The organism is Mesobacillus harenae, from assembly GCF_013343715.1.
GTDB lineage: Bacteria > Bacillota > Bacilli > Bacillales > Cytobacillaceae > Mesobacillus_A > Mesobacillus_A harenae.
On record NZ_JABUNR010000013.1, the window covers coordinates 1 to 115,343 of the forward strand.

At 40.2% G+C, this 115,343-nt stretch carries 119 protein-coding genes and 1 other RNA gene (1 of these 120 running past the window's edge); 18 read left to right on the top strand and 102 right to left on the bottom strand.

Annotated features, from left to right (window positions below):
* Nucleotides 1-661: 661 nt before the first annotated feature.
* A complete protein-coding gene (locus HRJ06_RS15860; protein ID WP_174733939.1) occupies nt 662-838 on the bottom strand; it encodes a zinc-finger domain-containing protein in 177 nt (58 codons plus the stop codon).
* A gap of 25 nt (nt 839-863) precedes the next feature.
* Nucleotides 864-1,520: a reverse transcriptase-like protein gene (locus HRJ06_RS15865; protein WP_174733940.1), complete on the bottom strand. Its 657-nt coding sequence runs from the start codon at nt 1,518-1,520 to the stop codon at nt 864-866.
* Nucleotides 1,521-1,863: 343 nt separating this feature from the next.
* Here HRJ06_RS15865 and HRJ06_RS15870 point away from each other — a divergent pair, with 343 nt between their 5' ends.
* The gene (locus HRJ06_RS15870; protein ID WP_174733941.1) at nt 1,864-2,262 is read left to right on the top strand and encodes a reverse transcriptase-like protein; all 399 of its coding nucleotides are present in this window, start codon (nt 1,864-1,866) and stop codon (nt 2,260-2,262) included.
* 10 nt (nt 2,263-2,272) lie between these two features.
* The gene (locus HRJ06_RS15875) at nt 2,273-3,205 is read left to right on the top strand and encodes a DMT family transporter (RefSeq protein WP_174733942.1); all 933 of its coding nucleotides are present in this window, start codon (nt 2,273-2,275) and stop codon (nt 3,203-3,205) included.
* 215 nt (nt 3,206-3,420) lie between these two features.
* Here the strand turns inward: HRJ06_RS15875 and HRJ06_RS15880 are convergent, their stop codons facing one another.
* Nucleotides 3,421-3,690 carry a DUF6123 family protein gene (locus HRJ06_RS15880; RefSeq protein WP_174733943.1) on the bottom strand — a complete coding sequence of 90 codons (270 nt, stop codon included), beginning with the start codon at nt 3,688-3,690 and terminating at the stop codon, nt 3,421-3,423.
* Nucleotides 3,691-3,757: 67 nt separating this feature from the next.
* Complete coding sequence (locus tag HRJ06_RS15885) at nt 3,758-4,219, bottom strand: divergent PAP2 family protein (RefSeq protein ID WP_174733944.1); 462 nt, start codon at nt 4,217-4,219, stop codon at nt 3,758-3,760.
* 179 nt (nt 4,220-4,398) lie between these two features.
* Between HRJ06_RS15885 and sspL the strand changes: the two genes are divergently transcribed.
* Nucleotides 4,399-4,530 carry a small, acid-soluble spore protein L gene (gene sspL / locus HRJ06_RS15890; RefSeq protein ID WP_174733945.1) on the top strand — a complete coding sequence of 44 codons (132 nt, stop codon included), beginning with the start codon at nt 4,399-4,401 and terminating at the stop codon, nt 4,528-4,530.
* Nucleotides 4,531-4,587: 57 nt separating this feature from the next.
* Here sspL and HRJ06_RS15895 read toward each other — a convergent pair whose 3' ends face one another.
* The 6 genes from HRJ06_RS15895 to HRJ06_RS15920 form a co-directional block, all read right to left on the bottom strand.
* Entirely contained in the window at nt 4,588-5,457 is an 870-nt protein-coding gene (locus HRJ06_RS15895) for a 5'-3' exonuclease (RefSeq protein WP_174734088.1), read from the bottom strand.
* 122 nt (nt 5,458-5,579) lie between these two features.
* Nucleotides 5,580-6,440 (bottom strand): sulfurtransferase, encoded by an 861-nt coding sequence (locus HRJ06_RS15900; protein WP_174733946.1) that lies wholly within the window; start codon nt 6,438-6,440, stop codon nt 5,580-5,582.
* Nucleotides 6,441-6,632: 192 nt separating this feature from the next.
* The gene (locus HRJ06_RS15905) at nt 6,633-10,307 is read right to left on the bottom strand and encodes a dynamin family protein (protein WP_174733947.1); all 3,675 of its coding nucleotides are present in this window, start codon (nt 10,305-10,307) and stop codon (nt 6,633-6,635) included.
* A gap of 338 nt (nt 10,308-10,645) precedes the next feature.
* Nucleotides 10,646-11,215: an isoprenylcysteine carboxyl methyltransferase family protein gene (locus HRJ06_RS15910; protein WP_174733948.1), complete on the bottom strand. Its 570-nt coding sequence runs from the start codon at nt 11,213-11,215 to the stop codon at nt 10,646-10,648.
* A 1-nt stretch (nt 11,216) separates the two neighbouring features.
* A complete protein-coding gene (locus tag HRJ06_RS15915; RefSeq protein WP_174733949.1) occupies nt 11,217-12,302 on the bottom strand; it encodes a type III polyketide synthase in 1,086 nt (361 codons plus the stop codon).
* A gap of 354 nt (nt 12,303-12,656) precedes the next feature.
* On the bottom strand, nt 12,657-13,427 hold the full coding sequence (locus tag HRJ06_RS15920; protein WP_174733950.1) for an SDR family NAD(P)-dependent oxidoreductase: 771 nt from the start codon (nt 13,425-13,427) through the stop codon (nt 12,657-12,659).
* A gap of 621 nt (nt 13,428-14,048) precedes the next feature.
* Between HRJ06_RS15920 and HRJ06_RS15925 the strand changes: the two genes are divergently transcribed.
* From HRJ06_RS15925 to HRJ06_RS15935, 3 genes are read left to right on the top strand one after another with little or no spacing between them, the layout of a single operon-like run.
* On the top strand, nt 14,049-14,198 hold the full coding sequence (locus HRJ06_RS15925) for a cytochrome c oxidase subunit 2A (RefSeq protein WP_174733951.1): 150 nt from the start codon (nt 14,049-14,051) through the stop codon (nt 14,196-14,198).
* Between the two features lie 21 nt (nt 14,199-14,219).
* Entirely contained in the window at nt 14,220-14,696 is a 477-nt protein-coding gene (locus HRJ06_RS15930; RefSeq protein WP_174733952.1) for a cytochrome c oxidase subunit II, read from the top strand.
* The gene (locus HRJ06_RS15935; RefSeq protein ID WP_174733953.1) at nt 14,696-16,351 is read left to right on the top strand and encodes a b(o/a)3-type cytochrome-c oxidase subunit 1; all 1,656 of its coding nucleotides are present in this window, start codon (nt 14,696-14,698) and stop codon (nt 16,349-16,351) included. The genes HRJ06_RS15930 and HRJ06_RS15935 overlap by 1 nt, the downstream gene beginning before the upstream one ends.
* A 72-nt stretch (nt 16,352-16,423) precedes the next feature.
* Here the strand turns inward: HRJ06_RS15935 and HRJ06_RS15940 are convergent, their stop codons facing one another.
* Both HRJ06_RS15940 and HRJ06_RS15945 read right to left on the bottom strand, forming a co-directional pair.
* Nucleotides 16,424-17,323 carry a DMT family transporter gene (locus HRJ06_RS15940; RefSeq protein ID WP_174733954.1) on the bottom strand — a complete coding sequence of 300 codons (900 nt, stop codon included), beginning with the start codon at nt 17,321-17,323 and terminating at the stop codon, nt 16,424-16,426.
* Nucleotides 17,324-17,356: 33 nt separating this feature from the next.
* Nucleotides 17,357-18,868 (bottom strand): carboxypeptidase M32, encoded by a 1,512-nt coding sequence (locus HRJ06_RS15945; protein WP_174733955.1) that lies wholly within the window; start codon nt 18,866-18,868, stop codon nt 17,357-17,359.
* 584 nt (nt 18,869-19,452) lie between these two features.
* Between HRJ06_RS15945 and HRJ06_RS15950 the strand changes: the two genes are divergently transcribed.
* Both HRJ06_RS15950 and HRJ06_RS15955 read left to right on the top strand, forming a co-directional pair.
* On the top strand, nt 19,453-20,157 hold the full coding sequence (locus HRJ06_RS15950; protein WP_174733956.1) for a Crp/Fnr family transcriptional regulator: 705 nt from the start codon (nt 19,453-19,455) through the stop codon (nt 20,155-20,157).
* Between the two features lie 32 nt (nt 20,158-20,189).
* Nucleotides 20,190-20,420 carry a DUF2249 domain-containing protein gene (locus HRJ06_RS15955; RefSeq protein WP_174733957.1) on the top strand — a complete coding sequence of 77 codons (231 nt, stop codon included), beginning with the start codon at nt 20,190-20,192 and terminating at the stop codon, nt 20,418-20,420.
* An 87-nt stretch (nt 20,421-20,507) separates the two neighbouring features.
* On the opposite strand, the gene HRJ06_RS15960 is transcribed toward HRJ06_RS15955, so the two are convergent.
* The 10 genes from HRJ06_RS15960 to HRJ06_RS16005 form a co-directional block, all read right to left on the bottom strand.
* The gene (locus tag HRJ06_RS15960) at nt 20,508-22,427 is read right to left on the bottom strand and encodes an ATP-dependent DNA helicase (RefSeq protein ID WP_174733958.1); all 1,920 of its coding nucleotides are present in this window, start codon (nt 22,425-22,427) and stop codon (nt 20,508-20,510) included.
* A gap of 252 nt (nt 22,428-22,679) precedes the next feature.
* The gene (locus HRJ06_RS15965) at nt 22,680-22,850 is read right to left on the bottom strand and encodes a hypothetical protein (RefSeq protein ID WP_174733959.1); all 171 of its coding nucleotides are present in this window, start codon (nt 22,848-22,850) and stop codon (nt 22,680-22,682) included.
* 68 nt (nt 22,851-22,918) lie between these two features.
* Complete coding sequence (locus HRJ06_RS15970; RefSeq protein ID WP_174733960.1) at nt 22,919-23,104, bottom strand: hypothetical protein; 186 nt, start codon at nt 23,102-23,104, stop codon at nt 22,919-22,921.
* Between the two features lie 289 nt (nt 23,105-23,393).
* Nucleotides 23,394-24,536, bottom strand: a complete 1,143-nt coding sequence (locus HRJ06_RS15975; protein ID WP_174733961.1) for a THUMP domain-containing class I SAM-dependent RNA methyltransferase — start codon at nt 24,534-24,536, stop codon at nt 23,394-23,396.
* A 610-nt stretch (nt 24,537-25,146) separates the two neighbouring features.
* Nucleotides 25,147-25,531, bottom strand: an RNA gene (gene rnpB, locus HRJ06_RS15980) — RNase P RNA component class B.
* A gap of 80 nt (nt 25,532-25,611) precedes the next feature.
* Entirely contained in the window at nt 25,612-25,914 is a 303-nt protein-coding gene (gpsB, locus tag HRJ06_RS15985; protein ID WP_174733962.1) for a cell division regulator GpsB, read from the bottom strand.
* Nucleotides 25,915-25,995: 81 nt separating this feature from the next.
* A complete protein-coding gene (locus HRJ06_RS15990; protein WP_174733963.1) occupies nt 25,996-26,556 on the bottom strand; it encodes an SLOG family protein in 561 nt (186 codons plus the stop codon).
* Nucleotides 26,557-26,779: 223 nt separating this feature from the next.
* Nucleotides 26,780-27,127: a CotD family spore coat protein gene (locus tag HRJ06_RS15995; RefSeq protein WP_197969990.1), complete on the bottom strand. Its 348-nt coding sequence runs from the start codon at nt 27,125-27,127 to the stop codon at nt 26,780-26,782.
* Nucleotides 27,128-27,498: 371 nt separating this feature from the next.
* Nucleotides 27,499-28,785, bottom strand: coding sequence for a ribonuclease H-like domain-containing protein (locus tag HRJ06_RS16000; protein ID WP_174733964.1), 1,287 nt, complete (start codon nt 28,783-28,785; stop codon nt 27,499-27,501).
* 17 nt (nt 28,786-28,802) lie between these two features.
* Nucleotides 28,803-31,079, bottom strand: a complete 2,277-nt coding sequence (locus tag HRJ06_RS16005) for a DEAD/DEAH box helicase (protein ID WP_174733965.1) — start codon at nt 31,077-31,079, stop codon at nt 28,803-28,805.
* 198 nt (nt 31,080-31,277) lie between these two features.
* Between HRJ06_RS16005 and HRJ06_RS16010 the strand changes: the two genes are divergently transcribed.
* The gene (locus tag HRJ06_RS16010) at nt 31,278-31,970 is read left to right on the top strand and encodes a Crp/Fnr family transcriptional regulator (RefSeq protein WP_174733966.1); all 693 of its coding nucleotides are present in this window, start codon (nt 31,278-31,280) and stop codon (nt 31,968-31,970) included.
* Between the two features lie 103 nt (nt 31,971-32,073).
* On the opposite strand, the gene HRJ06_RS16015 is transcribed toward HRJ06_RS16010, so the two are convergent.
* Nucleotides 32,074-32,964, bottom strand: coding sequence for an anaerobic carbon-monoxide dehydrogenase catalytic subunit (locus tag HRJ06_RS16015; RefSeq protein ID WP_174733967.1), 891 nt, complete (start codon nt 32,962-32,964; stop codon nt 32,074-32,076).
* A gap of 176 nt (nt 32,965-33,140) precedes the next feature.
* On the opposite strand from HRJ06_RS16015, the gene HRJ06_RS16020 reads away from it, so the two are divergent.
* On the top strand, nt 33,141-33,620 hold the full coding sequence (locus HRJ06_RS16020) for an Hsp20/alpha crystallin family protein (RefSeq protein WP_174733968.1): 480 nt from the start codon (nt 33,141-33,143) through the stop codon (nt 33,618-33,620).
* Between the two features lie 38 nt (nt 33,621-33,658).
* Here the strand turns inward: HRJ06_RS16020 and HRJ06_RS16025 are convergent, their stop codons facing one another.
* From HRJ06_RS16025 to HRJ06_RS16035, 3 genes are all read right to left on the bottom strand, one after another.
* Nucleotides 33,659-36,055: an ABC transporter permease subunit gene (locus HRJ06_RS16025; protein WP_174733969.1), complete on the bottom strand. Its 2,397-nt coding sequence runs from the start codon at nt 36,053-36,055 to the stop codon at nt 33,659-33,661.
* Nucleotides 36,048-36,959 carry an ABC transporter permease subunit gene (locus HRJ06_RS16030; RefSeq protein WP_174733970.1) on the bottom strand — a complete coding sequence of 304 codons (912 nt, stop codon included), beginning with the start codon at nt 36,957-36,959 and terminating at the stop codon, nt 36,048-36,050. The genes HRJ06_RS16025 and HRJ06_RS16030 overlap by 8 nt, the downstream gene beginning before the upstream one ends.
* A 285-nt stretch (nt 36,960-37,244) precedes the next feature.
* Complete coding sequence (locus HRJ06_RS16035) at nt 37,245-37,811, bottom strand: YppG family protein (RefSeq protein WP_242035277.1); 567 nt, start codon at nt 37,809-37,811, stop codon at nt 37,245-37,247.
* A gap of 284 nt (nt 37,812-38,095) precedes the next feature.
* Between HRJ06_RS16035 and HRJ06_RS16040 the strand changes: the two genes are divergently transcribed.
* Nucleotides 38,096-38,308: a YppF family protein gene (locus HRJ06_RS16040; RefSeq protein ID WP_174733971.1), complete on the top strand. Its 213-nt coding sequence runs from the start codon at nt 38,096-38,098 to the stop codon at nt 38,306-38,308.
* A 273-nt stretch (nt 38,309-38,581) separates the two neighbouring features.
* On the opposite strand, the gene HRJ06_RS16045 is transcribed toward HRJ06_RS16040, so the two are convergent.
* The 3 genes from HRJ06_RS16045 to HRJ06_RS16055 all read right to left on the bottom strand — a co-directional run bounded on the left by HRJ06_RS16045 (nt 38,582) and on the right by HRJ06_RS16055 (nt 40,832).
* Nucleotides 38,582-38,905 carry a YppE family protein gene (locus HRJ06_RS16045; RefSeq protein WP_174733972.1) on the bottom strand — a complete coding sequence of 108 codons (324 nt, stop codon included), beginning with the start codon at nt 38,903-38,905 and terminating at the stop codon, nt 38,582-38,584.
* A 102-nt stretch (nt 38,906-39,007) separates the two neighbouring features.
* A complete protein-coding gene (locus HRJ06_RS16050) occupies nt 39,008-39,286 on the bottom strand; it encodes a hypothetical protein (RefSeq protein WP_174733973.1) in 279 nt (92 codons plus the stop codon).
* A gap of 550 nt (nt 39,287-39,836) precedes the next feature.
* The gene (locus tag HRJ06_RS16055; protein WP_174733974.1) at nt 39,837-40,832 is read right to left on the bottom strand and encodes a DUF2515 domain-containing protein; all 996 of its coding nucleotides are present in this window, start codon (nt 40,830-40,832) and stop codon (nt 39,837-39,839) included.
* Nucleotides 40,833-40,950: 118 nt separating this feature from the next.
* On the opposite strand from HRJ06_RS16055, the gene recU reads away from it, so the two are divergent.
* Complete coding sequence (recU, locus tag HRJ06_RS16060) at nt 40,951-41,562, top strand: Holliday junction resolvase RecU (RefSeq protein WP_174733975.1); 612 nt, start codon at nt 40,951-40,953, stop codon at nt 41,560-41,562.
* Nucleotides 41,563-41,597: 35 nt separating this feature from the next.
* A complete protein-coding gene (locus HRJ06_RS16065; RefSeq protein ID WP_174733976.1) occupies nt 41,598-44,186 on the top strand; it encodes a transglycosylase domain-containing protein in 2,589 nt (862 codons plus the stop codon).
* Between the two features lie 603 nt (nt 44,187-44,789).
* Here the strand turns inward: HRJ06_RS16065 and HRJ06_RS16070 are convergent.
* From HRJ06_RS16070 to HRJ06_RS16160, 19 genes are all read right to left on the bottom strand, one after another.
* Nucleotides 44,790-45,326, bottom strand: a complete 537-nt coding sequence (locus HRJ06_RS16070; RefSeq protein WP_174733977.1) for a YpoC family protein — start codon at nt 45,324-45,326, stop codon at nt 44,790-44,792.
* The gene (gene nth, locus HRJ06_RS16075; protein WP_174733978.1) at nt 45,323-45,979 is read right to left on the bottom strand and encodes an endonuclease III; all 657 of its coding nucleotides are present in this window, start codon (nt 45,977-45,979) and stop codon (nt 45,323-45,325) included. Before nth ends, HRJ06_RS16070 begins: the two co-directional genes overlap by 4 nt.
* Nucleotides 45,980-46,051: 72 nt before the next feature.
* Nucleotides 46,052-46,756: a DnaD domain-containing protein gene (locus HRJ06_RS16080; protein WP_174733979.1), complete on the bottom strand. Its 705-nt coding sequence runs from the start codon at nt 46,754-46,756 to the stop codon at nt 46,052-46,054.
* Nucleotides 46,757-46,900: 144 nt separating this feature from the next.
* Complete coding sequence (asnS, locus tag HRJ06_RS16085; RefSeq protein ID WP_174734091.1) at nt 46,901-48,193, bottom strand: asparagine--tRNA ligase; 1,293 nt, start codon at nt 48,191-48,193, stop codon at nt 46,901-46,903.
* 99 nt (nt 48,194-48,292) lie between these two features.
* Nucleotides 48,293-49,483 (bottom strand): aminotransferase class I/II-fold pyridoxal phosphate-dependent enzyme, encoded by a 1,191-nt coding sequence (locus HRJ06_RS16090; RefSeq protein ID WP_174733980.1) that lies wholly within the window; start codon nt 49,481-49,483, stop codon nt 48,293-48,295.
* A gap of 21 nt (nt 49,484-49,504) precedes the next feature.
* Complete coding sequence (locus tag HRJ06_RS16095; RefSeq protein ID WP_174733981.1) at nt 49,505-49,978, bottom strand: cell wall elongation regulator TseB-like domain-containing protein; 474 nt, start codon at nt 49,976-49,978, stop codon at nt 49,505-49,507.
* An 11-nt stretch (nt 49,979-49,989) separates the two neighbouring features.
* Nucleotides 49,990-50,160 carry a YpmA family protein gene (locus HRJ06_RS16100; RefSeq protein ID WP_174733982.1) on the bottom strand — a complete coding sequence of 57 codons (171 nt, stop codon included), beginning with the start codon at nt 50,158-50,160 and terminating at the stop codon, nt 49,990-49,992.
* Between the two features lie 261 nt (nt 50,161-50,421).
* A complete protein-coding gene (locus HRJ06_RS16105) occupies nt 50,422-51,261 on the bottom strand; it encodes a ComEC/Rec2 family competence protein (RefSeq protein WP_174733983.1) in 840 nt (279 codons plus the stop codon).
* Between the two features lie 53 nt (nt 51,262-51,314).
* The gene (gene dinG, locus HRJ06_RS16110; protein WP_174733984.1) at nt 51,315-54,122 is read right to left on the bottom strand and encodes an ATP-dependent DNA helicase DinG; all 2,808 of its coding nucleotides are present in this window, start codon (nt 54,120-54,122) and stop codon (nt 51,315-51,317) included.
* Between the two features lie 150 nt (nt 54,123-54,272).
* Nucleotides 54,273-54,656 carry an aspartate 1-decarboxylase gene (panD, locus tag HRJ06_RS16115; RefSeq protein WP_174733985.1) on the bottom strand — a complete coding sequence of 128 codons (384 nt, stop codon included), beginning with the start codon at nt 54,654-54,656 and terminating at the stop codon, nt 54,273-54,275.
* Between the two features lie 20 nt (nt 54,657-54,676).
* Nucleotides 54,677-55,522, bottom strand: coding sequence for a pantoate--beta-alanine ligase (gene panC, locus HRJ06_RS16120; protein ID WP_174733986.1), 846 nt, complete (start codon nt 55,520-55,522; stop codon nt 54,677-54,679).
* A complete protein-coding gene (gene panB / locus HRJ06_RS16125; RefSeq protein ID WP_174733987.1) occupies nt 55,519-56,355 on the bottom strand; it encodes a 3-methyl-2-oxobutanoate hydroxymethyltransferase in 837 nt (278 codons plus the stop codon). The genes panC and panB overlap by 4 nt, the downstream gene beginning before the upstream one ends.
* A 309-nt stretch (nt 56,356-56,664) precedes the next feature.
* Nucleotides 56,665-57,657 carry a biotin--[acetyl-CoA-carboxylase] ligase gene (locus tag HRJ06_RS16130; RefSeq protein ID WP_174733988.1) on the bottom strand — a complete coding sequence of 331 codons (993 nt, stop codon included), beginning with the start codon at nt 57,655-57,657 and terminating at the stop codon, nt 56,665-56,667.
* Entirely contained in the window at nt 57,630-58,838 is a 1,209-nt protein-coding gene (locus HRJ06_RS16135; protein WP_174733989.1) for a CCA tRNA nucleotidyltransferase, read from the bottom strand. The genes HRJ06_RS16130 and HRJ06_RS16135 overlap by 28 nt, the downstream gene beginning before the upstream one ends.
* Nucleotides 58,835-59,977: an N-acetyl-alpha-D-glucosaminyl L-malate synthase BshA gene (gene bshA, locus HRJ06_RS16140; protein WP_174733990.1), complete on the bottom strand. Its 1,143-nt coding sequence runs from the start codon at nt 59,975-59,977 to the stop codon at nt 58,835-58,837. The genes HRJ06_RS16135 and bshA overlap by 4 nt, the downstream gene beginning before the upstream one ends.
* Nucleotides 59,974-60,690, bottom strand: coding sequence for a bacillithiol biosynthesis deacetylase BshB1 (gene bshB1, locus HRJ06_RS16145; protein ID WP_174733991.1), 717 nt, complete (start codon nt 60,688-60,690; stop codon nt 59,974-59,976). The genes bshA and bshB1 overlap by 4 nt, the downstream gene beginning before the upstream one ends.
* On the bottom strand, nt 60,677-61,102 hold the full coding sequence (mgsA, locus tag HRJ06_RS16150) for a methylglyoxal synthase (protein WP_174733992.1): 426 nt from the start codon (nt 61,100-61,102) through the stop codon (nt 60,677-60,679). The genes bshB1 and mgsA overlap by 14 nt, the downstream gene beginning before the upstream one ends.
* 11 nt (nt 61,103-61,113) lie before the next feature.
* On the bottom strand, nt 61,114-61,914 hold the full coding sequence (gene dapB, locus HRJ06_RS16155) for a 4-hydroxy-tetrahydrodipicolinate reductase (protein WP_174733993.1): 801 nt from the start codon (nt 61,912-61,914) through the stop codon (nt 61,114-61,116).
* A gap of 14 nt (nt 61,915-61,928) precedes the next feature.
* Nucleotides 61,929-62,297, bottom strand: a complete 369-nt coding sequence (locus tag HRJ06_RS16160) for a nucleotide pyrophosphohydrolase (RefSeq protein WP_174733994.1) — start codon at nt 62,295-62,297, stop codon at nt 61,929-61,931.
* A gap of 184 nt (nt 62,298-62,481) precedes the next feature.
* Between HRJ06_RS16160 and HRJ06_RS16165 the strand changes: the two genes are divergently transcribed.
* A complete protein-coding gene (locus HRJ06_RS16165; RefSeq protein WP_174733995.1) occupies nt 62,482-63,354 on the top strand; it encodes a YitT family protein in 873 nt (290 codons plus the stop codon).
* 197 nt (nt 63,355-63,551) lie between these two features.
* On the opposite strand, the gene HRJ06_RS16170 is transcribed toward HRJ06_RS16165, so the two are convergent.
* The 33 genes from HRJ06_RS16170 to HRJ06_RS16325 all read right to left on the bottom strand — a co-directional run bounded on the left by HRJ06_RS16170 (nt 63,552) and on the right by HRJ06_RS16325 (nt 92,112).
* The gene (locus tag HRJ06_RS16170; protein WP_174733996.1) at nt 63,552-64,232 is read right to left on the bottom strand and encodes a zinc metallopeptidase; all 681 of its coding nucleotides are present in this window, start codon (nt 64,230-64,232) and stop codon (nt 63,552-63,554) included.
* Between the two features lie 60 nt (nt 64,233-64,292).
* A complete protein-coding gene (gene ypjB, locus HRJ06_RS16175; RefSeq protein ID WP_174733997.1) occupies nt 64,293-65,087 on the bottom strand; it encodes a sporulation protein YpjB in 795 nt (264 codons plus the stop codon).
* Between the two features lie 68 nt (nt 65,088-65,155).
* The gene (lhaT, locus tag HRJ06_RS16180; protein ID WP_174733998.1) at nt 65,156-65,758 is read right to left on the bottom strand and encodes a lipoprotein heptaprenylglyceryl N-acetyltransferase LhaT; all 603 of its coding nucleotides are present in this window, start codon (nt 65,756-65,758) and stop codon (nt 65,156-65,158) included.
* A gap of 646 nt (nt 65,759-66,404) precedes the next feature.
* Complete coding sequence (locus HRJ06_RS16185; RefSeq protein WP_174733999.1) at nt 66,405-67,172, bottom strand: menaquinol-cytochrome c reductase cytochrome b/c subunit; 768 nt, start codon at nt 67,170-67,172, stop codon at nt 66,405-66,407.
* A gap of 63 nt (nt 67,173-67,235) precedes the next feature.
* Nucleotides 67,236-67,910, bottom strand: a complete 675-nt coding sequence (gene qcrB / locus HRJ06_RS16190; RefSeq protein ID WP_174734000.1) for a menaquinol-cytochrome c reductase cytochrome b subunit — start codon at nt 67,908-67,910, stop codon at nt 67,236-67,238.
* 3 nt (nt 67,911-67,913) lie between these two features.
* Complete coding sequence (locus tag HRJ06_RS16195; protein ID WP_197969993.1) at nt 67,914-68,462, bottom strand: Rieske (2Fe-2S) protein; 549 nt, start codon at nt 68,460-68,462, stop codon at nt 67,914-67,916.
* Nucleotides 68,463-68,570: 108 nt separating this feature from the next.
* The gene (locus tag HRJ06_RS16200) at nt 68,571-69,032 is read right to left on the bottom strand and encodes a YpiF family protein (protein ID WP_174734001.1); all 462 of its coding nucleotides are present in this window, start codon (nt 69,030-69,032) and stop codon (nt 68,571-68,573) included.
* Complete coding sequence (locus HRJ06_RS23515) at nt 69,033-69,155, bottom strand: hypothetical protein (protein ID WP_277874692.1); 123 nt, start codon at nt 69,153-69,155, stop codon at nt 69,033-69,035.
* Nucleotides 69,156-69,157: 2 nt separating this feature from the next.
* Entirely contained in the window at nt 69,158-69,706 is a 549-nt protein-coding gene (locus HRJ06_RS16205) for a ReoY family proteolytic degradation factor (protein WP_174734002.1), read from the bottom strand.
* A gap of 34 nt (nt 69,707-69,740) precedes the next feature.
* Nucleotides 69,741-71,006, bottom strand: a complete 1,266-nt coding sequence (locus HRJ06_RS16210) for a tetratricopeptide repeat protein (protein WP_174734003.1) — start codon at nt 71,004-71,006, stop codon at nt 69,741-69,743.
* A gap of 21 nt (nt 71,007-71,027) precedes the next feature.
* Entirely contained in the window at nt 71,028-71,933 is a 906-nt protein-coding gene (locus HRJ06_RS16215) for a hypothetical protein (protein WP_174734004.1), read from the bottom strand.
* 181 nt (nt 71,934-72,114) lie between these two features.
* Complete coding sequence (gene aroA, locus HRJ06_RS16220; protein WP_174734005.1) at nt 72,115-73,404, bottom strand: 3-phosphoshikimate 1-carboxyvinyltransferase; 1,290 nt, start codon at nt 73,402-73,404, stop codon at nt 72,115-72,117.
* Between the two features lie 23 nt (nt 73,405-73,427).
* A complete protein-coding gene (locus HRJ06_RS16225) occupies nt 73,428-74,534 on the bottom strand; it encodes a prephenate dehydrogenase (protein ID WP_174734006.1) in 1,107 nt (368 codons plus the stop codon).
* Between the two features lie 13 nt (nt 74,535-74,547).
* On the bottom strand, nt 74,548-75,648 hold the full coding sequence (hisC, locus tag HRJ06_RS16230) for a histidinol-phosphate transaminase (RefSeq protein WP_174734007.1): 1,101 nt from the start codon (nt 75,646-75,648) through the stop codon (nt 74,548-74,550).
* Between the two features lie 67 nt (nt 75,649-75,715).
* Nucleotides 75,716-76,084, bottom strand: coding sequence for a chorismate mutase (gene aroH, locus HRJ06_RS16235; protein ID WP_174734008.1), 369 nt, complete (start codon nt 76,082-76,084; stop codon nt 75,716-75,718).
* Nucleotides 76,085-77,173, bottom strand: coding sequence for a 3-dehydroquinate synthase (aroB, locus tag HRJ06_RS16240; protein ID WP_174734009.1), 1,089 nt, complete (start codon nt 77,171-77,173; stop codon nt 76,085-76,087).
* Nucleotides 77,173-78,342: a chorismate synthase gene (gene aroC, locus HRJ06_RS16245; RefSeq protein WP_174734010.1), complete on the bottom strand. Its 1,170-nt coding sequence runs from the start codon at nt 78,340-78,342 to the stop codon at nt 77,173-77,175. Before aroC ends, aroB begins: the two co-directional genes overlap by 1 nt.
* Before the next feature lie 221 nt (nt 78,343-78,563).
* Nucleotides 78,564-79,337 (bottom strand): CheR family methyltransferase, encoded by a 774-nt coding sequence (locus tag HRJ06_RS16250; RefSeq protein ID WP_174734011.1) that lies wholly within the window; start codon nt 79,335-79,337, stop codon nt 78,564-78,566.
* 147 nt (nt 79,338-79,484) lie between these two features.
* The gene (ndk, locus tag HRJ06_RS16255; protein WP_174734012.1) at nt 79,485-79,931 is read right to left on the bottom strand and encodes a nucleoside-diphosphate kinase; all 447 of its coding nucleotides are present in this window, start codon (nt 79,929-79,931) and stop codon (nt 79,485-79,487) included.
* A gap of 91 nt (nt 79,932-80,022) precedes the next feature.
* Nucleotides 80,023-80,985: a heptaprenyl diphosphate synthase component II gene (gene hepT, locus HRJ06_RS16260; protein ID WP_174734013.1), complete on the bottom strand. Its 963-nt coding sequence runs from the start codon at nt 80,983-80,985 to the stop codon at nt 80,023-80,025.
* A gap of 92 nt (nt 80,986-81,077) precedes the next feature.
* Complete coding sequence (locus tag HRJ06_RS16265) at nt 81,078-81,782, bottom strand: demethylmenaquinone methyltransferase (RefSeq protein WP_174734014.1); 705 nt, start codon at nt 81,780-81,782, stop codon at nt 81,078-81,080.
* A 6-nt stretch (nt 81,783-81,788) separates the two neighbouring features.
* Entirely contained in the window at nt 81,789-82,613 is an 825-nt protein-coding gene (locus tag HRJ06_RS16270; RefSeq protein ID WP_174734015.1) for a heptaprenyl diphosphate synthase component 1, read from the bottom strand.
* A gap of 192 nt (nt 82,614-82,805) precedes the next feature.
* A complete protein-coding gene (gene mtrB, locus HRJ06_RS16275) occupies nt 82,806-83,042 on the bottom strand; it encodes a trp RNA-binding attenuation protein MtrB (protein ID WP_174734016.1) in 237 nt (78 codons plus the stop codon).
* 32 nt (nt 83,043-83,074) lie between these two features.
* Nucleotides 83,075-83,641 (bottom strand): GTP cyclohydrolase I FolE, encoded by a 567-nt coding sequence (gene folE / locus HRJ06_RS16280; RefSeq protein WP_174734017.1) that lies wholly within the window; start codon nt 83,639-83,641, stop codon nt 83,075-83,077.
* Nucleotides 83,642-83,918: 277 nt separating this feature from the next.
* On the bottom strand, nt 83,919-84,191 hold the full coding sequence (locus HRJ06_RS16285) for an HU family DNA-binding protein (protein WP_174734018.1): 273 nt from the start codon (nt 84,189-84,191) through the stop codon (nt 83,919-83,921).
* Between the two features lie 569 nt (nt 84,192-84,760).
* On the bottom strand, nt 84,761-86,239 hold the full coding sequence (gene spoIVA, locus HRJ06_RS16290) for a stage IV sporulation protein A (protein ID WP_174734019.1): 1,479 nt from the start codon (nt 86,237-86,239) through the stop codon (nt 84,761-84,763).
* A gap of 246 nt (nt 86,240-86,485) precedes the next feature.
* Complete coding sequence (locus HRJ06_RS16295; RefSeq protein ID WP_174734020.1) at nt 86,486-87,196, bottom strand: hypothetical protein; 711 nt, start codon at nt 87,194-87,196, stop codon at nt 86,486-86,488.
* 32 nt (nt 87,197-87,228) lie between these two features.
* Nucleotides 87,229-87,405, bottom strand: coding sequence for a DUF2768 domain-containing protein (locus tag HRJ06_RS16300; RefSeq protein WP_338421112.1), 177 nt, complete (start codon nt 87,403-87,405; stop codon nt 87,229-87,231).
* Nucleotides 87,406-87,849: 444 nt separating this feature from the next.
* Complete coding sequence (locus tag HRJ06_RS16305; protein ID WP_174734022.1) at nt 87,850-88,896, bottom strand: NAD(P)H-dependent glycerol-3-phosphate dehydrogenase; 1,047 nt, start codon at nt 88,894-88,896, stop codon at nt 87,850-87,852.
* An 18-nt stretch (nt 88,897-88,914) separates the two neighbouring features.
* Nucleotides 88,915-90,225 (bottom strand): ribosome biogenesis GTPase Der, encoded by a 1,311-nt coding sequence (gene der, locus HRJ06_RS16310; protein ID WP_174734023.1) that lies wholly within the window; start codon nt 90,223-90,225, stop codon nt 88,915-88,917.
* A gap of 208 nt (nt 90,226-90,433) precedes the next feature.
* Complete coding sequence (locus HRJ06_RS16315) at nt 90,434-90,619, bottom strand: capping complex subunit for YIEGIA (protein WP_174734024.1); 186 nt, start codon at nt 90,617-90,619, stop codon at nt 90,434-90,436.
* Between the two features lies 1 nt (nt 90,620).
* Nucleotides 90,621-91,511, bottom strand: a complete 891-nt coding sequence (locus tag HRJ06_RS16320) for a YIEGIA family protein (protein ID WP_174734025.1) — start codon at nt 91,509-91,511, stop codon at nt 90,621-90,623.
* Entirely contained in the window at nt 91,504-92,112 is a 609-nt protein-coding gene (locus HRJ06_RS16325) for a YphA family membrane protein (protein ID WP_174734026.1), read from the bottom strand. Before HRJ06_RS16325 ends, HRJ06_RS16320 begins: the two co-directional genes overlap by 8 nt.
* 108 nt (nt 92,113-92,220) lie before the next feature.
* Between HRJ06_RS16325 and HRJ06_RS16330 the strand changes: the two genes are divergently transcribed.
* Entirely contained in the window at nt 92,221-92,361 is a 141-nt protein-coding gene (locus HRJ06_RS16330) for a YpzI family protein (protein WP_174734027.1), read from the top strand.
* A gap of 415 nt (nt 92,362-92,776) precedes the next feature.
* On the opposite strand, the gene fni is transcribed toward HRJ06_RS16330, so the two are convergent.
* From fni to prsW, 9 genes are all read right to left on the bottom strand, one after another.
* Nucleotides 92,777-93,844: a type 2 isopentenyl-diphosphate Delta-isomerase gene (fni, locus tag HRJ06_RS16335; RefSeq protein WP_197969994.1), complete on the bottom strand. Its 1,068-nt coding sequence runs from the start codon at nt 93,842-93,844 to the stop codon at nt 92,777-92,779.
* Nucleotides 93,844-94,980 (bottom strand): 30S ribosomal protein S1, encoded by a 1,137-nt coding sequence (gene rpsA / locus HRJ06_RS16340; RefSeq protein WP_174734029.1) that lies wholly within the window; start codon nt 94,978-94,980, stop codon nt 93,844-93,846. Before rpsA ends, fni begins: the two co-directional genes overlap by 1 nt.
* A 155-nt stretch (nt 94,981-95,135) precedes the next feature.
* Nucleotides 95,136-95,717: a 1-acyl-sn-glycerol-3-phosphate acyltransferase gene (locus tag HRJ06_RS16345; RefSeq protein WP_174734030.1), complete on the bottom strand. Its 582-nt coding sequence runs from the start codon at nt 95,715-95,717 to the stop codon at nt 95,136-95,138.
* 2 nt (nt 95,718-95,719) lie between these two features.
* Complete coding sequence (cmk, locus tag HRJ06_RS16350) at nt 95,720-96,394, bottom strand: (d)CMP kinase (RefSeq protein ID WP_174734031.1); 675 nt, start codon at nt 96,392-96,394, stop codon at nt 95,720-95,722.
* A gap of 202 nt (nt 96,395-96,596) precedes the next feature.
* Entirely contained in the window at nt 96,597-96,779 is a 183-nt protein-coding gene (locus tag HRJ06_RS16355) for a YpfB family protein (RefSeq protein WP_174734032.1), read from the bottom strand.
* A 63-nt stretch (nt 96,780-96,842) separates the two neighbouring features.
* Nucleotides 96,843-97,505, bottom strand: a complete 663-nt coding sequence (locus HRJ06_RS16360) for a flagellar brake protein (RefSeq protein ID WP_174734033.1) — start codon at nt 97,503-97,505, stop codon at nt 96,843-96,845.
* Nucleotides 97,506-98,215: 710 nt separating this feature from the next.
* The gene (ypeB, locus tag HRJ06_RS16365) at nt 98,216-99,562 is read right to left on the bottom strand and encodes a germination protein YpeB (RefSeq protein ID WP_174734034.1); all 1,347 of its coding nucleotides are present in this window, start codon (nt 99,560-99,562) and stop codon (nt 98,216-98,218) included.
* A 12-nt stretch (nt 99,563-99,574) separates the two neighbouring features.
* Nucleotides 99,575-100,375 (bottom strand): spore cortex-lytic enzyme, encoded by an 801-nt coding sequence (gene sleB, locus HRJ06_RS16370; RefSeq protein ID WP_422392739.1) that lies wholly within the window; start codon nt 100,373-100,375, stop codon nt 99,575-99,577.
* Nucleotides 100,376-100,516: 141 nt separating this feature from the next.
* On the bottom strand, nt 100,517-101,209 hold the full coding sequence (gene prsW / locus HRJ06_RS16375; protein ID WP_174734036.1) for a glutamic-type intramembrane protease PrsW: 693 nt from the start codon (nt 101,207-101,209) through the stop codon (nt 100,517-100,519).
* 103 nt (nt 101,210-101,312) lie between these two features.
* On the opposite strand from prsW, the gene HRJ06_RS16380 reads away from it, so the two are divergent.
* Nucleotides 101,313-102,284: an asparaginase gene (locus tag HRJ06_RS16380; RefSeq protein ID WP_174734037.1), complete on the top strand. Its 972-nt coding sequence runs from the start codon at nt 101,313-101,315 to the stop codon at nt 102,282-102,284.
* Between the two features lie 49 nt (nt 102,285-102,333).
* On the opposite strand, the gene HRJ06_RS16385 is transcribed toward HRJ06_RS16380, so the two are convergent.
* From HRJ06_RS16385 to HRJ06_RS16435, 11 genes are all read right to left on the bottom strand, one after another.
* Complete coding sequence (locus HRJ06_RS16385) at nt 102,334-103,302, bottom strand: YpdA family putative bacillithiol disulfide reductase (protein ID WP_174734038.1); 969 nt, start codon at nt 103,300-103,302, stop codon at nt 102,334-102,336.
* Between the two features lie 217 nt (nt 103,303-103,519).
* A complete protein-coding gene (locus tag HRJ06_RS16390) occupies nt 103,520-104,797 on the bottom strand; it encodes a Glu/Leu/Phe/Val family dehydrogenase (protein WP_174734039.1) in 1,278 nt (425 codons plus the stop codon).
* A 283-nt stretch (nt 104,798-105,080) separates the two neighbouring features.
* Nucleotides 105,081-105,662 carry a genetic competence negative regulator gene (locus HRJ06_RS16395; protein WP_174734093.1) on the bottom strand — a complete coding sequence of 194 codons (582 nt, stop codon included), beginning with the start codon at nt 105,660-105,662 and terminating at the stop codon, nt 105,081-105,083.
* 136 nt (nt 105,663-105,798) lie between these two features.
* Nucleotides 105,799-106,581 (bottom strand): metallophosphoesterase, encoded by a 783-nt coding sequence (locus tag HRJ06_RS16400; protein WP_174734040.1) that lies wholly within the window; start codon nt 106,579-106,581, stop codon nt 105,799-105,801.
* 46 nt (nt 106,582-106,627) lie between these two features.
* Nucleotides 106,628-107,005, bottom strand: a complete 378-nt coding sequence (locus HRJ06_RS16405; protein ID WP_174734041.1) for a hypothetical protein — start codon at nt 107,003-107,005, stop codon at nt 106,628-106,630.
* A 58-nt stretch (nt 107,006-107,063) separates the two neighbouring features.
* Entirely contained in the window at nt 107,064-107,696 is a 633-nt protein-coding gene (locus HRJ06_RS16410; RefSeq protein WP_174734042.1) for a CBS domain-containing protein, read from the bottom strand.
* A gap of 163 nt (nt 107,697-107,859) precedes the next feature.
* Nucleotides 107,860-108,318, bottom strand: coding sequence for a YpbF family protein (locus HRJ06_RS16415; protein ID WP_174734043.1), 459 nt, complete (start codon nt 108,316-108,318; stop codon nt 107,860-107,862).
* 182 nt (nt 108,319-108,500) lie between these two features.
* The gene (locus tag HRJ06_RS16420; protein WP_174734044.1) at nt 108,501-109,217 is read right to left on the bottom strand and encodes a LysM peptidoglycan-binding domain-containing protein; all 717 of its coding nucleotides are present in this window, start codon (nt 109,215-109,217) and stop codon (nt 108,501-108,503) included.
* Complete coding sequence (locus HRJ06_RS16425) at nt 109,210-109,809, bottom strand: CPBP family intramembrane glutamic endopeptidase (protein ID WP_174734045.1); 600 nt, start codon at nt 109,807-109,809, stop codon at nt 109,210-109,212. Before HRJ06_RS16425 ends, HRJ06_RS16420 begins: the two co-directional genes overlap by 8 nt.
* Nucleotides 109,810-109,822: 13 nt before the next feature.
* Nucleotides 109,823-111,316 carry a RecQ family ATP-dependent DNA helicase gene (locus HRJ06_RS16430; RefSeq protein ID WP_197969995.1) on the bottom strand — a complete coding sequence of 498 codons (1,494 nt, stop codon included), beginning with the start codon at nt 111,314-111,316 and terminating at the stop codon, nt 109,823-109,825.
* Nucleotides 111,313-112,377, bottom strand: coding sequence for a YpbB family protein (locus HRJ06_RS16435; protein WP_174734046.1), 1,065 nt, complete (start codon nt 112,375-112,377; stop codon nt 111,313-111,315). The genes HRJ06_RS16430 and HRJ06_RS16435 overlap by 4 nt, the downstream gene beginning before the upstream one ends.
* Nucleotides 112,378-112,672: 295 nt before the next feature.
* Between HRJ06_RS16435 and HRJ06_RS16440 the strand changes: the two genes are divergently transcribed.
* On the top strand, nt 112,673-112,921 hold the full coding sequence (locus HRJ06_RS16440) for a ferredoxin (protein WP_174734047.1): 249 nt from the start codon (nt 112,673-112,675) through the stop codon (nt 112,919-112,921).
* Between the two features lie 401 nt (nt 112,922-113,322).
* Nucleotides 113,323-114,897 (top strand): phosphoglycerate dehydrogenase, encoded by a 1,575-nt coding sequence (gene serA / locus HRJ06_RS16445; RefSeq protein WP_174734048.1) that lies wholly within the window; start codon nt 113,323-113,325, stop codon nt 114,895-114,897.
* Between the two features lie 298 nt (nt 114,898-115,195).
* Here serA and HRJ06_RS16450 read toward each other — a convergent pair whose 3' ends face one another.
* Nucleotides 115,196-115,343 carry the 3' portion of a M23 family metallopeptidase gene (locus HRJ06_RS16450; RefSeq protein ID WP_174734049.1) on the bottom strand. It continues 785 nt past the right edge of the window, so 148 of the gene's 933 nt are visible here — the last part of the coding sequence; the start codon falls outside the window, past its right edge — the gene reads right to left on this strand; the stop codon is at nt 115,196-115,198.

Sequence of the window (115,343 nt, forward strand, 5' to 3'; positions counted from 1 at the left end):
ATTAGACATTTGGTGTTAGAAATGACCAGTCACGTTTTATCGAGTGGTCATTTTTAACACCCCACCAAACGAAGTGCGGTAGTATTCTGAGGAGAATCTAGTCTCATTTTTTTGTGTCTACTTTCTTGACAGAAGTCCAATAGAACCCTCATTCGGACTCGCCTTGGTCTTTTCCCTCTTCTCCTGTCCGAATAGGACCTCTATTCGGACTCGCCTTGGCCTTTTCCCTCTTCTCCTGTCCGAATAGGACCCTCATTCGGACTCGCCTGGGTCTTTTCCCTCTTCTCCTGTCCGAATAGGACCCTCATTCGGACTCGCCTGGGTCTTTTCTCTCTTCTCCTGTCCGAATAGGACCCTCATTCGGACTCGCCTTGGCCTTTTCCCTCTCCTCCTGTCCGAATAGGACCCTCATTCGGACTCGCCTTGGCCTTTTCCCTCTTCTCCTGTCCGAATAGGACCCTCATTCGGACAATTTTCACTTCTCTCCTGGCCGAATGAGACCAGTCCTTAACGCCTCCAGAATGGTCGGAATTGGTGTCCCGTTATTGTTTCATTCAACTCCGACTAATAGAGACTAGAACCAACTTCTCCGCCTCCGTTAGTAACAAAGCTCCGCTTCTTTGTCGGTACTTCTAATTTAACCGTTTTCTGAACAGTAGGCTTACGAGAGCTCTTTACCTAATAATTTAAGCTTTTCACCTACTGTACATTCTCTAATACAAAAGCGATGTGCGTATCTTTTCCCCTTTTCCTTTCTAAAGTGCTGGTACACGAAACAGCCTTTACAAAAGGTTGCTGTTAAATCGTCAACTTCAGCAAAAAGTTCTTTTTTACTCAACCTGGACCCTCCTTTCCCCTGTTGTTTATATGATTTGCATCTTACTATTTATCATTTTGCCTTCGAGCGCTTGAGTAGCCAGTTTATCGGCTTCTTTGTTTTCCTTCCTTCCAACAGTTTTATAAGAAGGACGAAGCCCGATTTTTTTTATTTTCTCTTCAATTCGATCAAGCCAGCGATTTAATTCTTCCTCGTAACAAGGCCATTCACCCTCAAGCTGCTTCAAAACGACCTGCGAATCCCCAATCAATTCACAAGGCATTTGGCGGACCTCCAGTTCCTCAAGCAGGGTAAGCGCATAATACAGCGCTGCATACTCTGCTTCATTGTTGTTATTTAATTCATCAAATACCTGGTTGGCCCTCAGTCTGAACTTCTTTTTACCTTGTTTAAAGTAAATTACTGCTCCCAGCCCGGATTTTTTAGTTTCCTTATCAAAGCCTCCATCAAAATAGATGAAAAGATCGTGAGGCTCCTCATCTATTTCTTCAGTCAGTTTTCTCAGTTCCTTCGGTGTCCATGAAGTTCCCATTTCATCATAAAATAACAAGTCGGCTGTTTTTCCGGATTTTTCAAGTTCGTCACCGGTGGCTAAAGCAAGCTCACTATCTATCCACTCAGACGAGAACAGCACTTTCTTATTGCCTTTTAATTTATATGTCCATTCTAATTTATATTTCATATCAGCCCTGCCTTTCGCGATCATGGTTAATGATCTACTTTAAAGCGATAAATTATAACTTCTGTTCATCATATTGTACTTATAAAAACTTATATGGTTATATCTTTACCCATCTCAAAAGGAACTTTCCAAAAGAAGACTAATAAAGGCCAAAAAATAATGGCAATTGACGCTCGTGGTTTCCTGTGAGAACTTATCGCACCAAAATCCCTTTTAAAAGAATCTGTTGGTCTTTTTTTACATGATATCATAAAAAATTTGTCTGTTTGGTTTCCAGCTCAACGTTTCCGTTGTTTTATGATACACTAACTAGTATCTTTATAAACTGTTCGGAGGTATGATCTTGATTGAAGTTTACATTGACGGTGCTTCCGCCGGAAACCCTGGTCCAAGCGGAGCTGGCATCTTTATAAAAGGAAATGGCGAGGTAATACGCCGCTCCATTCCTTTAGGAATAATGTCCAACCATGAGGCAGAATTTCAGGCGTTTATTTTAGCATTAGAAATTTGTCTAGAAAAGGATTTGAAGACTGTATCCTTCCGGACCGATTCAGAGCTTGTGAACCGGGCGATTGAAAAAGAGTTCGTTAAAAATTCATTATATGTTCCTCTTCTGGAAAAAGCACTTTCGCTTACAAGCCAGTTTGACCTGTTTTTTATCAAATGGATCCCGAGCAGCGAAAACAAGACAGCCGACGAGCTGGCGAGAAAAGCAGCTAGAGACGTTCAAGCGAAAGGGTAAGGTGGAAGCTTTGCAAAAGCCATTGATTGCTGATATTTGTTTACTTTTGGTAGCACTTGTCTGGGGTGCTACATTTGTGCTGGTTCAAAACGCCATTTCCTTTTTAGAGCCTTTATCTTTTAATAGTGTGCGTTTCTCATTAGCTGCTGCCCTGCTTGGAAGCTGGCTTTTGTTATTTGAACGCAAACAACTAAGAATGTGTAATGGTAAACTGCTATTTGCAGGGACTTTGCTGGGGGTTTTACTATTTGTAGGTTATGCGTTTCAGACGCTGGGGCTTCTGTCTACTACTTCATCTAAAGCGGGCTTTATCACCGGTTTAAGCGTAGTTATGGTACCTCTTTTTTCAATAGTCTTTTTAAAAATAAAACTTGGGATAAACGCGATTACCGGGGTAGCAGTGGCAGCTGTCGGTCTTTATTTCCTGACAATGACTGACTCTGCGCCGCTGACAATAGGGGACGGCCTTATCTTTATTTGTGCGATTGGTTTTGCTCTTCACATTGTTACAACCGGAAAATTCACTGGAGAATTTCCAGCACTTGCATTAACCGTGGTGCAGCTGGCAACTGTTGCTCTCTTATCTGCAGCAGGGGCTTTTTTCTTTGAGGATTGGAACAAGGCCTTCCAGCTTGATATTTTACTAACTGGGCAGGTGCTTTCAGCCTTAATTGTAACAGCTCTTTTTGCAACCGCGCTTGCCTATTATGCTCAAACTGCCTTTCAGAAGCATACCACACCTACCCGTGTTGCCTTGATTTTTGCTATGGAGCCCGTCTTTGCAGCAATTACGGCTTTTATATGGGCACATGAACGTCTATCAATAAGTGCTATTATGGGTTGCTTATTAATATTTGCAGGAATGATTTTTGCCGAACTGCCCTCGGGCTGGTCCATTTTTAAAAGGGGACATAAACAGGATTTACTGGCGAAAAAAATGTGAGCTAAAGCATTCAGCATCATTTAAATGAAAGGCTCTCTTTGACACACCTGAGTGATCTCCCCTGGAGTGCTGGTTCCGGAAGAAATGATAAAACACCAAGTCCACGTACAAAGGAAATGCCTAAGCATTATCGGATAGTCGATCCCTTAACTCTAATCAATATTATTCTTAACAGGGCCAAATATAAAAAAAAGCATGTTTTGGAACATGCTTTTTTATATAGCCAAAAGATCAGTCTCTTTGACGAATTTTATAGCTTCCTGCCTTGATTCAATTTTATTTGAAACAAGAGTTTCCAGAAGCGCAACATAGAAACTTCCGTCAAAACTCTTTTGAGCTTTAAGGGTAAGCTCAATAGCAACATTCGTTAATTCATCTGTAGAATCAGTGTATTGTTTTCCAAAGTATATGAATCCGATTGCATCCTCACCAAACTGAAACCCTTTGCTTTGCAGGTAGCGCAAATACTCTTCGACTGTTTGCAACTATTGTCAACCCTCTCCGGCTTAAACTCTTAACAAGTTAAATTTTACCTGAAAGTTCGACAATATTCTACCTTTTCTTCGTTAAGAAATGTCCAGCGGCCCCCATGATTACTCCCAAAATGGCACCTCCAAGAACCTCCATTGGCTGATGGCCTAGCATTTCCTTCAATGGGTCTGGTGACTTCTCCTCAAATTCCACGGGATCATGTTCATGAATTTTATCAATAAGCTCATCAAGGTCATTAACCTTTAAGGTCAACTCGCCGGTTTGTCTTCTAATTCCTTGTGCATCATACATAACGATTAGGCCGAATACAAGAGAAAGTGCAAAGTCAACCGTGGGCATTCCCCTATCTAAAGCTACGTATGTGGTCAAAGAAGCTACGCCCGCTGAGTGTGAGCTAGGCATTCCGCCGGTTTTAAAAAAAAGTTCAGGACGCCATTCCTTTGTATAATAATAGTGGATTGGTATTTTTAAACCCTGCGCCAGGCCAATACTAGACAGGGCTATAGCTGCTCCCTTGTTCATAATTTTTCACCTCTTTGTTATTTTGAAGAAAAACGAGTGAATCTATTCCCCTCTGTTAATAATAAGGGAGTAAAGCTCGTCCAAAAGAAAACCATTATTAGATTTTCATTTCTGCCTATTAGCTTAATTCACTTTTATCGAGCCTTTTAAACTAAATGTAGACAATAGGAGGAGAAATTATGAGTAAAAAGCACAATCGGGGAACGAAAGCACCTGGAGTAAATCCACAAGGCTTCGGACAGGATGCTGAGTTAACTGAAAGTCCGAAAACAAAGCTTGAAAATGCCGCTAAAAAGAAAAATACAAAGTAAAACCTCCGGTATGTAAGCAGCAAAAAACCCCTGAAGGTTACTCAGGGGTTATGGTTATCACGCATATGCTCTATGATCTTCAAGAAAACGGTGCAGACCCTTAAACTCTACTTCGGCAAATTTGGCAAAAACTTTGTCGCGGTCTACTTTAAGTACAGCTTCTGGCAGCTTACATTCTACCGGAACATCACACTTAATCTCAGCAAGCTTCCTGCTCAAGTGGAGCATGTCCAGATCCTGTTCAATTTTTGCCCTTTGTGATTTGGTTAATTCGTGAAGATTTTCGAGAATCCCTTCAACATTACTATACTGCTGAAGAAGTCTTAATGCCGTTTTCTCCCCAATTCCTTTTACACCAGGATAATTATCACTAGGATCACCCATCAAAGCTTTTAAGTCGATCATCTGGGTAGGCGAAATGCCTTTCTCTTCAAAAAATGAAGCAGGATTATGGACAAGGTAATTTCCAAAGCCCTTTTTTAGAAGAGCAACAGATATATTATCATCGATTAATTGCAAAATGTCCTGATCACCGGTGAGAATTAGTATTCTTGCCTCTTCCTTTTTGGTCATACGAGCTATTGTTCCAATACAATCATCAGCTTCAAATCCTGCTAATCCAATATTTGGCAAATCGAACGCCGCAACTACATCTTTCACCAATTCAAATTGTGGAATAAGTTCAATGGGTGCTTCAGATCGATTTGCTTTATAGCCCTCGTACATTTCAGAGCGGAATGTCTTGCTTCCCATATCCCAGCATATAGCAGCATGGCTGGGCTTAAATTCTGAAACAGCCATTAGAAAATGCTTAACAAAACCGTATACTGCATTTGTCGGTACACCCTTTGAGTTTATCATAAATTGCCCGGTAACAGCTGTAGCATAAAAGGCTCTAAATAACAGGGCCATGCCGTCAACGAGCATAAGTGAAGGTTGTTTTGTCTCCAACTTAATTCCCTCCGTTCCAATAACTTGCTGATCTATTATAACATGGCCAACATAAAAATTTTGTTGGTAATGATTATTGAGAGCAAGTCGTTTAACGATTATTCAAAAGGTTTCTCGTCATCTACAGCGCCGTCTTCAACAGGATTCTCCGGATAGGAGATCCAATCACTAAAGCTTCCGATATAAAGCTTTATGTTTTTATATCCTGCTGCTTCTAAGGCTAAAAAGTTTGGGGCAGCTGTTACCCCTGATCCACAATAAACAATCACCGGCAGCTCTTTTGGTACCCCGGAGAACCGCTGAAGTTGTTCCTCAGCAGATTTGTATTTCCCATTTATCAACGCGTCATTCCAAGGATAATTTAATGCTCCAGGTATACGTCCTGCTTTTTTATCAATTGGCTCCTCGAGCCCAAGGTACCTTTTTGGCTCACGGGAATCGATTAAAATTGCTTCTGTCTTCTTCCCGTCAGCAGATGACTTGACTAGCTCAGTTGATGCAATAATATCTTCATTCAGGTTTATCTGAAAGTCTGCCCTTGGATGGCTATGAAGGTCTTTTGTGACTGAATACCCTGAGTCTGTCCAGGCCTGCAGTCCTCCATTTAGAACAACAATTTGTTTATGTCCCATATACTTCAGCAGCCAGTAGAACCTGGCTGCAAAGGCTCCGTTCCCCTGGTCATAAGCAATAATTGTGTGCTCGCTGCCGAACCCGCTTTTTTCAAGCAAATCTTTGAAATTATTTAAATTAGGCAGAGGGTGACGGCCTCCGTGCTCTTGTACTGGGCCGGATAAATCTTTTTCTAAGTGAAAGTATACTGAACCTGGTATATGCCCTTCCGTAAAGGCATTTTTTCCTGCTGCAGGACGGCCGAGTTCAAACCGGCAATCTGCAATCCGTATTGATGGTTGATCTAGATTATCTTTCAGCCACTCAACAGTTACAATATTTTTCATAAGCTCCCTCCAGGGTTTATGCTCCGCTTTTCCATGAGCTTTATGATATGCTGCTTTGGTTTCCAGCATTGAAATTTATAGGCTGGTTTTGTTTCAAATCCAAGTCTGCTGCAAGTATAAGTCATATTGCCTGCAGGTTTGTCGGCCCGAAAATGGACACAGGTGGCACAGGCATGGAACGGATTTTCCAAGCTAGGCTCTTCCTTCTGCCGAAGCTCGAATGCTTGCGAGTGCCTCTTTTAATACATCAACCGGGAACTCATCATTTAAAGCATAAACCAAGCCAGTCACATATTCTTCAAGTTGAACTTCTATCTCAGCAAGAATTCGGTTAAACTCCGTTTCAAGTGCCTGGGTATAATGGTCCTTCATTTTACTATTACCTGATTCAAGATACTGTTCCGCTGGAAGCTGAATTCCTTTTTCTAGTTCATTTGCCATGAGTACCTTTTCATTTTTTTCAAAAAATGATTTAGGATTTTTAAATAGAGATAATGCTTTTTTGAAACTGTCAGGGTCTGTATCTTTAAAAGCATTCTCAAAATTCGGAGCTGGAATATCTCCCAATTCAACTTCTGAAATTGGAATTTTAGCATTACCATCCTTAATTTCTTTCCTTAAGGTTTGTTGCAGTTCCTTTAGCTGCTTGCCAATGAAAACTTCAAGCCTAAGTGAAGTGGCCCTTAATTCCTGGGCAAAATCGTATCCGATGCTCTCCAGAAGATCATGTAAGGCTCCTTGCAAGGCTTTGTTTAGGTTTCTGCCATCATCTTTGATGACAGAGGGGTGAAAGCTTTCTCTGAAAAAGTCACCGAACCTGAAAAAGACTCTTTGCTTAATGTAATAAGTTAACTCATCGCTTTCCTGGCTAAGCCGCTTAACTAATAGTTCTGGACTGTGCTCACGAAGGTTATGAATCATGTCTGATTTTTCTGTTTCTAAACTTCTTCTTTTTTGCTCTTTTACATCGCGATCTTCTTCTGAGGATGTAATCATATTTTCAAGCAAATTTAATGATTGTTTCCACTTTGCTTCAGCAGATTCAATCGCCATATCCATTAAGCCGCCTGATATAAAGGAGTAGAATGCATGCTCAAATGCAGGGAAAAGTGAAGGGCCGTTCTTCTTGGACTCTTGTTTCTCCTTCAATGCCAGCAGGCTGGATACTGGATAGACATGGGGCTTTCGTATTCCGTATAAGGCGAGCTGCTCTCTTACATAATCCACGACCGAAACCATCTCGTCCTTTGAACCTGCTAAATCCACCGCGTTTACAATAAAAAACATTTTGTCGAGCTCAAATGAGTCTTTTACCCGTCCAAGCTGGATAAGAAATTCTCTGTCAGCTTTAGAAAAAGCATGATTGTAATAGGTAACGAACAAAATGACGTCAGAGTTTTTAATGTAATCAAAAGCCACTCCTGTATGGCGTGTGTTAATGGAGTCAGCCCCAGGAGTATCCACCAGGCTGATGCCATGCCTTGTTAGGCTGCAGTCATAATAAACTTCAATGTACTCAACCAGACAAGATTTCTCTTCTTCCGCGACAAAACCTCGGAACTCTTGCAAATCTGTTACTAGCAATTGTCCTTCATGATGTTCAAAGAGTGTGTAACCTTCAGTAAAGGCCTGTAAGAAGGCTAAGTGTGTTTTATCTGCTGCACCTGCGTCTTGTTGTATATCTTTGAGGCCTCGTGCCTTTTCTAATGCTTCTTTAATACTGCCGGCTTTCATATCAAACATTTGCAATGAACGGGCAACTTCTTCAAACAGTCTCCTTTCAGTTTTAAATTGAACGAGTACGGTCCCATGCGGGAACTCTTCAGTCACCGGCTTTATTTTATTTATTGCAGCCGTTGTAGGATTAGGTGATACGGGCAATATATTCTCGCCAACGAGGGCATTAGCAAAAGAAGACTTTCCTGCACTGAAAGCACCAAATAATGCAACCGTAAACTCTTTTTCAGTTAGGCGCTCGGCCTTTTGAACCAATTCCCTAGCCACTCTTGTTAATCCTGGGAATTCTTCAATCTGCTCCGCAGTAAATGTCAGTTTCTCAACAATTTGCTTTACCCGTTTCTCATCCGGTGCATCTTGCTGCTGCTCTTGAAGATCAGTTTCTGTTTCTTCATGATGCTTGATGGCTGCTGAAGGTATTGTTGCTTGATGGTCAGTATCCGCTTTAATAGCAATCTCAGCCTCTTTCTCGGGTATAAAAAACGCCTTAGAAATCGCTTGCTCGTCTATCATCTGCTCGGCATTTCCAGACAGGATTTCCTCGGTAAAATGCTGGTTTTGTTCGAGCTTGATTTGTATTGATAGTAAATTTTCTTGAGCTTCTTCAAGCCTTTTCAAACGGTTATGCTCTTCTTTCACACGTTTCTTTTCCTTGGCTGTCAGCTCGGATATCACAGCAAGATAACGATCTTTAAATAGAGTAAGCTTGGTTCTTGCTAGCTTTTTGAGTTCATTCGCTACTTCTTCTGTGTAGTTCAGAAGGTACTCTCCCGAAAGTCTTGCTCCTGGCTTAAGAGTTTTAAGAAGGATTTCTTTTTCAGCGTGAAGAGAAAACTCTTGTGCCATTGACGTAAGTTCCAGATCATTAATTTCTTTTTTATTTAATTTCTTCAATAATAATTCTTTTAAATGCCAGGAAATTTGAGTTTGAACTTTATCTTCCAAATCACTATAAAATTGATTTAGCCTTGCTTCTCGCTCCTGCTCTGTCTTCTGTTTCGAAAATAATAAGCCCACTTTAAATCCAGGTTCCTGTGACTGCAGGTAGCTTTCTGCAAGTTCTCTCGTTTGAAAAGGCATTAGATAAGCATTGTCCAGTACTTTTCTCGCCTCGGAATCAAATTCCTGATCAGCTTTTTTAAGCTGCACATCTAAGTCTTTTATTTGTTGGGAAGATACAGCAAGCTTCTCGGTTATTTCTTTCCCTTGTTCAGGGGCATCTGCAAGTACGTTTTGGAGTCTTTCTATTTCCACCTGCTGTTCCTCAGAAAGAAAGGACAAATGGTCTTTTGCTAGTTTTGCAGCCGAATTAGAAACAGATACAGGCAAAAGAACTGCTCGAGACTCCATCCTGTCTTTAATAAAAAGGCGCAATTCTTCAAACTGGTTATGCTGAAGCTCTTCATTTCGAAGAGATGTATAGAAGATGCCAGCCGGTTCCACACCCCAGGCTTCAAAGGAAGACCTAACACTCTCTTTAAAGGATTCAAAGCCTAATTCAATATCGCGATGCTTATCAATTTGATTCACGATGAGATATAGCTCCTTACCTGCAGCAGCGAGCTCCCTCGTAAACATAAAATTTAGTTCAGATTGAACATGATTATAATCCATCACATAAAAAACAAGGTCTGCCAAATGAAGCGCAGATTCAGTTGCTATTCGATGGGCATCATCAGTAGAATCAATGCCAGGAGTGTCCATTATGGTGACTTCCTGCGGTATTACTTTACTATTTTTGCTTATTTCAATAGAATCTATTTGGTAACCGTCCTTACAGAACGCCTTTACTTCATCGTATTCATAAGGAGCCGGATAGAGCTTTGGCCGTCCTTCTTTAAAGAAAACTTTGGCGTATTCTTCTCCAGAACGGATCTTAACGAGATTAGCACTCGTAGGAATTGGGCTAGACGGCAGGATAGGCTCTCCTACAAGTTTGTTGATCATGCTCGATTTGCCTGCAGAAAAATGGCCGCAAAACGCTATTGCAAACTCCTTATCCAACAGCTTTCTGCCTAATTCTTTCGCCTTAGCTGCCGTATCTTTGTCATTATTCTCGACAAATAGTGAATGCAAGGCAAAAATCTTGTTTAGTACTTCTTTGTTTTGTGACTTCATTGTTTGGCCCATACGTAATAACCCCTTGTTTTTACTTATAATGTCTTTATTTTATACAACTTTTCACTGTTTTCCCACTGTTAAAATCGCAAAAGGCCAGATTCTATGTAAATTTCCAAAAATACACAAAAAAACCCGAATCACTTGATCGGGTTTTAGGTATAAGTATTTAGTTTGGCTTTAGTATGTGTTGAAGGACGTATTTCATAACAAATGAATATACCGCTACTGTTGAAATTATAAACAAAGATAGCACGATAACACCTTCCTTACACCGAATGTGATTGATAATGATTTTCAACTTCATTTACAGATTAACATAAAAAGGCTTTCATTTACAAGAGAGTTTGTTAATTGTCATACTTTTTTAACACTTTCGGAAAAAAACTGCTGTTATTGTTAAATGTCTTTTCATATTCTGTAAGTGTTTTTAGAGCACGTTCTTCCTCCGGGATTCTAATCGAAAGAATCATCAGGTTCAAAATGGAAAATGTTATTGCTGTTATATACGCTTTAAACATAAAAGGGATTATGATAAATTCTAATGCGACTATTACATAATTAGGGTGCTTAATGAACCGGTATGGCCCCTTTGCCACAACCTCTGCGTTTGGCAGGACTATGATTTTAGTGTTCCAGAACTTTCCTAATGAAGTCAGCGCCCACACTCTTGCACCCTGAGTCAATAGAAAAAGCGGCAGAAGAAGCGGCCACCATGATGATAGTTCTTTATTAAGGGTGACCACTTCAAAAATATAGACCATAAAAAACGATGTATGAATAAGGACCATGACTCGATAATGGCCCCTTCCAAACTCAAGGGCACCTCTATTTTTCATCCATGCTTCATTTTTCCTGGCTATAATCAGCTCGGTAATCCTCTGGAGTATAATGAAGCTAATAAATAGTATAAACGCCATTTTAGTCCCACCTCATTAGTAGAAGCTCTGAACTGAAACCAGGTCCAAGTGCTGCGCCAAGTCCCACGTCCCCTTTTTTGGCCCGCTCCATAAATCTTTTTAATACAAATAGTATGGTAGCCGAAGACATGTTTCCAAACTCGCGCAGTACATTTAGAGAAATATCAGCCTTTTCACTATCGATGCCTAACCCTTTTATATACGCTTCAATTACCTTTTTCCCTCCAGGATGAGCAATGAAATGATCAAGTTGGTCAATGGCAATATCGTGGGAGCTAAGAAACTCACTTATATTTGGTTCAAGCCAATTTTCAGTTATAGAAGGGATGTCCTTTGAAAATACGACATATAAACCGCTATTTTTCACATCCCATCCCATTACATCCAGCGAATCAGGCATTAAAGTTGATCTGGTCGCAAAAATTTGCGGAGAAGATTCTTGCTTTTGAATTTTTCGATAGTCAGACTCCTGCCCGCAGACGAGGACACAGGCAGCACCATCAGCAAACAAGCTAGTGCCAATTAAATTGCTTTTTGAGTGATCATTTCGTTGAAAAGTCAAGCTGCAGAGCTCTACCGAAAGCACGAGTACCTTTGCTTCAGGGAAAGCTCGGCAATATTCAAATGCCCGCGAAAGACCTGAAGCTCCACCGGCACAACCAAGCCCCCAAATCGGTATGCGTTTTGTATGAGGGGAAAACGGGAGAATGTTCATTATCCGTGCTTCAAGGCTAGGTGTCGCAAGCCCTGTAGTAGATATTGTAAATATGGCATCAATCTCTTCATAAGGAACATCTTCTTTTAAAAACAGCCGGTTGGATAAACAGTCAATTATCGCCTCAGTTCCTAGTGTTATAGCTGTATCCAAATAAGCATTGTTCTTTTCTTCCAAGGAACGGTCCTGGCTAAACCAGTCCAGGTCCTTGGCAAAATGCCGTTTATTAATCTGTCCGTTATGAAAAACGTTTAAAAGCCGTTTAATATCCTTAAAGGACTCTGAAAATAATTCCTCTGCAAACTCCATCACTTGATCCTGTTTCATTACATTAGGGGGAACGGATTCTGCTGCTGAGATAATTCTAGGCATATAGGATTCTCCTCTTGTTCTGTTATCGTTACTTTTTTCCAATTCCCTTAAGGTTATGCAATAAAACAAAGTAAAAAAGGATCTTAGTCCTAAAAATGAAATTTAAACTTTTTTATTAATAAGTTTTCAAAGAGGCAAAATACACCTGCTCGGGGAACCTAAGAGGGATATAGATATAGAAAAAACTTGAATCTTTATTCCCTTACATCTTTTCAGCACAAAAAAAGCCCCCTCCAATAAGGAGAAGGCTAGACGTTTTGAAGGAGTTGCTGTGCATGTTTATTATAAAAGATCCTCTAGTTCCTTTACATGATTAAATCTTTCCAATTACCCTGCCCTCAACAAGGTTGACTATTAAAACCCATGAATTGTCATACCGCCATCTACAAACAAGGTTTGCCCGCTCACATAGCTCCCAGCCTTTGAACTAAGAAAGACAACAGGCCCGACAAGCTCTGGCAGCTCCCCAATTCTTTTTAAAGGAGTTACAGCCAAGATGTCACTCACATATTTTTCATCCGCTAATAGTTTTTCCGTTAATGGTGTTTTGAAATACCAAGGTCCGATAGAGTTAACATTTATATTGTATTGCCCCCATTCAAGTGCCAGTACTTTTGTCATTTGAATAAGAGCAGCTTTTGTTGACGCATAAACAACACCTGTCCTCAGTGCTACGTGGCCTGCTACTGAGGCAATGTTAATAATTCTGCCGCCTTGCTGATCTTTCATTATCCGCCCGGCTTCCTGTGACATCATAAACGCCGATTTTAAATTCGTATTCATAATGGATTCCCATTCTTCATCTGTTACATCAAGTGCTTTAGAACGAATATTCATACCGGCGTTATTAACCAGAATGCCTATCCTTCCCCATTCTTCAACTACGCCTTGAATGGCGTTATGTACTTCAATCCTATTCGTTACATCTGCTGGAATAACCAAAGCCTCTCTTCCTAGCTTTTGAATAACAGCTGCAGTTTCCTTTAAATCACTTTCGGTCCTCGATAATAACGCAACGTTGGCACCTGCTTCTGCAAGACCGATCGCTATAGCTCGTCCGATGCCTCTCCCTGCCCCTGTCACGATCGCCGTTTCACCTTCTAACTTAAAGGATGGCAAATACATATTAATCCCTCTTCTCTATAGGTTAGATTCCGATTTAGTTTACCATATATTCCAGCGAGTTTTCTTACATCCAACTATTTTAAGCCTATAGGAATAAGGGGGTGCCACGATTTGGCACCCCGATCATCCCTTACTTTGACTTCCCATGCTTTTGCACCTCAATGTGAATCTTTTTTGTCACCAGTGCCCCACAGCCATTGCAATTCTCTTGCTCACTATATATGAGCCTGCAGCGCTCACAATAATATTTCTGCATTTATATTCACTTCCTGATCCTTCTCAATTTATTATATAGTTTATTTTTCATGCCAGAAAAAGGTGCGAAGCTGGGATAGTATCTACCACTCTATTGCATATTCCATTTTCAATAATCAGACTATTGGGGTTAAAAGATGAGTTTGTGCACATTTTCACATAAAAAGGCTTCACATTATTGACACAATTCTGCCTAGTTAGATGTGATTTAAATCACTGTTATGTCAATTTAACACCATTATCATAGTAGATACATAAGGAATGAATAATTTGTGAACTGCTTAGAAACCTCTAGCGCTTTCAAAATTGTCTTGTATTATGGGATTGTATTCATTAATTTTTTATCATTCAAAGGGAGTGAATTGGATGGCACAACCTCAGCTGCACAAAAAAACAAATAGTAAACTCGAAGAAACTAACTCTTTAAAAGGGACTTTGGCTTCTGTAATTCTGCTGGGATTTTTTATTATTTTCACGTGGGTGGGTGTTTATTTTTTATTTTTAGATCGTTTTTAAAAAGAAAGGGGATAAAAGTCTATGCATATGCATAAATTCGAGAAAATTTGGCTTATTTTCGGAGTAGGAGCCTTGCTTGTTTTTCTAAGTGTACTAGGTGTCAGTGCTTTTTATCTAGGAAATCAGCCGCCTAGCTGTCTGGCTACAATCGATCAGGAAAAAGTGGATACATTGCCTCCATTTAATGAACCTGGATTAAAAAAGGTAGAGGGCAAAGATTGGGATTATGAATTAATCTTTGTTGCTGCTGCCTTTGCATATACCCCGGGAGAGGTAGAAGTTCCATTAGGTGCTAAGGTAAAGGTCATTGCAACCACGAAGGATGTTATTCACGGTTTTCAGGTCGCAGGAACTAACATAAATATGATGCTTGAACCCGGTTATATTAGTGAGTATGTAACAACATTTGATAAAGCGGGGGAATACTTAATTCTTTGTAACGAATATTGCGGAATGGGGCATCACATGATGACCTCTAAGATTGAGGTGGTTGAATAATGGGAATCGCAACAGAGAAGCTTAATGTAGATCGACGAGATGGAAGACTGGTAATGGCCCATTTTTACGTTGCTTTTATTGCACTTGCTGTTGGCGGGCTTGCTGGCCTCCTTCAAGTGCTGGTACGCTCCGGAAAATTTGAATTGCCATTGGGAATTGGCTATTATCAGGTTCTCACCGTACATGGTGTTGTATTGGGTTTAGTTCTGACTACCTTTTTTATTATGGGCTTTCAAATAGCCGCAGTCAGCCGTACTTCTGGAACTCTTACTAATAAACAGCGCGTTATTGGCTGGATTGGTTTCTGGCTGATGACTGCAGGTACAATTATGGCTGCCGTTATGATTCTATTAAATGAAGCAACTGTGCTTTATACTTTTTATGCTCCTCTGCAAGCACATGCGATCTATTACCTAGGTTTGACCTTTGTAGTTGTTGGAAGCTGGTTTGATGGAGCTGCGATTATTTTGGCTTATTCTAAATGGCGGAAGGCTCATCCAGGGACACCAAGCCCCCTTCTGACTTTCATGGCAGTTGTCAACACATTAATGTGGATTGTAGCAACTATAGGAGTCGCTACCACCGTTTTATTCCAGCTGCTACCTTGGTCACTAGGTCTAGTTGACAGGGTTGATGTGTTATTGAGCAGAACATTATTTTGGTACTTTGGCCACCCGCTTGTTTATTTCTGGCTGTTGCCCGCTTATATGTGCTGGTATGCGATCATTCCAAAAATTATTGGAGGCAAAATATTCTCTGATTCGTTAGCACGATTGTCCTTTATTCTGTTTTTGCTGTTTTCCATACCTGTTGGATTCCACCATCAGTTAACTGAACCGGGTATCGATCCAGCATGGAAGTTTTTGCAGGTTGTCCTAACCTTCCTAGTTATTATTCCATCTTTGATGACAGCTTTTTCATTATTTGCAACCTTTGAGTCTTTTGGTCGTTCCAGAGGGGCAAGAGGTCTGTTTGGATGGGTGAGAGAACTGCCATGGGGAGATGCACGTTTTTCCGTGCCTTTTATTGGGATGCTTTCATTTATTCCAGCAGGAGCAGGCGGAATTATTAACGCATCACATCAAATGAACCAGGTTGTCCATAATACTATCTGGGTTACCGGCCATTTTCATTTAACACTCGCAACTGCAGTTATTCTTACGTTTTTTGGTATTTCATATTGGCTCGTCCCTCATTTAACTGGACGAAAATTAACAAAGGCAATGAATAAACTTGCGATCATCCAAGGAGTACTGTGGGCTATTGGCATGACGTTTATGTCAGGTGCTATGCATGCTGCCGGCTTGCTGGGTGCACCTCGCCGATCTTCCTTTTCGGAATATGGCGGAGCACCACAGGCGGCTGAGTGGATTCCTTATCAGATAGCTCAGGCTGTTGGAGGGTCAATCCTATTTCTAGCCATCATTTTAATGCTTTATATTTTTATAAATTTGGCCTTTTTTGCCCCTAAGGGTGAGCAGGACTTCCCTGTCGGTGAAGTAGCAGATGAGGCAGAAAAAGCACCAATGGTTTTTGAAAATTGGAAGCTATGGCTAGGAATTACCGTTGTTCTAATATTATTCGCTTATACCATCCCGCTGATTGATATGATTGAGAATGCACCTATTGGGTCTAAAGGTTATAAGCTCTGGTAAATTAGGTCCTAATGAGATTAGAATAATACTATTCTTAATTAAAACAGCGCTCCAATCATATGGAGCGCTGTTTTACATATGGACCGTTGATTTTATCTTAATGGAATTCTTGTTAATTAGCAGGACACCAGAAATGATTAGCACCATCCCAGCTAACTGGAAGCTTCCAAGTGTCTCATGAAAAACTAAGATTCCAATTGCAGTAGCAACAACCGGTTCAAAGGTTGCTATAACAGCCGCCTTGCTGCTTTCCGTTTTTTCAAGGCCTGCTGAATACACAAAATAAGCTAAAACGGTTGGGAATAAGCCGAGTCCGAAAATATACAGCAATGAATCTGTCCTAAAAAGCAAATCTGCTTTCCCCCAAAGACCTGAAACTGGAATTAAACAGGCTGACGCTACTAGAAATGTGTAGAAGATTACTGTAAATGGCGAATAGTTTCTCATGGCTACTTTAGCGAAGATACTATACAGAGCATAACCAACCCCCGCCCCCAAACCTATTAATATACCCAAAATTGGAATCTCACTCCCTGAGCTATTAAAGGCACCAGCTATTAACGCGCTTCCGATAATTGTCGCTATAACTGCAATTACCTTTCGAGGATACAGGGACTCCCCAAGAAAGATCCTGGAGAGTATAGTGACAAAGGCTGGTGCTGTATAAAGCAAAGCGACCGCCAAGGATATATTCAACTCATTAATAGCTGTAAAATAACACCAATTAAAAAAAACAATACTTAACAGGCCTGTGCCAATAAAAAGAGGGATATCGCGCGGGCTAGCCTTTAATTGAGGCCGATAAAACAGAGCGCCGATGCTTGCCAATATAATAGCGGCTGCCACCACTCTAACTGTAACAATCTCCATCTCCGTGAATCCAATATCCGTTAGACCTCGTACAAACAGACCTATTGCTCCCCAAAGGGAGGCTCCAAGCGCGATTAGGAGATAGGGCAAAAACCTATTCATCTCGATAACCACCTACTGCCTTCCTAGCTCAGTTTATTGTTTCAGCTGGTATACCTTACTGTACTTCTCAGACAAGTACTCTAATAAATATTGTACATTTAAACCTTCACCAGTGACGTCTGTCAGAATCTCCAACGGCTGCTTTAACTTGCCATGCTTATGTACATTCTCAGTAAGCCAATCTTTTATCGGGCCAAGATTTCCATTTGCCAGGAGCTGCTCAAAGTTTGGCAGGTCTTTTTCCATTGTGTTCTTTAACTGGGCTGCATACATGTAGCCTAGCGCATATGATGGGAAGTAGCCAAAACTCCCCCCTGCCCAATGGACATCCTGCAGCACTCCATTTGCGTCTTTGTCTGGGCGTATTCCCAAATACTCTTCATATTTTTCATTCCAAATACGTGGGAGATCCTTAACATCAATTTCGTCGTTAAATAATCCTTTTTCAATTTCATATCGAATGATGATATGCAAAGGATAGGTTAATTCATCAGCTTCAATACGGATTAATGATGGCTTTGATTCATTAATTGCCCGATAAAATTCATCTAGTTTTACTAAATCAAATTGTCCACTTGAATATTGCTTAAGGAGGTCATAGTTCTTTTCCCAGAAGCTATAGTTCCTGCCAACAAAATTTTCATAGAATAAAGATTGAGATTCATGTATTCCCATCGAAGTTCCCGTACACAACGGGGTGCCAATTAATTCTGTCGACAGATTTTGCTCATATAATGCATGACCTCCCTCATGGATGGTCCCAAACACAGCAGTTCTAAAATCTGCTTCATCGTACTTCGTGGTAACACGGACATCTCCAGGGTTAAGTCCAATCGCAAATGGATGAACCGTCGTATCCAGCCTGCCGGCATTAAAGTTAAATCCTATTTGCCTTAAAATCTGCTCACTAAAATCTCGCTGGTCTTTTTTAGGAAAATGTTCGAATAAAAATTTAGTTTCAGGTTGATTTGGAGCTTCGTTGATTTTCTGAACCAGGGGCACGATTTTTTCCCTTAATTCACCGAAAACCTGATCTAGGATCTCAACCGTTATACCAGGTTCATACATATCTAGCAGTGTGTTATATTTATTGCCTTTATAGCCCCAGTAATTAATGAATTTTTTATTAAACAGAACAAGCTTTTCAAGGTAAGGCTCAAATAATTCAAAATCGGATTTATCTTTTGCTTCTTCCCAGACACTCTCAGCTTTTGATTGAAGAATAACATATTCTCTGTATTCTTCCGCAGGGATTTTCTTGTTTCTATCATAGTTTTTACGGCACTCCACCAGTGACCTTCTTGTAATCTCCGAAAGCCCACCATGAGAAGAAAGCTTAGCTATGTATGCCGCCATTTCTTCCGAAGTTGACATTTTGAAAACTTCAGAGCTCAGCACGCCGATCACTTCAGAACGCTGGTCAACCCCTTGCTTAGGTGCGCCGGTTCTTAGGTCCCAATATACCAAAGAAAGAGCCTCCTGGTAGGCTGACATCTTTTTTATGTATTCTAAAAACTCTTTTTCTATTTTGGTTTCACTGCTCATCATTGATCCCCCAGTTTTAAAATTCTCTTCATTTTATCATAGTTTTTGAATAAATGACTAATAATGGAATTTCCTTCTTAATTAACTGGCGGTACCCTTAACAAAGACTCTTTCCCTGACTTTTAGGCGTGAATTTTCCGTTTTTGAAAAAAATTTCCTCTTAAAGAAGGAGTGGGCAGTATCGGGTGGAATCATTCAATATAATAGATACGGTGAAAGAGGTGTAAATCATTGAAAGAGTTCATTGGACATTGTCATAACTGCAAAAAAGAAATCTATTGTCTAGAAGGTTTCTTAAACGGGGTAATTTTGCCTGAAAATAGACTGCTTTGCTTTCAATGCGAGCAAAAACAAAGCCAACCCAACAGCCAATAAAACCCCTACTGGAACTGCGCTACTCGAGCAGCTAGGATGCATAACTTAACCGGCATAATACAGGGCTTTAATACAGCTCTCTTTGCTTTCCGGGAACCAACGAGCCTCTCTTCGCAATTATTTAAACTATGATTCAGGTCACTTAAGGACTATGACCAACATGTTACACTAATGATAGGTAATTTGAGATGGTGCGGAGGGAACTGGAAATGAATATTGAGGCTATAAAGCATAGATTAAGCAATGTACCTCTTTTCAGAGAGCTGACAGAAGATGAGTTAACTCCTATTATAAAAATTGCTCAAAACCGTTATTACAAACAAAAAATGTATGTTTTTATGCAAGGGGATTCGTTGGACAGGGTCTTTTTTATCCATTCAGGAAAAGTGAAGATTTATAAATCTGACTACTCCGGGAAAGAACAAATCGTTTCAGTTCTAGAAGCAGGAGAGATGTTCCCGCATGCTGGTTTTTTTCGAAAAGGGCATTATCCTGCACATGCAGTAATTATGGAAGATGCAAAAATAATCATGATCCCGATAGCAAAATTCGAGGAGATCCTAATTGCGTACCCAGAACTTTCAATCAAGCTTTTTCGAGTACTCGGAGAAAAAATTGTCGACCTGCAAAAGAGGCTTGAGGAACAAATGCTTCACAATACCTATGAACAAATTATCATGCTGCTGCTCCGTCTGAGCAAAACAAATGGCCAGAAGGTTAATGAAAGCTATAAGCTCACAACCCACTTTACAAATAAAGAGCTGGCCAATATGATTGGAACCTCACGAGAAACGGTCAGCCGGACCATTAATTACTTAAAGAAAAAGAACTGTATTACAACAGATACTAACGGAATGTACTTATTGGATCCCCACCTGCTGCATCAGGAACTATTTTCAGTTAAAAATGCCTAAAATTCCACTTGTTAGGATAGGAGTTGTTTTTCATGGAAAAAACAAAAGTCGAACTTGATGTCAGAAAAGATTTAGCTAATGGGCTAGAGCCTTTTCCAAAGATTATTGAAGCAGTTGCAAGCTTGGGTCCTGATGATGTATTTATTTTGCATACACCATTTCAGCCTGTTCCGTTATATGGTGTTTTAGGAGCAAAGGGCTTTGAGTATACTGAGCAAAAAGTTGACAATAAGCATTGGATCATTACATTTGCTAAAAAGTAACCTTGGTGTTCCGTATACTAATGGGCTAGCAAAATAGGCCGTAAGGATTTATTGTAAACAAAAACGCAGGCCCTATTGGCCTGCGTTTTATTTGTTATTACCAGGGAGAACATTTCTTACTTCGTTTAGGATTTCTGGCTTTACATCTTGATCCAGTAATATATGAACGGATCCATGGTCAGACTGGGTCCTGATCAATCTTCCAATCCCTTGTCTTAACCGAAGAAGCATATACGGCATGTCCACCTCTTGAAAAGCATTTGGTGTCCCTTCCCTTTTAGCCGAAAATACTGGGTCGTTTGGAGGATACGGGAGAGAGTGAATAATCACATTCTCAAGTGATGAACCCGGTATATCCAATCCTTCCCATAAATGAACGGAACACAGTACAGAATGTTCATCATTCTGAAAGCGGGATACTAGAGAACTAATTTCCGCCTCACCCTCATAAAAAACTGGGTAATCAATTAGTCCAGCCGAGAATTCCTTAAAGTGAAGTAAATCCTGTTGGTTTCTAAATAATATAAGTGCTCTGCCTTCTGTGGCCTTAATTTGGTCTATTACATACATGGCCTTTGCTTCTGCATTGTTTTTTTCAAATTCAGGCATATACACTTTCATATTTGTATCATAATCAAAAGGTGATTCCACTGAAAAAGAACTATACTTATCTATCCCAAGGCTTGAGGCCAAATAGTCAAAAGAATTACGTTCAGAAAGGGTGGCAGAAGAAAATATAAACGGTTTCTTCTGGCTGAAGACATCGGTTCTTAAAATTTCCTCGACCATCTTTGGCATGATAACAAGTGTTTGTTCGCCGCCTTCTGCCTCAAACCATGTGATACCGTTCGTTGTGCCCTTAAATAGAGATAGGGAAAAGACTATTTGCTCAAGATACTCTTCAACAATTTTTAAGCTATAGTCGTCTATTACAAATAACTCACTTTCAAAGACAAGTTCTTCCTCCAGGGATTCTAGAGTGCTATGAAGTGTCTCGGCTATCTTTCTAAGCTTGTCATCCTTCAGAACCGTTCTTTTTTCAGAACCGCTGTCTGTTACTGACTTTTCGGAAAGATTCTCGAAGAATAACTCATTTTGCTCCAATGCTGTCTCCATGATATTTAAGGTCGTTTCTCGAACATCATTTTCCATTAGTCTGGTTAATAAGGTTTCAAGAGTTTTTTCTGCATACCTATATGTTAATGCTTTTTGGGAAGCGAATTCGAGCAGGTGTCCTTCATCAAAAACGACACAGCTTGATTCTGGTAAAAACGGTGTCTGTCCTTCTCTTTTGCGTGATTCCATTGTCCAGATATGTTCCATGTAAAAGTCATGAGAACAGACAATTAAATCGGCAGCACTTCTATAATAATCCCTGTGCAAAGTTTGAGCACAACGATGGCGCTTTTCGCATGTAAAGCAATCCTGAAGAGAATCCCAAGAAACTCGTTCCCATTGATTATCGGTTAAATCCGGATAATCTTTTCTGTCTCCATACCGCTGAAATGCCTGCATCGAACTGCCAGAATGGATAAACCCTGGCAGACTGTCAAATATAGCGTTATATGCGTCGTCTTCATCTCTAGCCACCAGGGTGTCAAGCTTATTTAAACATAAATATTGATCCCTCGATTTAGCGAGACGTACGTCTACTTTTAAATCAAGTGCTTTTTCAAGCTTAGCAATATCCCCTTCTCTTTTAACCAGCTGTTCAATTAATGTTTCATCAGCACATGCAATAATAGCTGGCTTGTTTAAATAACGGGCATAGCAGATCGCATACAGCAGATAGACGATGGTTTTACCAGTTCCAACTCCTGCTTCAGCAAAAATAACTTTTTTCTCTTTAAAAGCTTTTTCAAGCTGAAAGGCCATATAAACCTGTTCGTCTCTAAGTTCAAATCCTGCTTCAGGCAGAATGTCGTAGAATACATCTCCAATCCATTCATTCATTTTATCAAAAAAGGTGTCTGTTTTTGTTATTGCAAAAGGCAGTTTGCCTGGCATGGTTCATTTCCTCCAATACAGTACGCTTTTGGTTGCGCCCGGCTCATTTCATTGCTTACTTATTTAGACCGTAAAAAACTAATTTTAGCAAACCAGCGCAAAGAGTCAAGGAAATTGAAATTTTGTCTCGTTTTAATATAAATGTTCTGTTAAACCTCGCTATTGATTTCCGCTACAGTGCTCGCTTTCCGCGTACGTTCTTTAACACAATTAAATATAAAAGAAACGCCAGTTACAGCGTTTCCTGTAGTTTTATTTAATTTGGGACGAAAGGTTGAATGACCATGCCTGTCGGAAGTTTTCCTCTGCTGCCTCCAGTTCATTTAGCGCAGGCTCACTTACAGTGTGGTCTTGTTTAAGAACTTCCAAACTTGTCTCTAGAGCCTTTGAAATCTTATTAAAATCAATAGATGGTTGGTACATTGCCACTCCTCCAATCAAAAATAATGTAATTATATTTTATTCGGAGGAATTTTAATTTATTCCTTTCATTAGCCCATCCCTGGCTGACGCCGTTTAAGCTGATTCTTGATCGCATTATCCCGGTCGCCGCCATCAGCTAGCTCTTCTGAAAAATGGTGTTCTTCATGCTTCCGTTTCGAAATTCCTTCAGAAGAACGGATGGTTTCAGATGACAGATTAAGATTTGGTGCACCCTGTTCATTCCAGTCACCCATGCATGTCTCCCCTTTCCTTTCTTATAGTATTTCAGGTTAAAATAAAATTCATTCATCAATCCGTGTTCGAGGAGGCGTCGGACAAAAAATGATGTTTGACTGTTGATTTCATAAAAGATAATGGAGATATACTCCAATCTATACCTAATAAAACAAGGGAGAACTTCGTTTATGCTGAAGAAGTTCCCCCTTGCTGTTTTTTATTCGTTTAAATAAATGAGTCGTAAACCAACAATATAATGAAACACGCCGGTTAGTTAACAGGAACGCTGAAGCCGCAAGAAAATATTTATGGGTTATTCCTTGGCGGCCGTTTCCCCCAGTATTGGTAAAGGTCCGTTTCAATAAATCCGTTAAAAAGTTTACGTTTTTTTGTTGCCTGTCTTCCATATAACTGTTCAAAGGCTTTGTGGGAGGTCAATATATAGATGGACCAAGTATCAAGCGAGCCAAAAGCCTGTCCCATTTCTTTATACATCTGTTCCACAGCCTTTTTGTCTCCAAGCCTTTCACCATACGGTGGATTGCTGACTATTACCCCGTAGTCATGCTTTGTGGTAAAATCCTGTACCCGCATTTGTTTAAATTTAATTAGTTCGCCGAGCCCAGCCTCGAAAGCATTTTCAGCTGCTATGCTTACCATTTTATGGTCAATGTCAGATCCGATAATTTCCAAAGGCTGATCATAATTGGCAAGATCTTCAACCTCAGTCCTAGCTTTATCCCAAACAGTTTGCGGAATCCAATTCCAGTCTTCCGAAACAAAATCACGATTGAAGCCAGGTGCAATATTTTGGCCAATCAGTGCAGCTTCTATTGGAATGGTCCCAGAGCCGCAAAAAGGATCTGCAAAGGGTTTATCAGGATTCCAGTTAGTCAGTAAAACGAGAGCTGCAGCAAGGGTTTCCTTAAGGGGAGCTTCCCCCTGGTCTGTTCGGTATCCGCGTTTATGGAGACCGTAACCGCTGGCATCAATGGTGAGAGTTGCAACATCCTTATTAAGGGCTATCTCAATTCTAAAGAACGCTCCCTTCTCTTCAAACCAGGTAGTATTTCGATACTGGGTCCTTAGCCGCTCGACAACAGCCTTTTTAACGATTGCCTGGCAATCCGAAACACTGAATAGTTTTGATTTTACAGACCTCCCAATTACAGGAAACTCCCCATCTTCAGGGATAAATTGTTCCCAGGGCAATGCCTTTGTTTTTTCAAATAATTCATCAAAAGTATAAGCTTTAAACTCACCTATTTTAATCTTTACCCTATCAGCTGTACGAAGCCATAAATTACTTCGTGCGATGGCAAGTTCATCACCCTGATAGGTTATTCTGCCATTTTCAACCTGGCAGTCATACCCGAGCGCCCGAACTTCTTTTGCCACTACAGCTTCCAGTCCCATTGCAGAAGTTGCAATCAAATCAAATTTACTCATAATTTCACCCTTAACCATATGTATTGTCCTTACTGTCTTTTCTTTAGAATGCCCTATTACTTATAGTTCATATATATCAATCATACCATTTATGTTTCCCTTTTGCAGACAGAGTATTTAAACAAAAGCGCAAGCGCCCGTTAAGCGACGTATGGACTGGAGCTCACCGACTGAGATAAAGGAAACACGAAGAGCGAACGCGATTGGATGTTGACTTATCATAGGGAGGTGGGCGAAGTACACGAGTCGCTGGGCGCTGGAGCTAGATGATAAACAAAAGCGCAAGCGCCTTGAACAGCCCCGATAAGCGCTGGAGGGCCAGCGGGTGAAGTCGTTCCTTGACTTCATCAGTTGGACCGAAGCGACTCGAGGGGCTAGGCGCTGGAGCTGGATGATAAACAAAAGCGCAAGCGCCCGTTAAGCGCACGACAGGACTGGAGCTCACCGACTGAGATAAAGGAAACACGAAGAGCGAAAGCGCATTCGTGCTTGAATTATCATAGGGAGGCGGGCGAAGTACACGAGTCGCTGGATGCTCGTTTCCTAACAATGAAAAAAGCTCTCCAAATTGGAGAGCTTATAAACACTCATACATATTACATTAATAGCGTTCTGTAAGCCATGTTTTGTACCATTGTACTGCAAACGACCCTAAGTCTCGTACTCCGGTGGCAATCATCTATCTACAAGTGTTAAACACTTGTCCTTCTCTTCGTTCATTTCCTCCAAGAAAGTGCCCCTACCATAGTTTGGGTTTCTCGCTCGCGGGGTTTACCTCGTTCCACCCTTTTCATTTCTGAAAAGGCTCCGTCACTGTGGCACCTTTATAGGTATTCATGCCATATCCAAAGACTTAGGCATTTTCCCTGCCGTCAACCGCGCCTAAGCCCGGCTGCCCTAGCTTATGACTTCGCTAGGCACGAACACTACAGGCATCTCAGCCCGTGCGAGCATGGACTTTCCTCTGCAGAGAACTGCAGCGATTACCCGAACGCTATTAATGTCTACTTTTATATTATATGTAATCTGGGACAAAACAGCAATGGATAATCCTTTGCATTTTTGTAAAAAGATGTCAATCGTAAAGCTTATTGCCAAAAACATGTTTCTCAAGATTGGATAAACGTTTCAGAATGTCAAAGTTCGTAGTGCCTGCAGCCTGTGCAGCAGGTGGGCGTCTTGTACTTTCTTCAAGCTGTTTTTTCAACCGCAAGTTTTCTTGCTGCAAATCTTCTACCTCTGAGTGCAAAGTTTCATAATCCTTTATGATTAGGTCCAAAAATTTATCGACATCCTCCGGTTTATACCCTCGCATAGATGTCTTGAACTCTTTTTCCAATATATCTTTTGCCGTTAACTTCATTTTATCAGACAGCATAATTTCACCTCAGTTTATAGCCAATCATCTCTTATTATTTTTTCAAAAACAAGCGTGTTTGTCAATTTTTCTTTCTTTGGTCTAGAAGTCCGCCTTTCTTAAGGCTTCTTCTTCCACAATAAGCTGAAGGTCATAAAAATCAATCAGTCGTATTTCGTAGGTATTTTCAGCTTGATATTTCTGTGCTGTTTCATATAAGTATCTTGGGCTTCCATCTTTTTCTGGATCGAACAAAAGCAAAAGCACATCACTTTTCCCAACAAAAAATTGATTTTTGGCTCTGAATTGCCAGGGTGCTTGATACGGTTTTTTAGTTAAGCTGTCCACATGATCAGCCTGCATTAAAATTGACTCGTACCATTCTTTATTTTCATCCTTCCAGTTAGTCTCTTGTGCCAGAAATGGAGTAATAACCGATAGCTTAAGATTCGGAAACTCTTCCTGTATGTCGAATACCACCTCGGCTGCCCAGAGCTCTACCCCAAGCTGGCCGCTGATGATCACCCATTCTAGCCCTTCTTCTGCAAGGCTCTGCAGCTGGCGTTTCAGGGCAGCTTTTATATACCCGACTGCAGGATCATCTTTTTTAAAAACTCCAAGTTCAAAGGGTTTATAGCCAGATACTGCAGCCACCTTTGCCATTCAGAAAAACTCCTTTTAATTAAGTTACCATACGAATGTATTCCGAAAATCCGGCAAATATTATTAATTTATTAATCCCCTTATAATTCTAATTATTTAAAGAATTACAGAATTAAATTTATAACGCTCAAATTGGACGGCAGTCACTCTTCCCCAAAAAATCGGGCTTGTTTGTTTAAGTAATAGTAAAAAACAAGGGCTAGGTGCCCTTGTTTTTACCTGGTTAACGGCCGAAGAACGGGCCTGCGCCAGGAGCAGCCCCAAATCCTGGACCAGCACCATATCCTGGGCCAGGGCCAAATCCTGGGCCAGGGGCATACGGAGCAGCAGGGCCAGCTCCAAACGGAACAGGGCCAGGGCCTCCGTAGAATTGCTGATTTGTCACTTCGGTTACAGTTGACTCGGTATGCGGGAAATAATGCACATGATCATAATTAATATGATTTACATTGGTCGTATGTGACGGGTGAACGTGCGGCACTACATTGTTAACGTGGTTATGATTCACACAGCATTCGGTTGGATGAACCACCGTTGGGCAAATATTTGTTGGTCTCGGTCTGCAATGCATTATCAAAACTCCTTCCATTAGACTTTTTTATTGTTTACATTAACAGCCTATGTGGGAGGAGTTACTCTTGTACTAATTAAAATACCTATTTTAGGGGGTTTATTTTTTATAAAAGTGTATAAAAGTTATCTTTCATTGCTGTAAATACTACAGCAGTTAAACAAACGACAACAAAAAACAATACCAGAATTGCTTTGTACAACTATACCAGCCCCGTTTAATTTTCATTGTATAAAAAAGTATCATACAATCTAATATTTTACTCTTGATAGCTAGTACAAACAACAGGATTTTGCAAATTTTGTTGAAATTTGCATTAAATTTTTTGCCAATTCGATTTGTTCCAGCATTTTCCGCTCACTAGCAACCTATTATTCCTCTTCATCATCTGTTCGGCTGTTAATTTTTAGAGGCAGCTCCAGTTTTTTTTTCAGCCTTCTAATCCTGTGTTCTATTTCTGTTGACAGCTTTTTATGTTTTTTTTCGTTTTTCTCAGGAAACACTTCATGCAGTTTTTGAGCCTGATAGCAATATTCTAGTGCAGTATTTAAACTTTTTTCTTTATGCTCAAAATACATTGCTAGTTCAATGGAAGCTGTTTTACTCAGTGGATGTTCGACATGGCTGGAAACGAATATCCACAGTTCAGCTGCTTTGGCCCAATTTTTGTTTCGCTTGTGTTCAATAGCAAGCCCATGATTTGCACTAACGGCCTCGGTTCCACCAGAAACATCCTCAAAAACCTGTTTGGCTTTTTCAGATTGACCGATATAAGAGTACCACTTTCCAACTTCAAGCCGTTCCCGCTCTGTTTGTTTCTGGTCAAGCTTTAAAAGTTGAAATGAGAGGTGGGTATATAACGTTATAAGAGATAAAATATCCATTTCGTTATGTTTAATTATTCCCAATAATCCTTCTGGGTTGTTCCGCTCCAGAAAATCGAAGTAAATCATCGGTGCTAAAAAGCCTGGTATATCGTCTTTTCTTTCAAAACCAAGTATTTCTTTTTCCACAATAGAAAGCTTCATTTTTTCAAGTTTATGCTTCCACATTCGTCTTGAAGCATGAAAAAGATCAAAGTGACCAAAGGCAGGCAGTTTAGGAACATGATCCCTCACCAAAGTGTGCCTTGTTTTAACCTGTGGCCAGTCAAATGCTTTTCCATTGTAAGTAACAAGCGTTCTGTAATCTACATTCTCGAGAAAGCTGTTATATAAAGCCACCTCAGCCCCAGGGTGGGGAAGAATATGCTGTGTGAGCTTAACTGTATCTCCTGAAATTCGTGCATGACCAAGCAAAAATATCGTATTTCCCGCTCCCCCGCTAAGACCGGTAGTCTCTGTATCAAAGAAAAATAAATCATCAGGAGAATGGCCGGCTGCTGATAAAGGATGATCCGCTCGCTCCTCATTCCATTTGTCAATAGCTCTCAAGCAATCGGAAAAAGGATAGTTTCCATGTTTATGCGATAGTGGATAAGTTACTTCTCTTATAAGGCAATAGGACCCGTCAAAATAATATGGAACAACATTTTCTTTTGTCCAAGTATCAAGAAATGGTATATCTGATTCTTTCTTTGCAGGCCCCTTAGGCTCCAGTACTTGTTCATCCCTGACTATATGAGGTTTAAGGCGATTTAATTTGTTTTTTAAAGACATTCCTTACCCTCCGATTATTAATTAACCTTCTTCATAAACAGGTCAATAATCCTCAACACATCACCTTTTGCGGTTTCTAAGGCTGTATCGGTCCCTATGCAAGAAGGACACCCATGCTGGCATTTACACCCCATAACCATCTGCCTTGATTGAGACAGAATATCCTCAATCCCAGAAAAAATCTTTTCGCTTAAACCTATACCACCCGGATACCGGTCATAGAAAAAAATCGTTGGTTTCTCATTATGTGATGCTTTTACCTGGGGTACGACATGAACATCTTGTGGATCACACATCACAAAAAGTGGGGCAATATGCCTAAGAGCTTGTGCTGTGCCGATAAGTCCCTGTTCAAGTCGTTCCTCGCCAAGCGAGGCCATATTTTTATCTATTGCGATCCAAGTTGAGTTCGTATGTAGCTCTTCCTCAGGGAGCGAAATTGGCCCAGACCCTATATTTTCATGTGTTTCAAATTTAATCTTTTTAAAAATAGTAGCCATTGCCCTTACGCTAACATCACCATACCCAATCTCTATCGCTTCTGTGCTACGAAAGTTATCAATTTCAAGTACATCAAGCGAGACAGCCAAATTAGCATCTGTAAAATAGTCCACATCGACCTCTCGCACAAAGGCTTTTTTTTCCTCCCAATCAAGTATTTCCACCTGATATTGTATTCCCTGATGAAGGTATATAGCTTCCTCATGGAGTAAAGTCATTGCCGAAAAGCGGTCCATCTCTCCAATGACTTTTGCATTAGCAATATCAGATTGATCGATAATCACGACGTTTTCCTGTGACGCAGATCGTAAACTTATGTTATGAGCCGGGAAAGCATCATTCATCCAATACCATTTTCCGCTGTTCTCATACAAAACTCTTTCTTCTGTCAAATAGTCGAGGATTTCACCGATTTCAGCCTTGCCAAACCGCTCCCCTTCCTTAAATGGGAGTTCATAGGCAGCACACTTAATATGGTCTATCAAAATGATTAAGTTGTCTGAATTGATTCTGGCTGTTTCGGGATTTCTCGAAAAAAAGTAATCAGGATGCTGTATCACATATTGATCTAATGGGCTAGAGCTTGCCACCATGATAACAATTGATTCTGCATGCCTTCTGCCCGCCCGCCCAGCCTGCTGCCAGGAGCTGGCAATCGTGCCTGGATAACCATTCATTATACAAACCTGAAGCTGTCCAATATCAACTCCAAGCTCCAGAGCATTGGTACTGACTACTCCATAAATATCACCATTACGAAGCCCTTTTTCAATTTCTCTTCTTTCAGTCGGCAAATATCCTCCCCGGTAACCCCTAATAGCTTTAGGTCCTAACTTATTTTTCACAAGTTCCTGCAGATACGTAAGAAGGATCTCTACACGAACACGGCTTCTGGCAAAGACAATGGTTTGAATCTTATTTTTCAAAAACTCTCCGGCAAGCCTTCGTGACTCGAGCGTAGCACTCCTTCTTATATTTAGTGGTTTATTAACGATTGGCGGATTGTAAAAAAGAAAATGTTTCCGTCCAGATGGGGCTCCATTATTATCAATCAGAGACATCGGCTTTTCGGTAAGCATCTCAGCAAGCTCAAGAGGGTTGGCAATTGTGGCAGAAGTGCAAATGAAAATCGGGTCACTACCGTAGTATTGACAAATCCTTCTCAGCCTGCGGATAACATTCGCTACATGGCTCCCGAACACTCCCCGATAAATATGAAGCTCATCGATAACGACAAACTTTAAGTTCTCAAACAATGATACCCATTTCGTATGATGCGGGAGTATCGCTGAGTGCAGCATATCAGGATTCGTAATGACAACGTGTCCTGCCCTCCGAACTTTTTGCCTAATATTTGAAGGAGTATCTCCGTCATATGTATAGCTATTAATATTCAGGTCCGCGTCATCAATCAACTCATTAATTTCGCTCTTCTGATCCTGAGCAAGTGCTTTTGTAGGAAACATATATAAGGCTCTTGCATTTGGATCGTCGAGTATCGTTTGGAGAACAGGCAGATTGTAGCAAAGCGTTTTCCCAGATGCTGTCGGGGTTACCGCAACAATGCTTTTCCCTTCCATCACTTCCTGATAAGCCGCGTTTTGGTGGGTATAAAGCTGGCCTATTCCTCTCTTAATCAAACCTGCTTTTAATGACGGGTTAAGTCCCTCTGGGAGATCATCCGTCCTGGCTTCCCGCTCCTCGATTGTATGCCAATTAACGATATTCTGTTTTGTTTCCTCACCCATCTTTAGACTATCTATAATTTCCTGTAAGCTTTTTCTAAGCTTCACGTCTCTCACCTCAGTATCTCTATAATACCGAATAAACGTTCGTTCAAAAAGGGAAAAGTTTGTATTTGAAATGTGTTATATTATGGAAATATCTATTTTGTTTGTTCTTGGTTTAAATTCGGCAGGCTATCTTGCTGTTAATTTGTTAAGATAATGGTACATATGAGTACTTTCGAGTTATCTGGAGGAGATGAAATTTTGAAAAAAGAAGGAATTAGTAAGGTATTGGCAGGGTTCTCGCTTTTTAGGGATCTTAGCAATGCTGAACTGTTAAAAATAGTCGATATTTCTATATCAAGAGAGTGGACCAAGAATAGCCATGTATTTATGCAAGGTGATCCGTTAGAAAATGTTTATTTCATAGAAAGTGGAAAAATCAAAATCTACAAAAGTGATATTAATGGGCGGGAACAAATTGTTGCGATCCTGAAAAATGGTGAAATGTTTCCCCATGTCGGCTTCTTTAGACAGGGAGGTTATCCTGCCTTTGCAGAAACACTAGATAAAACGACACTTGTTGCTGTTCCAATTTCTCAGTTTGAAAGAGTATTAATTGAAAACCCGGAGCTAAGCATTAAGGTCTTTAAGGTACTTGGAGAGAAAATTGTTGATTTGCAGGACCGCCTTGAAGCCCAAATCCTTAACAATACGTACGAGCAGATTATTAAGCTGCTCATTCAGCTTTCTCAAATGCATGGAGAAGAACGAAGCGATGGTTCCGTACTTTTAAAAGCTGAATTCACAAATCGGGATCTTGCGAATATGATCGGAACCACTAGAGAAACGGTTAGCAGGACCCTTACAAAAATGAAACGGAATAAGCTTGTTAAAGTAGATGAAGATGGGAATTTGATCTTAGTGGTCAACGAACTCCTTGATGAATTACTTTAATACTGCACTTCATTTCAGTTGTTAGGACTTTTTAGGTACGGATGTTGTAAATTTTATCTTTGAACAAAACCCGCACCAGTTGGCAGCGGGTTTTTACTTTCGTTCACTTTTTTACCAGTTCAAGCATTGGGTCCGTACCTTCTTGAGGCGTACCTATTAGTTTCAGGTTGAACGCTTCCTGAAGAACAGCAAGTACACCACCCGAAATAAATTCTGGAGGCTTTGGTCCAATCCGAATGTCCTGAATGCCAAGACTGAACAAACCTAATAATATTGCTACAGCCTTTTGTTCAAACCAGGAAAGTACAATGCTGATAGGCATTTCATTAATTTCACACTCAAACGCCTCTGCAAGTGCTTTGGCAATTTTCACTGTTGAACCTGAGTTATTGCACTGGCCCAGCTCAATATACCGGGGAATATTTGTGCCTGGAACAACACCGTACTCGACATCGTTATACCGGAACTTCCCAGAGGAAGTTGTTAGAATAATTGTTTCTGGCGGCAGGGAAGCAGCCAATTCACGGTAATAACCCTCGCCATTACCCGGGGCATCGCACCCTGAGATCACAAAGAATCGTTTGATTTTACCCTCTTTAACGGCATCAATTACTTTAGGAGCCAACCCCAATACTGTTTCATGATCATTCCGGGTAACGCGGATAGGCTGCTGAATTCCAAGAAGGCTGGTATGCGCCTCATCTAGTACTTCTATTATTCTTACTGCCGACTGACCAACTTTCACAGCCATTTCGATATGCTCCTCAACGGTAAAGTTGGAGTTAGTTAGTGTCATATATAAAGCTTCATGAGTTGTTGCATCCACGAAAGAGTCTGTGTACCCCATTTGGCTAGCGTGACTCCGATATGCCGCAATACCTTTTAAGGCAAATATAATCGTATCCTGTAAGCTTGCGATTGTTTCAGCTTTTCCACAAACCCCGATATCTTTGCATTCACCCGATGGAGTCTGTTCACACTGATTACAAAACATTTAGTATCCTCGCTTTCAATTCAATATACAGTTACAGCATACATTTAATTAAGGGTAATAAATGGTGATAATCGTCACAATAAACCCGATTGTCAAAAAACTTTCAAAGTATCACCTTTTTATTAGAAGTCGCATATCATATCGTGAATTTTTGTGAACGGAAAGGAGATGAAGCGATGTCTTTCAATCAGCCGGGCGGCAATGATAAAAAAAACAGGAATGAGCCTTTTGGAGATTTAATGAGATCGATGAATGTTTTTTTTAATGAGAGCTCTGGAAAGGGGATTTTAAGAAGCATAGATGATTTCTTTCAGCGTCCCCTACTGCACTCGTCTTTTATAATTCAAGTTCAGGAAACAGATAATGAGCATATTGTTACTGCTGAACTGCCAGGTATTAAAAGAGAACAAATTGACCTAGATATCTACGATCGACATATAAAAATCACGGTAAAAAAGCAGGATATTCTTACAGAAGAGCATGACCGTAATCAAACCTATCGCCGCCGAGAATCCATGCAAACAATGAGCCGGACAGTGGCATTCACCCATCCTATCAACGAAAGAAATGTGAGAGCTTCCTACCGGGATGGGCTCCTTGAGATTCGAATCCCAAAACGAAAAGGTAAAAAGGTTACTATTCTAGAAGATGAATAAACATAAAAAGAAGCAAGCAGCTGAGCCGCTTGCTTCTTTTATTCTTCGGTCTGAAGCCAGTCCGTAAACGATCCTCTAGGAACCTTAAAGTAATTCATCGTGAATTTTAGAAACTCCTCTGTATTTACCTCTTTATACCTGAACTGATGGTAATAATCAGATAAATATTCCATCACCACAATATCGAATTCGTTTTCTCTTTGATAGGAATTCTTTTTTACCATTTCTGTAAGTTTTAGGGCAGGTTGTCCATAGATATACCCAGAATGTTTATTTTCATGAAGAGGCAAATTTGAGTGCTGCCGGCCAAGGCCTTTTTCTTCAATACTTTTCATCCGGTTTTCTGATATTCTTTGTGCCAAAGCCAATGGTTGTTTCTCAGCCAGATAAAAGTACATATTGGTTGCAAACTCCGTAAAACCTTCATCAAGCCATGCTTCGTTATACGGATCATTGGAAACTACCCCATAGAAATATTGATGAGCGATTTCATGAACAATGGAGATCTCATAAAACTTATCATCCTCAATATAAGGATTGATTGTCACAATGCCTGGATATTCCATAAACTGGCCTTTGTCAAACATGATATCAAGTTGCTTATGCGGGTACTTCCCTATATTATCCTGATAAAACCCAAGTGCTTTTTTTGCGAGCTGCAGTGCTTTCTCAGGGTCTTTGTCATGATTATTTCTGGTGAACAGCCTAATGTTCACTCCCTGTGATTCTGTTTCATATATATCCATGTCTTTAACGACAGCAATGAAGAAATCCCTAACGTATTCCATTTCTACTTTCCCCGACTTGCCTTCCAGCTTGCCGTCTTTATCTGCAGTAGATACGAAGGAATAACCAGAAGGGATACTATATTCTACATTAAAATCAGAGAAGCCAGTGTGAAAGGTTTCTAGTCCATCTGAATAGTCTTCTTTATTCCATGCTCTGTTCTGATAGGTTGCAAGCATTGGATACCACTGGGCGAGATAGTAATTTCCTCTCACAGTTGAGAAACGAACACCTTCTTCAGGAACGGTAAATTCATATGACACTGTTACAGTACGTTTTTCGCGATTTTTCATTGGACTATCAAGAGCTATTTTTAAAGTGTCTTCAGCTAAACTAAACTCAGTTTGTTCTCCGTCAATTTTAACAGTACGAATGTCAACTGCAGAAAACCCTTTAACATTTTTGAAAGGATGTCCTTCTGTAAAGCTATTTGGAATAAAATAGAACACTAACTCATCCCATTTTTCTCCTGATTGATTTTTTACATTTATTTCAGCCTCGGTTGAAAACTCCCCGTCTTTATTCATTTCCAGGCTTAGATTATAAGCCGCCTGGCTCCCATTTCTCACCCCTATATCACTGTCTTTAGTTGCATATACATACGTTCCTGCAGATATGAACAAGAGTATAAGTGCAAGAAAGGCAAATTGAGGAGGTGTAAGCTTCCACCACTTTTTAGTTGAGCTATAAGACTTACGTTTTGGCATTAGCCGCGGTTCGATCCCTGTCTTTATCCATGGGGATCGCTGGTAATTTGATTGAAAGCGATTTTTCAGCCCATTAGCGAGCAGGCTAAACGAAGCCGTTGTAATTAATAAAGCTGCTAATGGAACCAGCAGGATAAAATGGGAGCCATATATATTCCCTCTCGCCTGTCCCACCAGTCCTGCAAGCTCCTTTGTTTTAGAAAAATACATTAAAGGATCGTATGTTACAAAAGTTCCGCCTACAAAAATATTCATTAATGCGAGTTGACCCATGATTGCTATTACATAAACGATTTCTAGAATAAACATAACAAGAAGAGATTCTTTCATTTGCGGAAAAATATGCCCCCATACAATTCTACTTCTTCTAGCCCCGAGGGCGCGGGCTGCTTCAACATAAACTGATTTATAAAACTCAGCAGACTTTTGTCTAACAGACGAAATAATGCTTGGAATACTAATGATTGATGCAATAATAATAAAATAAAACACCAAGAAAACAGGATCTATCTGGCTATTAAAAGGAATAGGAATTAATAGAAAGTACAGAATTAAAAATAAAGGTACATAACTCCAGGCGTTTTCAAAGGCGACCATCCATCCAGGAGTTTTTTTCCAGGTGCCTATGTATAGCCCAGCAATCGTACCGAAAAGCATCTTAATAACCGTAACAGCAACGGCTATAAAAACAGTATATCGGATACCATGTAAAACCATTGATAATAAGTCATAGCCCCACTTATCTGTTCCAAGTGGCCACTCTTTTGAGGTATACGGATCAAGCGGCGGGGAGATTATTGTCCCATTTGTATATTTTGTTTCAAGTGCCTCTGTTAATGTATGGGGCGCCAGTATTGGGCCAAATAATGTCAAAAATAAAAGAACCGTAACAAAGAAGATTCCTGCGTATAATTGATAATTAACCCTTAACAGTCTATTCATGGATAAAACCCCATTTAAAGAGATAAAGTAGCAGTCTTACAGACAGATAGACTGTAAAAGATATAGCCAACATTGCGAGCAATCCAATTGCCACTGGCTGGAAACTGTAGGCCGCTGCCCCCGAGGTTGAACTTTGAAAAATAAACTTAGTAATTCCTGAAACGTTCAGCAGGTACTCGATAATAAATAAATTTCCAATTGCAATGGAAATAATTTTTGTCAGTTCCGCTACGATAAACGGTTCAACATTTTTAAAAACATGCTGAAAATTTATGTAATTTAATTTCATGCCTTTTGCAACCGCTGTTCTGATAAAATCTTCTCCACTTGTCTGATAGTACTTAACTGAAATTAACTTAAACATATACAGAGTGGGAGCCAAACCAACCAGGATCATTGGAAACCATATATTCATTGCCCCTGCATCAGGTCTAAGTGAAATGATTCTAACTCCTGTAGCTTGATAGAAATTCACCGCTAATATCATCGAAACGATGATTAAAATAAAATCCGGTACAGCTGCAAGAGCATTCATAAAGCTGTTAAAAACTTTCGTCGGCCTAAACCTGCTTACGAAAATTCCGAAGAAGAGGCTAATCACAAGGGCCACGTTGACTCCTACCACCATTATTTTCATACTGGTAAAAAAGTTATCCGCTATGTCGTCTTCTATATTTCTTACCTGGGCCCCTGCAGAATATGTTCCCAGAGACCCGCTGCTAATAGTGTTTATAAATTCGCCAGCCAATGAAATCACGATTTCAGGATGCCACTCCAGCCCCATTGAAATCGAACTATCAGGCCCTCCATCCCCTAAAACTGGTTTAACGACTATTGTAGCTGGCAGCGCAGCCAGCAAAAGGACAAAGATAAATATAATGCTTATCTGTTGTAAAGTCCTCATATATACAACCCACCATCCCTATAACAGCTCTCTATTTTAATTTCAACATTATGTAAATATCTGCATAAAAAAATTAACATATAAATCACAAAATTAAAAGAATAAACCTAGGTACCTTGAAGAAGCCGGAAAAATATTCTTCCTTTTACTTTTATTAGACCTATTATTAATGAGTGGGCCAAAGGGCTCGCTTTTCCTAAGGGAGAGAGCCTGCCTGCGATTTATAATGTATAGAGCTCTTTAAAAGAAAAACGGCCCGATATTGGACCGTCGGAACAAAATTGTTTAAATTTTCAGGACGCCTCCTAGTCCCTTAAACATGGAAGAAACTTGGGTAAGTGCATTCACCATTTGGCCTGCCGTATTTGCCATTTTATTTATATCCAGAGTCCCATCCTGACCTTTAAATGAATTTAATACACTTTGAAACCCAGATGGAGGCCTTGGCATGAAAGACTGTGCTGGATAGGGATGCATATTGGAATATTGACCAAACTGCTGGCCCTGAATTCCGTAACCGGTTCCTTCAGGCTGCTGAAGGGGATTTTGAAAAAGCATTTTTGACATTTGATTTTGCTGATACTGGGGAACAAATCCTCCCCCCATCATTGGCGGCTGTAAACCGCCGGATGGCATGGAAGAAAACTGCGGAAAACCAGTAAAGGCCTGCGATGGCGTTGACCCGTAATTCCAGTTACCCGATCCCCCCCATTGCGAATTAAATAACGGTGGTATCTCGTGTTGCTGACCTTGGGGATAATACATATTCCGGTTAAAGCTTCCGGCCTCTATATACCCATAATTTTTCCATTCTGCCGGATGATGTCTTCGATAAGTGTGTCGGCCGAACATGATAGGATCCTCCTCAAATTTCACTACTAATCACTTTATGAAGCACGTGCCTACTTTGTGCCTCCTTGGGCGTCATTTTACATTCATGTCTAAAAACAAAGGAATTTGTCGGAAGTTTAAATATTTTAAAAACGGTGGATATGTATATTTTCATGCTACCATATAAGAAAGCGTTTACTTTATTCGCGGCAGCCAGGTTCAATCCACCTACAAAAACGCTAAAGTTACATTAAACATTTGTAGGTTTAAGACTTATTCTTTTAAAAAGATGGAGGGGGAAAACCATGAACGTCAACGAACTTAAATTACTATTTGCCCAGATGAGGGATTATACACCAGAAAGCGTAAATGAATTATTAGATTTTGCTAAAAAATCATATATTCATAATGAGATCTCTATAAATGATTACCGTATCCTTGTTCGTGACCTTGAATCACAGGGCGCTGTTGTTCCTGAGATCTTAAAAGAAAACTCACTGGTTGAAACCTCTAATTAAAAGCTAACTAAAACGGCGAGAGAAGGATCACAGTAAACTTGCAACTCTAGAGTTGGTGACCAGCAAATTGCTGGCTTCGCGAGGCAGTAGAGATTAACGAAGCAGATTGTCCAGGGGGTTTGCCTTTTACCATGCTCAGAAGACTTAAAGGTGGACAAGTGTTAGCCGACTATAGCTTCGACAAGAGCTGGAGGGCTTGAAGGGTTCTTTGACTCCTGCCCCTATCTAGTATAAAAAGCACCTTTTGAACGAGGTACAGTTCAAAAGGTGCTTTTATTTATTAAATGAATTTAAAATCCCAATCAGAACATAATTAATAGCTTGAATATGGTCAATAAATCGTTTACGGCTTGTTTCAGGAAAAAATGCCTGTATTGATACCATTTCAATGTTATCTGCTGTCGTGCTAATTTGCATGCTATGCAGGTTTTTGGGTCTAACCTCAGTTACCCAGACTAGCGCCTCCTCCTTCCAAACCTCTACCTTTCCTTTGACTTCATCTGCGAATGGCTTTACCTCCGTATAAAAGTCACTTTTACTTCCAGTTTGTTTTACCAGTTCAAAACGATCTGCTGACTTTTTTATATACTGTGCCATTTCCTCTGTTAAAGTTTGTAGTCTATCGAACTGTGCAATACTAATCACTCCTTAAAAAATAAGAGCAGCTTTGAATATTTTCAGAGCTACTAAAGGTTACTATTATTTTACGGGATAAGAAAAACCTAATTCAAGCTTTAGTCCCTGACTTTTCTCTTTTTTTTGATAATCCTGCTTTTGCTCCTTAAAATTGGAGTATTGGGTTTCTAGTGCTTCTAGCCGGTCACTGCATAAACTAAGCCGCTCCTCTTGATCGGCAAACCAAACAGTCCTCATTTCAGCAAGGCTCACATTCAGTTCGTTCTCAAATAATTCCAGCTGTGAGTTCACTTCCGAGAGCATCATAAGAATTTCTTCTTTTCCCTGTCCTTTTCGTATCATCAGTTCCTGCCTCCTCTTTCTGTGCGCTTTGATTCCCTTACCTTATAAAGTCAAAATAACAAGCAGCAGACAAGTTAACTAAAAATATTATTAATGAGTTAATTCTTGATCTGTTTAAGACTTCCTTCCTTGGTGACAAAACTAGAAGTTTTTCGGCAAAGAAAGAACCTATTCCCTAGGTCTTTTTCAAGATTCGACACACAGTGTCCGCATGAAAAATCAGCCTTTGAACAAAATAAAAACGGAGGTGTTAAAAATGACTAAGAAGAAATCAAATAAACAAAATCAACAGCAGGTTAAAGAAAATAAGCCTGGATACGGTGACAAAAAACTTGAAGGACCCGATCGTCCATCCACTTAATTTTACTGCATCCTAAATGCTTAATTCTATGGGCTCTTACATTAATGCAGACAAGCTGTAAAAGCGCTGTCTGCATTATTTTCTTTTTAACAATTATTTTCGGAAAGTCAGCCAAAAAACGTTTCCGGATTTTTGAATGCTCTCAACTCCAGATTCTCCGTTTTTGCTTCGTCCAAGGTTACTCATGAGCTAGCTTCTCGAGGTCTTTGTTAAGTCAGTAATGGAACTAAGCGTATAGAGCTGCTTCCGCTTATGAAGGTACCAGGATGTAAGATTTGTTGTATGTTGATGGACCACCTTGTTAGAGAACCATTTGTTGTTAAACTTACTTATTGTAAACCAATCTTTCTGCTTATGATAATCATGTGCGATGACAGGGTAAACCATTCTTAGGAAAGGGGTATCCCGTTGCTTTGGGGAATGAAAATATTGCTCATAATCATATCTTGACCCAGTATGCTCCGTTTTTAAGGCGAATTCGAAAATCTGTTTATAATATTCTTCGCTAAATAATATATCAGCCAGACGCTTTCCCAGGTCAATTCTTTTATTCAGGGTTTTAAAACCATTTACACTTGCCCCATACAATTCACCATGACAGGTTGGAAATAGAACAGAGTTAAAGTGAAATAAGTCTTGAAAGTTAAACATCATTGTATTAAAAATTTTTCTTTTATAGAATGGATGCTCGATAACTGGCCGCTGGATAACATTTTGTTCATTAATAATTAATGCGATCATCAATCTTTTCTTATTTTTAAAGTTCCAAAATTCAGTCCATTCATTTTGCATGAAGACAGAAATATCAAAATACGGAAGCAAGTGAAACATTGGGCGCTTCATTTTCGTCGAATAGTAATAGAGCAATAATTGAGGGTAAGCATCCCTAAAAATTGTCCAATTGGCACGCTCATAAGTTAAATATAGACGGTGCCGTTTTTTCTCTGTCAGCATCTTTTGGAAATAGCTGCTTTCAAGATCGCACATATTCCAGCCCGCATTTCTAGACACCATACTTGCAAGCAAGGACCAAATCATATCTTGCTGTTTTAAATACAACTCAAAATAAGCCTTAGTACGAGAAATATTATCCAAATTTTTTTTCTCGGTCTCATTTTGGATCTTCTTTAAAATTTTTTGTTCCTCAGAGGTTGGCTCGCAGAGACTCGGAGTATTTTTTATCATGAAGCATCTTCCTTCGCGTTTAGCATATCTTTAGGGTGAATGTAAATAGGACAATTTATTCACCAAAACCGAACGGATATTTGGTATGATAGAAAGTAGTTTTGCGAGGTGGCTTAAAATGGACTTTCATTATCCGAATGGCAAACGGTATAAACCTGCCCACAGTCCCGCGGCTAAACCCAAAGCCGATAAGAAGTGGACGTATAGTAACAGGGGGATGACTCTTGAGGAAGATCTAAATGAAACAAACGAATTTTATTTAAGCAGGGGCTTGGCGGTTATCCATAAAAAACCTACACCTGTACAAATTGTGAATGTCGACTATCCGAGAAGAAGTGCGGCCGTTATCAAAGAAGCTTATTTCAAAACAGCATCCACGACGGATTATAATGGAGTATATAAAGGGAAATATATAGACTTCGAAGCGAAGGAAACTAAGTTTTCCACCTCCTTTCCTTTGAAAAATTTTCACAAGCATCAGATTGTTCATATGACGTCTGTTTTAAAACATAAAGGAATCTGTTTTGTTATCCTTCGATTTTCTTCTGAAGGGGAAGTCTATCTGCTTGAGGCTGAACACCTATTGTACTTTTGGGAGCGTATGGAAACAGGAGGCAGAAAATCGATCACCAAAGAAGAAATTGTGCAATATGGCCACCCAATTACGCTTGGTTATCAGCCAAGGATTGATTATATTAAAGTGATAGACAGTCTTTATACTCTTCATTAATTTATAATTGCGTATTCGGAAAGGAAGGAATTAATATGTCCCAAAAATCCCAAACACGAGAGGAGCGCCGCAAAAGCACCTCTGCAAACAAAAAAGGAGGCAAAAAAGCAAAGGGAACTTTCACCCGGATTTTTATTGCTCTATTTGCCCTTGGAATTGTTGGAATGCTTACTGGCGTTGCCGCTTTCGCGTTCATGATCCAAGATACACCAAAATTAGATGAAGCAGCTTTGATGGATCCGATTTCCTCTAAGCTTTATGATAAAGATAATAACTTATTTACAGAAGTAGGCTCTGAAAGGCGTGACTTCGTTCCTTATGAAGAAATCCCTAAACTTGTAGAAAATGCAGTTTTAGCTACCGAAGACGTGCGTTTTTACAAACACAATGGTATTGATCTTATTCGTCTCGGAGGCGCTGTACTAGCCAATATAACGGACGGTTTTGGATCCGAGGGAGCAAGCACGATTACCCAGCAAGTTGTTAAAAATTCGTTTCTTGGCACGGAAAAAACACTAAACCGCAAAGCACAGGAAGCCTGGCTTGCCTTCCAGCTCGAACAAAACTATACAAAAGAACAAATTTTTGAAATGTATGTAAATAAAATTTTCATGTCAGAGCGCAGTCATGGGATTGCGACAGCCTCTAATATTTATTTTGGAAAGCCACTGAAGGATCTTGAACTTCATGAAGCCGCACTGCTTGCGGGCATGCCGCAAAGCCCAAATAATTATAACCCTTTCAATTATCCTGAAAATGCTGAAAAGCGGAGAAATATTGTTTTATCTCTAATGCATCAACATGGCTTTATTAATCAGGAAGAAAAGGAAGCTGCACAAGCTATCCCAGTCGAGTCCTCGCTTGTAAAAAAAGAAGATCGTGAAAAGGATAGAGACAAATTCGATTCATTTGTTGATATCGTTATAGAAGAAGTTCAAGAACACGGTGAATATGATATCTTTACCGATGGACTTCACATATACACTACACTAGATCCCAATGCACAAACATATGTAGACAATATGCTTAATACAAATGATGTAATTAATTACCCTAATGACGAATTCCAGGCTGGTATTACCCTCCTGGATACAAAAACCGGTGAGTTAAGAGCTATTGGCGGAGGGCGGAACAAAGAGGAAGTACAACGTGGTTTTAATAATGCCATTGATGCACGGAGACAGCCTGGCTCAACCATTAAACCCGTTCTTGATTACGGTCCGGCAATAGAGCACCTGCGCTGGGGAACCTATCACACTCTTGTCGATGAGCCTTATAAGTATGAAGGCGGCAAAGAACTAAGGAACTGGAATAATAAATATGAAGGCCCCATGACTATGCGAGTTGCATTGGCTAAGTCCAGGAATATTCCAGCTCTAAAAACCTTTCATGAAGTTGGAGCAGACAGAGCAAGAGACTTCGGGGTTCAGCTTGGGATTCCTTTTCCTGAATCAATCCCTGATTCTGCGGCAATTGGCACTTTTGAGGTTTCTCCACTGCAAATGGCTGGAGCATACAGTGCTTTTGGGAACAACGGCTTCTATACCGAACCGCATTCCGTAAGAAAAATTGTATTGAGGGACCAAACTGAAATTAATACTGCCCCAGAACCCGAGGTAGTAATGAAAGATTACACAGCCTTCCTGGTTACGGATATGCTTAAGAGTGTTGTAAAGGATTCCTATGGAACCGGGCATCAATTTGCGAACATTCCAAACCTGCCGGTTGCTGGCAAAACAGGAACAACCAATTATACCGATGAAGAAAAACAAGCAAATGGAATTCCGGATGGAGCAGTTCCTGATTCCTGGTTTGTCGGCTATACCACAAATTATACGGCTTCAGTCTGGACGGGTTATGCTGACAGAAAACAATATCTAGCAGCGGACAACTATCAGCAAAAGATCGCGCAAATCATGTTTAAAAATTTAATGGCTCATGTATCACAAGGTATTGATACGCCTGACTTTACAGTTCCTAAAAGTGTAGAAGCTGTTAAAATCGAAAAAGGAAGCAATCCTGCCAAGCTTGCCAGTGAGTATACTCCACCTGATCAAATTCTATATGAGTATGCAGTTAAGGGGAATGCTCCACAGGAAGTATCAAAGAAATTCGATAAACTTGATAAGCCAAGTGGGCTAAAAGCTGAGTATAATGAAGAGCTAAACGAGATCATCCTTTCATGGGATTATGATACCGAAAAGCATTCAAATATTAGTTTCGAAGTAACGGCTGCTCTTGATGAAGGCCCAGAACAACCGTTGCCACAAACAAACAAGACTGGATTGAAGATTGCCAACCCAGTACCTGGGGGCATTTACTCCTTTAAAGTTACAGCTTTTCGAGAAGATCAGCGCAGTGAGGCTGCTGCCATCACCATAGAAGTTCCACTCCCCCCTGAACCTCCAGAAGATGAGGAAGAGCCAGATGGAGAAACTGAAGGCGAGAATGGGAACGGAAATGGAAACGGCAATGGAAACGGGAACGGGAACGGAAACGGAAATGGGAACGGGAACAATGATGGTGAAGGTAATGGTAATGGTGAAGACGGTGGTGACACTGAAACCGATGTGCCGCCTGACGAGGAGGGAGAAGAAGATCAAGAAAACATACTTGATCTTTAACATGGACAATAAAAAGCATTTAAATACACAAGAAATGACGTATGAATTATCATACGTCTTTTTCTTTATTTATCAAGGTACTACGGACGTAGGGACCGAACTTATCGGCTGGGGGATCAGGTTAAGCACCCACTCCATCAAATAGACGGAAAGATTCCCCTTAATTAGTAAATAGCCATGAAAATAGTTAAAATAGAAGGAGAAATTCCCCTCAGTTGTTTCAAAAACGAGAAAATAGGTGATTTTGAATAGCATAGGTGGAAAATTTCCCCTATTTACCCCAAAACGAGCTCTATATTACATTTGACGGAAAAAATATCCGCTTATTTTACTTTTAGCTGATTACTCGATCTTTTAAGGATAAGACATCTTTTATTTAAAAGATGTGAGTTTTATCTCAAAACAGGATCCCATTTAACCATAGCGGTGAACCATATCAAAACAGTGAGGTGTTAAATAAATAAGGTTGTTTTATTCCTAATAAAGAACCTCGCTGAATACTAATGCGAGGTTTACTTTTTTAAAAATACCAATAATGCCAATACGACTGTCATTTCCGCACCTATTTTTTAGAAAGCACCTCAAAACAGAACCCTTTAAGAATTAACTCTGGCTGCTTTTTAATTTTTTCAATGCTTTAGCCTTTTCAAATTGTTTTTCCTGCTCAGCGAAAAGCTCTGACAGCTGAATAAAAGAAGGAAATGAATTTGGCCGGTCAAGTATAAAGGATATTCTCTCTGTTGCATTTACCGGCTTTACATTCAGGTGGTTTATTAGACTGAGCTCATCTAGTCTTACAGGCTGTCCGTTAGTCCAATAAAGGTATTCTAGCAGAAGTCCTGCTGAATTGGTCATTCCCATTATTGTTTCTTTTTTTGCACTTTTATTTCTTTTTTTAAATATTTCTCCAAGTAGGATCTTTTCTTGTTTCCACTCTTGCCATATCAGAGGGACGTTATCAATTGGATCTTCCCAGGGCTTTATAGCTGATATGTTTGAGTAGTGGGCGAGCTCGTATAATAGGATAGGCTTTACAGATAACTTTTGATTATATGTTTCTGACCAGACGAATGTCTGCTCTGGAAAAAACAGCGGACTAGAGAGTTCTTTTGGAATCATAAAAGAGAATTGATCTGTCATTCTGTTTGTTTCCCCTTCATCCGCTTCTTTCCTTCCCGGCAAAGCTCCAGTAACGGACATACCTCACATTGAGGGTTCTGAGCCTTGCAGTGATATCTTCCAAAGAAAATCATGCGGTGGTGGGTGACAGACCATTCGTCTTCAGGTACCTTCCTCATCAACGTTTTTTCTACCTCTAGAACGGAATCCTTCCAGCGGCAGAAACCTAGTCTCTTGCTCACTCTTTCAACATGAGTATCTACTGCAATAGCAGGTATGCCATAAGCAACTGATACAACAACATTGGCCGTTTTTCTGCCAACCCCGGCGAGGTTGGTTAACTCGTCACGATCCTGTGGAACAATTCCACCATATTGGTCAATAAGCGTTCTGCATAGTTTTTGAATATTGCTGGCTTTATTTCGGTATAGGCCGATCGAACGGATATCCTGCTGAAGCTCCTCTAAAGGAACAGATAGAAAGTCTTCGGGTGACTTGTATTTTTCGAACAAATTTTTTGTTACTTTATTTACAAGTGCGTCCGTACATTGCGCCGATAGAGCTACAGCAATGACTAGCTCAAAGGGATTGGAGTGGTTTAATTCACAATGGGCATCAGGAAACATCCTTCCCATTTCATCAAGACAATAACGAATTTGAGCTTTGTTTAACATAAAGACACCTTCTTTTCGAGTATTTGACATATAAAAAACGAGAGAAGAGATTCTCTCGTTCCGGAAACTAGCTCATTGCTCCAGCCAATTATAGAATGGGACCGGTTTTTGCACCGCCCGTTCATCATTGCTGGCCTTCTGAGGAGTTTGATGCTGCCTAAATTTTCTGCCGTAGCTCTTAGCCTGCTCAATCGTTTTAATACCGTTTTTCTTCCATTCGAAAAGAATCCGATCTATGTAACGAAAGTTCAGCTTCCCTGAGATAACCGATTCTCTTAAAGCTGCTTTAATGATCACCGGATCGTGATGATCATCATCGAGCCACATTCCGAGCGTCTCACATTCGAATGGAGATAAAGGTCTGCCAAATTCCTTTTCAAAACAAGTGTATAAATCAGTTTCTTCCCGCTCGTTTAATTTTGCAGCCTCTTCCTTACCTTTTGTGGCAAACCGATCAACAAGTTTTTCCCATAAAGGCTGCAGCGAATAGGATTCATATCTAATTCCCTCTGCAGAAGCACCGTCCACTATATTTATAAAACCTTTTTGAACGAGTGTTCTCAACATTTCTGTGCACTCAAAGGACGAACAGGTCATTCGGGCTGAAAGCTCAGTTGGGGTTGGAAATTCGTTGCCTTTATTACTAAAATAAAGAACTTGAAGTAGTAAAACCAATTCTTGTTCATTTAATTTTAAATTTTTGTATTCTGTTAGTAATGCGCCTGGAAGTGTAAGATTTCCTTCTTTAAGCCAGTCTAACAAATCTGATTTCATCATACCCGACACCTCATTTCTTAGTATATCATGAACAAGACCTGCTAGTAAGAGAATCGGTTGAGATAAAATAAGCAAATAATTCTAGTGTCGCAGTAAGCTTATAAAAGGGAAAAGACCCGCAAAAGCAGGCCTTGATTGTAATAGTTATGGGTATAAACGATTTAACAGGCGCGGGAAAGGAATTGATTCACGTACATGTTCAACACCACTTAGCCAGGCTACTGTACGTTCCAGGCCAAGCCCAAAGCCTGAATGAGGAACAGAACCGTATTCTCGAAGCTCCAAATACCACTTGTAGGCCTCAATTGAAAGTCCATGTTCTTCTAACCGCTTTTTCATTAGGTCATATTCATGAATACGCTGAGACCCGCCGATGATTTCGCCATATCCTTCAGGAGCTATCATATCAGCACATAAAACAACATCGTCCCTGTCAGGTGCGGGCTGCATATAAAAAGGCTTTAATGATGTTGGATAGTGGGTAATAAAGACAGGTTTATCATAGCTTTCGGCAATAGCTGTTTCATGAGGTGCACCCAAGTCGTCTCCCCACTCGATATCGGTAAAACCTTTATCTCGCAAGAACATGAGAGCATCATCATAAGTGATTCTTGGGAAGGGAGCTTTAATGTTCTCAAGCTTGGAAGTATCCCTGCCAAGCGTTTTTAACTCGATCTGGCAATTTTTCAAGACTGATTGAACAATATGGCTTACATACTCTTCCTGAACGACGAGGTTTTCTTCAAATTCACAGAAAGCCATCTCTGGTTCAATCATCCAAAACTCAATCAAGTGACGGCGTGTTTTTGATTTTTCTGCTCGAAAGGTAGGTCCAAAAGAAAAAACTTTTCCCAATGCCATTGCAGCAGCTTCCATATATAACTGACCGCTTTGAGACAAAAAGGCGTCTTCTTCAAAGTATTTCGTATGGAATAACTCGGTAGTTCCTTCAGGAGCACTCCCAGTTAGAATTGGCGGGTCGACCTTTGAAAAACCATTTTCGTTAAAGTATTCATAAGTGGCCCGAATAATTTCATTTCGAATCTTCATTACAGCATGCTGCCGGCGGGACCGAAGCCATAAGTGGCGATTGTCCATTAAAAATTCGGTTCCGTGCTCCTTGGGGGTAATTGGGTAGTCAACAGCCTGATGAATCAGTTCAACACCGTTTACTAACAGTTCAAAACCGAGCGGTGACCTCTCATCTTTTTGGACGACACCCGTAACATAAAGAGAGGATTCCTGTGTGATCGATTTCGCAAGCTGAAATATCTCGTCTGGAACCTCACTTTTAACTACAACACCCTGAATAAATCCTGTCCCATCACGCAGCTGCAGAAATGCAATTTTTCCGCTGGAACGCTTATTAGCAATCCAGGCTCCGATTCTAACTTCTTGATCCACATGTTTATGAACTTCTGAAATAGTTGTTTTAATCAATGTTATATTCCCTCCAAAGACTTAGCAAAACGAATGTTGTATTGCCTATATAGTTTCAGCTGCAAAAATGAATGATCTAAGCAACTGACGCCGGTATTATTCCATTTTGTTTGTCACAAAAAGATTAATTCTTTCTACTGCTCTTTCCAGCTGGTCTAAAGATGTCGCATAAGATAGGCGAAGATTATCAGACGCACCGAAACCAGAGCCAGGGACTACAGCAACCTTTGCCTCAGTAAGCAATGCTTCAGCAAATTTATCCACTGATTCGAAGCCTGACATTTCAGCTGCCTTCCTTACATTAGGAAAGAGGTAAAATGCGCCTTGCGGTTTGATGCACGTAAAACCAGGTATTTGTATGACTTTGTTGTAAATGATATTTAACCGCTCTTCGAAAGCATTTCTCATTTCTTCAACAGGAGCCTGTGTCCCTGAATAAGCAGCAATTGCACCATACTGGGCAGTGGTGGTTGGGTTTGATGTACTGTGGCTGGCTAGATTATCCATTGCATTAATAATCTGCTTGTCTCCTGCTGCATAGCCGATTCTCCATCCTGTCATGGAATGTGACTTTGATACTCCATTGATCAAAATGGTCTGTGCCTTTAATTCTGGAGAAATCTCTGCGATGGAAACATGTTTATGGCCGCTATATGTAAGCTTTTCATAGATCTCATCAGATATAATCAGTATGTCTTGTTCAAGACATACTTCACCTAAAGCTCGCAATTCTTCTTTACTGTAAAGCATTCCTGTAGGATTGCTTGGTGAGTTGATAATAACCGCTTTAGTTTTTGAGCTAATTGCGTTTTTTAGCTGGTCAGGATTAACCTTAAACTCGTTCTCCTCCAACCCCTCAATATAAATAGGCTTGCCGCCTGCAAGCTTTACCTGTTCCGGATAACTAACCCAGAATGGAGTAGGGATAATGACTTCGTCACCTTCGTCAAGAATAACCTGAAAAAGCGTGTATAGTCCGTGCTTGGCTCCGCTTGTAACAATAATTTCTTTGTTGGTATACTCAAGATTCTGATCTCGTTTTAGTTTATCAGCAATTTCCTGTTTTAAAGAAGCTAATCCTGCTGATGGAGTATACTTTGTATGTCCCTCTTTCATTGAGGTGTAAGCCGCCTCAATTATATGCTCAGGTGTATTATAGTCCGGCTCCCCGGCCCCCAGCCCTATAACATCATGTCCCTGTTCTTTAAGTTCTTTAGCCTTCGCTGTAATTGCTAGTGTGCTTGAAGGCGTTAAAGACCGTACTCTGTTTGCAAGCCTTGTTTTCACTTTGGTTCCTCCCTTATCAAATTAAAGGTTTTCAATGATACGCAATCTTTCCCCAGTATCAAAATGGACATAATAATAATTAATTAAATTCTGTTCAGAACGGTAATAAATTTCCCAGACTGGCCTATTCTCTATAACACCCAGTCTTACATCGATAATTTTCTGAGGAGTTTTCTCACTATAAAGGATATCAATCGCTTCTTGTCTGGAGATTCCTTCATCTGCTGATCTGGTAATTATATCCCCTTTTTGTTCAGGAATCCAGACGATGATGCTCTCATTGGCCTCATCTGTACCTGTAACCACGTAATATGTATTGTCCCCGTGATATAATTGGAATTCTTCCGCATGAATGAGGCTGGTTTCCTCGATGGCAGTTTCTATCGCTTTTTGCTCTGCGGCTTTAACCGGCTTTGTAGCATTGAGATAAATTACAACTGAGCTGCCTGCCAAGAATAGAATTAGGATGCTTCCAATGATGATCCACTTTTTCATTTTATTCACTTCTATGTACGATAAATGGTGAATACCGCAGTGTTTTGATCTTCGGGATCCAGGGCCAATCCGAACATGAGGTCATCATGCTTTAGAGTTCGATTTAGAGCATCGACAATTTTGTACAAGTCAGGGCTTTGCTGGAGTTTCACTGTCGATAATACATCGATTTTACTTTCCATACTGGTATTCCTCCTATTGCTCAACAATATTTGTTACTTATATTGCTGTATTAGATGGCAACACTAAAGATACATCCATTAAGGATTCTTACAACCCATTATATCAGGTGTTAACCTTTTTCGTTAACAATTAACGGTTAAGAATATCAAACAACAACAAATTTTTCTGGTTCACACACACTTTTGCTGCGCAGCAATGCGCGGCTTTTTTTGCTCGAAAAATCCCTTATATACTTACTTAACAGCCCCATAATGCACACTCTACTTAAGCTCATCTCCGCTGTAAATCGTTATTACTTCATAATTAATGTCGGTAAACTTCATTGTGACTGTACCATGTTTTTTTGTCAGATAAACATCAATCCAGTTTTCATGCAGCTCTTCTACGAAGTCTGCACTAGGCTTTTCAGATTTCGAATTAAAGATAACCGCTATCTGAGGATCCATGTGCATAATAAGCCTGTCTGATATTGATCCTTCTATCCCATAGCATGGTATTTTTACAACATTGACATCTTGAAGTGATTGATTTAAAAGTGAGCTTTCAACTTCTGGACCTATCGAACTTAAATAAAGAATCCGGTGCTTCAAAAATCTGAATGATAAGTCCATACCTTCCCCTGGTTTATTCCCTTCGTATATAACTTCCACGTTGAATTGAGGAAAAAGTTCTGTATTTGTCCCTTTTTCCCAAAGTTCTACAGTCGTTGATTTATCCAGGTCTAAATTGAGGGAGCTGAATGATTTTCCTATAATCACTTTCTTGACCTGATATTGTTCTATTAACATTCTCAGGTTTTTTTCATTGAAATCTCTTCTAGTTAAAATAATGGTCGATATATTCTCCACATCAAAAAGGGCTAAAAGTTTTTGAACTTCATCAGCTGTTCCAGGCCCTCCTGCATTAATTAGAATATTTTCACCGCTAGCATATTGCAGCAGACCTGCTTCTCCATCCGTTAAAGAAAGAAAAGTGACCGCTATCTCAGCGCTTTTAAGATTAAGATCAATCCCCTCAACTTCAACCGGCTTAGACGGTGAATCAGATGGAATAAAAAACCAATTATTTAAGGCTATTATTAATGTGAATAACACTTTCATAATCCATTCCTCCAGTACGTCTAGATATAGAGTGTGTTATTCACAAAAAAATATCAAAGCCAAGTTTCAATTGTTTTAACAATCTCGTCAATTGAGTATTTTCTTACCGGTATACTTGGAACTGAGTTAATAAATTCTTTTCCATATGATGTGGTCAGAATGCGCCGGTCAAACACAACTACCAACCCCTTATCATCTGAAGTCCTGATTAGACGGCCAAAACCCTGTTTAAATCTAAGTATAGCTTCTGGAAGAGCAAACTCTGTAAACGGGTTCCCTCCTTTTGCATTGATCATGTCACTTTTGGCTTCTGCAATAGGCTCCTCAGGTGATGAAAAAGGAAGGCGAACAATAATAAGGCAGGATAAATCCTCCCCAGGAATATCAATTCCCTCCCAGAAGGAGCTTGTACCAAACAGGATGGCTTTTTCGAATCTTTGAAAGTTACGCGTCAGCCTGGACCTGCTCCCTCCTGTAATCCCTTGGGCTATTAGTGCATAATCTTCTAGGAACCCGCTTTCCCTTATCAATTCATATGTCTTTTTCAACATATCATGTGAGGTAAACAGGATAAGCATTCTGCCTTTTGTAGCTTCAGCAATAGAAATTATATGCTCGGTAATCGCCGCTGTAAACTCTTCTTCCCTTACAGATTTGATATCTGGAAGATCTTCCGGAACAATTAGCTGCACTTGTCTTGAATAGTCAAAGGGAGACGGAATGATATCTGTATCACATTCAGCCAAATCAAGACCAAGCCCCTTTTGTACAAAATCGAAATTTCCATTGACAGAAAGTGTTGCAGAAGTAAGTACAACACTTTTTTTCTTGGAAAAAAAGTGCTCATGCAAATACGAGGCTACAGAAACTGGCTGTGCATATAAAGTTGTGGCATTTTGTGCAGCCCTGAAGTCTAGTTCAACCCATGTAACAAAATCTTTTTCCTGATTGAATATCATTGACCTTAAGGTTTGCCTCATTTCACCAATTTCCTTTATAAGCAAAGCTAAATCTTCCAGCACTGCTTTTTTCTCACTCGGCAGATTAGGGCTAAACCGCTCTAAATAGGCTAAACGCTTTTCAAAAGCAGCTATCAAGTCCTTGAGCAAAAATGAAAAACGCTCAGCACTTGCTTCAAGCCCCTTCCACACTCTACCTTCTTGTTTAGCAAGCCTTAAGTGAACCTTTGATATACCGGTTTTCCTTTGCTGCTGTTTATTACTTTTCACAACCATAGTAACCATTCTAAAAAAATCATCTGCTTCGTGCTGTATGTCTCCAATTAATTTATTTAATACAAAGGAGTGCTCAAGCTGGTCATGATTCCCATCCACTTTCTCCACCAACTGCTCCAGCTTAGAGAAAAGCTGCCCTTGCTCGAATAAGCCAAGCTGATTAAAAAGCAACCGTACACCCAAGTAATCAAGAGACTTGCCGAAGAGCCTGCCGGCTGCACGTTCCAAATGGTGGCCCTCATCTATAACGGCAAAGTCATAGGATGGTAAAATAGGCTGTTTAGCTACAATATCAGTTAATAAAAGAGAGTGATTCGTTATAATAAGATCCGCATCTTCAGAAGCTTTTTTCGCTTTCAGATAAAAGTCCCTGGAATGCCATGCTTTATTTTCAAGAAAAGATGTTTCATCATTTTTGACCTTATTCCAAAAAATCATTCCCCCGCTAGACAAATTAAGTTCATCTGAGTCGCCTATCTGAGTCTCTGTAAGCCAGACTAGAATTTGCATTTTTGACAAAGTGGTATCATAATTATCGTCTTCTTCACGGAGTGACTGTTCAAACCTTGGCAAACTTAAATAATGGCCCCTTCCTTTCAACAAAACAGTTGAAACAGGAAATCCAAGGATCTTTTTTAAAATTGGAATATCTTTTGCAAGCAGCTGTTCTTGCAATTGAGTCGTATATGTACTAATAATTACTGGAATATTATTTTGCTTAGCAAAGTATACCGCCGGTACAAGATAAGCAATAGATTTTCCAACTCCGGTTCCAGCTTCAATAAGAGCGTGTTTATGCTTATTAAATACATCTAAGACCATATCCATCATTATGAATTGTCCTTGACGATTTTCAAATGTAGGAAAGGCTCTTTTTAAGTATTTCTCCTTAGCCTCGTCGCTTTCTGGGTAATCAAGCTGAGCATCTTCTTTTGTGGAATTCTCAACCCAAATCGCCTGCCTTAAAGCAAGGCTTCTATATACCTCAATCCCATCAGGCAAAACTTCAATTGTTTTTTCCTTCTCACTTACTATATCTTCAAAAAGTAAATGAATGTCACTCTTTAGCCCATCTGAAAGACGAGCAAGGCTTTTAATGGTTACAAAAGGGAGCGCCCCTATTTGGCCCAATAAAATTTGCAGAAGTTCTGCCGTAACGTAGGCGTCGCTGTCAGCCTGATGAGGACGTTCATGGGTAAGGCCCATATTAGCCGCCAAATCAGATAATTTATAGCTATCGGCCGTAGGCAGCATAATTCGCGAAAGCTCAACCGTATCTAATACAGGTCCATAAAAGCCCTCTAATCCCGCCTCTATAAGTTCTTCTTGCAGAAAAGACAGATCAAAGAAAACATTATGGGCTACAAAATAGGCCCCTTCCAGCAAGTTTGAGACCTGTGGAGCGATCATCGAAAAGAGTGGGGCATCCTGAACCATATCAGCGGAGATTCCTGTCAGCTCCTCTATGAAGGCGGGGATCTCTTGTTCAGGATTTATCAGGGAAGAGAATTGATTTGTTATTTTACCATCTTCGATCACAACCGCCGCAAACTGGATGATACGATCTCCCCTTTTTGGGGAATTACCTGTTGTTTCCAAATCTACCACGACAAATTTATTGCTCATGAGTTACACCTCTTACATTCAGTCACTCCAAAACGTACCATAAAAACTAAGAAATCAAAAGTTTAATTCCCAACTTTTGATCTAAGTAACAAATTTATTGCCTGTTTCCAGCAGGGAAAAAGCCCCCGCTGCAAGCAGGAGCTTTTCGTTTTATAGGACGGTTGCTTCAGGTTCAGCATGGATAAGTTCTTTAATACGGTTATTTTCATCCATAATAGCAACTTTCGGCTGGTGATACTGAACTTTTTCATCAGCAACTAGAGCGTAAGAAATAATAATGACAATATCTCCCTGTTGGACAAGGCGGGCAGCTGCTCCATTTAAACACACTACGCCGCTTCCTCTTTCACCAGGTATAATATATGTTTCAAAACGGGCACCGTTGTTGTTGTTCACAATCTGAACCTTTTCGTTTGCTGCCAACCCAACTGCATCTAATATATTCGTATCGATCGTAATGCTTCCTACGTAATTAAGGTTCGCTTCAGTTACACGGGCTCTATGAATCTTAGCATTCATCATGGTGCGGAACATAACTTTTCCCCCTTGCTAAATTAAATATCAACAATGATATTATCAATTAGACGTACTTTTGAAAACTTAACAGCAAGTGCTAGTATTACTTTCCCTTTAATCTCTTCAATCGGCTTAAGATCGGGGTAAGTATATAGTTCAATATAATCCACAGTCGACTCGGTCGTTTTTTTAAGATGGGACTCAATGGTTTGTATAAGCTTCAGCCTATCTGTTTCACCTTTTTTTATCAAGCTTCTCCCTAGCTCCAGGGCTCGATAAAGTTCGGCTGCCTGTCTGCGTTCCTCAGGAGTTAGATTGACATTTCGGGAACTTTTAGCCAGACCGTCAGACTCTCTGACAGTTTCAATTGCTTTCAGTTGAACGGGGAAATGAAAGTCTTTAATTAATCCATCCACCACTGCAACTTGCTGTGCATCCTTAAGCCCGAAATAGACCCTCGTTGGCTGGATTATATTAAACAGCTTCGTTAAAACTGTTACGACTCCGTCAAAATGGCCTGGCCTGGATTTACCGCATAGAACATTTACCCGCTCTTTGGCGATTACACCTACCGAAGGCGAAGTTGAATACATTTCGTCAACTGAAGGGAAGAAAATATAATCGGTTTTTTCTTGAATAGCTATCTGCCGGTCTTTTTCGAAATCACGGGGGTAAGCATCAAGATCTTCAGATGGGCCAAACTGCAATGGATTTACAAATATGCTGAGAACAAGAATATCATTTTCCTGACGCGCCTTCTTCAGCAGACCGATATGTCCTTCATGAAGAAAGCCCATGGTAGGAACAAAACCAATTGTTTTCCCTTTTTGTTTTTCGGTAAGAATTTCTCGCTGCATCTCAGCTATTGTTGTGAAGACCTTCATTTATTTCCTCCGTACAATCCCTTTAATTCTTCATCCTTCATCGTGAAACTATGCTTATCTTCTGGAAAGGTACTATTTTTAACCTCTGTTACATAATCACTTAAACCCGAATGGATCAAGTCATTGACATTGGTAAATTGCTTTACAAATTTAGGGACACGGTCAACGCCATAAGAAATCATGTCATGATAGACGAGGACTTGTCCGTCCGTGTATACACCTGCACCGATTCCAATTGTTGGTATACCCAGCTGCTTTGAAACCTCTGCTGCTAGCTGCTTAGGAACACATTCCAGCACTATAGAGAACGCACCAGCCTTTTCACATGCTTGTGCGTCTGCAATCAGCTTTCGGGCAGCCTCAGCACTTTTGCCTTGCACTTTATAACCTCCAAGAACAGCTACAGACTGAGGAGTAAGTCCTAAATGGGCCATAACGGGTATACCGGCTGCTGTCAGTGCCTGAATATGCGGAATTACATCATCTCCGCCTTCTAGCTTAACAGCATGGGCTCCCGTTTCCTGGATCAGCCGGGCTCCATTTAGTAGAGTGTCCCTGACCGATAAATGATAGCTCATAAAAGGCATGTCGACGACAATAAAGGTATCAGCTGCACCTCGTTTAACCGCTTTGGCATGATGCACCATATCCTCCATTGTTACCGGGATGGTCGATTCATAACCAAGAACCACCATCCCAAGAGAGTCCCCTACAAGGATCATATCTGTCTCGGCTTGTTCAGCCTGCTTTGCAGAGGGGTAGTCATACGCTGTTACCATCGCGATTTTTTCTCCAGCTTGCTTCATCTTAACAAAATCTGTTGTCTGTTTCATGTCATTCCTCCTTTTTGTAGAGGAGATAAAACAATTCCAAGATGTCATGATAAGAGTAAGCCTGGTGACGGTCTATATTAACGATCTATATACTGTCACCATAGTCAGGATGCCGTCTTATCTTCATCAAAAAAGGATCCTCTAAAAAAACTCAGAAGGACCCTTAAGTGTTAATATCTTGTTTCATCCCTCTGTCCCGGTCCATGTGGATCTAGGCAGAACTGTTTAGTTTTTTGGGTGGTCTGTACGGTGCAGCTCCTGAGATACTGCCCATCAAGATTATAACAAATAAGTTGCTGGCTTGACTACTTAAACCTGATCACCTTTTAAATCAATGTCAGCAGAATATATATGATGGACCGTTCCAGCCTCATCCTCCATTAGCAACACGCCATCCTCAGTAATCCCGAGAGCCCTCCCGTTAATTGTTTTATTGAGTGTTCTGGCAGTGATAAACTCACCTATGCTGATCGCATAACTTTCCCATAAAAGTTTGATCGGCTGAAAGCCTTTATCCAGATATAAGAGATAGAGCTTTTCCAAATTTTTCAATAAAGATTGAATTAACTTAGCCCTTGAAACTGGTTGTCCCAATTCATTGAGTATGGAAGTCGCAATCTGTTTAATTTCTTCTGGAAAGTCTTCTTCTCTTTGGTTTACATTTATTCCGATGCCAATGATGATCGAATTAATTTTATCAGACTCAGCCTGTAGCTCCGTTAAGATCCCAGTAATTTTTTTACCGCTTAGCAATATGTCGTTTGGCCATTTTATTTGCGGGTGAAGCCCAGTTGTTTCTTGTATTGCCTGAACAACAGCTACTGCTGTTATGAGAGTAAGCTGAGGAGCTTTTTGCGGCGGTATTTCAGGCCGGAGAATGACGCTCATCCAGATTCCTGAATATTTAGGGGAGTGCCACTTCCTTTGCATTCTCCCTCTCCCTGCCAACTGTTCTTCGGCTATGACGATTGTTCCCTCTGGCGCTCCCTCATAAGCAAGACGGTAAGCTACTTTTTGAGTCGAGTCCAGCGTTTCCTCATAATGGATATTTGAGCCGACAAACTTGGTTTTTAAACCAAAACTGATTTCATCTGCCGTTATATTCTCAGGGGTGTTTGTAATTCTATACCCTTTTTTCCTAACAGCCTCAAATTCAAAACCCTCTTTTCGAAGCTCCTCTATATGCTTCCATATAGCTGTTCTTGAGCAGCCTGCCAGATCTGCAAGCGTCTGCCCCGATAAATATTCTGTTCCGGAGTTTGTAAACGCAGCAATTAGTTTTTTTCTGAGCTCAGATTGCATTTTGCCAGCCACTCCTTTATTTCTGCCGGATTATTATTTAATTCTTTTTGTAAAATTGCTGTTTCAAGTTTTCCAAGCAACTCCTTCAACCAAGGTCCGCCTGGTTTACCAAACCAGGCGATCAGCTCACTTCCGGAAACGTTAATATCCGATCTCTGTTTTATAGGTAGCGCATCATAAGAGAAAAGCCATTCAACTTCAGTGGATATAGGATTTCCTCTTATTACATGAAAGACCCTTTCCACATCCCTAACCGCAACTCTTCCCGAATGGTATAAACTTAACGGCGACCACTCATTTTCTAGCCGGTATTTCAGCCAAACCTGATGGTGAAGCAACGTCTTTATTTTCTTGGATGGGAGCTTCCACTCTCGCAAGAAGGATTCCGATTCCTGTTGACCAAGCTCCAAATAGTGCAGGAGCAATAGCCACATCTCCATGTTAGAGAGATCACTGCAAGGCTGGTGTGACAGTTTAACTAGGTTATTTTTAAAACCAGCTATGCCTGGCATGTATTTATATACCTCTGTATTAATCAGAAGTTCGATCGATTGACATCTGCTTTTGCCCGTCAACAGCTTTTCAAATTCGGCTGTCTTCCTCTCTACCGCTATATTTGCCATTAATGGGGCTAGCCTTGTAAGTGCCTTCAGGGTCTCTGCTTCAATCTCAAAAGAGAGCTGACTGACAAACCTGAGCGCCCTTAACATTCGGAGTGCGTCTTCACTAAACCGGTCAGCTGCAGCCCCAACTGTTTCAATCTTCCGCTCGGAAATAGCTTTTCTCCCGTCAAAAGGATCAATGATCGATCCACCTCTATCCATTGCTATAGCATTCATGGTGAAATCCCTGCGTCGAAGATCTTCTGTCAGTGACCTAACAAAAGTAACTTTATCCGGCCTGCGGAAATCAGAATATTCAGCTTCAGTTCTAAAGGTGGTTAACTCGTATGGCGTACCCTTAAATAATACTAAGACGGTACCATGCTCGATCCCTATGTCAACCGTGTTTGAAAATACACTTTTCACCTCTGCCGGCTTTGCAGAAGTAGCTATATCGACATCAGCAATTGATCTGTCAAGAAGATAGTCCCTTATCGCCCCGCCCACAAAGTAGGCTTCATAGCCCGCATTTTCCAGCTCAGTTAATAGTGGCACGGCCTTAAGAAATGGCTGAATCATACGATCTCATCCTTATTTAACAAGTGATTATAAATATCTTCGTATTGCTCAACAATCTTTTTTGCACTAAAATGGTCCTGGACTGCTTGCAAAGATTTTTCAGAAAAAGCCTTATGCAGGCTTGTGTCTTGAAGAATAAGCAATGATTTTTCAACAATGTCGCCTATATTTCCTACCTCGCAAATATAACCCGTTTCACCGTTTTGTATCACTTCCGGGATCCCTCCAGCGTTCGTTCCAATGCATGGAACACCGCAAGCCATAGCCTCTAAGGCAACGAGTCCAAAGCTCTCTTTCTCTGAAAGAAGAAGCAGTAAATCACTTAAAGAGTATAGTTCCTCCAAATTATCCTGTCTTCCCAAAAACAAAACCTGTTCCTCTAAATTCAGTTCTCTAACTAAGCTTGAGACTGTTTTCATCTCTGGTCCATCTCCTGCTAACAGTAGCTTAGCCGGCATCTTTTCAGCTATTTTGGCAAAAACTTTTATCACATCAGGAACTCTTTTAACGGCCCGGAAATTGGAGACATGGATAATCACCTTTTCCTCAGGCCGAATCTCATAATCTTTCCGCAAGTCCTGTGAATCGACACGCTTATAGACTCTTTCATCGATAAAATTATAGACTGGGTATATATCCTTATCTGTTTTAATTAATTCATGGGTCTCTGTAATTAAAGCATTCGAAACAGCAGTAACATAATCAGATTTTTCTATCCCATAACGAATCGCTTCAGTCAAAGAAGGATCATAGCCAAGAACCGTAATATCAGTCCCATGAAGGGTAGTTACGATTTTCAGATCAGGATTACTCATTTCCCGCGCTAGGATCGCACAGACAGCATGCGGGATGGCATAATGAACATGCAGAAGGTCAAGGTTCTCCCGAGTCGCTACTTCAGCCATCTTGCTGGCCAGAGCAAGATCGTATGGAGGATATTGAAAAACAGAATATTGGTTGACTTCTACCTGATGAAAGAAAATATTATGGTGCATTTTCTTTAACCTGAAGGGTAGACCAGATGAAATAAAATGAATTTTATGACCTTTTTCTGCTAAAAGCTTGCCTAGTTCCGTTGCAATAACCCCGGAACCTCCCACGGTTGGATAGCACGTGATCCCAATTCTTAGTTTTTTCATCTTTTATCTCCTAACAGGTCAGCCTGAATTAACAGCGGCTTTTTCGTAAAAAATCCTTCAGCAAATTCAACGCCTGTTTCCTTTCCAATAAGCATTTCCCGTGCTTGAACACTGTCGATATAGCTGTTAACAAGCGGAGTCTCAAAGCTCGCAGCTGTTTTTACAAACTGGCTCCGATAAGCCTGAAGTGATGCAACCTTTTGTTCCATATAATCCGAAATGTCCACCGCAAAATCAGGATGATGATAACCATTTATCATATAGTAATATGTATGTTTCACACGGTGAGCGGCTAAACCATCCTCTGAGTCGAATTTCCTTATTCCCGCGGAAAAAACCGCCTCCTCAACAAGTCGTGCACAGTTGCCATGGTCAGGATGACGGTCCTCAAAATATGGCACAAAAACGACATCAGGCTGAAAGCGACGGATAAGTTGTACAATTTTTTTTATATATACATGATTAATAGACAATCCTCTGTCTGGTAAATCAAGAGTCTTTCTAATGGCTGCTCCTAGAATTCCAGCTGCTTCACTGGCTTCTGATGCCCGCAATTCCACTGTACCATTAGAGGATAATTCTGCCCGTGTTAAATCACAAATACCTATCTTCTTCCCAAGAGCTGAAAATTTGGCAATAGTTCCGCCCATTCCAATTTCAACATCATCGGCGTGAGCACCAAATGTGAGAATATCTAATCTAGCTGGTTCCATTATCATCCGCACCTTTGTTTCCAGATACCTTTCTCCAGTCCAAATCGCCCTTTTCAATTCCTTTCGCCACCAGCTCTGCCGTTCCCATATTACTTGCTAGCGGAATGGAATATACATCACAAAGTCTTACAAGCGCTGAAACATCCGGTTCATGCGGCTGAACTGTAAGAGGATCTCTAAAAAAGAAAATTGCATCCATCCTATTATTAGCAATCATTGCCCCTATTTCTTGATCTCCACCAAGCGGGCCCGACTGAAATCTGTGAATTTCAAGTCCGGTCGCTTCTATCAAACGCAAACCTGTTGTTCCTGTGGCAAAAAGAGAGTGTTCCTTGAAAATATGTTTATACGCAACTACAAACTTGATTAAGTCATCTTTCTTTTTATCGTGGGCAATCAACGCAATATTCAACTTATCAGCCCCTATTCAATGATATTTTCAAGCCCATATACGAAAGTATCTAATTTCACGACTGTGTCAACCGCTAGCTTAACACCTGACATAAACGAGCCTCGATTATATGAATCATGACGTATGGTCAGAGATTGTCCATCAGAGCCTAACATAACCTGCTGGTGTGCGACCAACCCTGGCAGCCTTACAGAATGGATACGCATGCCCTCATAGTCTGCCCCCCGAGCTCCTGTTAGCGTTTCATGCTCATTTGGATGGCCCTGTTTCTTTTGTTCTCTTACCTGAGCGATCATTTCAGCTGTTTTATATGCAGTTCCTGAAGGTGCATCAAGCTTTTGGTTATGATGCAGCTCAATAATTTCGATATCCTCAAAATACTTGGCAGCCATTTGGGAAAACTTCATCATCAAAATTGCGCCTACTGCAAAATTGGGCGCAATAATACAGCCAAGCTCTTTCTCCCTGCAAAATCCCTCTAAATCATTCATCTCTTCTTTAGAAAAACCTGTTGTCCCTACTACTGGACGGATACCGTATGAAAGAGCAGTTTTTGTATGTAATTTTCCGACCTCAGGGGTCGTTAAATCAATCAAAACATCGGGTTTTTCCGTTTCAAAGCATGTTTCTGCGCTAGTATATATAGGAACATCCGCATTGCCAAACCCTTCGATCTCTGATAGCTTCATTCCTTCATATTTTCTGTCAAGGACTGCTACTAATTCATAGTTTTCTGTATTCATAACCAATTGCACGGCTTCTTTCCCCATCTTTCCTCGGGGACCTGCTACAACAATTTTAATCTTATCCATTTTACTTCCCACCTCTACTCTTCAATTCTTGTCCACCGATTTTTGTCGCGGGTATTAAACTTTGTCATTACCCGGTCATGTGATTCTTGAAGGTCAATATTTAAGGAATTAGCAAAGCAAATAAGAACGAAGAGCATATCTCCCATTTCTTCTTCAATCGTATTTGCTTCTTCTGATTCCTTTTTAGGCTTTTCGCCATGAAAATGGTTTACTTCGCGGGCTAGCTCTCCTAGTTCCTCGGTCATTCTTGCCAGCAATGCGAGCGGACTAAAGTACCCTTCCTTAAACTGACCTATATAGGCATCTACTTCTTCCTGCAGGTCTTTCATTGTTTTTGGCTTACTCAAATTAAATCCCTCCAAAAATGGACAGTATACTTTCATATGTATAACGGTTAAAGCCTTGTAAGTGATTCTTTATTATGTTAGCTAAAAGCAACCTCTTTGACAATATTTTCGACTTTTTTTAAAGCCTGCGTGTACCTCACTAATCATTGCTCATTAACTTTATCTTTTATATAATTAATAACGCTTGTGTTAGAAAAATACAAGCATGGGGGGAATTTACATGTTTTATGGTTTAAAGTTTAAAAATACGTTTTTTATCCTTCTGGGATCTGCTATATTCTCGTTTGGGCTGGTCCATTTCAATATGCAAAATAATCTAGCTGAAGGCGGCTTTACCGGCATCACACTGCTCTTATTCTTTGTATTTGACTGGAACCCATCGATTACTAATTTACTATTAAACATTCCGCTATTTTTTATCGGCTGGAAGCTATTAGGAAAAAATGTATTTCTTTATACGATCATTGGAACGGTTGGTGTATCAATTTTTCTGTTGATATTCCAGCGCTACCAATTTGATATTCCCTTATCTGATGACCTTACGCTTGCTGCATTGTACGCGGGTGTTTTTATTGGGATCGGCCTTGGAATTATCTTTAGATATGGCGGTACAACAGGAGGAGTAGATATAATTGCCAGGCTGGCACATAAATATATTGGCTGGAGCATGGGCAAGACAATGTTTTTATTTGATTTTTGTGTTATAGCTGTTTCCCTCATAACATATCTCTCCTATCGTGAAGCAATGTATACACTCGTAGTCGTTTTTATTGGTGCAAGAGTGATAGACTTTATGCAAGAAGGAGCTTATGCGGCCAGAGGAGCGATGATCATCTCGGAAAAAAACAGTGAGATTGCCGACAAAATTATGAAAGAGATGGATAGGGGCGTTACATCATTAAAAGCTCAGGGATCCTTCACTAAAAAAGAACGGGATGTTTTATACTGTGTGGTCGGTAAAAATGAGATCGTCCGATTGAAAAATGTTGTTAACTCTGTTGATCCGCATGCCTTTGTATCTGTATCAGTGGTTCATGACGTTCTTGGTGAAGGTTTTACATTAGATGAAAATAAAATTCCTATTGAGAGGTAAGCTGGTAGAGCATCCTAAATGCTGACGGCACTCTTTTTAGTTTCCTTTGTAAATCAGTCTGTTGTTGTTCGGTCCGGCGCGCGGGTGTACTAGTCTCTGGGAGCTGGATGCAGACAACGAATGCGAATATCCTAAACTTGGAATTTTTATAATTTCCAAACGATAAAAAAAAGCCATGCATGCGCATGGCTTTTTTGCTATTCTTCTCTTGTCATACCCGTATAGATTAAAACAAGACGAACTAATTCCATTACGGCTACAGCTGCTGCTGCTACATAGGTAAGTGCCGCTGCATTTAAGACCTTTTTCGTTACACGCTCTTCATCGTTGCGGATAACTCCGGCCGAAACGACCAGGTCCATTGCTCTGTTAGAAGCATCGAATTCGACAGGCAGTGTAACTAACTGAAACACGACTGCTGCTGCCATAAAAATAATACCAAGAAGAAGCATACCGCTTAAATTGGCAAAAATACCGATCATAATCAATACCCAGGAAAAATTAGATCCTAAGCTTGCAACTGGTACAAGTGTATGTCGAAGGCGCAGGAACGCGTAATCCTGGTCATCTTGAATCGCATGGCCTACTTCATGAGCAGCAATTGCTGCTGCTGCAACTGAGTGCCCGTGATAGTTCTGAGAGGAAAGCCTCACAGTTTTTGACCGCGGGTCGTAGTGGTCACTTAAAAAACCTCTTGCTTCTTCAACGCCTACATGATGCAGGCCATTATCGTTTAAAATTTTACGAGCAACCTCTGCGCCTCTCATTTGTGAAGAAGATGCAACTTGTGAATATTTCTTATATGCACTTTTCACTTTCATTTGGGCCCAAAGCGGAATTAATATAATAATCGCAAAATAGATTATAAAGCTACCCATTGTAAACCTCCCTATAACTCTTGGTGTTACCCTTATTTTATTGGTCTTAAGGGCAACTTGTCAATATTTACGTTCCTTTTTCCGATTTTGGAGTTTTTCCCTATCACCTTTATATTTTCTCCATCCCACATAAGAAAGAGTTAGGATAATAAGACTGCCTGTAGAAATGATCACCCACCACAGGGATGGGTCGGCTTCATCCTCAGTCATCTGGTCGAATATTTTTTTCAGGTCTCCTTCAATGGCATCAAGTTCCTTTTGGCTTGAAGGCTTAGCTAAAACCTGGGAGCGATAATGATCCAGGAAATTAATCCTTGCATCAATTCTTTGAACTTGTTCAGGAGTCAGATCAATTTTCATACTTGGATGAATAACATTATATAAGGCCAAAAATGAGTCTAGATTTTCTTCGAATCTGATATTGTCACCCATTCCAGCTGCTTCCTTCACATCCATAAACACATTCATGATCGGCCCTTCCAATTCAGCCCACAGCGGCTGATGGGTGGATGAGACAGCGTCTATCACGAGCCGGAATTGGGTTATACGGTTCATGCGTTCATCATGGTCCATAGAGGCGCTCACTGCCGCTTCAACGGCATGGTTATGGGATACAGTAATAATTCTCAGTTCATCCATCGTAAAAGGCCTGTCCTGCCCTGCAGCTGCTAAAAATTGTTCAGAGAAATAATCGAGAAGTTTTCTGGCATCAGAATAACGGTGTAATTTCACCATCTGTAAGGCTTCATTTGAAAGGTTATCAAGTTTCTCCACAGGCGACTTTTTTTCAGCATATGGTGACAACGGCGCCAGCAGCAGCAGCACCGAGAATAGAATCATAATCTTTGTTTTCATTCTTGTCCCCCCTCTAAATACTATTAAAAATGTATGTGAAGGAGGACAAGGTTAGACCGGCTAATTGATCAATCAGCAGATTTTAACGGTAAAACAAACCGGCCTGGCCGGAGGGAAAAATAATAGGCGACTGTAATCGAAGCAATGCTTAACCAAAAAGTAAAATAGCCTATTTCATTTATATATAGATCTAGGGACGAATAATTCGGCATCATTAAAAATACATAATCAATTATTTCGTTATGTAAAACCCAAACAGCAGCAATTGAAAGGTGCCATAATTTTATTCTGTAAAACGGAGAATACAAGAGTCCTTGTATGGCCATGGCCAGATGTGAACCCATCAGCATAAACCCTATCCAGTCGAGATTACCGGAAACAACATAGACTAAGATGTTCATTACAACTGCCCACACACCATACTTTAACAAGGTTACCATGGCAAGCGCCTCCATTAGCGGCCAGTTTTTGCCTAGAAGGAAAGCGATTAAAACAAACACAAAGAACAGACTGGCAGTTGGACTGTCAGGCACAAAAGGGATAAAAATGGGCGGAGTAACCTTAAGCTGATATCCATACCAATAGTATCCATAAATCGTCCCTAAGATATTAACTGCTAAAAGGAGTTTTAACATTGCCCTGTTGGCAAGCAAAGGATAGATTGAAGCCATAGTTTTGTCCTCTTTTCTCTAAATTCTACCTATTATATTACCATAACCAGTAAATTAAAAAGGAACTATTATTAGAAAAACGGAGCGACAGCTTAAAGAGGAGAGCTGAAAGTTTAAAAAGTAAAAATTTCCTTTTCCTCCCAAAAGTCAAACAAAGTCAACCCTGAAAGAATACGCTTTTTACCTTCTTTAGGTTTAGGCTTATGATTTGGAGAAGCAAGACATTGAAGACTGAAAGTAGTCACAGCAAATCTTAACATATTATAAAAAAGGCTATTTCCGTAAACTTTGGTGCTATTTAAAAATGCAGTCGTTGATTTCCGCTTCAGATGCTCGCTTTCCGCGGGGCGGGAGGTGAGTCTCCTCGGCGCCTTGTCGCCTGTGGGATCTCACCTGTCCCGCTGATCCCGCTGGACATTGTAGGGCTTCCTCGAATAAGCCCACGCAGGAAGGAAATGCGACAGCACAAGGAAAGCATCCGTGAATTTTCATCGCACGAAATTATGCTATAGCATAATGAGGAGTTTCGAGGAGTCTCGCATCTTCCTCTCCTATCAAACTTAGTTTTCAAAACTCATCCAAAAACAACAATTTTTTAGAAAAGAGCCTAAAAAAATAAGCTGGCGGATAACCGCCAGCTTACCTTTTATTCACCTGAAAGGCCTGAAATGAATTCACCAAGCTTTTGCTTTTCTTCTTCAGTTCCCTTGAAGAATCCTGGAGGCATATCTCCGACTCCATTAACAGCAATTTCACCAATTTCTTCAGGAGATAATCCTGTGTCAGTTAAAGCAGGTGCACCAGCTCCACCTGTAAGCTCAGCCCCATGGCAGTTAATACAGCCATTGGTTTCATAAATCTTATAGCCTTCAGAAGCTTTATCGATATCTACCTCAGCAACTATTTGCCCTTGCTGTTTTGCAGCCTCCCAGTCATGCTGGTCTACTGATTCCCAAGTAAGGAAAAATACTCCCGCAATGGAAAGAAGCATAAATCCAGTAGCAAGTGGACGCTTTGACGGACGGCGTTCAGGACCGCGGTCAATAAATGGAGCAAGCAATAACGCTCCAAACGCCAAGCCTGGCATAATCATTGCCCCAATAACCGTATAAGGGCCTGCTGCGTAAGTGTATTTCAGCAATTGATATAAGAATAAAAAGTACCAGTCTGGCAATGGAATGTACGCTGTGTCTGTAGGATCAGCCACTCTCTCAAGCGGAGATGGATGAGCAACAGTTAAACACAGGTACCCGATAAGGAATACAGCTCCAACCATCCATTCTTTTAGAAGGAAGTTAGGCCAGAACGCTTCCGTTTTACCGGGATATTCCGAGTAATCTTTCGGAATGTTAGGCTTACGTTCTGCAGGAACACGAGAGTCACCTACGAACTTCATACCTTTACCACGATGCATCGAGCAATCCCCTCCTTTTAAACAAAGCTAAGCCATTTTGCTTAACCTTATTTAACTGTTTTTTTACAACGGTCCGGAAATACCTTGTTTACGAATCATCAAGAAGTGTGCACCCATTAAGCCGAGCAGCGCTCCAGGAAGGAAAAACACATGAATCGCGAAGAAACGGGTTAAAGTTTGTGCACCAACGATATCAGCATGTCCTGCAAGCAGAACTTTGATCTGTGTACCGATAAACGGTGTTGCTTCTGCAATCTGCAAACCTACTTTTGTTGCAAATAATGCTTTCATATCCCAAGGAAGCAGGTACCCAGTAAATCCTAATCCAAGCATAACGAAGAAAATTAGCACTCCGACTACCCAGTTTAGCTCACGAGGCTTCTTGTATGCTCCCTGGAAAAAGACGCGTAACGTATGTAAGAACATCATTACGATAACGAGACTTGCACCCCAGTGATGCATTCCGCGCACAATTTGTCCGAAAGCTACTTCGTTTTGAAGATACCAGACGGACTGCCAAGCATTTTTAATGTCCGGAACATAATACATTGTTAGAAACATTCCGGATAGAATTTGAATAACGGTAACAAAGAATGTCAGACCGCCAAAGCAGTAAACGAACGCTGAGAAGTGATGAGCCGGGTTAACGTGTTCCGGAACTTCATGATCAGCGATATCCCGCCACATCGGCGTAATATCTAAACGTTCATCTACCCAATCGTAAATTTTGTTTAACAATGATTACGCCTCCTTATGTGGTTTGGCTTTACCAAGATAAAGAATGCCGTCACGTTCTTGATATGGAAACACATCAAGCGGTCCTAAAGGCGGTGTACCAGGAACATTCACTCCGTCCTTCGTGTACAGCCCATAGTGACACGGACAGAAGAACATGTCCGGATTTGCACTGTCAGAACCCCATGAAACTACACACCCAAGGTGCTTACACACCGGTGACAATGCAACGATTTCACCCTTATCATCTCTGTAAACCCAAGCCGTATTTGTTACTTCTGATTCGTACCACGCATCTTTTTGTGTGAATGTAAAATCGACGCGCTGTGGCTCTGTTGTTATTTCGTCCACTCTTTGTTTCGTTGCGATAAAATCTCCGCCCTCACTTGCTTTTAGGACAGGGTCGACCGCAAAACGGACCATTGGCATCAGCATTCCTGCGGCCATGAAACCGCCTACACCTGTAAGGGTATAGTTTAAAAATTGACGTCTTGAAACACGATGCTTGCTCACGCTTATCCCCCCTCTATTACCAAAGATAAGTCCATCGGACATTATTTAAACACATTTTAATACTAGGACATAACCATGATATATCAATCTGATTGCAAGGTCAATATAATACTATGGTAAAAACATATTACAAGCCAATTAGTTTTCTTTTTACTCTGATTCACGCCATTTTTGAATAAATAAATGCATTAACTGTTTAACTTGGTCTTCAATAATAGAAACTTTGTAGTTTTCATCCATGTGTTCTAGCGGAATCGAAGGCAGCCAGATCAAAGAAGAACTTAAATTTCGTTCATGTTTTTTCCATTCCGTATCGGCCGTTACAATAAAAACATGCTTAAACTGGTCTTTCCCTAACTCTCTTTCCCAGTTCTTTACGCCCTCTAGACTTTTTTCACTATCATTCTTAAAATATGTATATCCCGGTAGAAGGACCAGCCTTCCTCGAAACTGACGTTCAAGCTGATTCGTTAACAAAGCAATAAATTCTGCCATTGATGCTGCCTGCTTCATATCGCTGCCGAAAGAGACAGGGAGCATCGGAATTACTGCAGTGTCTACATATTCCTTTTCCTTCATATACATATCCATGTCAGAAGAAGTCCATCGCATTTATTTCACTCCAACTCGTTTATTCTCATCAATCATCATATCATTTTCACCATTGAAAGTGCTAGTATCAGATTGAATTGTTGTTCTAGAAAAAACAAAAAGCCTGCTGTTGTCAGCAAGCATAATCATTCTCCTATTTCCAGCCTGTTTAATTGCTTAGATAGCCGCTGAAATTCCCCTTTATCTTGTTTATCAAGGGCCTCATCAATGAGTTTAAGCAGTTTTTCTTTTTGGAAGCGCTGGATGCTGTCAGTCAGGAAGCGCTCAGCAATCTGTTTGTCTTTTTCAGAGATTTCCGCCTGCCTTGGCATGTACGGGTTTTCCTCGAGGACCGCGGCGTATTGATGCGCTTTGTTTGATGCATGGAAGTTCAATTGGATATAAATTTCCTCATCGCGGTTCAGACGAATGTCATGAAAAGACTTTTCTGCATCTGTGGTCATTACGTTTTCTTTATAAAAACGAAATGGCACTTCATCAACACAATGGGTAGACATAACCAGCCCTCTTGGACAGCATTGGGCTTTTTCCACGAAGTGGACTTTTTCCATTAGCTGGTCATGACTCATCAAATAATTAAGGATCCAGACGCATTCCCGTCTTTTCAGCTGATAATGGTTTAAAAACCAGCGGATAAAATCCTTTTTTTCGTTGACAGATACAGGGGTAGTCATGTTTGATTCCCTCCTCTGCTAACTCAACTTTTACCTAGGACTGTTCGTCCGTGAGCCGTTCAAGAAGCTCCAGGTATTCTTCATTACCAGGTTCATCTTTTAGCAGCTTACTAAAAATTTCGGCAGCCTCGGCTCTTTTTCCTTCTTCCATCAAAAAATATCCATAATCCTGTAAAAAATCTTTATTCTCTTTAAAGAAAGTATATGCTTGCTGGTATTTATTTAATGCCTGTGAATAATTCTCATTGTGCTGATTAGCAAGCGCCTCATCCCATAAAAATTGAGGCTCCTCCTCATCATTCGCATCTACAGCACGAATAATGTCCAAAACATCATCATACCGTTCCTGCTTTAAAAACAGCTTATTAAGCATCAGAGCGGCTTCTAAGAAGCCCGGATCCAATGCTAGTGCCTGGCGAAGCATATCTTCAGCCTCTTTCTCGCTGTTAAGTTTTAAAGATAATTTCCCGCCATAAAAGTATAAATCTTTATTGAACTCATCTTGCTGGATCCCTTGCTTTACTGTTTCAATGGCATTTTGAAGCAGTTCCTCCTGTTCATAAGCTCTTGCAAGATGCAGGTAAAGAGAATGGTATTCAGGATCCATAGCTCTCAGCTCTTCAAACTTTTCTATGGATGTCTGATTTTTCCCTGCCTGTAATGCGGTGAAAGCATAGCCAAAAAGGGTGTTAATTTCAAACTGTTCTTCATAAGCTTTTTCATAGTAGGTCAGGGCTTCTTCAAATGCCCCACCTGCGCTAAGGCTTTCCGCAAGTCTTTGGCTTATATTTATGCCCCCAACTTGAGTCTGCTTGTCGAGAACCTTTTCATACGATTTAATAGCTTCGGCAAACCTTCCTTGGCTTGCATATAATTCACCAATGGCAAAATCAATAATCGTTTCCTTAGGAAGCAAAGCTTTGGCTTTCAGAAGCTTCTGTTCACTTACCTCGTATAAACCGTTCATTTGATAAATGTCTGCAAGCAGAAGAAGTGCCTGAGGAAAAACATCATCATCCTCAGAAATTCCCTCTAAAATAAGCATTGCTTTTTCTTCATTTCCAATTTCGATGCAGGCTTCTGCCTGCAAAACAAGAAGCTCCCCTTCACCTGGATAGGATTCCAAAACCTTTTCAATCACTTCTATCGTTTCTTCCATAAAACCAAAACGAAAAAGCTCCTCGGCAAGGGTGAATCTCTCCTCGTCTGTACCCGCTCGTAAAATATCGCGATATCCATCAAGTGCTTTATCGAGCTGGCCGTTCTCCAATAAGTAACTGATTTCCTCTATTGAACGCATATAAATTCCTTTCGACACAAGTTAATAGCTGGCTTGAAAAAATGCTGGTGTTTTAATTTTAACATTTTCTCCGGCTCCTTCGTGGTAAAACACCTGAGAACCGGCACGAACCACTATTCCTTTATGAACCGTAATTAAAAGCCTATCGTTATGATAATGGAACAGCTGTGATATCTCAACATTCTCGACTTCCGGTGACCTGGAATAAAAGTTGTAGCTGATTTCTCCCCCGTTATATAAATTCGACTTGAAAGGAAAAATCCCTGTTTTCTTTAGTACTTCCATTTTCAAAGGATCTCCTTCACATAGCTCTGAGCGGAGGTGAGGAATTTTCATTGAGGTCATCAACTTAACCCAATCTGCAGCAGCCTCATCGCTCCTCCCTGTTGCTTCTGAACAGAATACCGGTGCAAGGGGGCTGTTATAAGGAAACATTGCTTCTTTAATCCATCCCCAAGGTCTATCCCTTAACTCCGAAAAGTCTGTAATTTCAAGCATGATAACAGGAATTTTTTCTTTCTTACATGCTCGGATTAAACTGGGAGTTAACAACTGGACAGGTATCCTTACACCAACAACGTAGTCGAGTGGACTGTCAGCCATCTCTGAATGCAAACGTTTAAGCTCCGGCTTTAGCTCTTGTTCGTACCGAATTGTAACACTGGTAAAAATAACAGTGCATCCCTTTAGAAGGAACTGATTCAGGAAGTAATTCTTTTTTTCGGACTTTGATGCTTTAAGCGGCAGGGAGGGATCAAACAGAATATGGGTCGGGGTCATAAGAAAGCTGTCTGCGTCCATCCTCATATGCTTGTACAACTTAAACGAAGGCCTGACTGAGCTTATCATTCCGTTTTCCATAAGAATACTTGAATTCTGTACGGTCTCCCCTTTTAAAATGTGAGCATTATCAATGATATATGTCATAAAACCACCCTTATAAACAGTCTTATGACAAGCTATGCTTTTCAAAAATAAATATGCCTAATCACAAAGGGTGCAATCTAGATTTGGTCACCTTTTAGTAACTTTTACTGCTTCCCCGAGTTGTCTTGATTAACATTAAAAAGCACCCTGCCTAATGGCTAAGGTGCCTGTTTTGATAAGCTTAAAATAACTTCTGCAAATCATCAAAAAAGGAAGGATAAGATACTGATATAGCTTCTGCCTGTTCAAGAGAAACATCCTTAGTACATAATAAAGCACCAATAGCAAGCATCATCCCGATCCGATGGTCTCCGTGACTTGATACAGCTTCTCCTCCCTTTAAGAAGGTGTTCCCATAAATAATCATTCCGTCTTCTGTCGCCTCTAATCTAGCTCCAAGCTTTGCCAGTTCAGCGACTACTGTATCAATTCGGTTGGTTTCTTTAACTTTTAATTCTGCTGCATCCTTTATGACAGTTATTCCGTCAGCCTGGGTTGCAATAAGCGCAATGATCGGTATTTCGTCAATTAGTCTAGGAATAAGGCTGCCTTCGACTACCGTCCCCTTAAGAGTTGAGAAAGCAACAGTAATATCACCTGCTGGCTCTCCGGATTCTGTTTGGTAAGGCTCAATGGTGATATCTGCTCCCATCGCTGTCAAAACATCAAGAATTCCCGTTCTAGTAGGATTTAACCCTACATTTTTCAGAATAATTTTACTGTCTGGAATGATCGCACCTGCAGCTAGAAAAAAGGCAGCTGACGATATATCTCCTGGGACACTGACATTTGCCGCAGTTAAACTTTGCCCGCCCCTGACGCTGACTGCCAGTCCGTTTGTTGTGACCTCTCCGCCAAATTGACGGATCATACGCTCTGTGTGGTCTCTAGTTTTCTCCGGTTCGATGATTGTTGTTTCCCCTTCTGCTTGAAGACCAGCTAATATAATGGCTGATTTCACCTGGGCACTGGCTACAGGGAGCTTATATTCAATTGAATTTAATTGCTGTCCAGATATCGAAAGAGGAGTATACTCTCCTTCCTTTCTGCCGCTGATATTGGCACCCATTAGGGATAAAGGCTTTGTCACACGAGTCATTGGCCTTTTTCCGATGGAATGGTCTCCCATAAGAACAGAATGAAATGGACGCCCTGATAGAATTCCCATGAGCAGCCTTATTGTTGTGCCAGAATTCCCAACGTCTAGGATTCCCTCTGGCTCTGACAATCCCTCAAAGCCTTTTCCGAAAACCACAACCCGGCTTCCTTCCTGCTCAATTTCAACACCAAGCTGCCTAAAGCAAGAAATCGTACTTAGGCAATCATCGCCTGGTAGAAAATTTTCAACTTTTGTTATGCCATTCGCCAAAGCTCCAAACATGACGGATCTGTGAGAAATAGACTTATCGCCAGGTACAGAGATTTCACCACGTAAGGACCTTTTATTTTTGTCCAGGTTCATTGCTCCCATTAGTTCCTCCTAATAGCTGAGTTTTACAATCCAATAGAAGTATCATAGTCCGTATGCTGCTTAATACAGTTCTCGGCCCGCAGCCTGTCTTCTTCAGTCTGAAAACTGATGACGAGCACTCCGTATACTTCCTCTCGCGTTTCAAGGATACGTATATTCGTTATACTAATTTCTTCTCTAGCTAAATAACCCGTTATTTCTGAGATAACCCCAGGGTAATCTGGCACATCAACAAATAAATCATAAAAGGCCGGTATAGCTCCTTTTTCCTTTACTGGGAGAGCGTCGCGATATTGTTTAGCTTCAAAAAAATACTGATATATATCTTCTCCGTTAGCTGAAACAAGCATTGAGCTAACAGTCTCCATTTCACTTTTCCAGCCCTGAAGAAGACTTAGGAGAACGTCTTTATTATTCAAAAGAATATCTCTCCACATTTCAGGATTGCTGGATGCAATTCTTGTTATATCCCTGAAGCCCCCGGCAGCCAGACGTGTAACCAGTTCATGATTTTCTCCTGACTTGTTTGCCTGATGAACTAGCGATGCAGCAATAACATGAGGGAAATGGCTAATGACACCAGTAAGAAAATCATGCTCTTCTGGATCAACTGTTAAAAACTTTGCTTTTGTACCTGCGAGCCATTCTTTTACTGTCTCCACCGCTTCACTGCTCGTGTGCTTGTCAGGGGTTAATAGGTAAAAGGCATTTTCGAATAAAAGTGCCTTAGCAGCAGTTACGCCGCTTTTGTGGGAACCCGCCATTGGATGGCCCCCAACAAATTCAATTCCATTTTGCTTTAAACAATATGCTTTTCTTACAATCTCCGCCTTTGTACTTCCAGCATCAGTGATAATCACTCCTGGTTTTAGTTGCAGTGTGGAAAGAGTTTCAATAATCTTCCCAGCCTCCACCACTGGAGTGGCAATAATGATTAGGTCTGCTTCCGCTGCTCCCTCTTGTATATTTGCAGCAACATAATCTACTACGTTGAGCATTTTCGCAAGGCGGGACTGTTGGCCATATACATCAAAACCGATAACTTCTGCATCTTTGTGCTGAGCTTTAATACAAAGAGCTAGAGATCCTCCAATTAATCCAAGCCCAATAACAAAAACGCGGCCTTTCAAAGGATCACCGCCTTTATAATGCTTTTTTAATAGAATTTTCGGTTACCATCATTTCAAGCTTCTCAATAATTTCTTCATTCTGCTCAGTTGAACCAACTGTTATCCTTACGGAAGTCGGAAAGCCCAGTGCTTGGCCAGAACGAACGATATAACCCCGCTCAAGAAGGTATTGAAAAACGTCATTTCCATCCAAGCCAAAATCAATTAAAATAAAATTTCCTTGTGAAGGGTAATAAGATAGATTATGCTTTTCGCAAAACTTGTAGTAAAGCTTTAAGCCTTCTCTGTTTGCTTTTTTGCAATTTTGGATGAATTTTTGGTCTTCAAGGGCGGCTATGCTAGCAGCCTGTGCAAGAGAATTAAGGTTAAACGGCTCTCTGACCGGCTCCAACGCATCAATGATTGTCTTTTGTGCTATCCCATATCCTGAGCGAAAGCTGGCAAGCCCATATATCTTAGAAAAAGTCCTCAATACAATCAAGTTTTCAAAGCTTTCGATTAGACTGATAGAATCGTAATAGTCCTCTGCATCAACATACTCATAATACGCTTCGTCCAAAACAATCAATACATCCTTTGGAACCTGCTGTACGAATGAACGCAGCGCTCCATCTTTTATGTAAGCTCCGGTTGGATTGTTTGGTGAACAAACCCATACTACCGCTGTATTTTCATCAATAGCCGCTAGCATGCCATCGAGGTCATGTGCTCCGTTTATAAGTGGGACTTCCTTCACATCACTTCCCTCTATAACAGCGTTATGCTTATATTGAGGAAAAGTAGGAGCAGCCATTACCGTGTTTGTTCCAGGCTTTAAAAGTGCTCTTGAAATCATCATAATTAATTCATCAGAACCATTACCAAAAATCAACTGGCCGGAATCTACTTTTAAATGCTGAGAAAGTGATTCTCTCAAGCCGGTCGCATACCCGTCAGGATACAATGCAAATGAAAGTTTTTCAATACGGTCAGCCACCTTTTGTGAACAGCCGAATGGATTTTCGTTTGAAGCTAATTTAACTATTTTATCCAGCCCATACTGCCGCTTTACCTGATCGATTGATCTTCCAGGCTGGTATGGAGTAAGTGACAATATCTGCTTTTTCCACTTCATATGAACACCTCAATCAATACTTGTTTTTTATGTGTAAGATTGCAGCCTTTGCAAATAAAGGCCGATTTTATCCCTTAACGGATAAATCAGGCCTCAAGCTTTTGGCACCCTCAAGATAAACATGAGTTATCTCGGATTGTGTTTGCTCAGTATGTACATGCATCATTACTCGTATACAAAGAGGCAGTGAATCTGGAACAGGAATCTCTTTCATACACATTACTGGCACATGAGTCCATCCGTCGATTAGCCTAAGTGCACGTGCAGGAAATGCTGCGGTTACATCATCTGTAACTGATATAAAAACAGAAGTAACTTCTTCTGGCTTAATTTTGTTGGTATCAATTACATTTCTCAGCAGTTTTTCGCTTGCTGAAACGATTTCTTCAGCAGTATCTTGGTTAATAGTTATAGCTCCCCTAACTCCACGGATCATTCACATTCCTCCTGTCTTCTGAAAGTTTATAAGATGGTTCTTAATGACTTTGTCGGGTACCTCCGTTAACACTGGCTCGCCCATTTTACCTAATAAAACAAAGCGCACCATTTGAGCCACAGACTTTTTGTCCTGTTTCATTCTAGCTACCAGCCGATCGACCGACATGTTTTCAGGCAGGTCAGTGCTATAGCCGAGTGTTTTTAGCCAACCTATGAACTGAGCTGTATCAAAGGACAATCCAAGCATAGACTGGCTGAGTTGGATCGCAAATACCATCCCTACAGCTACCGACTCTCCATGTGAAATGCCGCCATATCCAGCCTCTGCTTCTATAGCATGGCCAAGCGTATGGCCAAAATTAAGGTATGCGCGAATACCCATCTCCCTTTCATCCTGAGAAACAATCGCTCCCTTTATCTTAATTCCTTTTGTTAAAAAAAACTTTTGCTGTTCAGGTGTTACATGGTCCAGTGAGCTAATATTCTCAAGTAGCCAATCGTAAAAGCTTTTATCCTGAATCAGTGCATGTTTAATTACTTCTGCAAAACCTGAACGTCTCTCCCGGTCAGGGAGTGATTTGAGAAACTGCAAATCGTAAATGACAGCGTCTGGCTGATAGAAAGAGCCAACCATGTTTTTACCAAGCGGATGGTTAATGGCCACTTTCCCGCCAACTGCACTGTCATGGGCTAAAATTGTTGTAGGAATTTGAATAAAAGGGATGCCCCTCATGTAAGTGGCTGCCACAAACCCTCCCAAATCGCCAACCGCTCCTCCTCCAAATGAGAGGATGAGCGATTTTCGATCAAGCTTATTCTCTAATGCATATGAGAGACAATCAAAATAGACTTCAAAGGTCTTAGCTCTCTCCCCGGCCGGTACTGTCTTGACAGAAATTTTTTTACCCTGTAAGACACTCTCTAATCGGTCAAGGTAAAGTTTGCCTACGTTTTCATCGGTAATAATAAGAATTGATGTTAGATCCGTATATTTCTTGTCTACAAAAGAGTTAAGCTCTTTAACTGCTTCTTCGCCAATATATACCGGGTAGCTGTGGGAGTCTGTGGTAATTACTACCGAATCCATTAAAACTCCCTCATTTGTTTCCGCTGATCCTCAATCTCTAGCTTAAGAGTTTCGAATCGATCCCCATAATATTGTCCGACAATAGCTGCTGCCAGTTCCCATGCAATAGCAGCTTCAGCCACAACTGCTGCAGCTGGTACTGCACAGCTGTCAGATCGTTCAATACTCGCTGAGAAAGGTTCTTTTGTTTCAATGTCCACGCTCTGTAAAGGTTTGTAAAGCGTAGGTATAGGCTTCATAACACCCCTTACAACAATTGGCATTCCAGTTGTCATTCCGCCTTCAAAGCCGCCAAGGCGGTTTGACTTTCTGTAATAACCCTGCTCCTCATTCCAGACAATTTCATCATGTACCTCACTGCCAGGCTTTCGAGCTGCTTCAAATCCAATTCCAAATTCAACACCCTTAAAAGCATTAATACTGACAATTGCCGCAGCAAGCTTGGCATCAAGCTTTCGGTCATAATGGACATAGCTGCCCACTCCAGCTGGCATCCCTTCGGCGATTACTTCAACAATTCCCCCGATAGAGTCTCCATTTTTCTTAGCTTTATCAATGGCCTCCATCATTTGAACTTCTGCTTCAGAATCATAGCAGCGGACCGGAGAAGCCTCTGTTTTATCTTTCAATTCCTGAAGTGAATCATACCGCACAGGCTGTGCCTTTACTCCGCCAATTTCAATTACATGACATGCCAGTTCGATGCCTAGAAGAGAAAGCAGCTTTTTAGCAGCTGCACCTGCAGCAACCCTTACCGTTGTCTCTCGTGCAGAGGACCGCTCTAACACATTTCGCATATCACGGTGACCGTACTTAAGCGCTCCATTTAAATCAGCATGTCCAGGACGCGGCCGGGTAATTTTCCGTTTTACGTCATCAGAGTCTGTTTCCAGAGGCGCCTGCCCCATAATGTTTGTCCAATGCTTCCAGTCATTATTTTCAACCGCAAGCGTAACAGGAGAACCCAACGTATAGCCGTGTCTAACCCCGCTGAGAATTTGGACTTCATCCTTTTCAATCTGCATTCGTCTTCCTCTGCCGTAGCCTTTCTGCCTTCTTGCAAGATTCTCATTAATATCTTCTGCAACAAGAGGCATTCCGGCCGGCAATCCTTCAATAATGGCCGTTAACTGCGGTCCATGTGACTCGCCAGCTGTTAAATATCTCATACTCTTTCCTCCTTCAACTCATTAAAGGATTATGCTCCATAATATATCATACGAATTTAAATAAAAATAGCAAAAATTAAAAATTTTTTATAATCCAATAATTTAAAACTAATCTCGACATTCTATCATAAAAGAAATTCGAACCGCAATACTGGAGCCCTTAAGTCACAACTCTTGACTGGCTAAAATCATACAAGATGTTAAAAATCTTATAAAGCCTGCTAAATCTTTCGATAGAAAAAAGTATCAACTGTTTCGAGGCCAAACTGTAAAGGATTGAAGATCTGCTCAGTGCTTCCTACAAAAAGAATGCCTCCTGTTTTAAGCGCGGAGCTGAATTTGCGGTAGAGTTGATCTTTTGCTTCCTCAGTAAAATAGATAAGTACATTTCTGCAAATAATTAAATCGTAATCAAGGCCAAATGGGTCTGATAGCAGGTTTTGCTTTTTAAAAGTGACCGTCTTCTTGATTTCATCAGAAACCAGGTAAAATGCACCTTCCTTCGAAAAAAACTTCTCAGCCACCTGTTCAGGAACTTCTGTTAAACTCCGCTCAGAATATACTCCTAATTTGGCCTTTGCAATTACATTTTCATCAAGGTCAGTTGCTAAAATACGAATTTTTGATAAGGGAAGAAATCCTGAGAGCATCATTGCCATTGTGTAAGGTTCTTCACCTGTAGAACATGCCGCACTCCAAATCTTCAAATGTCTGCTATTTTCCATTAACTTTGGAAGTATTTTTTGCTCTAATACTTGCCATCTCTTTGAATTACGATAGAATTCGGAAACATTAATCGTCATTCTATCTAAAAGCTCTAAAAGAAGCTGGGGTTGCTGATTCAGTCCAAGTGTATACTCACGAAAGGATTTAAACCCCTTTTTTTGATAGAGCGTTGTAAGGCGGCGCTTCATTTGCGCTTCTTTATATAAAGATAAATTGATGCCAGTTTTCCGGTAGATATATTCTTTAAATTGGTCATAATCCTCAGCCATACGTAAACTCCCTTTAAGCCAAATTTCCCCAATATACTACAGTATAATAGAAAATCCGTTTAATAAGGAGACTTTTCTTTATAGACGATCATTTAGGTAAAATAAAAAACAGCATCTGTGTAAGCAAATGCTGTTTTTATTTTAAAATTAATAAACCCACTCATCATTCGTTTTAACATATTCTACAAGTTCTTCAGATTTGAAGAACAAGCCGATTTCACGCTCAGCGCTTTCGGCAGAATCAGATCCATGAATGACATTTTTCCCGACAGTTAAGCCAAAGTCCCCACGGAAAGTGCCTGGAGCAGCATCCTTTGGGTTAGTAGCACCCATCATTTGGCGAGCTGTTGCAATAACATTTTCGCCTTGCCAAACCATTGCAAATACTGGTCCGGAGGTAATGAAATCTACTAACTCTCCAAAGAAAGGACGTTCTTTATGTTCGCCGTAATGCTGTTCAGCAAGTTCCTTTGGAATAACCATTAGCTTAGCTCCAACTAATTGAAAGCCCTTTCTTTCGAAACGTCCTGTAATTTCACCGATTAAGTTGCGTTGAACTCCATCAGGTTTAACCATCAAAAAAGTTTTTTCCATGTTTTCCACTCCTAAAACGTATATGTATGGCGGATAGTCAAGAAGACATTCCTTGCAAATAGTAACATTTTTTTGAAAAATTGGCAACTTTTTAGAATTTCCGTTTACCTATAAACTTAGCAATATCTCTTAAGGTTTTTCTTGCGCGGTTAGGCGGCAATTCGTCAAGGATAGCAAAAGCTTTATTAAGGTACATATCACTTACACGAATAGATCTTTCAATAGCATCTGAACTTTTAACCATTTCAAGTATTCTATCCAACTCAGCCAGGTCCATATTTTCATGTACAGAAGCGATTTCCTTCAGGAGCCGTTCGTCTTCCATTGCATATAAGACTGGCAAGGTAATATTACCTTGAAGCAGATCTCCCCCTGCAGGTTTTCCAAGTTCTTTTTCGGTCGCGGTAAAATCGAGGATATCATCGGTAATTTGAAAAGACATCCCTACGTAATATCCAAATTGGAACAGTTTTTGGTGAACAATTGGCTCAACAGAAGAAGCAATTGCGCCAAGCTGGCAGCTGGAAGCAATTAATAGGGCAGTCTTCCTTTTGATTCTTCGCAAATAATCTCGTAGATTTTGATTGAAATTATATTTATCCTTGATTTGTTCTATTTCTCCTATACATAATTCTACAATGGTTTCTGAAAGAATTTTATGAGCTTCAGGATTATCAATCTTTGTCATCAGCTCTAATGAACGAGCAAAAATATAGTCTCCTGTGTACATGGCTGTCCGATTATCCCACTTAGACTTTATAGTGGGTTTGCCACGGCGCAGCTCAGCATCGTCAATAACATCATCATGTACCAATGAAGCCATATGAATCAGCTCCAAGGCTACAGCGACATCCTTGATGATCTCTATATCATAACTTCCAAACTTCCCCCCTAATAAAACAAAAACGGGGCGAATTCGTTTTCCCCCTGCCTGCAATAAGTGTAAGGACGCTTGATTAAGGAGAGGAGAATCTGCTTGAATAGAGGCTTCCAGCTCCTGTTCGATCTTGTTTATATCCGCGTTCAGATACGAATACACCATTTTTAACTTCATCGTTTCCACCCAGCTTTTAAAATCCTTCCTGCTTCTGTATCCTAAGAAAAGCTTTCAGCCTTCCTGGTTAGATAAGAAGAGGGGCTTCTAGTCTAGTGCTTATAACCAATATGCATGGCAGCAACGCCGCCGCTATATGGCTTATATGCTACATTTTCAAACCCTGCCTGTTCAAACATTTCTGCAAGCTTGACCATTCCAGGGAAATCCCTCGCAGATTCCTGGAGCCAGGAATACTCATTATAGCTTTTTGCAAAGATCTTACCGAATACAGGCATTATGAATTTGAAATAAAGGAAATACATTTGTCTAAAACCAATCAAAGTAGGTTGAGAGGTTTCAAGGCAAACTGCAATGCCTCCTGGTTTTAATACTCGCCGCATTTCTTTTAAGACTTGTAAATAATCCGGGACATTTCTTAAGCCAAACCCAATTGTAACATAATCAAAGCTGCTGTCAGGAAAAGGGAGTTCCATGGCATTCCCATGTATTAAAGTAACCTGGTCAAGATTAAGCTCCTTAACCTTTTCTTCACCAATCTTAAGCATATTCTTGCTGAAATCCAGCCCAGTAACTTTCCCTTCAGGGCCTACAGCATCTGCAAGTGCGATCGTCCAGTCACCTGTGCCACAGCAAACGTCTAAAGCATGTGCCCCTTTTTGGACGTCCATCCGCTTCATTGTCTCTTTCCGCCACCTTATATGCTGCTGAAAACTAATGACTGAATTCATCTGATCATAGTTCTTATAAATTTTCTCAAAGACATTATGAACACGCTGTTCTTTCGATTCTTGCATCGTATATTAACCTTCTTCCACCGAAATTTTCGCCAGCGTTGGCTGCTGTTTGATAATCGACTGTACTCGCTCCTTAAGCAGGCTATTTAAACCAGGAAGCTTGGCTAAGGCCTCATTAATTAATGTTTGTGCTTTATCTATATAGGAGTCACAAATGGTTATAAGCTGTACTTGCTGATCATGGGACAAAATGCTTAATTTTTTTTCTGGAAAAGTAAGTCTTTGTAAACAATCAAACACTAGTGAATATTCCAGCTCCATAAATAACTTTTTTTCGGCTTTAAGCCTTTTAACTAAAAGCAGATTCGAGGAAAATTCAACCCAGCCGGGCAAATAAAAGTGATTGGATAGTTTCTCAAACAAAGCAGACTCGATTACTTTTATGCTCTCCATTAACGTTTCTATTTTATCCATCTCGTTCTGGTAGACAACAATTTTTTGTTCATTTACTTCTTTAACACCATCTGCGAGTGATTTTATTAGCGGAATCTCACTTGAATGGGAAAGAAGCTGATAGTAAAGGCCACTATAATATGTTCCCGCTAGTACAGTAAGCTGTCGATTTTTATGTGTTGAACTTTCCTCTGTATGTGAATAGGAGTTCTCAACCATTTCATGAGTATCAAGGGCAATTTGAATAAGCATAGTTGCTAGGGCATAGCGTTCTATATTCTCGTCAGACATTTCTTGTTGTTTCATAAATGAAATAAGAAGCAGAAGTTTGTCTTCATCTATTTTAGGTTCCGCTATGTACTTAAGAAGATAGGGCTGTGCAGCTTTATTTACAATCAACTTCTTAATCTCCGTTAGTTTCACTTGTATTTCTTGCACCGGAATCACCCTTGTTTCCCAAAAGTATATGTATTCTATAGTCTTTCTGTAAAGATGCAGTACAAGCATCAATTGTTTCAAAGTAAAGGCAGTGCCAATTATATCACAAATGGCGCCGGATGGGCAGGATTAAGCAATTTATTCTCTTTATCTGCCGCACCCGATTAAATTACACAAAAAATAGTATGTTTTTTACTTTTTCTCACTCTCAATTTCACCATAGGAAGTGAGAATCTTTGCTTTTCCCCTAACCTTGACCGCTGAAGTATGTTCAGTAAACTGAGCAATCATTACTTCCCCTTTATCGAGCTTTTCCGAATGATGGAACCTGGTATCTGTCCCTCTTGTGAGGCCAATAACGTTGACACCATCCTCAATAGCTTTGATAACTATATAATCTGAATTTGCTGGTTGTCTCTTGTTCTCCATGCCTACTAGCCCCTTTCAGTTTTAATTAAATTTTAGCCCTTGATTAAGGAGAGGACTTCAGCTCTGGCGCTTACATCATCTGCAAATACTCCTCGAACAGCAGAAGTTACAGTCTTGGAGCCTGGCTTTCTTACCCCTCGCATTGTCATACACATATGCTCTGCTTCCACAACAACCATAACCCCATGAGGATCAAGCTTCTCCAAAATTGCGTTTGCTATTGTAGAAGTAATCCTTTCTTGGAGCTGAGGACGCCGCGTTACAGCTTCCACTGCTCTTGCAAGTTTGCTTAGTCCTGTTACCTTGCCGTTACGAGGTATATATGCAATATGCGCTCTGCCAAAAAACGGGACAAGGTGATGTTCGCACATAGAATGGAATTGAATATCCTTAACGAGTACCATTTCTTCATGATCTTCGCCAAATATTGTATCAAAATATTCTTTTGGATCTTGATTAAGTCCTTCAAAAACCTCTTCATACATTTTTGCAACCCTCTTCGGAGTATCAAGTAAACCTTCCCGATTTGGATCTTCGCCAACTGCTTCTAATATTAAACGTACCGCCTCTTCAATTTGGGCACGATTGACCTTTGTCATATTTGCTCCTCCTATGCAAGACAGCAGAATTATTAGTTTCATAATTAAGCTAAGCTCACAGTTAATAACATTTCAATATTAGCATAACCTTTTCATAACAGGCAAAGCAGAAAATTAAGGAAACCCATAATCCTGCGCTTTCGGTGGGTATTGGGTACACAGAGATGGCACTCAGGACAGCATACCGCGACCTGTATAACGCTCCTTAACAAAGAAAAAGACCGCGAAAGTTTCGCGGCCTTTTGCTTTAAGCATACGCTCAATGCAATATATGTAATTATTTAACTGCATCTTTAAGCGCTTTACCTGGTTTAAACGCAGGTACTTTGCTTGCAGCGATTTCGATTTCATCTCCAGTTTGTGGGTTGCGTCCTTTACGGGCAGCACGCTCACGAACCTCAAAGTTACCAAAACCGATTAATTGTACTTTCTCACCATTTTTAAGTGCATCTAAAATTGAATCAAAAACAGCGTCCACTGCTTTTGTTGCATCCTTTTTTGAAAGTTCGCCAGCTTCTGCAACTGCATTGATTAGTTCTGTTTTGTTCATGCCTTTCACCTCCTCCCAAAATTCATACATAGCTTAGAAAATAGGGTTGTTTACTACATTTCTAAACAAAATATGGGAATTCTATACGTTGCAGCGGGTATTTATTGATATAGTGTAAATAAAAACACTATTTTTCCCCTTTTTTGCTAGTAAACCCTTGTCTGATAAGGGTTTATTAGCTACAACGTTAATTCTGTTAAAAGATTATCATAATCATTTGCGCTTATCAAGATAAATTCGATAAATAATGGTAATCTTTTCATATCTGCAACATAATTGTAATAACTTAACCCCTTTTTTTCTACCCCATTCGACAACAATCAAACATTTATATAATATAAAAAAAACAAAAACCAAAACTGGCTATAAATAAATGACTGGACTGGAAAACGAGAAAAAAAGTAGTTTCAGGCTGCTTAGGTGGTACTGATATTATAGGCTCAATTGCATGACAGGCATAGGTTTCCTATTCCTTTAAGGTATATCCAGATCAGAGAGAAACTAAGGCTTAAACCCCCTTATAACAATTTCCTAAATAACAAAAAGGACTCCATTTAGGAGTCCAAAAATTATAATATAATAGCGATTAAGCCGCCGGATCCTTCGTTAATAATTCTCTCTAATGTCTCTTTCAGTTTATAGCGGGCATTTTCTGGCATTAGAGATATTTTAGCTTGAATACCCTCTCTTACAATCGAGCTTAAGCTTCGCCCGAAGATGTCTGAATTCCAGATAGAAAGTGGATCATCTTCAAAGTCCTGCATTAAATAACGAACAAGCTCTTCACTTTGTTTTTCAGTACCAATTATCGGAGAAAACTCTGATTCCACATCAACTTTGATCATATGGATGGATGGGGCAACTGCCCTTAGCCGGACGCCAAAGCGTGCTCCCTGCCTGATGATTTCAGGTTCATCTAGACTCATGTCAGCAAGCGATGGTGCTGCAATCCCATACCCAGTTTGCTTAACCATTTTCAAGGCATCCTCGATTTGATCATATTCCGCTTTAGCATGGGCAAAGTCCTGCATTAATTCGAGCAGATGATCTTTTCCTCTTATTTCAACTCCGACAATTTCCTTTAGAATCCCATCATACAAATCATCAGGAGCAAATAAATCGATTTCTGCAACTCCCTGGCCCATTTCAATTCCTGCCAGACTGGCACGATCGATAAATTCATAGTCACTGAACAAATGGACGACCCTGTCAACATCTCTAAGCCTCTTAATATCCTTAACTGTTTCTTTAACTGCATCCTGGTAGCTTTCTCGAAGCCAGTGATTCTCTCTTAAAACCATCACCCAGCTCGGCAGATTTACATTTACCTCCAAGACTGGAAATTCATACAGTGCCTCTCTCAATACACTCAATACGTCTGATTCTCTCATACCTTCGACACTCATAGCGAGAACAGGGATATCATATTTTTCAGCTAATTGTTCCCTAAGAGTTTCGGTATTAGGATGATAGGGCTGTACACTGTTTATCACCATGATAAACGGTTTCCCTACCTCCTTTAGCTCCTCTATCACCCGAGCTTCCGCTTCCAAATAATCCTGCCGTGGGATCTCGCCAATTGTTCCGTCGGTCGTAATGACTACACCAAGGGTAGAATGCTCCTGAATAACCTTTCTAGTACCAATTTCGGCAGCCTCATGAAAAGGTATCGGTTCTTCGTACCATGGCGTGTTGATCATTCTAGGGCCATTTTCATCCTCATATCCTTTTGCACCAGGTACAGTGTATCCGACGCAGTCTACAAGGCGGATATTTACTTCAAGCCCTTCTTCTACATGAATACTGGCAGCCTGGTTAGGAACAAACTTAGGTTCTGTTGTCATGATCGTTCTTCCCGCTGCGCTCTGTGGGAGTTCATCCTGGGCACGGGCCCTGTCAGCTTCATTGTTTATGTTAGGTAAAACAACTAGCTCCATGAACTTCTTAATAAATGTGGATTTACCAGTTCGAACCGCTCCTACTACTCCTAGATAAATATCACCGCCCGTTCTCTCGGCAATATCTTTAAAAATATCTACCTTTTCCAAGTGATTCCCTCCCGATCATAGAGTTAATGGGATAAAATTATCCAAATATTAATCTGGGACAGTATATGTTTATGATGTTGTCCTACATTAATATGACAGTTTTTTTTATCTTACCCCCTTATTTAAATCTTTGCCTTGTAATTGTCATCGCAACTGTGCGGAATTTAGCAGCTTTATACCATCCAGCCGGATAAAAGCAAAAAAAACCCTTCTCCTACAATATATTTAGCAGAAGAAGGGTTATGACTATTTCTCTAAAAAGATTGGTTCTTTTGTTTTAGGATCGATAGTATAAGGCAGAGAGTATGCGGGAACAAACATAGAGTCTTCCACAAGAAGCGGGCGTATATCCTCGCCAGGATTTAACTGGTGGCTAGTATCGTCCAACAGCTGAAATAGATCACTTCTGTAATCTACGTAAATTTCACCAGTCCCGCTCACAACGAAGGGAAGATTATGATTTGTATATGGGCTTACTGCAAAAGGAGGCTCCTTATACCCAAGTTCTGTAAAGTCTAAAGTGTAAATATTTTCTCCAATTCTTTCTTTATAGGGGGGATACCCGCCCGCTCGTATTCTCATTCTAATATCACGAATTGATTCAGCTATCCTCAGGTCGAACAGCTTAACTTTTGGACTTGTTTCTACATCAATTAGGACATACTGAAAGATTCCTCCCGCCTCAAAAGCATTACCTGGAGGCTCAGCCAGATATTGGGGAACTATTTTCGGAAAATCAATTGGATATTTCTGATAAATAGGAGTATCGCCTTCTTTTGTTTTTATAGGTAAAATACCGCCATTGGATTCCTGGAACTGATTCACTGCGGTTTGGACAGACGTTATCTGTTCTTCATAAGGCACCCTGTTCTGAGAAAGTTCATCCTGAGGGTACATGCATCCAGTCAGCAAACCGGCCAGAATCAGGCTAGATAAGGCCGTACGAACGTATTTCATATGTTACCAACCCTCTTATTCTATGTAATGTTTTAGTCTGTAGGACCACTTAAAACCACGAGAAATATTATGAGGCCAGCTGCTATCATAAAAACGTAAGCAATAATTCCTGTTATTATTTTAAAAGTACCTTTCAATTTAAACCGAGTCAAATATAGAAACAATAATGAAAAAAACATAAGGCCCATACCAACAAAGGAAATCCACATTTTAACTAAAGCCGGTGACAATATAACCACTCCTTTTCCGAAAAGAATTATACCATATCTGCAGGAGAATATCACAATGGATATAATGTTTAACTATGGGTATTTTGCAATTGCAATAACAATAGCGCCCATTAATGACGTATGAACTGGAGCAAACCAACTTGAGATATTGGAAACACGAAGAGCGGAAGCGATCGATGATGACTCATCGTAGGAAGAGGGCGAAGTACACTAGCCGCCAGGCGTTGGAACTGGATGAAAATGTTCAACCATAAAAAAAACTGAAGCAAAGATTGGGGCGACCTTTACTTCAGTTTTAAATTGACTAAATACCCAAACACCCGGTTCAATCACCAGTTTGCTTCGTTGCATTGTATGCAATTATAAGCAGAATCGCATCACCAAATGCCTAGTTTTAAAACAATTTGCTGAGAAGCACAAGGTTTAAAGCCTGTCTCCCAAAATGTTTGCAAGGTCTTCCATTTCATGGGTCTTTGTGCGCGCCATTAAATGATCGACTGCATCTTTAGGATTAACGCCATTAAACAAAACATCATAAAGAGCATTGGTAATTGGCATTTTCACATTATATTTTTGGGCAAGCTGATAAGCTGCTTTAGTTGTTCGAACCCCTTCAACAACCATTCCCATATTCTTGAGAACTTCTTCTAGACTTTGCCCTTTCCCTAATAAATTGCCAGCACGCCAATTTCGGGAATGAACACTTGTACACGTTACAATTAAATCACCAATTCCTGTCAGTCCGGAAAACGTTAATGGGCTTGCACCCATTTTAGCTCCAAGCCGCGCTATCTCTGCTAGTCCCCTTGTAATAAGAGCAGCTTTTGCATTATCCCCATAGCCAAGCCCATCGGATATTCCAGCGGCAAGAGCAATGATATTTTTTAACGCCCCTCCGATTTCAACGCCAATCAAATCTGGATTTGTATAAACTCTAAAGTTTTGATTAATAAACAAATCTTGGATACGTTCAGCAGCGGACATATCTTTTGATGTGACTGTTACAGTGGTAGGATGACGGAGACTGACTTCTTCTGCATGGCTTGGTCCTGAAAGAACCACAACGTCCTCCAGCAGGTCCTCAGGCAGCTCCTCCTCAATCATTTCAGAGATTCTAAGAAGAGTGTCAGGCTCGATGCCTTTACTCACATGGACGACCGTCAGTGAAGCTGGCTTAAGCTCGCTAATTTTATTTAATACTTCACGGATAGCCTTAGTCGGTACAGCCAATATGATGGTATCTATTCCAACAAGAACTTCTTCCAATGATGTATAACCCACAATCGTTTCAGGCAGCTTTATTTCTGGCAGGTATTTTTTGTTTGTATGCTCGCGGTTAATTTCCTCAATCTGAGCAGGAGTGTGGCCCCATATTCGAACCTCATGGCCATTATCTGCTAATACTAGTGAAAGTGCTGTTCCCCAGCTTCCTGCACCAATAACCGCGGCTTTTTCTACCTTTCGCTGCATAAAAACACATCCTTGTTATTATTTTCTTTCCCGAGGGAATATTTTTATCGGTGTACCCTCAAAACCAAAGGCGTCCCGAATTCTGTTCTCAAGGAATCGACGATAAGAAAAATGCATTAATTCGGGATCATTAACAAATACCACGAACGTAGGAGGCTTAACGGCAACCTGAGTTGCATAATAAATCCGCAGTCTCTTTCCGTTATCGGTAGGAGTCGGATTCATGGCTACTGCGTCCATTATCACATCATTTAGAAGGTTCGTCTGAACCCGCATTGAATGATTCTCACTAGCTTGATTTATGACTGGAATCAGAGTATGAATACGTTTTTTCGTAAGGGCTGAAAGATATACAATTGGAGCATAGCTAAGAAACTGAAAGTTATCACGTATTTTCAGTTCAAACTCTTTCATTGTTTTTTCGTCCTTTTCAATTGCATCCCATTTATTGACAACAATAATAATTGCCCTGCCCGCTTCATGCGCATACCCGGCTATGTGCTTGTCCTGTTCAATAATACCTTCTTCAGCATCCAGGACAACCAGCACTACATCTGAACGCTCTATCGCTCTCAAGGCCCGAAGTACACTATATTTTTCAGTGCTTTCATAGACCTTCCCTTTTTTTCTCATTCCTGCTGTGTCGATAATGACATACTCTTCACCATTGAAAACGAGTGACGAGTCGACGGCATCTCTTGTTGTTCCAGCAATATTGCTTACTATAACTCTGTCCTCTCCAAGAATGGCATTGACTAGGGATGATTTCCCAACGTTTGGACGGCCGATTAAAGAAAACTTTATAACGTCCTCGCCATACTCGTCATCCACTGCCTTCGGAAAGTTTTTTGCTACCTCATCTAAAAGGTCTCCGAGTCCTAAACCATGCGACCCTGAAATTGGATACGGGTCACCAAAACCCAGCGAATAGAAGTCGAAAATTTGGCTTCTCATTTCAGGATTATCAATTTTATTAACAGCCATTACAACAGGTTTATTGGACTTATAAAGTATCTTGGCCACTTCTTCGTCAGCTGCTGTTACTCCTTCACGTCCATTGGTTAAAAAGATAATAACATCCGCTTCATCAATGGCAACCTCCGCCTGCTGGCGTATTTGTTCTAGAAACGGCTCATCTCCAATATCAATCCCACCAGTATCAATGATATTAAAATCATATGTAAGCCACTCGGCCGAACTATAAATTCGGTCTCTTGTTACACCTGGAATATCCTCGACAATTGAAATTCTTTCTCCAACAATACGGTTAAAGATCGTGGACTTTCCTACATTTGGACGTCCAACTATGGCTACTACTGGTTTCGCCATGAACTTCACCCTTTCTTATCTTATTTAGGACCTGAATCATGAGCAGTTGAAAACTGTTCATACAGCCTAATTAAAAGTATCGTTTATCATAAAAAAAATTTGAAAATCAATACTTATAAAATAAACCCTTCTTAAAATAGAAGAAGGGCCTAACTTATTCAGTTTAACAAATGTCCTGTCCCTCAAGCAATGAAAACATTTCCATTCCCTAATGTTTCACTATAACATATAATTCATCAGAAAGCGCATGCGCAATCCCGTCTAATATCGCTTCGAGGTTGGCAGTAATATTTTCCATTTCCTCCTTTGTGTCACAGTGAAAGACCGCAGCACCTGCAGGAACCTTCTTAGGATTCGTTGTAATGATGGCAAGAATATATTTTTCTAAGTCCATATTACTCCCCACCCTTCTTAGTCTTTTTCTTTTCTGAAGGCATCCTTATAGCGTTTTCTAAAATTGGCACATCTCCAATTATTTCAATTGCTCTTTCAGCATCCCGTTCTTGCGGTAAAACGAATACAGCAATTCTGCCGTCATCCAAATCCCTTTTTGCGAGGGGCACGAGTGCAGGTGTTCCTGAATCACGATAAACACCTAAAGCAGTAGAAACATCATGCAATATTGCCTGTCTTTGCCCAAGATTCGCGATGGTGCTCCTGGAATTAAAATCTTTAGGCTTTAGAATAAAGCCCATACCATATCTAAGTATTTCCGCTTGCCTCACTGGCAACCCAATGTTCATCATATAAATATTATCAACATATAGCCCCACCCCATCAAACCTGGGTTCCACAAATTGAATATCGACAATTTCTTTCAATTTCCCGCCGCTCATTAAACTTTTTGAGATTAATACCGCAACAACGGCAGCAATAATTCCAACCCAAATGTTAAACATTAAATAGCCTAACGTACTAACAAGAGAGGTGAATATCACTAAATAATTTCTGCTCTCAAAAGCTATTGCAACCCCTTCAATATAGGTCTTTCCTCTTGATACAAGCTCATAGCTGTCTAATTCGGTTAATGTATTTCTTTCCATGTTCCTAACTTCACGAAATTGAGAGGCGGCAAGCGTTAAAAACGTAATAGCAGTAAATTCTTCTTCAAGAATGGCAGGAACAGCCACAGTCCCCAGTCCGGCAGCAATGAACCCAAGTGCTACATGGATAATTTTCCCATGAAGATAAGTCGGATATTGACGGTAATCTGTTCTTAACATTAACATCCTGGTCAGCGTTCCTATTATTACTCCAAATAAAATAGGCAAAGTATATTCATTCATGGTGATTGTGTTTTTCCCCCTCAGTATAATTCAAGTTATTCTCAATATAAGCTGACAAAAGCTCAAGACCGCTCCAGGCTAACAATACAAAAGACGAAATAGCTATAACATCCAAAAATTCCATTGATGCAATCAGATAAGGCATACCCAGTTTTTTTAGTATCAAGGAATAAAGAATCTCTCCTTGCAATGTTCCCACAAGCATTGTTACTATCCTCATCTTTTTATCTGTTTGGAGCAATAGGGTCAAATAGGCAATCATGACAGCTGCCATCCAAGTCCGGTCAAACAGAAGCCATACTGGGTCGAATAATTCAAAGATAAGAAAACTAACATATCCCAGCATTAAAATAAGCGAGGTGATAAACAAATACGTAAAGGTTTTTTTACTAATATCCTTTGTATGGAGGTAAATAAAAAACATAATGACAAAAGCACTTGCATGGAAGTGTATCCCTCCCGCTTCCATGTTATAGGGTGAAATGATGATCATACTCAAGATCCAAATTGACAGTGTCGTCCTTTGCGGGTGCTTGGGCAGCAAAAATGTGAAGATAATCCAAGACGCCCAGGCAAACCAGTAAAACAGAAGCCCTTCCATTCAGCTACCTCCTATCATTTCCATTATGGCTTTTGCTTATGTACTTTAATCTTTGCAGGATAAACTTTTTGCCATTTACCATTCTAAGTAATAGGAGGTGAGAACCATATGGGTAAAGATAGACAAGAACAAAAGCTTAGAGAAAGTGGACGGGTTGAGTCAGACAGAGATCAAGCGCTGCATTATCCTGGATCTGCAAGACTTTCAAGTCCGGGAGAAGCAAGAAGGTTAAACGACTCAAAAAGATAACGTGAAAAAGCTCCCTTTTTAGAAAGCTTCAGGCTGTAGGCAAACTCGAAGAATTTCAAGTTTGCCTACAGCCTTTTAAATACAAATAGGGAAAAATAGCATGTTGATTTAGATTTCGGAACTCTTATCACTTCTGCAGATTCATAATAAGAAAAGCGCAAGCGCCTTGAACAGCCCCGACTCAAGTGCTGGAGGGCCAGAAGATGAAGTCGTTCTTTGACTTTACTATCTGCACCGAGGCACCTTGAACTTCTCGAAGCCTATCAGCTCCTCGTAAGATACTTAGGGAAGCCAACTCTTGTGGAAAACTGACTAGGCACTGGAGCTAGACAGTATTCAATGTTAAAGATCTTTTAAAAAAGACAAAAAGCATCGAGAACAAGTTCTCGATGCTTTTTGTCTTTTATTTATTTTTTTAGATTCTTCTCTGACTGTAAGCAGCTGTGTCGATTCCTCTTTGAGTAAGCCAATGATGTGTTTTTCCTGATATCACCAGAGGAGCATTATGTAAATCACTTATTTGTTTGGCACCTAAGGCTGTCATTATAAAAGCAACCTCTTCTTTTATAAAATTAATTTCCTTGATCAGTTCGTCAATACCCTGTTCAATTAAAATTTTCAAAAAGTAGCCTGCCATCCCTACAGCATCTGCTCCTATTGCCAATGCCTTAGCAATTTCCATGCTCGTCTGTATGCCGCCGGATGCAATTATAGGAAGATTAGGGCTGCAAGTTTTAGCTTCAGCGACCGATACAGCCGTCGGAATTCCCCACTCATCGAAAAATGTTAATAAACGGGCACGTCGTTCATTTTCAATTTTTGAAAAGTTGGTTCCTCCAAAACCTCCAACATCAACTGCTTTAACACCGGCTCTGCAGAGTTTAGCTACAGTTTCCATACCCATCCCAAAACCAACTTCCTTAACAATAACGGGTACATTGACACTGCTCACAAGCATGCCGATTCGATCAATTGCACCTTTGAAGTTACGGTCGCCTTCAGGCATTGTCAATTCCTGAACAACATTTAAATGGATTTGGATAGCGTTGGCAGCTACCATTTCTATAGCTTCTTGGGCCTGAGATGCAGTTGCTTCGCTTCCAAGGTTAGCAAGAATGACTCCATCGGGAAACTCTTCCCTTACAACTTCATAAGTTCGCCTTTCCTCTGCGTCTTTAATAGCTGACATCTGAGAACCTACAGCAATCCCAAGGCCGGTCTCCCTTGCAGCGATAGCAAGGTTCCTATTTATATCATAGGTTTTTCTCCCGCCTCCGCCCGTCATAGCATTGATAAAAATTGGCGAACTTAAATGAAGTTCGCCAATTTTAGTATGCAGTTCGGCCGAGTCCAGTGAGGAATTAGGCAGGCTTTGATGTACAAATGTAATATCCTCAAAGCCTGTGTTCCGTGCTTGCCCTGTTTCAAGTGCAAAGCGTATATGATCCCACTTTCGAATTGATCTCGACACATTCATCACCATTATTGTTTTAAGTTCTTTAATTTATCACCGATCATCTCACCAAGCTGAAACCCTTTTGACTCTTCAGGCATTTCATAATCAAAGTTTTGGTCGTTTCTTTCTTCAAATTCCTTCATGCTTAAAGACAAACGCTGATCATCTTTATTGGCATCAAGTACCTTAACCTTAACTTCCTGACCTTCCGATAAAACTTCATGAGGAGTTCCAATATGACTATGGGAGATTTGTGAAATATGGACAAGCCCTTCTACTCCAGGAAATACTTCAACGAATGCCCCATAAGAAACTAACCGTCTTACAGTTCCTGTTAGAGTAGTGCCTTTTGGTGCCTTTTCTTGAATATCTGACCATGGTCCAGGCTGAGTTTCTTTAATTGATAAAGAAATTCTTTCGTTATCACGATCAACGCTAAGCACCTTAACTGTTACACTTTGACCTTCCTGAACAACATCAGTAGGCTTTGCAACATGCTCATGTGATAGTTGAGAAATATGGACTAGCCCGTCAACTCCGCCAATATCAACAAATGCACCAAAATCTGTAATCCTTTGTACTGTTCCTTCAATGACTTGACCTGCCTGTAAGGATTCAAGAATATCATACTTACGCTGCCCCTGCTCCTGTTCTACAACAGCACGATGGGAAAGAATCAGACGGTTTTTTTCCTTATCAAGTTCAACTATTTTAAAAGAAAGACTTTTGCCTTTGTAGTCTGAAAAATCTTCAACAAAATGAGCTTCAACTAGGGAAGCGGGTACAAATCCCCGGACACCCAAATCAACTACGAGACCACCCTTGACTACATCCTTAACCTCAGCTTCAAAAACTTCTTCACTTTCAAACTTTTGCTGAAGTTCATCCCAGGCTTTCTCTGCATCTACCTTTCTTTTTGAAAGAATCAACGCTTCTTCTTCTACCTTTAAAACTTCAAGATCCAAAGTATCACCCTCAGAAACAGCATCTCCTGCTTTTTCAACATGCAGACTGGAAAGTTCACTAATCGGGATGATTCCGTCTAGCTTACTGTTTTCGATGTGTACAAGAACCTGCTTTTCTTCAACTTTAGTAACTTGGCCTTGAACCTTGTCACCTACAGCTAAATTGTTTACTTCTACTTGATTCATATCTTCTGACATATGTACTCCTCCTTAATCCAATCACTGATCCAAATATATTGATATTGATGCAAGCATCACATACATAACAATTCAAGGGAAAAGAATAGAATATTCAAAATAAATCTCTTTCATCTAACTTCTTACAATTAGCCCAATTTGTCAAGCAAGAACAATTATTTGTGTGTGTGTATTAGTTTGCGGATTTCATCCATAATTAATTCAGTTGCTTCTTCTGCCGAGGATTTATTTTCTCTAAGTTTTCGCATATCAATTGGTCTTCCATAGACAACCTTAACTCTGCGAAAAGCCTTATAAGGGCCTATAATGGCACATGGAACGACCTGGGCATCCGACCTTAACGCAAAGAAGCCTGCACCCGCCAATCCTTTCCCGATTTCTCCTGTTTTACTTCTTGTTCCCTCTGGAAAGAGTCCTAAAACCTTTCCTTCCTTTAAAATGTTGAGACCTTTTCTTAAGGCTTCTCTGTCGCTCATTCCTCGTTTAACAGGAAAAGCATTTAAGTGAGGGACGAATTTTCCTAGTACAGGTATCGAGAAAAGTTCTTCCTTCGCCATAAAGTGGATTGGCCGCGGAAGCAATATCCCGACCACTGGCGGATCAAGATTATTTATATGGTTTGAGCATAGTAAGACTCCGCCTTGAGCCGGAATGTTTTCTTCTCCGATAACTTCAAACCGATAAATTGGTTTTAGTACCCCGTAAACGATGGCTCTCGTAAAAGAATAAATTGTCACTTTTATCCGATCCTTTCTATAGCCAATTCCATGATTCGTTCGACTACCTGATGAATGGACAGTGATGTTGTGTCAATTTCAACCGCATCGTCTGCTTTTTTCAGTGGAGCAATTTCTCGTTCAGAATCCAGCTTATCTCGACGGGCGATTTCTTCCATAAGGACAGCCAAATTAGAACTGTAACCCTTTTTAAGGTTTTCTGTGTGCCTTCTTTGTGCTCTTTCTTCCACGCTTGCTAAAAGAAAAACCTTTACCTCAGCATTAGGAAGAACATGGGTGCCGATATCCCGTCCATCCATTACTACGCCGCCTTGGGAAGCAAACTCCTGCTGCCTCTTGACCATTTCTTCCCTAACCTGTTGATGCTTGGCAACTAGGGACACGGAGTTGGTTACGATGTCCGTCCTAATTTCCTCAGTTCTATAAATTCCATCAAGCAGTACCTGTTGCCCGCTATCTCCCGGCAAAAGTTCAATCACTGTATCATTCAGGATATTCATTAATGAGTTTTCATCATTAATATCTGCCTTTTCCTGAATTGCTTTATAAGTCAATGCTCGATACATGGCACCTGTATCAATATATATGTATGTAAGTTTCTCGGCTACGATTTTTGCTACTGTACTTTTACCTGCTGCAGCCGGACCATCGATGGCTATTGAAATACGTTTGTTCATAATTCCTCCTGTAAACACATAGTACGTCTTTTTATTTCACTCCATTATTTTACCACAACAAACTACAATACTCTCTTTGTAATCACGATATTTTTTATCTTTATCGTTGTATTTTTGCTTTACGTAAAGTCCCAAAACAGAAGCTGTGTAATATTTAGTATTTGTTTTAACACACAAAAAAAATAAGCAGGTTCTTCACTGCTTATCTTGTATTTCCAATTGTCTCAAGTATTTCAGAAAAATTATTTTCACTCACGCCTTCATACTGAGTTATCTCTTTAAGTTCAGGAAGTGCATTCAGTCTGTGAAAAAAAACCTGAGTGAGCAACAAAATGATAAATTGAATAACTGCAGCTTTCAATAAAATTCTTTCGAACGTTTTCATAACTACTCCTAATTTCAGTTTTACCTTTATTATTGGTAGTTTCAACCGAAATTATGCCTAACGCTAAACAGAAAGACCTCTTTTCTTAGCTGCAAGCTGCCTTTCAAAACAGAACCTAAGCAAAAGCTGTCTGTCTGTTCCCGTTGCAGCTATAAATTGCAATGATACTTTATTTTTAATTTGGTTAGCGTCTATTGATCTGATAACCTTACTTTTCAGCAGTCTATAATGGAATTCCCCATTTTGCATTGGTAGAACAAACCAGCAATCTATAATCATACCAGGCTTTAGGTTGATATTTTTACCTATAAGCAAAGCAGCGCCTCCTGCGCTTATATCATCTGTTACTGTAGTAAATGGCGGAAAAGAGACATCTTCAGCATGAACTGCAACATCAACAGAAGTTTCAACCCTGACATATTGTCTTCTTTGAATTTTAATTGTATGTTCCTTGCCAGGATAGGAGAGATGTATTAATGGAATAGCCTGTTTAATTCTTCCCTTGACTTCAGTTTCAAAATGAAACTGTGTCCCATCAGCCAATGAAAAGGTAGCCGTTAAAGGAGTGCCCTCTAACAAATAAACGGTTCTGTTTGAGCTCAGGTCAACAGGATAACCTATAAAGAGACTGCTTTCGTTTCTCTCAAGCAGTTTACATTTATACTTTTCTTTTTCAGATGATGAATGTTTCGGTTCCAAAATTATGGTATCTCCGATTTTTATCATAGCGGACCACGCCTTCGCTTATTGTCCCATAAGGGTATTCCTGTCAATTTTAATATTACATGGAAGAAAAAAAACGGTCAATAGCTGAAATGCGAAAGCGCCATGTTCAGCCCCGAAAAGCGCTGGAGGGCCAGCAGGTGAAGTCGTTCTTTGACTTCAACAGCTGGACCGAAGCGACTCGAGGGGCTTGGCGCTGCAACTGGACAAAATGATTGTGGCGCCGACCGTCTAGAAACGAGCAAAATGGCCGACTAAATACGCCACGTCCTGTGGCGACGTCGGCACTTGTACCTCCTGTACTTCGGAAGCTCCGACTAAGAAGCGTTCTTTGCTTCTGCCGGAGGAGCTGAAGTTTGCTGCGTTTCTGGGAAGCGCAACTTGATAGCTGAAATGCGAAAGCGCCATGTTCAGCCCCGATAGTCCTTAATATGAAGCCGACTGTTTAGCTTCGACAAGCGCTGGAGGTCTTGAGAAGATGTAGTCGTTCTTTGACGTCAACAGCTAGGCATCTACCTGAAATGGCTGCTTGCAGCCTTTTGACGCGGCTTTAGCAGTAGGAGCAGGACTTCTAGATGCTTCCTTAAGTGATCCCCTGAGCTGTTCCAAGCCTATGGCCCCTCGCTAAATACTCGGGGAAGTTTATCCTGAATGAAAACTGGCTTGGCGCTGCAAGCTAGCAAGAAAAAAGTGCCCCAGCTGGGACACTCACTTTAAACAACATCTTCATACACTTGCTCAGCCTGCTTTAACTTCTCTACCTTTTCTTCGATACCGTTCTCGGCATTAATAAAGATTCTATAAGTATCATCACCAAGAGTACCTAATATTTCGTGACAAAGTACCTCTTCTTTTAATTCATTCATGATTATAGCCTGACGCTGCTCCATGACTTGCAAATTGGGATTTACCTCTCCTCGTGCCTCCTCTGCTGTTATAGCAGGTTCAGGAATTTCGCGAGTATGGTGTGATTTTAGATAATCACTGGCTGAAACGCCGATAATGTTTCCATTATCCAATGCTACCTTTACTTTGATGGCGTCTGGATAAATCCTTATGTCATTTTCATTCGTGACAAAAGTGAATACACCCACATTATCATATTGGGCACTTTCAAACATGTCCAAATTCTCGAAGCCATTTTCCTTCAAAAAAGAGATCGCCTTATTACTGGCGTCATTAAGACTAATAACTTGTTTTTCTACATCTCTTGAAAGCAGATACCAGATTGGCTGTCCGCCTTTTTTGGTAATATCCATGCTGGCCGTTATGTCGTTCGAGTTCTTTAATGTTACACTAAAAAATCCGTAATCAGAACCCTTACCATTTTCCGTTACCTTCACTTCGCTGTCTTCACCTAAGCCAGCATATTTTTTGGCTATGTTTACAGCCTCCCGCTTGGTGATCTTCTCGCCTTCAAGATACTTGAAATTCTCATCCTTTTTTTGCATATTTAGGTTAGCGACCCCGAATTCAGTTTCGGAATATCCTTCAACTGTTTTTTCTACCGTTTTAAAACCGTCTATAATAGTGTTATCGGCTTTTTCATCGCCGGCAGCTAATGCTAATTCTACATCCATCCATCTTAAATTATTCTTAAAAACTAAGTGTTGTACCTGCCTTAATTCATTTTGAATGTCTTGAGATTGAGTGTAAAGAGCCTTTAGTGTCTGGTATTCTTTATCCGATAACGGCTCAGCTGTTAAATCACGTAGCGCTGCTTTGTGGCTGAAGTTTCCGACATTAGCCAAAAATTGTTCCGTTTTATTAAACGGCAAGAGAGTCAGCGGCAATTGTCCAACATCATTATGTGCCTCTGATGTTATCTTCCACACATCAGCCAATGCAGGTGACAGAGACTTTTGGGAATTCATTGCAAGTGTAGTCCCAATTTTGTCATGCAGCAAGTCAACTTGAAATGTTAGGTCATGAAAAGCACGCTGATATGAGTTTTCTGCATGAATCAAAACAGCTGTCTTTTCTCTATGCTCCTGATAGCCCCAATAGGCTGTACCAGCCACACCTATTACCAATATACCTATAATAATATTTCTAATCACTTTACATCCCCCCTATTCACAGAATACATGTTTCCCGATCCGTTTAATCTGTGGCCTAGACCAAATCCATTTACTTGTTGCGGTAGCAGGGTTAAAGTAATAAAGCGCTTCTCCTGTTGGATCCCATCCATTTAATGCATCTATGACCGCTTCCTTTGCTCTTTCATTTGGAGTCAGCCAGATCTGCCCATCAGCCACTGCAGTAAAGGCTAATGGCTCAAAGATCACTCCTGAGACAGTATTAGGAAAGGTACCACTCTCTACACGATTAATAATAACGGCGGCCACTGCTACTTGGCCTTCATACGGTTCTCCTCTTGCCTCACCATAGACAGCATTCGCCATTAACTGGATATCATTTTGTGAAAATCCATTTGGCACGTTTGCGGCCGTCGGTTTTTTTGGAGTCGCTTGCTGCCCTTGTCCTGCGGGAGTTCCCCCACCTCCGCCACCAGCTGGCTTTTGTTGTTTTTTCAAATCCGTTCCGCCATAGTGGGTAAAATTATTACCTTTTTGCACCTGTTCTTTTACGAATTGTTTATTGTACTTAGAGGCCTTAACAAGTTTAGCTTTTGTTGCTTGGCCCGCGAGACCGTCAATTGGAAGACCGAATTCATATTGAAAATTCCGTAAAGCCCAATAGGTGCCCCAGCCAAACACTCCGTCAATTTTCTTATTGTAAAAACCAAGATACTGCAGACGTGATTGCAGTTCGATAACATCATCTCCAACAGCACCATGCTGTATTACTTGGTCGGAGAAAGCACTGACAATCTGTTCATCGCTGCTTACTGTAAACAAGCACAAACACATCACGGTTATAATCAACAACTTTATCGGTAAAGATTTAGTCTTCATCGTAAGTACCCCCCTAATTTAGCCTTTAAGATTAACCCTATTTTTTGTATGTCTAAGAGTTTTATACAAAAATCTCCTATAAAAAGAAAAAAACCCTCATTTTTCAATAATGAAGGGTTTGCTAAACATCTGTTGTTCGTAATGTTTATCACTTAATATTCTCGCTTTTTTCACCTTCCTCAAACCAAGCCACCAAAGAAAGATCATAAAAGGCACCATTAAAATAATCCATTGTTCAAGGGTAATCAAGATATAATTGTAGGTTCCATGAAGACAAACTGGAATCAATAAAGACAAAACAAGCCATCTCCACTTTGTGCCGGGAGTAAACTTTGCTTTACCAAGATAATAGCCAAGAATAACACCAAACAGAGCATGGCTGGAAACAGGCAATAAGGCTCGGCCCAAGGCGTATTCCATCCCATTCCCCAAGAGATAAAACACATTTTCCATTGTCGCGAATCCCAGTGACACAGAAGCGCCATAAACGATTCCATCATAAGGCTCATCAAAGGTAACATGCTGAAAGACCGTATAAAATAATATAAACCATTTAAAAAATTCCTCAAGCAGCCCGCTGGCTACGAATGCTGTCACAATATCAGACTGGATTATATTTTCTGCTTCCAAGACGTACTGAATAAACATGATTGGAAACACGAGGAGAGCGCCAAACAGAAAAGTCTTAAATACCATAGAAAACGGTTCTGACTCATAATGGTCTTTTAAATAAAAATAACTTAATAGAGCCAGCCCGGGTGCAATACCCGCAGTAACTATTCCTAACATGAGCTGTCCTCTTTTCAATTCGTTTCCTTCATCGTATCATGTTACTTATAGAAAAAAAATAGAATCTTAATCGGTAGTTGCATACAAGGGGGAAATATATAGCATGAAAAAGAATATTCTAATCATTCATACGGGCGGGACTATTTCAATGAGTGAGGATAATAATGGAGCTGTCAGCCCTGGAAAAGTAAATCCACTATCTTCACAAACTTCTACGCTCTCAAACCTTGCAAATTTTTTTTTAGAAGAGCCTTTCAATTGGCCATCTCCTCATATAACATCTATAGAAATGATGAAATTAAAAAAACTTATAGATGCCTATACTGAGAAAAATTTAATTGATGGTGTAGTAATCACACATGGAACTGATACTCTTGAGGAAACAGCTTATTTTCTGGAACTGACCGTGAAATCTGAAGTTCCGATTGTCGTAACAGGCGCTATGAGATCCAGCAACGAAATTGGTTCGGACGGGCTTTATAACTTTATTTCTTCAGTAAGGGTGGCATCTAGCTTAGAAGCGATTGGAAAAGGGGTTCTTGTAGTCCTAAACGATGAAATTCATACGGCTGATAACGTGACAAAGACCCATACAAGTGATGTATCAACTTTTCAAAGTCCGCAATATGGACCAATTGGGATCGTAACAAAACGCGGAGTTATTTTTCATCACTTACCTGCAAAGAAAGAAAAATATACGATTTCATCTGCAGATAAGAAAGTTGTCCTAATCAAAGCTCATGCAGGAATGGATTCTACGCTCCTATACGCCATTAAAGAGATAGGAGTTGAAGGAGTAGTCATCGAAGCACTCGGACAAGGAAACCTTCCCCCATCGGCCGTTCCAGGAGTAATTAGTCTTATTGCACAAAACATACCTGTTGTATTAGTTTCACGCTGTTTCAATGGTATTGCTCAGGATATTTACAGTTATGAAGGTGGCGGAAGACAATTGAAGGATCATGGAGTAATTTTTTCTAACGGACTTAATGGCCAAAAAGCGAGGATTAAATTATTAATTGCGCTAGAGGAAACAACGGAAATGACTGAAATAGAAAGAATGTTTCAGTTTTAAGCAAGAATTAGTTGATATATAAACTGGGAAGCTCTCGCTGCCCAGTTTATTATTTTTCTCGATCCTTAATGGTCTTGGCAATCTGACCCCCATGAAAACGACCGTTTTCAATAAAGATTTCATTAGCGTTATTGCCTGCTGCCAGAACTCCCGCAATAAATATCCCTTTTACATTTGTCTCCATAGTGTCAAGGTTATGGCTCGGTCTCCCTGTTACAGAGTCAATATCGACTCCCATTTTCTGAAGGAACTTATGATCGGGATGATAACCTGTCATTGCATAGACAAAGTCATTTTTTAAAATGAATTCTTGCCCATCTCTTTCATAAACAACCGTAGTGGGGGTTATTTGTTTAACCTGAGCACCAAACTCCATTGCGATATTTCCGTGACGGACTAATGATTCAAATTCCGGTAATATCCAAGGTTTAATGCTTTTGGAATACTCTCTACCTCTGTAAAGAACTGTTACCTTTGCCCTTGCCTTTTCGAGCTCAATTGCTGCATCAATACTAGAATTTTTTCCACCAATTACAACTACATCCTGATTAAAATGAGGATGGGCTTCTTTAAAGTAATGAGAAACTTTCGTTAATTCCTCTCCAGGTATACCAATATAGTTAGGGTGGTCATAATACCCAGTTGCAATTATGACATAAGGAGTTATGTATTCCTGAATACTTGTGGAAACACAGAAAGCACCATCGTCTAAACGATTTACCTTTGTTACTTCCTCATAAGAACGAATATCGAGCTCCTCCCTTCTAACCACTTCTCTATAATAGGTTAAAGCTTGGTTTCTCTTTGGTTTATAATTTTCTGTAATAAATGGCACTTCTCCAATAGAGAGCTTTTCACTGCTGCTGAAAAACGTCTGGTGGGTAGGATAATTATAAATTGCATTAACGATATTTCCCTTTTCTATAACAAGTGGTGCTTTCCCTATCTTTTTCAAGGCTATCGCGGCTGATAGTCCACAAGGTCCTCCGCCGACAATAATAACTTCTGCGTTTTCCATTTATATTCCACTCCTTAAAAACCGGCAATACACAGCCTTCGGCAGTTTCCCCTGCCCTTAGCCTATGCTACCCTTTAGTCTTAATAGTTCGTTATATAAATACTCAAATAAAAAATCTCCTACCTGTAAATGATAGGAGATTTCTCTATTTGATTCAACGGAGATGACTCGTTTCTATGATTTTTTCTCGTTTCTTGACAGTCGGCTCCGCTTTTATTTATATCCAGCCTCTGAATCGGCTTGCTTCTGCCATCTTTCTTACACCAACCATATATGCAGCGAGTCTCATATCAACACGGCGGGTTTGGGCTGTATCATAAATGCTGTTAAAACTCTTTACCATAACTTTTTCAAGCTTTTCTTCCACTTCTTCTTCTGTCCAGTAGTAGCCCTGGTTGTTTTGTACCCATTCGAAATAAGATACGGTCACACCACCGGCTGATGCTAAAACATCTGGAACCAATAAAATGCCGCGGTCGGTCAGAATTTCAGTTGCCTCAAGAGTTGTAGGGCCGTTTGCAGCTTCCACGACAATGCTTGCGCGGATGTTGTGGGCATTTTCCTCAGTTATTTGGTTTTCAATAGCAGCAGGGACAAGAATGTCACAATCAAGCTCTAAAAGCTCCTTATTGCTTATTGTGTTATTAAAGAGTTTGGTCACCGTTCCAAAACTGTCGCGGCGGTCAAGAAGATAATCAATATCGAGCCCATTAGGATCATGGAGACCTCCGTATGCATCGGAAATTCCAACTATTTTCGCGCCAGCGTCATGCATGAATTTCGACAGGTAACTTCCCGCGTTACCAAATCCCTGAACGACAACTCTTGCACCCTTTAGTTCAATGCCTTTCTTCTTAGCTGCTTCTCTGATACAAAGAGTTACTCCTTTTGCTGTCGCCGATTCTCTTCCGTGAGATCCACCAAGGACAAGTGGCTTACCTGTAATAAAGCCTGGTGAATTAAATTCATCAATCCGGCTGTACTCATCCATCATCCAAGCCATAATTTGTGAGTTGGTAAATACATCTGGTGCAGGTATATCTTTAGTAGGTCCAACAATCTGACTAATTGCCCGGACGTATCCACGGCTGAGTCTCTCAAGTTCCCTGAACGACATATCCCGCGGATCACAAATTATGCCCCCTTTACCGCCTCCATAAGGCAGATCAACGATACCGCATTTTAAACTCATCCATATAGAAAGGGCTTTTACCTCTTTTTCAGTTACATGTGGATGAAAACGTATGCCGCCCTTTGTAGGACCAACTGCATCATTATGCTGTGCACGAAAACCAGTGAAGATTCTTACAGAACCATCATCCATCCTCACCGGCATTTTTACTGTCATCATTCGAATTGGCTCTTTTAATAGTTCAAATACCTCTTCGGGATAACCTAGCTTTTCTAAAGCTCTGTGAATCACCGTTTGTGTAGATTTCAGTACATCATGTTTATCTTCTGTATGTGGTTTTTCATTACCGTTTTCGGCAACCATTTACAAACCTCCTAAAATCACTTTTGCGGATAGTTGTCTGCTTTCAAGACATAGTATACACCTTTGTCTGTTATATGCAAGAATAAAAGGCACTTTTCTGCATTTTAAGAACATTAAATGAAAACGCTGTCAAGAACGGCATAAAATTTCATGCCGCGAAATCTTATTTTTTATTTTCCCCTACAATTTAAAAAGAAACGTACAAATTCCATTCATAGTTAAATTCACTCTCGAAAATCATTCATTAGAGAAATCTCCAAAAAAAAAGCGGTGAACCCGCTCATTAAAAAAAGAAATGAACTAGGGTTTCGACCGCTTTTTCTTTAATAATTACTTTTCCATACTCTAAAATCCTGTGAATACTCATTAATGAAGGATTGCCAAACTCAGCAAGAATGGATACCGTTTTGTTCATTTCATCTGCAGATGGTTCCTCAAAGTAAAAATAGTAAGTATCATTCATGCAGTATAGGGATCCGCCGTAAATATCGCTTTCCTTTAGCCTTTTAGATAATTGAATGACATCCTCAATATTGTGAAACTCAAAAAGGATATCCTCAGACCCTTCTACAGTAACCTGCATTTCAATGAACCCGTCATCAAATGGTTCATCTTCTTCCTCATGTTCTTGCATGGTTACAATCATAACCATTCCCTGTCCTTGAAGGGAAAATATTTCAACTGTAACAGACCCTAAAATTTCAAAATCAAACTCTTCGCTTGCCTCAATAAGCATGTCGTAAAATAATTGGTGCCACTTCATTGAATCTTTCCAGATATCTTCTTTTGTCAGCCCTCTATCCGATAGATCGTCAATTGTTAAAAAAACCTTTATTTTATTGAAATTTATCCGCTCTAAGCGCATCATAATGCCCCCTGCCGTGAACAAAACTCTTATTTTAGTTTATGAATGATTCGCAGGATGGTGAGTTAATTTGTTTAAACGATGCGCAGTAATCCACTTGTAAAGCTTCCTTATTTCTATCCCATGTTTCACCGTATCAGCTTTCTCTTCGCTCAGAATGACTGAGCGTGATTAGATGGGTTTGAGCCGGAGCTCCAAGTCTTAAGGGTATTTTTGTCGTGCCATATCCATTACTCGTCAGTACAGTTGTATTTCCATGTTCTTTTATTCCTCCAAGTTCATATGGACCAAATCCAAATATACGGATTTGGCCTCCATGAGTATGACCGCTAATTACAAGCCGGATCCGATTATTCTGGTCTATTTTTTTAAAAATAACTGGATTATGACTGATTAACACTCTGAAACCATTGTCTCCAGCATCCGCTAATGCCAAATCAAGTCTGTCCCTTTCAAGCCCCACATCATCAACGCCAAGCATGACGAGTTCCTCACCAGAATCAGATTCAAATTTAACTGCCGTGTTATCCAATATTTTAATTCCCAAATCTAATAAGAGTGCGTCAAGTTCATGGGAATCTGTTTCGTAATCATTGTTTCCCCAAACAAAATAAACGGGCCCTAAATCTTTTAATTTGAGAAGATTTTCCTTTATTCTGGACATGGAAACTCCTTTTTCAGCCAAGTCGCCACCAATAACAATTAGATCCGCCTTACCCTTAACCTGTTCAATGATTTGCTGCGAAACTTTTCGATGATGGATATCCGAGATAAAGAAAATAGTGACTTCGCCAAAGCTTTTTGGAAAATCCGAAAAGAAAAGTTTATTAATTATGACTCGGTCTGTTTGTGCTTCTTTATACATATGTACTAACATTCCAACTGCAATTCCTAAAAAAACCAATAAAAAAATGACCATTGGCCGTTATCAAATCCTTTTCAATCTAATGTAAAAAATACTGAAGTCAATTCCTTGCTGCTTTATCTACTGAGATCATACCATATAAGCAAGAAAAACCGAAAAATATAGATGTTTGCCAAAACCCTTCGTTAAATAAGAAATAAAAGCCAATCAAAGTTAATACTAGAACGATCACCCCTAAAAAAGAGGTTCGTTTTCCTTTGAAGAATTTTACTGTATGGTCAAAGCCATCTTCGATGATGCTGCCTAGAGATGTAACTCCTAAAATGAATGCCAACGCAGCTGCAAAGAATTCAAGCGGGTCTAATACAAATTCCACTACAAGCTCTGAGAAGACAAAAGGAAGAGGTATAGGAACCCATTGAATAAACAAATACCCACTAACAAAACCTGTAATCAGCTGAATCAAATATTTAAGCATAAAAACCCTCCCATACCAATGTATGAAAGGGTTTAAGTTTTTTTCCTATATTCGAAAATCAATCTTCGTAAATATCCAATATACGAAATCCTGAATCTTCGAGTTTTTGCACAAATTTGTTAATATTATCTTTCTTTTCGATTTTCATGACGATTCTTCGGACTAGTTTATCTGTTTCATCAAAAGTAACCAATGATATTATATGTTCATGGAAGTGGTGGGCAATTTCTGACAGCCTCGCGATTCTTCCTTCGAGCTCTATTGAAGTGAACGCAATCCTGACTCCTTTTCGGTTCATTCCAAATGCACTTTGAAACTGATCGAGTACGTCGCTGCGAGTAACCACACCTTTAAAGACTCGATTCTCATCTACTACTGCTAGAAGCGGAAAATCCTTTAGTTCAATCAAGGTAGATTCAAAAATTTCATTTCCCTGTAAATACTTTTCCTGGTAAACAGCAACATCCTGTGCTTGCGTATTTTTTAAAAACTCTTCTTGGTTCTGCCCACTTTTAAAAAATTGTTCATATATTGCATTCCTGGTTACCACTCCAGCATACTGGTCAGCCTTTAAAACTGGCATTCCATCTATTTGATGGGCTTCAAGCCTTTCCAGCGCTTCTTGCAATGTTTCATTATACTCAACTTTAACGCACGAATAATTAGGTATCATTATACTTTTCACAAACATTTTTCACACCTCAGTCCAAATTAATTTTACATTACAATAGATTCAACAGCGGGTGAAAAAACCTCCTTAGTGTAGAAGGGTGAAAAGTTATTTCTATTGATAAATTTCGGAAGACTAGAAGCTACAATTTATTGGTTTATCCTTTTGACGAATAAATCATATATTATTTATTCTCATGATAGAGGTTTATGTCATATTTGGTGTTCATTAATTCAAACACCAAATGGCGGCTTTTCCATTCATCTTCCTTTTTCCAAAGATCTTTGCTTTTATCAATTATTTCACACCGTAAAGCGTGATACTCTTTTTCCGCCTTTTCTCTCTTTTCCCTAAGTAAATTCATCCAACCAAATGTGCCCACCACTATTACAAGCAAGTATAAATTTACACTATCACTGACGAATGCTGTAAACATTTGCGCAAATGAATAGGAATAAGGCTGAACCACTGTCAAAAATAAATAAAGGAAGAAAAAGAAGGCAAATGCCATTGTTAAGCACATGACAAGAATATGTCTGCTTTTCAAATTTTCAAATTTCCTTTTTCTTTTCACTACATTATCTAGCATCTTTTTTGCAGTTTGATCAGTCCGTTCATCAAGCATTAATATAGACGGTTCCATGGCTTCCTCCTCCTCTAAAACCATTATATGAACCTGTCCGAAAGGATATGATATTTAAGATATAAGCCTGCTTGTCTGCAAAAATTAGTTTGATTCAGGGTCTTAGTAACCTTATCAATTTAATCATGAACTGCTATTTTAAAAGAGACCAGCAATATTCCAACTGGTCTCTGCTTGTATCATTATAAAGGAATCGTTAACACCTGGCCGACCCAAATTTCATTATCTTTAATAGAATTCGCCTGTTTAATAATCTCTATTCCCTCTTGGGATTTATAATATTTCATAGCAACGCGGTAGAGAGTTTCTTTGGCCTGTACCGTGTGATACACAACCTGATCATCTGCTAAAGGCTCCGCGGGTTCGCCTTCAGTTTCGTCTATTTCCGGTTGCTGCTGTTCCCGGCTGGGTTCCTTAACAGCAGCAGGAGCCTTTACCGCTTCACCAGTTGAAACGGAGGAAGAAGGAGTGTTCTTATTTCCTTCTTCAGAATTATCCGCAAGGGGGGCAATTACAGGTTCAGCCCTGTTACCACCAGTTTCAGCAGTGTCGTTTACTTTCTGTTCTTCTTTATCCACAGGGGGGGCGGTCTTCTCTATTAAATTAACCATCTCAAAACCTTTTCGCTCCCCGGCAATAGAATCTAAAGCACTATTTCCAGTATCCGCGTCAAGATAGGAGTAGATACTGAAAATCGTTAATGGCAGTAAGATAAAGAATAGCACAAGCAGCCTAATCACAGGATATTTCAATTTTAATTTAGTTTTGGGTACTTTTTGTTGATGAACCTCACTTCTGGGCGGAAGGGTGCCTGAATTTTCATCCTCTGCTAATTTGGGCCTGTCAATCTTCTTCCTTAAGCGTTCAGCTTGGTCTCGATAAGGAGTTTCCTTATTCATTCAGCATCTCCTCCCGTTCCGGAGTTTTATATTTTATATATACTCCTAAAAGGAAATCTATCAAAAAATGCATAAAGATTGTCACTGATAAATTTTCCGTCCAAAGATAGATAAATCCAATAAAAAAGCTCAAAAGAATGATATTTAAAAATAAAAACCAGTTAAATAGGTAGCGGTAATGGACCAGAGCGAAAATCGTGCTGGAGATTAGTAATCCAAAGTGGGTTTGGATTACGCCACGAAAAAATATTTCTTCTCCCAGTGCGACAATAGCAGCAATAAAAGCGATATGAAGAATCTTTTTATTGCTAAAGATCCTTTTATTTAAGCCGCCATCATCATAACTTTTTTCCGGCAAGACCTTCATTAAGAATAGATCCGTCGCTACGATTAAAAGCGCTGCCGATCCACCAATCAATAGTATGTTAATATCGTTCCAATTAAATAATTGCAGGAATTCGGTAAAGTCATTAAACAAGAAAAAGCCAAAAATAAGCGAAAGCACCACAAGCAAAACCTGAGTTGCATAGAGGTGGAAAAGTAATTCCCTGTCCGAAAGCTGGTTAATTAATTCTGTATACTTATTTTTCATCTTGTCAGCTCACCTAGTTTAGTAATATCTGTTTCAATTCCTTTTTCCAATCAAAATTATTAACATTGCTTTTCTCCGGTTGGGAATTCTTTTTCAAAAAAGAATCGGTATTTATCCCGCACGAACTGCAGCAGTCTTCAGGAGGTTTTAAAGCAGATTCAGCAAAATAGTTCAAAACATACTCACGCTTGCAACTGGTTAGCTGGACCAAATGAAGCATCTTTCTGATTTTAGTTTTTTTAAGTTCTAATCTTTGCTCGATAAAAGTTTTTATTTTCTTTTTATATTCATCAGCTGTACTGCAGGATAAGTCTTCCATCAGCTTTGAGGCGACTCTCCACTGTGTATCTGTTAGACCGCAGTAATGCATGATTTCCTCTTTCTTAGACTCATGCACACTTAAATCAAAATCAGGGGCTAGCCATTCAATAAGACGGTCAATCTGAAACGGGTCTGGAAGTTCCTTTTCCGCAAGCTGATAAGCAAGCTGTTCATCACCTGTAGAATAAAGCAAAATCGCCAAACTCTTGTTTCCATCTCTTCCAGCTCTGCCAATTTCCTGAAGATATGACTCCAGCTGCATCGGCATGTGAAAATGAATAACATAACGGACGTTTTCCTTGTTTATTCCCATTCCAAATGCACTTGTTGCACAAATAACATCAAGTTGGCCATATAAAAATTGCTGCTGAATTAAAATTCTGTCTTCCTGCTCAAGGCCTCCATGATAAGCCATCACCCTGCTATTACCATGAGATCTCAGCATGCTTGCTGTTTGTTCTGCAACCTTTTTACTGGAGAAATAAATTATGCCCGGTCCTTCTAAATCCTGAATTAACTCCTGTATGCGGTTTGATTTGTCCTGAAAAGTTTCGGTATGTTCAAAAGACATTGAAATAGCCGGTCTATCGACAGAGTATATTATTTCATTGCAGCTTTGAAGATTTAATGAACGAATTATGTCCTCTCTAACTTCTTTTGTCGCTGTTGCAGTGAGGGCAAGAGTGATTGGATTTCCAAGCTTAGCACGGATCTCTCCTAATTTTAAATAATCAGGCCTGAAATCAAAGCCCCACTGTGAAATACAGTGAGCCTCATCTATGACAAAAAGAGAGATATTTATACTTTGCAGTTTTTCGTAAACTATAGGCATTCTAAGCATTTCGGGCGAAATAAAAACATATTTATAACTTTGCAAATTGGAAAGCACATTTTTTTTTTGATGAGGAGTCAGAAAAGAATTTAAGGCAACCACTCTTTTCTCTCCTCTTGCTTTCATTTGCTCAACTTGATCCTGCATCAGAGAAAGCAATGGGGAAACAATAACGACCAGCCCATCAAAGATATATCCTGGTATTTGATAACAAAGTGATTTGCCTGTTCCAGTTGGAAGCATAGCAAGAGCATGCTGCCCACTTAGGATAGTTTGCACAACTTCCTTCTGTCCGCTTCTAAATGTATCATAGTGAAAATGTTTTTTTAGAAGAGCTTCTAAGTTTATGTTCATGATTGATCCCCCAGCCTTGCCATGCTAAGACGAATTTCAAAATAATTGGCATCAGGAGCCTGTTCGCGAATATCCTTTAATTTCCGATAGGAAGCCACTGCTGCAACCTGCCCAATTCTCTGCTGTTTTTCTATAGTCACGTAGGGATTAATATCAAAATCCTTTACAGATAAAGCTATTTCTACAATATGGTCCTCAATTGTACTTTTTTTCAAATTCCTAATAGAAGCGACCTGCTCCAGTGTATAACCCTTTAACAATAGCTGATAAGTTTTTTCAGCCGACACTGTTATCGAAATTCCAAACCCTGACTCTGTAACCAGCGACGCTAATAAAGGATAACGTTCTTTATGGGTGGTGATACTATAGATCACAAAGTGCAGTACATTAAGAAATTGGAGATGAAAGTAGCTCAGTTCCACGCCAGCCCTCTCAGCAGCCTGACGAGAGGTAAGTCCGATTCTGTTATAGCCAGTTAACCTCATTACAAAAAAAGAGGGTCTTAATTCGTTCCTTATTTCTGATTCTAAGCAATCAGCTAGTTCACTATAAAGGTTTTCTGCCAAAGTTTCACGGCTGTTAGACTGCCTGATGATAAAGCTTTTCACCCATTCAATTGTTTCTTTTCTTCTTTGAACGGGTATATAACTGTTCTGATGATGTATAAGGTTGGAACAAACCTGAATCAGCAGTGTTAACCTTTCCCATAATGGACCTTCCATATGTTGATATCTCAAACCTTGCAAATACCTTGGTTCGGGATTCGCTGTCTGACTTTCTAAAAGCCTTAGTCCTGACGATGTTAATCTATATCGAAGAGGTTCGTGCTGTTTGCTCACAAGATCCATTTTTTCAAGAGTCTCAGCTGTTTCGGTAAGATCTTCCCGGCGAATAGAGGGAAATGAATGGAAGAAAGGCGAAAGCTCAAACAAATGTGCATCCTGGATCGTCTGAGCTGACTTTTTCCCCTGAAACAGATGATACAGAGAAGAGAGCGTTCTCTCACCATTTATTTGTTTAAGGCAATAAAGGATTATCATTTCAAAATAAGAAATCGTCATTAGAATCACCATTCAATAAAAAATTAGGAATGCATGCATGAACACTCCACTGTTATCATAATAATAATATTGGCATTAAACCTGTCCTATTAATTTTATTTTAGCATGAATATGCATGTAAGACTGTACTTTTTTGAATGACTATCTTTCTCAAAAGCTATTCTGATAAGCATTCTCATTACTTTTTTTATTGAAAAGTTGGTCATACAGTTTTACAATAAGTAAGAGGAATACGTTTCCGCGTTCGGAAGGGATACGTACGAGTAAATTGTTTAATACCTGGGAGGTTATATTCATGGCAAAGTACACTATTGTAGACAAAGAGACATGTATTGCTTGCGGAGCTTGCGGTGCAGCTGCTCCAGATATTTATGATTACGACGATGAAGGCATTGCCTTTGTTACACTCGATGAAAACGAAGGAATTGTAGAAATTCCTGACGTCCTAATAGACGATATGATGGATGCGTTCGAAGGATGCCCTACTGACTCCATCAAAGTTGCCGATGATCCATTCAATGGCGATGCATTAAAGTTCGAATAAATTTTTATCGTATGGCTCGAGCCCTTCATACCCTGAAGGGCTTTTGTCTGTTTGGAAACCACGATTGTTTTAAGTTATCACCAATCCTATTTGTTGTCTGTATCCTTTATAAGCACCTTGCATGCGTATAAATTGTTATTAGACCACCCCACACTTTTCGTCGGCCAGCAAAACAACTCGCATCTTTTGTTTATTTATTGTCGAATCATACGACTGCAACATAGAATTTATTAGCCTGGGATATCATAAGACCAGTCCAAAAAACTTTTTTTCTCGTTAATGTTATTAAATTAAGGAATGAAGCGTTTACATAAAAATATGAACATTTAATAGAAATTGACAGATGAATATTCGCCCTGTAAAATAATCAGAAAATTAGTGTATCTTTTAGGGGGATCGTTATGTATCAAATTCTTGTGGCTGATTCCATAAACAAAGAAGGGCTACAGCCGCTCTTAGAACTGAAAAACGCCAACATTATCCAAGAGAAAGTTGATTCACCTGAAGTCGACCTGAGCACAGTGGATGCTCTGCTAGTTCGAAGTGCTACAAAAGTTACTGACGAACTATTAGATAAAATGCCGAGTCTGAGAATTATTGCTCGAGCAGGTGTCGGTGTCGACAACATTGATGTTAATGCTGCTACCCGTCGCGGAATTATTGTGGTAAATGCACCAGATGGGAATACGATTTCGACAGCAGAACATACCTTTGCTATGATGGCATCGCTAATGAGAAACATTCCTCAAGCACACCAATCTGTAAAGAATTATGAGTGGAAACGCAACCAGTATATTGGCTCAGAACTTTATGGGAAGACGTTAGGAATTGTCGGGATGGGCCGGATTGGGACAGAATTAGCAAAAAGGGCAAAGGTTTTTGGCATGAACGTGAACGTATTTGATCCGTTCCTTACTAAGGAGCGAGCTAAAAACCTAGGAGTAGAATCCTCTGATTTAGAAACAGTTCTAAAACAGGCTGACATCATATCTGTACATACCCCTCTTACTAACGAAACAAGGGGACTTATTAATGAACAGACCCTTCCTTTAACCAAAAAGGGAGTTTACTTGCTTAACTGTGCCAGAGGCGGAATTATAGATGAGCTAGCACTCGCTAAGTTTATTGAAATGGGCCATGTCGCTGGCGCTGCTCTGGATGTTTTCGAAGTCGAGCCTCCAGGTGACCATCCGCTGCTAAAACTCGACAGCGTAATCGTAACACCTCATTTAGGGGCTTCAACAAGGGAAGCTCAGTTAAATGTTGCCACTCAGGTAGCACGCGAGGTTAGAGAGTACTTTGAAGAGAAACCTGTATCAAATTCAATCAACCTTCCAGCTATTTCTAAAGATGTATTCCAAAAGATCCGCCCTTTCCACCAGCTTGGCAAACAAATGGGTTCTATTTTATCCCAATGTATCAAAAAAGGGGTAAATGAGCTCAGCATTACTTATTCTGGGACAGTTGCCGATTTAGAAACTTCCTACTTAACAAAAGCATTATTGGCCGGCTTCTTTAGAAATCGAATCGATGTTAATGTGAATGAAGTAAATGCAATGCACACTGCTAAAGAACGTGGCATCACCGTTGGAGAGAAAATCTCTTCCAATACTCACGGTTACGCAAACAGCATATCCGTAACTGCTAAAGGCGAGGACAGTGTATTTACAATTCAAGGAACATATATTGAGAACTATGGGCCGAGAATTGTTAATTTGAATGGTTTTAATATCGATTTCCACCCTGAAGGAAATCTCCTCTATATTCAGCACATGGACCGCCCGGGTGTTATTGGCCGTGTTGGTCAAATAATTGGAGATCTTGGCATTAATATTGCGGCAATGCAGGTGGGAAGAAAAGAAGCTGGCGGTGAAGCGATCATGGTCTTGTCATTTGACAAACAAGTTGATGATAAAATTGTTGATATTCTTTCTAAATTGGATGATATTGTTTCAATCAATAGGATTTTACTCTAAAGGGATCGATAGGACCTCTTAGATACTCTTTTTAAAACGATAGCTCTCCTAATCAGAAGGCCGGAAAAATTTCCGGCTTTTTTTATGTTTACCTATTATAGAGTTCCAAGTTACGGATAATATGCGTTGTCTGCACCCTGCTCCAGCCCTAGCCAGTTTTCTGCAACCCTAGCTTCCATGAGTATCTTGCGAGGAGCCCATAGCCTTCGAGCAGCTTTAGGTCACATATGCTCACTAAAGTTCTTTTCCTTATCGCTCATGCAATTTAATATTTACCTTTAACTAATATTAAAGCAGTTTAATTTTGTGAGATTTTCAGGATTTGCTGAGGATGAATCCTGTCTGATTTTAGTTCATTTAAAGCCTTTAACTCTTTAACAGAAGTATTTGTTTTAGCGGCTATGTGAACGAGAGTATCACCTGCTGAAACGATATATTGTTTGGAA

Bases quoted from the DNA above. Each gene is read 5' to 3' on its own strand.
- HRJ06_RS15865 (WP_174733940.1), bottom strand. From the start codon at position 1,520: ATGAAATATAAATTAGAATGGACATATAAATTAAAAGGCAATAAGAAA.
- HRJ06_RS15885 (WP_174733944.1), bottom strand. From the start codon at position 4,219: ATGAACAAGGGAGCAGCTATAGCCCTGTCTAGTATTGGCCTGGCGCAG.
- sspL (WP_174733945.1), top strand. From the start codon at position 4,399: ATGAGTAAAAAGCACAATCGGGGAACGAAAGCACCTGGAGTAAATCCA.
- HRJ06_RS15895 (WP_174734088.1), bottom strand. From the start codon at position 5,457: ATGCTCGTTGACGGCATGGCCCTGTTATTTAGAGCCTTTTATGCTACA.
- HRJ06_RS15900 (WP_174733946.1), bottom strand. From the start codon at position 6,440: ATGAAAAATATTGTAACTGTTGAGTGGCTGAAAGATAATCTAGATCAA.
- HRJ06_RS15905 (WP_174733947.1), bottom strand. From the start codon at position 10,307: ATGGGCCAAACAATGAAGTCACAAAACAAAGAAGTACTAAACAAGATT.
- HRJ06_RS15910 (WP_174733948.1), bottom strand. From the start codon at position 11,215: ATGGCGTTTATACTATTTATTAGCTTCATTATACTCCAGAGGATTACC.
- HRJ06_RS15915 (WP_174733949.1), bottom strand. From the start codon at position 12,302: ATGCCTAGAATTATCTCAGCAGCAGAATCCGTTCCCCCTAATGTAATG.
- HRJ06_RS15920 (WP_174733950.1), bottom strand. From the start codon at position 13,427: ATGTATTTGCCATCCTTTAAGTTAGAAGGTGAAACGGCGATCGTGACA.
- HRJ06_RS15925 (WP_174733951.1), top strand. From the start codon at position 14,049: ATGGCACAACCTCAGCTGCACAAAAAAACAAATAGTAAACTCGAAGAA.
- HRJ06_RS15930 (WP_174733952.1), top strand. From the start codon at position 14,220: ATGCATATGCATAAATTCGAGAAAATTTGGCTTATTTTCGGAGTAGGA.
- HRJ06_RS15935 (WP_174733953.1), top strand. From the start codon at position 14,696: ATGGGAATCGCAACAGAGAAGCTTAATGTAGATCGACGAGATGGAAGA.
- HRJ06_RS15940 (WP_174733954.1), bottom strand. From the start codon at position 17,323: ATGAATAGGTTTTTGCCCTATCTCCTAATCGCGCTTGGAGCCTCCCTT.
- HRJ06_RS15945 (WP_174733955.1), bottom strand. From the start codon at position 18,868: ATGAGCAGTGAAACCAAAATAGAAAAAGAGTTTTTAGAATACATAAAA.
- HRJ06_RS15950 (WP_174733956.1), top strand. From the start codon at position 19,453: ATGAATATTGAGGCTATAAAGCATAGATTAAGCAATGTACCTCTTTTC.
- HRJ06_RS15955 (WP_174733957.1), top strand. From the start codon at position 20,190: ATGGAAAAAACAAAAGTCGAACTTGATGTCAGAAAAGATTTAGCTAAT.
- HRJ06_RS15960 (WP_174733958.1), bottom strand. From the start codon at position 22,427: ATGCCAGGCAAACTGCCTTTTGCAATAACAAAAACAGACACCTTTTTT.
- HRJ06_RS15965 (WP_174733959.1), bottom strand. From the start codon at position 22,850: ATGTACCAACCATCTATTGATTTTAATAAGATTTCAAAGGCTCTAGAG.
- HRJ06_RS15970 (WP_174733960.1), bottom strand. From the start codon at position 23,104: ATGGGTGACTGGAATGAACAGGGTGCACCAAATCTTAATCTGTCATCT.
- HRJ06_RS15975 (WP_174733961.1), bottom strand. From the start codon at position 24,536: ATGAGTAAATTTGATTTGATTGCAACTTCTGCAATGGGACTGGAAGCT.
- gpsB (WP_174733962.1), bottom strand. From the start codon at position 25,914: ATGCTGTCTGATAAAATGAAGTTAACGGCAAAAGATATATTGGAAAAA.
- HRJ06_RS15990 (WP_174733963.1), bottom strand. From the start codon at position 26,556: ATGGCAAAGGTGGCTGCAGTATCTGGCTATAAACCCTTTGAACTTGGA.
- HRJ06_RS15995 (WP_197969990.1), bottom strand. From the start codon at position 27,127: ATGCATTGCAGACCGAGACCAACAAATATTTGCCCAACGGTGGTTCAT.
- HRJ06_RS16000 (WP_174733964.1), bottom strand. From the start codon at position 28,785: ATGTCTTTAAAAAACAAATTAAATCGCCTTAAACCTCATATAGTCAGG.
- HRJ06_RS16015 (WP_174733967.1), bottom strand. From the start codon at position 32,964: ATGTTTTGTAATCAGTGTGAACAGACTCCATCGGGTGAATGCAAAGAT.
- HRJ06_RS16020 (WP_174733968.1), top strand. From the start codon at position 33,141: ATGTCTTTCAATCAGCCGGGCGGCAATGATAAAAAAAACAGGAATGAG.
- HRJ06_RS16025 (WP_174733969.1), bottom strand. From the start codon at position 36,055: ATGAATAGACTGTTAAGGGTTAATTATCAATTATACGCAGGAATCTTC.
- HRJ06_RS16030 (WP_174733970.1), bottom strand. From the start codon at position 36,959: ATGAGGACTTTACAACAGATAAGCATTATATTTATCTTTGTCCTTTTG.
- HRJ06_RS16035 (WP_242035277.1), bottom strand. From the start codon at position 37,811: ATGTTCGGCCGACACACTTATCGAAGACATCATCCGGCAGAATGGAAA.
- HRJ06_RS16040 (WP_174733971.1), top strand. From the start codon at position 38,096: ATGAACGTCAACGAACTTAAATTACTATTTGCCCAGATGAGGGATTAT.
- HRJ06_RS16045 (WP_174733972.1), bottom strand. From the start codon at position 38,905: ATGGCACAGTATATAAAAAAGTCAGCAGATCGTTTTGAACTGGTAAAA.
- HRJ06_RS16050 (WP_174733973.1), bottom strand. From the start codon at position 39,286: ATGATACGAAAAGGACAGGGAAAAGAAGAAATTCTTATGATGCTCTCG.
- HRJ06_RS16055 (WP_174733974.1), bottom strand. From the start codon at position 40,832: ATGATAAAAAATACTCCGAGTCTCTGCGAGCCAACCTCTGAGGAACAA.
- recU (WP_174733975.1), top strand. From the start codon at position 40,951: ATGGACTTTCATTATCCGAATGGCAAACGGTATAAACCTGCCCACAGT.
- HRJ06_RS16065 (WP_174733976.1), top strand. From the start codon at position 41,598: ATGTCCCAAAAATCCCAAACACGAGAGGAGCGCCGCAAAAGCACCTCT.
- HRJ06_RS16070 (WP_174733977.1), bottom strand. From the start codon at position 45,326: ATGACAGATCAATTCTCTTTTATGATTCCAAAAGAACTCTCTAGTCCG.
- nth (WP_174733978.1), bottom strand. From the start codon at position 45,979: ATGTTAAACAAAGCTCAAATTCGTTATTGTCTTGATGAAATGGGAAGG.
- HRJ06_RS16080 (WP_174733979.1), bottom strand. From the start codon at position 46,756: ATGATGAAATCAGATTTGTTAGACTGGCTTAAAGAAGGAAATCTTACA.
- HRJ06_RS16095 (WP_174733981.1), bottom strand. From the start codon at position 49,978: ATGAAAAAGTGGATCATCATTGGAAGCATCCTAATTCTATTCTTGGCA.
- HRJ06_RS16100 (WP_174733982.1), bottom strand. From the start codon at position 50,160: ATGGAAAGTAAAATCGATGTATTATCGACAGTGAAACTCCAGCAAAGC.
- HRJ06_RS16105 (WP_174733983.1), bottom strand. From the start codon at position 51,261: ATGAAAGTGTTATTCACATTAATAATAGCCTTAAATAATTGGTTTTTT.
- dinG (WP_174733984.1), bottom strand. From the start codon at position 54,122: ATGAGCAATAAATTTGTCGTGGTAGATTTGGAAACAACAGGTAATTCC.
- panD (WP_174733985.1), bottom strand. From the start codon at position 54,656: ATGTTCCGCACCATGATGAATGCTAAGATTCATAGAGCCCGTGTAACT.
- panC (WP_174733986.1), bottom strand. From the start codon at position 55,522: ATGAAGGTCTTCACAACAATAGCTGAGATGCAGCGAGAAATTCTTACC.
- panB (WP_174733987.1), bottom strand. From the start codon at position 56,355: ATGAAACAGACAACAGATTTTGTTAAGATGAAGCAAGCTGGAGAAAAA.
- HRJ06_RS16130 (WP_174733988.1), bottom strand. From the start codon at position 57,657: ATGCAATCTGAGCTCAGAAAAAAACTAATTGCTGCGTTTACAAACTCC.
- HRJ06_RS16135 (WP_174733989.1), bottom strand. From the start codon at position 58,838: ATGATTCAGCCATTTCTTAAGGCCGTGCCACTATTAACTGAGCTGGAA.
- bshA (WP_174733990.1), bottom strand. From the start codon at position 59,977: ATGAAAAAACTAAGAATTGGGATCACGTGCTATCCAACCGTGGGAGGT.
- bshB1 (WP_174733991.1), bottom strand. From the start codon at position 60,690: ATGGAACCAGCTAGATTAGATATTCTCACATTTGGTGCTCACGCCGAT.
- dapB (WP_174733993.1), bottom strand. From the start codon at position 61,914: ATGGATAAGATTAAAATTGTTGTAGCAGGTCCCCGAGGAAAGATGGGG.
- HRJ06_RS16160 (WP_174733994.1), bottom strand. From the start codon at position 62,297: ATGAAAGTATACTGTCCATTTTTGGAGGGATTTAATTTGAGTAAGCCA.
- HRJ06_RS16165 (WP_174733995.1), top strand. From the start codon at position 62,482: ATGTTTTATGGTTTAAAGTTTAAAAATACGTTTTTTATCCTTCTGGGA.
- HRJ06_RS16170 (WP_174733996.1), bottom strand. From the start codon at position 64,232: ATGGGTAGCTTTATAATCTATTTTGCGATTATTATATTAATTCCGCTT.
- ypjB (WP_174733997.1), bottom strand. From the start codon at position 65,087: ATGAAAACAAAGATTATGATTCTATTCTCGGTGCTGCTGCTGCTGGCG.
- lhaT (WP_174733998.1), bottom strand. From the start codon at position 65,758: ATGGCTTCAATCTATCCTTTGCTTGCCAACAGGGCAATGTTAAAACTC.
- HRJ06_RS16185 (WP_174733999.1), bottom strand. From the start codon at position 67,172: ATGCATCGTGGTAAAGGTATGAAGTTCGTAGGTGACTCTCGTGTTCCT.
- HRJ06_RS16195 (WP_197969993.1), bottom strand. From the start codon at position 68,462: ATGTCCGATGGACTTATCTTTGGTAATAGAGGGGGGATAAGCGTGAGC.
- HRJ06_RS16200 (WP_174734001.1), bottom strand. From the start codon at position 69,032: ATGCGATGGACTTCTTCTGACATGGATATGTATATGAAGGAAAAGGAA.
- HRJ06_RS23515 (WP_277874692.1), bottom strand. From the start codon at position 69,155: ATGCTTGCTGACAACAGCAGGCTTTTTGTTTTTTCTAGAACAACAATT.
- HRJ06_RS16205 (WP_174734002.1), bottom strand. From the start codon at position 69,706: ATGACTACCCCTGTATCTGTCAACGAAAAAAAGGATTTTATCCGCTGG.
- HRJ06_RS16210 (WP_174734003.1), bottom strand. From the start codon at position 71,006: ATGCGTTCAATAGAGGAAATCAGTTACTTATTGGAGAACGGCCAGCTC.
- HRJ06_RS16215 (WP_174734004.1), bottom strand. From the start codon at position 71,933: ATGACATATATCATTGATAATGCTCACATTTTAAAAGGGGAGACCGTA.
- aroA (WP_174734005.1), bottom strand. From the start codon at position 73,404: ATGGGAGCAATGAACCTGGACAAAAATAAAAGGTCCTTACGTGGTGAA.
- hisC (WP_174734007.1), bottom strand. From the start codon at position 75,648: ATGAAGTGGAAAAAGCAGATATTGTCACTTACTCCATACCAGCCTGGA.
- aroH (WP_174734008.1), bottom strand. From the start codon at position 76,084: ATGATCCGTGGAGTTAGGGGAGCTATAACTATTAACCAAGATACTGCT.
- aroB (WP_174734009.1), bottom strand. From the start codon at position 77,173: ATGGATTCGGTAGTAATTACCACAGACTCCCACAGCTACCCGGTATAT.
- aroC (WP_174734010.1), bottom strand. From the start codon at position 78,342: ATGAGATATTTAACAGCTGGCGAGTCACATGGACCGCAGTTAACGGCC.
- HRJ06_RS16250 (WP_174734011.1), bottom strand. From the start codon at position 79,337: ATGGCTGAGGATTATGACCAATTTAAAGAATATATCTACCGGAAAACT.
- ndk (WP_174734012.1), bottom strand. From the start codon at position 79,931: ATGGAAAAAACTTTTTTGATGGTTAAACCTGATGGAGTTCAACGCAAC.
- hepT (WP_174734013.1), bottom strand. From the start codon at position 80,985: ATGAAGTTAAAAATGGTGTATTCGTATCTGAACGCGGATATAAACAAG.
- HRJ06_RS16265 (WP_174734014.1), bottom strand. From the start codon at position 81,782: ATGCAAGAATCGAAAGAACAGCGTGTTCATAATGTCTTTGAGAAAATT.
- mtrB (WP_174734016.1), bottom strand. From the start codon at position 83,042: ATGGAGAACAAGAGACAACCAGCAAATTCAGATTATATAGTTATCAAA.
- folE (WP_174734017.1), bottom strand. From the start codon at position 83,641: ATGACAAAGGTCAATCGTGCCCAAATTGAAGAGGCGGTACGTTTAATA.
- HRJ06_RS16285 (WP_174734018.1), bottom strand. From the start codon at position 84,191: ATGAACAAAACAGAACTAATCAATGCAGTTGCAGAAGCTGGCGAACTT.
- HRJ06_RS16295 (WP_174734020.1), bottom strand. From the start codon at position 87,196: ATGAAATACGTTCGTACGGCCTTATCTAGCCTGATTCTGGCCGGTTTG.
- HRJ06_RS16300 (WP_338421112.1), bottom strand. From the start codon at position 87,405: ATGTGGATTTCCTTTGTTGGTATGGGCCTTATGTTTTTTTCATTATTG.
- HRJ06_RS16305 (WP_174734022.1), bottom strand. From the start codon at position 88,896: ATGCAGCGAAAGGTAGAAAAAGCCGCGGTTATTGGTGCAGGAAGCTGG.
- der (WP_174734023.1), bottom strand. From the start codon at position 90,225: ATGGCGAAACCAGTAGTAGCCATAGTTGGACGTCCAAATGTAGGAAAG.
- HRJ06_RS16315 (WP_174734024.1), bottom strand. From the start codon at position 90,619: ATGGACTTAGAAAAATATATTCTTGCCATCATTACAACGAATCCTAAG.
- HRJ06_RS16320 (WP_174734025.1), bottom strand. From the start codon at position 91,511: ATGAATGAATATACTTTGCCTATTTTATTTGGAGTAATAATAGGAACG.
- HRJ06_RS16325 (WP_174734026.1), bottom strand. From the start codon at position 92,112: ATGGAAGGGCTTCTGTTTTACTGGTTTGCCTGGGCGTCTTGGATTATC.
- HRJ06_RS16330 (WP_174734027.1), top strand. From the start codon at position 92,221: ATGGGTAAAGATAGACAAGAACAAAAGCTTAGAGAAAGTGGACGGGTT.
- fni (WP_197969994.1), bottom strand. From the start codon at position 93,844: ATGGTGATGAATGTGTCGAGATCAATTCGAAAGTGGGATCATATACGC.
- rpsA (WP_174734029.1), bottom strand. From the start codon at position 94,980: ATGTCAGAAGATATGAATCAAGTAGAAGTAAACAATTTAGCTGTAGGT.
- cmk (WP_174734031.1), bottom strand. From the start codon at position 96,394: ATGAACAAACGTATTTCAATAGCCATCGATGGTCCGGCTGCAGCAGGT.
- HRJ06_RS16355 (WP_174734032.1), bottom strand. From the start codon at position 96,779: ATGAAAACGTTCGAAAGAATTTTATTGAAAGCTGCAGTTATTCAATTT.
- HRJ06_RS16360 (WP_174734033.1), bottom strand. From the start codon at position 97,505: ATGATAAAAATCGGAGATACCATAATTTTGGAACCGAAACATTCATCA.
- sleB (WP_422392739.1), bottom strand. From the start codon at position 100,375: ATGTGTTTGTGCTTGTTTACAGTAAGCAGCGATGAACAGATTGTCAGT.
- prsW (WP_174734036.1), bottom strand. From the start codon at position 101,209: ATGTTAGGAATAGTTACTGCGGGTATTGCACCCGGGCTGGCTCTATTA.
- HRJ06_RS16380 (WP_174734037.1), top strand. From the start codon at position 101,313: ATGAAAAAGAATATTCTAATCATTCATACGGGCGGGACTATTTCAATG.
- HRJ06_RS16385 (WP_174734038.1), bottom strand. From the start codon at position 103,302: ATGGAAAACGCAGAAGTTATTATTGTCGGCGGAGGACCTTGTGGACTA.
- HRJ06_RS16390 (WP_174734039.1), bottom strand. From the start codon at position 104,797: ATGGTTGCCGAAAACGGTAATGAAAAACCACATACAGAAGATAAACAT.
- HRJ06_RS16395 (WP_174734093.1), bottom strand. From the start codon at position 105,662: ATGCGCTTAGAGCGGATAAATTTCAATAAAATAAAGGTTTTTTTAACA.
- HRJ06_RS16400 (WP_174734040.1), bottom strand. From the start codon at position 106,581: ATGGTCATTTTTTTATTGGTTTTTTTAGGAATTGCAGTTGGAATGTTA.
- HRJ06_RS16405 (WP_174734041.1), bottom strand. From the start codon at position 107,005: ATGCTTAAATATTTGATTCAGCTGATTACAGGTTTTGTTAGTGGGTAT.
- HRJ06_RS16410 (WP_174734042.1), bottom strand. From the start codon at position 107,696: ATGTTTGTGAAAAGTATAATGATACCTAATTATTCGTGCGTTAAAGTT.
- HRJ06_RS16415 (WP_174734043.1), bottom strand. From the start codon at position 108,318: ATGGAACCGTCTATATTAATGCTTGATGAACGGACTGATCAAACTGCA.
- HRJ06_RS16420 (WP_174734044.1), bottom strand. From the start codon at position 109,217: ATGAATAAGGAAACTCCTTATCGAGACCAAGCTGAACGCTTAAGGAAG.
- HRJ06_RS16425 (WP_174734045.1), bottom strand. From the start codon at position 109,809: ATGAAAAATAAGTATACAGAATTAATTAACCAGCTTTCGGACAGGGAA.
- HRJ06_RS16430 (WP_197969995.1), bottom strand. From the start codon at position 111,316: ATGAACATAAACTTAGAAGCTCTTCTAAAAAAACATTTTCACTATGAT.
- HRJ06_RS16435 (WP_174734046.1), bottom strand. From the start codon at position 112,377: ATGACGATTTCTTATTTTGAAATGATAATCCTTTATTGCCTTAAACAA.
- HRJ06_RS16440 (WP_174734047.1), top strand. From the start codon at position 112,673: ATGGCAAAGTACACTATTGTAGACAAAGAGACATGTATTGCTTGCGGA.
- serA (WP_174734048.1), top strand. From the start codon at position 113,323: ATGTATCAAATTCTTGTGGCTGATTCCATAAACAAAGAAGGGCTACAG.